We start from the raw sequence: 113,205 nt of genomic DNA on the forward strand, positions 1-113,205 counted from the left end.
AGCAGGCCTGCGGACTGCAGGACGAGGAGCGCACGAGCCTGGTTGCTCTCGTCGTTCGGGATGGCGATCGTGTCGCCCTTCTTGATGTCCTTGACGCTGTCGACCTTGGTCGAGTAGAGGCCGAGGGGGTAGATCGCCGTCGAGCCGATGGGCGTGAGGTCCTCACCGGAGGCCTCGTTGTACTGCGCGAGGTAGACGATGTGCTGGAACTGGTTGAGGTCGATCTCGCCCTCGGTGAGCGCCGGGTTCGGCTGCGTGTACTCGCCGAAGTCGACGATGTCGACGTAGATGCCCTCCTTCTCGGCGGCCTCCTTGTACGTCTCCCAGTAGGGGTCGCTCGCGCCGACGACACCGATCTTGACGGGGTTCGCCTCGGTGCCCTTGTCTTCAGCGGCGGCGCCTGAGCCTGAGCCGCCGGCGCATCCGGCGAGGAGCGCGATGGCGGGGATGATGGCCAGTCCGGCCAGAAGCTTCTTCGAGAAGGTCATTGCTGTGATTCCTCTTTCGGGTGGTGCGCGCCGGTGGACGCTGATTCGACGGTACGTCGGCCTAGCAGGGATGACGAACCGGCGCGTAACACTTCGGAACAGAGCGACGGATGGCGATGTTCCCCGCACGAGGGCGGACTACTCGACGAGCTCGGAGAGCTCCAGCCAGCGGACCTCGAGGTCGGCGATCTCGCCGTACATGGCCTGGATCTTGGCGCCGAGGGCCGTGATGCCGGCGAAGTCGCTCTGGTCGTGGACGGCGACCTTCTCGTGCGCCTGCTCGATCTGACCGTTGAGCTTGTGGAGCTTGCGGTCGATCGCCTTGATCTCCTGCTGCGCGTTCCGGAGCTCCGCACCGCTCAGCTTCGGCGTCTTCTTGGTCGGGCCACCGCCGGAGGCCGTCGGGCGGTCGTGCTCCTGGGAGCGGCTGCCGGCCGTCCCGGCGTTGAGCTCCAGGTACTGGTCGATGCCGCCGGGCAGATGCCGGAAGTGACCGTCCATGATCGCGTACTGCTGGTCGGTCACGCGCTCGAGGAAGTACCGGTCGTGCGAGACGACGAGCAGGGTGCCCGGCCACGAGTCGAGGAGGTCCTCCATGGCGGCGAGCATGTCGGTGTCGAGGTCGTTGGTCGGTTCGTCGAGCACGAGGACGTTCGGCTCGTCGAGCAGGATGAGCAGGAGCTGCAGACGGCGGCGCTGGCCACCCGAGAGGTCCTTCACCGGCGTCGACAGCTGCGCACTCGTGAAGCCGAGGCGTTCGAGCAGCTGCCCCGGGGTCATCTCCTTGCCGCCGGCGACGTAGCTCGTGCGCTTGCGCCCGATGACGTCGCTCACGCGGTCCTGCTCGTACTCGGCGAGCTCGTCGAGCTGCTGCGTGAGCGTCGCGACCTGCACGGTCTTGCCGCGCTTGACGCGACCCTCGGTCGCTTCGACCTCACCCGTGACGAGCCCGAGGAGTGTGGACTTGCCGGCGCCGTTCACGCCGAGGATGCCGGTGCGCTCGCCCGGGGCGATGCGCCACTCGACGTCCTTGATGACCGTCCGGTCGCCGTAGGACACCGTGACATCGAGGATGTCGACGACGTCCTTGCCCAGGCGGGCGGTCGCCATGCCGGCCAGCTCGACCGTGTTGCGCACGGGCGGCTCGTCGGCGATGAGCGCGTTGGCGGCCTCGATGCGGAACTTCGGCTTGGCCGTGCGGGCGGGAGCGCCACGGCGCAGCCAGGCGAGCTCCTTCTTCATGAGGTTCTGGCGCTTGGCCTCGGACACCGCGGCGGAGCGGTCGCGCTCGACGCGCTGCAGGACGTAGGCCGCGTACCCACCCTCGAAGGGTTCGACGATGCGGTCGTGCACCTCCCACGTGGCCGTGCAGATGGCGTCGAGGAACCACCGGTCGTGGGTCACGACGAGCAGGCCGCCGGAGTTCCTCGACCAGCGGCGGTTGAGATGCTGCGCGAGCCAGGTGATGCCCTCGACGTCGAGGTGGTTCGTCGGCTCGTCGAGGAAGAGGATGTCGTGGTCGCCCACGAGCAGGGCCGCGAGCGCGACCCGGCGGCGCTGACCACCGCTGAGGTCGGCGACGAGGGCGTCCCAAGCGATGTCGGAGGCGAGGCCGGAGATGACGTCGCGGACCTTCGGGTCGCCCGCCCACTCGTGCTCGTCGAAGCCGCCGACGATGGTCTGGCCGACGGTCTTGTCGTGGTCGAGGGTGTCGGACTGGTCGAGCACGCCGACCGTGACGCCGTTGCGCACCGTCACGCGGCCGGAATCGGGCTCCTTGCGGCCGGCGAGGAGGCCGAGGAGTGTGGACTTGCCGTCGCCGTTGCGGCCGACGATGCCGATGCGGTCGCCCTCGTTCACCCCGATCGTGATGCCGTCGAAGACGACCTTGGTCGGGTACTCGAGGTGGAGCGCTTCAGCGCCGAGAAGGTGTGCCATATCCGGTCAACGATACCGGGCCCGGGCGTCGACCACCGCCCGTGCACCGTAGGCTGCACGGGTGCCTCTGTTCTCCCGTTCCCGCCGGCTGCCGTTCGGCCGTCGCGACGCCCGGATCACCCTCCTCGACAAGCGGACGCTGCGCTACGAGCTCAGCGTCGACGACATCCCGCAGTCGGTGGTCTCCCTCGCGGATCCCCGCTCGCTCGAGTACCCGTACATCCGGCACATCGCCCGCGTGATCGACGCCGAGGCGCCGGCGGGCGAGGAGCTCTTCGTCGTCCACCTCGGTGCCGGCGCGTTGACGCTCCCCCGCTACGTCGAGGCGACGCGCCCAGGGTCGCCGCAGCTCGTCGTCGAGTTCGAGCCGGAGCTGTACGCCGGGATGCTGGAGGCGCTGCCGCTCCCGGACGGCCACCGCGTCGAGGTCCGCTTCGGTGACGCCAGGGCCGTCGCGGACGAGCCGACCGACGAAGCCGTCACCACCGACGGGGACGTCACGGCGTGGCGGGACGCGAAGGTGACCGTCGTCGACCTCTGGGATGCGGCGGTGATCCACCGTCGGGTCGCGAGCCTCGAGTTCTACCGCCGCGTGGCAGCGCGCTCGGCGGACGACGGCGTGATCGCGGTGAACCTGCTCGACGGCAGCCCGTTCGACTACTCGCGACGCCAGGCGGCGACGCTGCGAGCCGTGTTCGCCCACGTCGCCGTCGTCCTCGATTTCGATCCGGTCGACGACGAGGGGCCGCTCGGCAACGTCGTCGTCTTCGCGAGCGACGCACCGCTCGCGGCCGTGACGCACCCGCAGCTGTTCGGCGCACCCGCGCCCGAGCAGCTGCATGGTGACGCGCTGACCGCGTGGATCGACGGGGCGACGGTCATGACCGACGCCGACGGCGAGGACTCCCCCGACCCCGACGACCCTCGCTGGGACTGACGACCACACCGTCACCGGGGCCCTCCCTATGCGCACCCATCCCGTTGCGCTACGGTGGGCGTAGCGCAATGGACCGATCCGACCGGAATCCGGCGTCGCGCGGAGGAGGTTGGTCGGTGCCCGTCTCCCGACGCGTCTCCCGCGCTCAGCAGATGAGCGACCGCATCCTCGACGCTGCGCTCGACCTCATGCGCTCCCGCGGCTCGGTCGCGGTCAACATCGAGGCGGTCGCCGAGACCACCGGCGTGGCGAAGACGACGATCTACCGGCGCTACCGCAACCGTTCCGAACTGCTCACGGCGGCCGTCGCGCGTGCCATGGAGACGCCGGTCGAGATCCCCGAGAGCCTCTCCACCTACGACACCTTCACCTGGCTGCTCCACGAAGCCCGCGCGATGATCGAGGACGTGGTGGGCCGGGGCACGATCGCGTCGATCCTGCTCCAGGACGACCCCGAGTTCTCCACGCTGCTCCGCGACCTCACGAGGAACCGGGCGCGCGCACTGTCCAACCTGGTCGACGAGCGGATCTCCACCGGCGATCTGAAGCCCGGACTCGACGGCCGCCTCGTCGCGACCCTGCTCCTCGGCGCGGTCCTCGGACAGCTCGTCCGCGGCGCCGACATGGACGACGACTGGGCGGACCAGGTCCTGTCCGTCCTCTGGCCGGCACTGGCCGCATGACGCCAGGCAGCACCCCGCCGCACGCTGCGGTGATCTACAACCCGACGCGCATCCAGCTCGAGCGCGTGACGAAGCTCGTCGACGCAGCAGCCGCCGAGGCCGGCTGGGGCCCGACGACCTGGATCCCGACTCGCGAGCGGTCGACCGCGGTCGACCAGGTCGCGGAGGCGCTCGGCGGCGGCGCGTCGCTCGTGATCGCCGCCGGCGGTGACGGGACCGTCCGCGAGGTGGCCGGGGCGATGCGTCACACCCGCACCCCGTTCGCCGTCGTCCCCGTCGGCACCGCGAACCTCTTCGCCCGGAACGCAGGGATCCCGATCGACACGGCCACCGCGGTGCGGGCCGCGTTCACCGGAGAGGACCGGAGCGTCGACGTCGGCGTCATTGAATACCGGAACCCCGACGGCGTCAGGCGGAGCACCCCGTTCCTCGTCATGTCGGGCTTCGGCGTCGACGCGGACATGGTGGCCTACGCCGACCCCGTCCTGAAGCGCCGCTTCGGCTGGATCGCCTACGTCGTCCCGATCATCCGCGGGCTCTTCCGCCGCGACCGGCCCCGCGTCTCCTGGAAGGAGGACGGCGGACCGATCCGGAGCGGACGGACGCACACGATGTTCGTCGGGAACTGCGGCACGGTCTCGGCCGGCCTCGACGTCCTCCCCGACGCACTCCTGGACGACGGCGTGCTCGACGTCCTCATGGTGCGGTCCCTCGAGGGGTGGGACGGGGTCCGGGTCACGCGCTGGCTGCACCGCTCGAACAATCCCGTCGCCCGGTTCTCCAAGGGCAGACGGACACGGGGCCGCCGCGTGCAGCCGAGTGCCGTCGAGACGGCCCGCTCCGCCGGAGGGGCGCTCCGCTACCTGCGGGTGCGACGGATCGACGTGACGGTCTCACCGCCGGCCGAGTTCCAGGCGGACGGCGACGGGATCGGCCCGGTTTCGGCGGCCCGGCTGACCGTCGACCCCGGCGCGCTCATCGTCCGACTACCGGCGACGGCGGCGCGATCGGGTCGCCTCCAGCCCTGAGCCCGCCCTTCGACAGGCTCAGGGACCGGAGAAACGGCTCAGGGACCGGAAAAACGGCTCAGGGACCGGAGAAACGGCTCAGGGACCGGAGGAACGGCTCAGTCCGCGAGGATCTTGCCGGGGTTGAAGTTCGAGCCGGGGTCAGCACTGTCGAAGAGGCCGCGCATGATCGCGACGCCCTCGGTCGAGATGTCCTGCTCCATCCACGGCGAGTGCTCGACGCCGACCGCGTGGTGGTGCGAGAGGGTGCCACCGTGGTCGACGAAGGACTGCTGGATCGCCGACTTGACCTGCTCGTACTCGCCGATGGGGTCGTCGCCGGTGATGAACGCGAAGGTGAAGTACAGGCACGCGCCGGAGTGGTACGAGTGCGAGAGGTGGCACATGATCCACCCGTGCACCCCGAGCTTGTCGTACGCGGCGTTGGCGGCGTCGTTCGCGGCGTCGTAGACCTCCTGCAGGCGCGACCAGGGCGCTGCGGTCTCCGAGACGTCCGCCGCGGCTCCGCGGTCGAGGAGGAAGTCGCGCAGGTACGGGGTGTCGAACTTCTTCTGGTCGTAGAGGGCGCCGGGGCCCTTGCCGACGCCGATGCCGCCGTGCTTCCGGACGATCGAGCCGACGAGGCCCTTCTCGTACCGCACGTGGGACGCGCTGCCCTCGTAGCCGATGAAGGAGAGGCACAGCTGCTCGAGGTCCCAGCCCCTGGCCGTGAGCACCTTCATGAGGCCCTTGGTGACCTGCGCCGAGACGCCGGTGCTGGCCTTCCGGGTCGCGAGCGAGAAGCCGCTCTCCCGGGCGTTCGACACCCGGGTGACCGAGGGGCTGGCGTCGCTCTCCGCGATCTCGTGCATCGCCGCGAGCCCGGCCTCCCAGGTGGGGAAGAAGTAGCCGAGGACCTCGCGGACGGCGGGCGTCCGGTGGACCTGCACGGTGACCTCGGTGATGATGCCGAGTCGACCCTCGCTGCCGATGATCATCTCGCGGACGCTTGGTCCGGTCGATGCGCTCGGGACGGGGCGGATCGCCACGATGCCGTTCGGGCGCACCATCCGCAGGCCCTTGGTGATGTCGGCGATGTCGCCGTACTTGTCGGACTGCATGCCCGATGAGCGGGTCGCGACCCAGCCGCCGAGCGTGGAGTGCGTGAAGCTGTCGGGGAAGTGGCCCATCGTCCAGCCCTTGGCGCCGAGCTGCTCCTCGATCGAGGGGCCCTGCGCACCGGCCTGGATGGTGGCGAGACCGGAGCCCTCGTCGATCGACAGGACGCGGTCGAGCCGGCCGAGGTCGAGCGAGATGATGACCCGTTCCTCGGTCGGCTGCGGGTCGAGCGAGCCGGCGATGTTGGTGCCGCCGCCGAACGGGATGATGACGGCGTCTGCGGCGACGGCTGCAGCGACGACCGACGCGACCTCGGCCTCATCAGCCGGGTACACCACGAGGTCGGGCGTGCGGGGCAGGTCGTTCGCGCGGATCCGGAGCAGGTCGCGGATGCTCTTGCCGTAGGTGTGGACGACGCGTTCCTGGTCGTCCGTGGTCACGTGCCCCTGACCGACGAGCGTCGAGAGTTCGGCGATGAACTCCTCGGACGCGCGCGATGCGGGGACGGTGAGCTCGTCGAAGCTGAGGTGCGCCTGAGCCGGCTTCCGGAGGTCGAGACCGACGGCCTGCTTCACGAACGGCGCGAAGTCCGGCTTGTTGCCGTGCTCGAAGGCGACCCCTTCGACTCCCCAGCCCCACCACTTCATGTGCTCCACAGACGTCATCCGGCTTCCTTTCGTGGTGTGTCGATCGAAACATGTGTTCCCGGCTCGACCGAAGCGCGCAGCGCGACGATCTCGGCGACGACGCGGTCCATGAGCTGGACGGGCGTCTCGTTCGGCTGCGGGTGGATCGGTTGCCCGAAGACGACGCGCACCGGCGGTCGTCCGGGGACGGGCCAGTTACGACCCTTCGGCATGGCGGAGTGGGTGCCGAGGACGGCGACCGGGAGGCAGGGGATGCCCTGGCGGGTGGCGAGTGCCGCGGCACCGGGCTTGAACCGGCCGAGCTCACCCGTCCGCGATCGGCCGCCCTCGGGGAAGATGAGGATCGGGACGCCGCTCTCGAGCAGCTCCCGTGACACGCCTGCACGCTTGCGGTCGCCCGAGCGGTCGACCGGGAACGCGTTGAAGAAGAGTGCGGCGAAGATGCGACGGGCGGGGACGTCGAAGAAGTAGTCGGCGGCGACACCGGCGGCGAGATAGCGCGACAGTCGACGCGGCATCGCCCCGACGACGAGCGGTGCGTCGAGGTGCGACTGGTGGTTGGCGACGACGATGTACGGCCCGGTGACGCCCGACAGCCGCTCGCGACCCGTCACCGTCACGCGGGTCAGCGACCAGACGAGCGGCTTCAGCAGCAACCGCTGGGCGACGAACCGCGCGTTGGCGTGGAGGGAGGAGGTGAACCGCGGCTCTGCGGTCATCGGCGGGCTCCTGACTGTGCGGCGTTGGCGGCTCGACGGCTCGAGGACATCCGGCCGGAGATCCACCGGATGGACGCACGGGGCGCGAACTTGACGAGGGCCATGAGGGCCTTGAAGCGGAAGCTCGGGATGGAGACGACGACCCCCCTCCCGGCGTCGCGGAGGGCGTCGGCGACGAGCCGGTCCACATCGATCCACAGACCTGACGGGATGGAGCGGGTGCTGATGCCGGCGCGATCGTGGAACTCGGTACGGACCCATCCGGGGCAGAGCGCCGTGACGCGGACACCCGAGCCGGCGAGCTCAACAGCGAGCGCCTCGGTGTAGGTGGTGACGAACGACTTCACCGCGGAGTAGCCGCCGGTGGTGATGTACCCCGCCGTGCTCGAGACGTTGATGATGGTGCCGCGCCCGCGTTCCCGCATGGCGCGGGCCGCGGCGCCCGAGAGGGTGGTGACGCTCCGGCACATGACCTCGATCGCGTTGTCGAGCTCGCTCGTGTCGGGGTCGGTGAGGCGGGCGTGCACCCCGAAACCGGCGTTGTTGACGACCACCTCGATCGGCGACGCCTGGTCCTCGATCCGTGCGGCGAGTCTCGCGACGTCGGCGCGGTCCGAGAGGTCGGCACTGATCACCTCGACGGTGCGACCGGTCGCGCGCAGTCGCTCGGCCGATTGCTCGAGCCGCTCGACATCACGGGCGACGAGCACCAGGTCGAAGCCCCGTCCGGCGAGCGCCGTGGCGAACGCGGCACCGATGCCGGACGTCCCACCGGTGACGAGAGCTGTAGCCATGGGGATCAGAATACGCTACGCGTTGCGTATCGTTGCAAGCTACAGTGATGAGGTCGGATCGTCACGGAACGGAGACGCCATGGTGAACCGGGATTCGCCGCGCGGAACAGCACCCGCGGCCCTCGAGGACGCGGAGCAGGAGAGCGCCATGCTGCGGCCTGCCCACGGGTTCAGCGTCCGCGACTACGCGAAGTCCGCCGTCGGCAGTCGTCGCAAGGAGATCGACGCCGCGGCCTTCGCCGAGACGCCGCTGAGTGCTGAGACGGTCGCGCTGCTCCGCGCCCTGTCGGACATCGAGCGCGCGACGATGCAGTACCTCCGCGGGGTGCTCGTCACCCCCACACACAAGGACGCCAGGGTCACCGCGTTCCTGATCACCTGGGCGTACGAGAAGTACTGGATCACCGACACCCTCGACACCGTGCTCAAGGCGAACGGGACCCCGCGCGACAAGACGCGTTCGACGGGTCTCCGCCGCACCGTCCACGGTGTGCGCGACCGCTTCGCGCCCATCGGCCAGGCCCTCATCGCGAACGTGCTCGGCGAGGACATCATCGCCTGGCACATGACGATCGGGACGATCGACGACCTCATCACCCACGCGGCGTACCGCACGGTGCGTGAGCGCGAGCCGCACCCCGTGCTCGACCGCCTCGTCGACGAGATCCTCGAGACGAAGGCCAGGCACCTCGAGTTCTTCACCGCTCAGGCGAGTGACCGCCTCGCCGCGTCGCCCCGTGCACAGGGCATCACCCGTCGCCGCATCCGGAACGCCGTGTGGCCCACCGGCTCCGATGCGAACGGCCCCCGACAGACGGCGCGGTTCGCCGCGCTCGTGTTCCGCAGTACCGCCACCTGGAGCGACCCCGCCGTCCTCGGCATCGACGCGTCGATCGACGCGCTGCCCGGTCAGTCGGGCCTCCATCTCGCCGCCAGACTTGCCCGCCGCGGACGCCGCGGCAGCCTCGAGGAGAACCGATGACCGACACCCCCACGCCAGACGCCGAGCAGCCCGACGCCCAGCAGCTGGAGGCTCAGCAACCCGCCACCGCCACGGATGCCCTCGACGGCGCGCACGTGCTCGTCACCGGCGGCACCGGCTTCCTCGGCCAGGCGGTGCTCGAGCGCCTGCTCGCCGATCACCCGACCACCCGCGTCAGCCTGCTCATCCGGAAGAAGGGGTCGGTCCGCGGGAGCGACCGCCTCCAGACCCTGCTCCGCAAGCCGGTGTTCAAGGCCTGGCGCGAACGCGTCGGCGCTGAAGCCGCTGCGGCGATCGTGGCCGAACGCGTCAGCGTGATCGAGGGTGGCCTCGACGAGATGGCACTGCCGGCCGACCTCGACGTCGTCATCCACAGCGCGTCGACCGTCTCCTTCGACCCGCCGATCGACGAGGCCTTCGCCACGAACGTCGGCGGCGCGACCACCCTGTACGCGGCGCTCGCGAAGAGCGGCGCGACCCCGCACGTCGTCCACGTCTCCACCGCCTACGTCGGCGGCACGCGGAAGGGCATCCAGCCGGAACGCAGCCTCGCGCACGACGTCGACTGGCGCGTCGAGGCCGAGGCCGCCCGCTCAGCACGCGTCCGCACCGAGGAGTCGTCCCGTCGTCCGGAGGTCCTGCGCAAGCTCATGCAGACCGCCCGTCGCGAGCACGGCAAGGCCGGCCCCCAGGCCGTCTCGAACGCCGCCGAGGCCGCACGCATCGCCTGGGTCGACGCCCGACTCGTCGCCCACGGCCGCGCACGCGCCGAGAGCCTCGGCTGGACCGACGTGTACACCTTCACGAAGGCGATGGCCGAGCGGGTCGCCGAAGAACGCTGGGCCGGCGAGGGCAACCGACTCTCCGTCGTGCGTCCCTCGATCATCGAGAGCGCGCTCGCGCACCCCTTCCCCGGATGGATCGACGGCTACAAGGTCGCCGACCCGTTGATCATCGCCTACGGGCGCGGACAGCTGCCCGACTTCCCGGGCCTCCCCGACAGCGTGCTCGACATCATCCCCGTCGACTTCGTCGTCAACGCGATCCTCGCTGCGGCCCAGACCCCGCCGGAGCCGGCTGCGGCTCGCTACTTCCACGTGAGCTCCGGAGCCAGCAACCCGCTGCCGTTCCACAAGATGTACGCGAACGTGCACAGTTACTTCACGGAGCACCCGATCCCGGCGGACGCCGGTGACATCAGCGTGCCGACCTGGAACTTCCCCGGCGGGCGCGCGATCGAGCGCTCCATCGACCGGCGGCAGAAGGCGACGACGGCGGCCGGCCGGGTCGTCTCCCACCTGCCGGCGAACGCGACCACCCGCGGGTGGCAGGACCGGATCCGCAAGGCGTCGAGCGACCTCGGCTCGCTCCGCGACTTCACCGGGCTCTACCGCTCCTACGTGCAGAGCGAGATCGTCTTCGACGACCAGCGCACCCGTGCCCTGCACGCCTCGCTGACGCCCGAGCAGCAGGCGGACCGCGGGTTCGACGTCACGACGATCGACTGGGACGACTACTTCCAGCGCATCCACTTCCCCGCCGTCACGACCCTGACCCGCGCCTTCGCCAACCGCAAGGCGGGCGCCGCGAAGCAGCAGAAGATCCTGCCCGTGCGCGACGACGTCCTCGCGGTGTTCGACCTCGAGGGCACGGTGCTCGCCTGGAACCTCATCGAGCAGTACCTCTGGCTGCGGCTCGCCGCGACCTCGCGGTCGCGCTGGCCCATCGAGATCGCCACGCTCGGCGCCTCCATGCCTGGGTACATCGGTGCTGAACTCCGCGACCGCGGTGAGTTCATCCGCACGTTCATGCGTCGCTACGAGGGCGTCGACGTGGCGCAACTCGAGAAGATCGTCCGGGGCGGCTTCGGCAAGGCCGTCCGGTCCCGCCTCCTCCCCCAGGCGCTCGAGCAGATCGCCGCGCACCGGGCAGCCGGTCACCGGACGATCCTCGTCACCGGCACCATCGACCTCATGACGGCTCCGCTCGAGCCGTTCTTCGACGAGGTCGTGGCCGGGGCGATGCACGCCGAGAACGGACGCCTCACGGGCTACCTCGACAGCCCGCCGCTCGTCGACGAAGCGCGCGGCGCCTGGCTCACGCAGTACGCCGAGCAGCACGGCATGGACCTCGCGCACTCCTACGGCTACGGCGACTCCCATGCGGACGCCGCCTGGCTGCAGCTGGTCGGGAACCCGGTCGCCGTCAACCCCGACCACACCCTGTACAAGCTGGCGCAGGCCGGCCGGTGGACGGTGCGAGAATGGGCACGAACCACCGGAGGCGTCCGCTCCGAAGACGAACTGACCCGCGCACCGCGCCCCGCACAGCCGAGAGGAGAGAGGACGGCCGAGGACACGATCCCCGACCGCCCCACCGCACATGGCGTTTGACATCGACAAGTTCACCGAGACGAGTGTCTCGGTGAACTGGAGCGACCTCGACTTCGACGAGTTCAAGACGAACCCGCTCCCCGCTTCCACCCTGCGCAGCCTGCGCTACATGTGCGACATCGAGTACCACACGGTCTGCTACCTGCGCGACATGCTCATGACGCCGTCCCACGAGGACGACGAGGTCGGCGCGTTCATGACGATGTGGAACCGTGAGGAGTTCTGGCACGGGGAGGCGCTCGCCGCCGTCCTCGCCGCCCACGACATCACGGTCGACTTCGACGAGCTCAAGGCGACGCGCCTGAAGCTCGGCTGGAAGGACCGCCTCGACCCCATCAAGCAGTCGATCCTCGGCAACCTCGTGGGCACCGACTTCATCGCGGTGCACATGAGCTGGGGCGCGGCGAACGAGTGGTCCGCGACCGCCGCCTACACCCGCCTCGCGCAGTTGGAGCGGCACCCGGTGCTCTCGGTGCTGCTCAAGCGGATCGCGAAGCAGGAGACGCGTCACGTGGCGTTCTACGCGAGCCAGGCCAAGGCACGCCTGGAGTCGTCGAAGAGCGCACGTCGACTCACCCGCTTCCTGCTCCGCAAGGTGTGGGGCCCCGTCGGTTCCGGCGTCATGCCCGACTCCGAGGTCACGCACGTCATGGGCCACCTCTTCGGCGACGAGGACGGCCTGGCCGAGGTGCGCCGCATCGACGGGCACATCGCCAAGCTCCCCGGTATGGAGGGGCTCACGATCATCGAGAACTCGCTCCGCGTGCGCGGCGTCGCGGCCTGAACCGCGCCACCTCGCACAGCAGCCCCGGTCGGATCTCCGACCGGGGCTGCTTCGTGTCGTGCGGGACGCGTCTCAGCTCTGCGAGACGATGCGGGCGCCGTGGACCGGTCCGTGGGCACGGATGACCTTCAGCCCGGACGAGGCGAGCGTCACCTGCAGTTCGACGGCGTCGTCGGTGTCGGCCGCCAGGAAGGCGATCGTCGGCCCGGAGCCGGAGACGAGGCTGCCGAGGGCGCCCTGGGAGTCACCGAACTCGAGCACCTCGCCCAGCACCGGACGCAGCTGCAGCGCGGCGGCCTGCAGGTCGTTGTAGAGGACCTCTCCGAGGAGGTGGGCGTCGCCCGCCCGCAACGCCTGGAGCACCGCGGCGTCGACCGTCGGCTGACGACCGGACGGCGAGATGTCGAGGATGTGCCGCGCCCGGTGGGCGTCGAGCTCCTGGTAGACCTGCGGGGTAGACATGCCGAAGTCGGCGAGGGCGAGCACCCATTCGAACTGCCCCTTGGCCAACGCGCTGCTCAGTTGGTCGCCGCGGCCGGTGCCGACCGCGGTGCCGCCGAGCAGGGCGAAGGGCACGTCGGCGCCGAGGCGTGCCGCCAGCGCCAGGAGGTCGTCGCGGCTGCGTTCGGTCCCCCAGAGGGCGTCACAGGCGAGCAGCGTGGCCGCCGCGTCGGCTGAGCCGCCGCCCATCCCGCCGGCGACCGGGACGTGCTTCTCGATCTCGAGCCGGACACCGCCGCGGTACCCGGTCCGTCTCGCGAGGGCCTTCGCGGCGCGGATGGCGAGGTTGCTCGTGTCCGTCGGCACACCCGACACGTCCACCGAGCCGGAGAACGACACACTGAAGTCGTCGGCCGGGTACGCGTGCACGTCCTCGTACAGCGAGATCGCCTGGTACGCGGTCGCGACGTCGTGGTAGCCGTCGTCCATCACTTCGCCGACTTTGAGGAAGACGTTGATCTTCCCCGGTGCTCGCACGTGGACGTGCTTGAGGATGGCCTCGGTGGTCATTGTTCCAAGTTAGTCGATCGAGCAGGCGCCTCAGACCGCGTCACTTGTCGGAGGAGTCCGCCCAGATGTTGACGTCGGCGCCCTCCGCGAGTCGGTCGATCTCCTCGAGCTCCTCGGTCGTGAACGCGGGGCCGTCGAGCGCCGCCAGGTTCTCGTCCAGCTGCTCGGGGCGGGAGGCACCGATGAGGGCGGAGGTGATCGCGGGGTTGTTCAGAACCCAGGCGAGCGACATCTGCGCGAGGGTCTGCCCGCGCTCCACGGCGATGTCGTTGAGGGACCGGAGGCGGGTCGCCATCTCCTCGCTCACCTGGCGGTCGGGCAGGGAGGGACGGTTCGTCGCGCGATCGGCCGGGCCGTCGCCGAGGTACTTGTCGGTGAGCAGGCCCTGCGCGAGCGGCACGAAGGCGATCGCGCCGAGGCCGGTCTCGGTCAGCACCTCGGTGAGGCCGTCCTCGACCCAGCGGTTGAGGATCGAGTACGACGGCTGGTGGATCACGAGCGGCGTGCCGAGCTCGCGAGCGACGGCGTGTGCGGCGGCGGTCCGCTCGGCCGAGTACGACGAGATGCCGACGTACAGGGCCTTGCCGGAGCGCACGATCGCGTCGAGCGCGCCCACGGTCTCTTCGATGGGCGTGACCTCGTCGACGCGGTGCGAGTAGAAGACGTCGACGTAGTCGAGACCCATCCGCTCGAGCGACTCGTCGAGGCTCGCGGTCAGGTACTTCTTCGAACCGAAGTTGCCGTACGGGCCTGGCCAGAAGTCGTAACCGGCCTTCGAGGAGATGATGAGCTCGTTGCGGTACGGACCGAAGTCCTCGCGCATCATGCGACCGAAGTTCGTCTCGGCGGAACCGTAGGGCGGGCCGTAGTTGTTCGCGAGGTCGAAGTGGGTGATGCCGTGGTCGAACGCGTGGCGCAGGAGCGCGCGCTGCCCGTCGAACGGCCGGTTGTCGCCGAAGTTGTACCAGAGGCCGAGCGAGATCGGGGGGAGGAAGAGGCCCGAGGTGCCGACCTGGCGGTAGTCGTTCCGCGCGTAGCGGTCGTCCGCCGCGGCGTACGGGCGGTGGATGTCGGGGACGTTCAGCGGGAATCGAGCATCAGCGGTCATGCGCCAACGTTATCGTCCCGCACGCACGATCGACAGGAAGTCGTGGACCGTGAGCTCCTCGCCGCGGGCCGTCGGCTTCACTCCGGCGGCCTCCATCTGCTCCGTCGCGGCCTGGGAGCTGCCAAGGACGCTGCCGAGTGCCTGCCGGAGCATCTTGCGACGCTGCTGGAACGCCGCGTCGATGAGCGCGAAGGTCTTGATGCGCTCTTCCTCGGTGCCGATGACGTCGCTGCGCCGCTCGAATCCGACGAGCACGGAGTCGACGTTCGGAATGGGCCAGAACACCTGGCGGCTCACCTGGCCGGCGATGCGCCACGCGCCGTACCAGGCGGCCTTCGCGCTCGGTGCGCCGTAGACCTTGCTCCCCGGGCCGGCGGCGAGTCGGTAGCCGACCTCGGCCTGCACCATGACGACACCGGCCGTCAGCGAGGTGAAGTGCTCCAGGAAGTGCAGGAGGACGGGCACGGAGATGTTGTACGGCAGGTTGGCGACGAGTCGGTTGGGCTGCGCGGGGAGTTCCTCGATGCGCATCGCGTCCTCGTGGACGACCGACAACCGGTCGATCATGCCCGGTGCCATCTCCCCCACGGTGAGCGGCAGCTGCTTGGCGAGCCGACCGTCGATCTCGACGGCGACGACGCTCGCATCGGCCTCGAGCAGGCCGAGGGTCAGCGAGCCGAGTCCAGGGCCGATCTCGACGACGACGTCGCCCGGAGCGACGTGCGCGACCGACACGATCTTGCGGACGGTGTTCGCGTCGATGACGAAGTTCTGACCGAGCTTCTTCGTCGGCGTCACGTCCAGCAGGGTGGCGAGATCTCGGATCTCGGCGGGGCCGAGCAGGGCGACGGAGGCGGTCATCCCTCCAGTATCCCTGATCGCGGAGCCGGTCCTCGTCGGGCGACGGGCGCGAGGCTCGGCGACGGGCTCAGTCGCTCAGTCGGCCCAGGAGCCGTAGACGCGCTCGGTGTTCGTCGCGAGCTGCGTCGCGAACGCGGCGACGTCCTCACCCAGGTGCTCGGCCATGCCTCGCACCGTGTACGGGAGGAGGTACGGCGCGTTCGGCCGACCGCGGAACGGGGCGGGCGTGAGGTAGGGCGCGTCGGTCTCGACCATGATCAGCTCGCGGGGCATGATCGCGAGCGCCTCACGCAGCGGTGCGGCGTTCTTGAACGTGACCGTCCCGGCGAAGGAGGCGTACCAGCCGTGCTCGGCGCACAGCTCGGCGAGCTCCGGGCCGCCCGAGAAACAGTGGAAGACGGTGCGTTCCGGAGCGCCCACCCGCAGGAGCGTCTCGACGACCTCGTCGTGGGCGTCGCGATCGTGGATCTGCAGCGCGACACCGTGCCGCTTCGCGATGGCGATGTGTGCCTCGAACGATGCGAACTGCGCCGCTCGACCGCCCTCCTCGGTGCGGAAGAAGTCGAGCCCGGTCTCGCCGACGGCGCGGACACGGGGCTCCGCCGCGAGACGGTCGATCTCGGCCAGCGCGTCATCCAGGGTGCCCGCGCGGTCGAGGTCCGGTGCGTCGTTGGGGTGGATCGCGACCGCCGCGAGCACGCGGGGGTCCCGAGCGGCGATCGCCGCCGACCAACGCGAGGTCTCCACGTCGGTGCCGACCTGCACGATGCCGCGGACCCCGACGGAGGCCGCCCGGTCCAAGTGCTCCGACGGGGTCAGCGGGGCGTCGCCGTCGGCGTGCTCGAGGTGCGTGTGGTTGTCGTAGACCGCGACCGGCAGCGCCTCAGGTGCCTCGGGGTAGCTCAGTTGCTTCCGCTCCCCCGCTTCGCGCTGCCGCAGGTGCGGTGTGACGGCCGGATCCGGCGCGACGCCCTCGCTCATTCGGCGACGGCCTCGATCCGCGGGAACAGGGGCTCGAGCCCTGCAACCGAGGTGCCGGCGGGCAGCTGCCCCCAGGTGCCGACGTCGCCGATGCGCTGTGCGCCGAGCTCGCCGAGGGCGGCTTCGGCGCCGAGGGCGGACCACAGCTTGGTGGTCGCCTTCGGGACGAAGGGGTGGAGCAGGACCGACAGGGCGCGCAGGCCCTCGACCGCCGTGGCGAGCACGGTGCCGAGCCGCTCCCGCTTGGCCTCGTCCTTCGCGAGTGCCCACGGCTCCTGCTCGGTGATGTAGCCGTTCAGCTCGTCGACGATCCGCCAGATGGCCGCGAGGGCGTCCTGGATGGCGAGGCGCTCGATCGCGGCGTCGGCGTCGGCTGCAGCGCGGGCGACCGTCTCCTGGATGGCCACGTCGGCCGGTTCGGCAGGACCGCTCGCCGGCACGACGCCGTCGAAGTACCGCGTCACCATGGCGAGCACGCGCGACGCGAGGTTGCCGAAGCCGTTCGCGAGCTCCGCCTGGTACCGTGCGGAGAGGTCCTCCCAGCTGAACGAACCGTCCTGCCCGAAGGCGATGGCGCGCATGAAGTAGTAGCGGAACGCGTCGGAGCCGAAGGTGTCGGTGATCTCACTCGGTGCGATACCGGTGAGCTTCGACTTCGACATCTTCTCGCCGCCGACGAGCAGCCAGCCGTGACCGAAGACCCGCTTCGGGACCTCGAGCCCGGCGGCCATGAGCATGGCCGGCCAGATGACCGCGTGGAACCGCAGGATGTCCTTGCCGACGATCTGCGTGGCGGGCCAGCGCTCGGCGAACGCCTCCTCGTCGGAGCCGTACCCGGCGGCGGTGATGTAGTTGAGCAGGGCGTCGAACCACACGTAGACGACGTGGCTCTCGTCCCACGGGACCTTGATGCCCCAGTCGAAGGTCGAGCGGGAGATGGACAGGTCTTTGAGACCCTGACGCACGAACTGGATGACCTCGTTGCGCGCCGACTCCGGCTGCACGAACTCCGGTCGCTCCTCGTAGAGGGCCAGCAGGCGCTCGGCGAAGTCGCTCATGCGGAAGAAGTAGTTGCTCTCCTGGAGCAGTTCGACCGGCTTCGAGTGGATCGCGCACACGAGCTGCCCGACGTACTCGCCGGTGCCCTGCACGAGGTCGCTCTCCTGCTTGTACTCCTCACAGCCGACGCAGTAGTACCCCTCGAACTCACCGGTGTAGATGAAGCCGGCGTCGTACAGGCGCTGGAGGAAGAGCTGGACGTTCTGTTCGTGCCGCACGTCCGTCGTGCGGATGAAGTCGTCGTTCGAGATGTCGATCGTGTCGAGCAGCGGGTACCAGGACTCGCTGACGAGCTTGTCGGCCCACTCCTTCGGCGTCACGCCGTTCGCGGTCGCCGTGCGCAGGATCTTCTGGCCGTGCTCGTCGGTCCCGGTCAGGAACCAGGTGCGGTCGCCGGCCTGACGGTGCCAGCGCGCGAGGACGTCCGCGGCCACCTCCGTGTAGGCGTGCCCGATGTGCGGGGCATCGTTGACGTAGAAGATGGGCGTGGTGATGTAGAACGAGGTGCCGTCGGCCATGGGGTCAATCCTAGGACGAGCGGGCGTCGCCACCGTGCCTGTTACGGTGCGGGACGCACCTGCGCGTCCGGCGACGCCTTCGGGGGCCGGGCGGCGAGGGCCGCCTGGTACAGGTCGCGCTTCGAGAGGCCGGTGGCCTCGGCGACCTCGTTGGAGGCGTCCTTCAGGCGCGTGCCCGAGGCCACGAGCGCGAGTACCTGCTCGAGCGCGGTGGCCGGATCGGCCTCCACGGCCTCCGCACCGGCGATGACGATGCAGATCTCGCCCTTCACACCCCCGGAGGCCCATTCGGCCAGTTCAGCGGCCGTTCCCCGCTTGACCTCCTCGAACAGCTTGGTGAGCTCCCGGCACACGGCCACGCGACGATCGGCTCCGAGCACGGATGCGATGTCCTCGAGGGATGAGGCGAGTCGGTTGGGCGATTCGAAGAACACCATCGTGCGCGGCTCGGTCGCGAGCGCTCGGAGGCTGCTGCGTCGGTCCCCCGGCTTGCGCGGGAGGAACCCCTCGAAGGTGAAGCGGTCCGTCGCGAGGCCGGACACGGCGAGCGCCGTCACGACCGCCGACGGCCCGGGGATCGCGGTGACCTGGACGTCTGCGGCCGCCGCCGCGTCGACGAGGTGGAAGCCGGGGTCGGACACGGTCGGCATGCCGGCGTCGCTGAGCACGAGGACGTCGGTCTCGCGGGCCAGTTCGACGATCTCGGCGGCACGTTCGCGCTCGTTGTGGTCGTGCATGGCGATGAGCCGCGGCCGCGATTCCACACCGAGGGCGCGCAGCAGGTGGATGGCCGTCCGGGTGTCCTCGGCGACGATGACCTCCGCCGCGGCCAACGCCTCCCGGAGTCGTGGCGACGCATCGCCGAGGTTGCCGATGGGGGTCGCTCCGAGGATGATCACCGGACCAGTCTCCCATCCGGCCGGGGTGGTTAGATGAGACGGTGTCGGTCGATCTTCTGGAAGCCCCTGTGACGGGATCCCGCCTCGACCGCTGGTGGGAGCGGATGCTCCGCACCGAGCGCCGACGGAAGCTCTGGATCTGGGGCGGTCCGGCCGCCGTGACGCTCCTCGCGTTCGTGCTGCGGTTCTGGAACCTCGGTCACCCGCACTCGCTCGTCTTCGACGAGACCTTCTACGTGAAGGACTCGTGGTCGCTGTGGCTGAACGGCTACGAGAGCACCTGGCCGGACGGGGCCGACGAGGGCTTCGCGAACGGCGACGCGGGCAGCCCGAGCACGAATCCCTCCTACGTCGTGCACCCACCACTCGGCAAGTGGCTGATCGCGCTCGGCATCGCCGTGTTCGGCATCGACGACAGCACCGGGTGGCGCATCTCCACCGTGATCGCCGGAACGCTCGCGGTCCTGCTCGTCACGCTCATCGCCAAGCGGTTGTTCACCTCGTCGATCCTCGCCGTCCTGGCCGGGTTCCTGTTCGCGATCGACGGCCACGCGATCGTCATGGCCCGGGTCTCGCTGCTCGACAACTTCGTCATGTTCTTCGTACTGGCGGGATTCGGCGCGATCCTGTTGGACCGGTCGTGGCACGCGTCACGCCTGGCGGCGAAGGTCGCGTCAGCCCGGGCGAGGGGCGCCGATCCGGCCTGGGGTCCCGTCCTCTGGTGGCGGCCATGGCTGCTCGCAGCAGGGGTCGCGTTCGGCGCGGCCACCGCGGTCAAGTGGAACGGACTGTACTTCCTCGCCGCGTTCGGCGTGTACGTGATCGTCACGGATCTGCTGCTCCGACGCCGACTGGGCCTCAGCCTGTGGGCGAGCGCGGCGGTCCTCAAGCAGGGCCCCGTGTCCTTCGTGACCCTCGTCCCCGTGGCCGCCGTCGTGTACCTCGCCAGCTGGACCGGGTGGATCAGGACGTCCGGCGGGTACGACCGTCAGTGGGCGGACGCTGTGGGCAACGCCTGGACCGGCACCTTCGCGTGGGTCCCCCACTGGTTCCAGAGCCTGCTCCACTACCACCAGAGCGCCTACAGCTTCCACGTCGGCCTCAGCACCCCGCACCCCTACGCCGCGAACCCGCTCGGCTGGCTGCTCATGATCCGGCCGACGAGCATGTACTACCAGTCCCCCGCCACCGGGACCGACGGCTGCGCGTGGGACGCCTGCTCCTCCGCGATCACCTCGATCGGCAACCCGCTCATCTGGTGGGGCGCCGCCGTCGCGCTCGGGTACTGCGTCTACCGGCTCGTCCGGTACCGCGAGTGGCAGGTCGGGCTCATCGTCCTCGGAGTCGCCGCGGGGTACCTGCCTTGGCTGCTCTACCTGAACCGGACGGTGTTCCAGTTCTACACGATCGTCTTCGAGCCGTACCTCATCCTCGCGCTCGTCTTCGCGATCGGGAAGATCCTCGGGTCCCGCGACGACCCGGAGGAACGACGGTTCGCCGGCATCGGCGTCATCGGGGTGTTCGTGACCATCACGACGCTGTTGAGCATCTTCTGGTATCCGCTCTGGACCGCCATCACCGTGCCCTACTGGTTCTGGCACCTGCACGCCTGGTTGCCGTCATGGGTGTGACGGGAGGACGACGATGAAGGCGCTCCCCGGGGTGCTCGTCGCCGGTGCCGCGGCGCTCGCCGCCCTGGGCCTCCACACCCTCCTGCCGGTCGTCCCGCTGCTGACCGCGAGCGTGCTGCTCGGCATGGTGGCGGGCCAGCTTCCGCCGTTCCAGCGGCTCGCAGCCGGTGTCCTGAAGCCGGGACTCGGCATGAGCGCGAAACGGTTCATGCGGATCGGTGTCGTGCTGCTGGGGTTGAAGCTGAGCCTCGTCGACATCGCCGGCCTGGGGTGGGTCACGCTCGCCACCACGGTGGCGATCGTCGTCGTCACCTTCTTCGTCACTCTCTGGCTCGGCCGGAGACTGGGGCTCACGGGCCCCGAACCGCTCCTCATCGCCACGGGCTTCTCCATCTGCGGCGCCTCCGCCATCGGCGCGATGAGCGGCGTCGTGAAGGCGAAGGACGAGGAGCAGGCGACGCCCGTCGCGCTCGTCACCCTCTGCGGGACCCTCGCGATCTTCGTCCTCCCGGCGCTCCGTGGCCCCCTCGGCCTCAGTGACGAGCAGTTCGGCCACTGGGTGGGGGCGAGCGTGCACGACGTGGGTCAGGTCGTCGCGACCGCCCAGATCGCCGGCACGAGCGCACTCGCGATCGCCGTCGTCGTCAAGCTGACCCGGGTCGTGCTCCTCGCCCCCATGGTCGCCGCCGCCGCGACGATCGAGCGCCGCCGACTCCTGACGGTGTCGGCCGGCGCCGGTGCGCAGGTCGATGCCGACGGAACCGCGACCGCAGCCCGACCGCCGATCGTCCCGCTGTTCGTCGCGGGCTTCATCGCCGCGGTCCTCGTCCGCACCCTGCTCCCGGTGCCCGAGCTCGTCCTCGACGTCGCCGACGGCGTGCAGACCGCACTGCTCGCGATGGCGCTCTTCGCGCTCGGTGCCGCGATCCGCGTCCGCACGCTCGTCACCACCGGGTGGCGCGCGCTCGTCGTCGGGCTCGTCTCCTGGCTCCTCATCGCGGTGCTCGCGCTCGGAGCGGTGCACCTGGCCTGAGGCAGGCAGGCGTGCGTACCTGACCAGCGCGGCTAGTGCTCGCCGCCCACGATCTTCAGGCCGATGACGCAGCCGATGAGCCCGAGGATGAGCAGCACCTTGACGACCGACAGCTGCTCGCCGCCGAAGGTCATGGCGTACCCGACGGTGAGCGCTGCGCCGATCCCGACCCAGACCGCGTAGGCGGTACCCACCGGGATGTCGCGCATGGCCCAGGCGAGGCCGGCCATGCTGAGCACGAGCGCCCCCGCGAACGTCACGGTCGGCCAGAGCTTCGTGAAGCCCTCGGACTTGCCGAGCGCCGTCGCCCAGACGGCTTCCAGGACGCCGGACGCGATGAGTACGATCCAGGACATGACGATCACTCCCAAGTGGTCAGTCTTGTCGCGTTCCGGGTACTGCGCCCTCGTCCGGCAGCCCGATCAGGGCTGTGCCCCACACGATACGCCGACGCCCTGGGCAGGCCCTGTGCAGTGCGGTCGAATGCGACGCAATGTTGCAGCACGGTGAAGCGCTCGACGGTGCTCCGGTAGCGTGAACGCATGGCAGATCGTGAGTATGGCTTCCGCACGCGTGCGATCCACGCGGGCAACATCCCCGACCAGGTGACCGGCGCACGGGCGCTGCCCATCTACCAGTCGAGCGCCTTCGTCTTCGACGACACCGCCGACGCCGCCGCCCGCTTCGCCCTGCAGAAGTACGGGAACATCTACTCCCGCCTCGCCAACCCGACGGTCGCGAGCTTCGAGGAGCGCATCGCCAGCCTCGAAGGCGGCCTCGGTGCCGTCGCGACCGCCTCCGGTCTCGCCGCGCAGTACATCACCTTCGCCTCGCTGGCCGGACAGGGCGACCACATCGTCGCCTCGGCCAACCTCTACGGCGGCTCGATCACGCAGCTCGACGTCACCCTCCGCCGGTTCGGCATCGAGACCACCTTCGTGCAGTCGTCCGACGCCGCCGACTACGCCGCCGCCATCCAGGAGAACACGAAGCTCGTCTTCGCCGAGACGGTCGCGAACCCCTCGGGCGAGATCGCCGACATCGAGGGCCTCGCCGACGTGGCGCACGCACACGGCATTCCGCTCATCATCGACTCGACCATCGCGACGCCCTACCTCAACCGCCCGATCGAGTGGGGTGCCGACATCGTCACACACTCGGCCACGAAGTTCCTCGGCGGCCACGGCACGACCCTCGGTGGCGTCGTCGTCGAGAGTGGTCGCTTCGACTGGAACACCGACAAGTTCCCCCTGTTCGGCCAGCCCGTCCCGAGCTACGGCGGCCTGCAGTGGTCGGGCAACTTCGGCGAGTACGCCTTCCTCACCCGGCTGCGCGCCGAGCAGCTCCGCGACATCGGTCCGGCGCTCGCACCGCACTCGGCCTTCCTCCTCGCCCAGGGCGTCGAGACGCTGCCGTTCCGGATCCAGGCCCACGTCGACAACGCGCGCATCGTCGCCGAGTGGCTCGACGCCGACCCGCGCATCGCCGCCGTCAACTGGGCCGGACTCCCGGCTCACCCGCACCACGAGCGCGCGAACAAGTACCTGCCGAAGGGGCCGGGCTCGGTCTTCAGCTTCGAGGTGAAGGGTGGCCGTCACGTCGGCCAGAAGCTCATCGAGTCCGTCGACCTCGCGAGCCACCTGGCGAACATCGGCGACGCGAAGACGCTCATCATCCACCCCGCGTCGACGACGCACGCGCAGCTGTCCGACCAGCAACTCGTCGACGCCGGTGTGCTGCCGGGCATCGTCCGGCTGAGCGTCGGCATCGAGGACCCTGACGACATCATCTACGACCTCGACCAGGCGCTCGCCGCAGCGGTGAAGGAGTAGTGGCATGAGCACTTCGACAAGCTCAGTGACCGGTGTGGACGCGACCGAGACCGGTGTGGACGCAACCGTGACCGACCAGGACGCGACCGAGACGGTCCGGCTCACCAACGGTCTCACCTGCTCGCTGCCCGCCGATTCGCCGCTCGCGAAGCTGCTGCGTTCGCAGCGCACGTGGGCGGGCCCCGACGCGAAGGCCCGCCTGAAGCTCCTCCGCGAGGCGAAGTCCGTCGCGATCGTCGGCGCGTCCCCGAACCCGGCGCGTTCCTCGTACTTCGTGGGCACCTACCTGCAGCAGTCGAGCGACTTCACGATCTACTTCGTGAACCCGAACGCCACGGAGATCCTCGGTCAGCCCGCCTACCCCGACCTCGCCTCCCTGCCGGAGGTACCCGACATCGTCGACGTCTTCCGCAAGGCGAGCGACATCCCACAGGTCATCGACGAGGTCGTCGCCATCGGAGCACCGACCGTCTGGGTGCAGCTCGGCATCTGGAACCAGGAGGCAGCCGAGTACGGCGAGTCGAAGGGTCTGGACGTCGTGATGGACCGCTGCATCAAAGTGGAGCACGCCCGGTTCCACGGCGGCCTCCACCTGCTCGGCTTCGACACCGGCCAGATCACCGCCCGCAAGACCCTGCGCTGAGGGCAGTCCGGCTCACGACGACTCGAACAGCTCCGGGATACAGCCCTGGATACACTCGTGACGTGCCTGCGTCGAACCTCCGAGTGACCGTCCTGGGGCCGGTGCTCGTCGAGGGACGCACCGGTCGGCTCGTCGAACCCGGCGGCCGGCTCGCCAAAGCGCTGGTGACGATCCTGGTGCTCGCGGACGGGCGCGCCGTGTCGACGGCCGCCCTCATCGACGAGCTGTGGGACGACGCACCGCCCGCGGGTGCCAAAGCCGCGCTGCAGACCCTGGTCTCACGGGTGCGCGCCGTGTCGGCGCCCGACCTCATCGACTCCTCGGCCGCCGGCTATCGACTGTCGATCGACCAGTCCCTGGTCGACCTCCACGTCGCCGCGCAGGCGGCCGATGCGGCGTCGACGGCCATCCGCGCCGCCGACCCGCACACCGCGGGCACGCTCGCCCGGGACGCGCTCCTCCTCTGGACCGGTGATCCAGGCGCTGAACTGGACGGCCCGCTCGGCGACGAGCTGGCGCACCGCGCGGCGCGGCTCCGCGACGACCTGCGCCGGGTGCGTGCCCAGAGCCGCCTCGAGCTCGGCGACGGCGCGGCCGTCATCACCGATCTCGAGGCGCTCGTCGCCGCCGATCCGCTCGACGACGCCACCCAGCTGATGCTCTTCAACGCCTAGGCGCAGAGCGGACGTCGCTCCGACGCGATGCAACTCTTCGCCGACCACCGTCACCGGCTCCGGGACGAACTCGGTGCCGACCCGACATCGGCGCTGGTCGCGGCACACGCGGCGCTCCTGCAGGACGCCGTCGAGCCGTCTCCACCGGCGGCCACACCAGCGACCGCCCGAGTCTCCAGCATGGTGCTCGGACTCCGGACGGCGCCGAACGAGCTCCTCGGTCGCGACACCGACCTCGATGCGATCGGCACGCTCGTGTCCGAAGTCCGCCTGACCACGATCCTCGGCCCCGGTGGCCTCGGGAAGACCCGGCTCGCCCAGGAGGTCGCCCGGCGTGCCACCACGACCACGCCCGGCGTCGTCGTGGTGGAACTGGCGAGCGTGCGGGACCCGGACGATCTGCCACTCGCGGTCGCGACCGCACTCGGCATCCGCGAGGCCCCGACCCCGCGTCGGCTGAGCGAAGCGATCATGGCGCAACCGGTCGAACTGCACGAGCGCATCATCGACCGACTCTCGGAGCGGCCGACGCTGCTCGTGATGGACAACTGCGAGCACCTCGTGGATGCGGCGGCACGCTGGATCGCCGATGCACTGGCCTGGGCCGGCGACCTCCGCGTCCTCGCGACGAGTCGGAGCCCGTTGTCGATCGCCGCCGAGCACGTCTACCAACTCGACCCACTGGACGCAGCCGTGGACGGCACCGACCTCGAACACGCTGGCCCGGCGGTGCGGCTGTTCGTCGAGCGTGCCCGCGCGGCCCGTCCGGGTCTCCATGTGCCACTCGACGTCGCGGCACGTCTCTGCGCGAGACTCGACGGCCTGCCGCTGGCGATCGAACTCGCGGCGGCGCGCACCAGATCCATGTCGGTCGAGGAGGTGGAGCGACGACTCGGGAACCGCTTCACCCTGCTGACCGCCGGTGATCGCAGCGCGCCTGAGCGCCACCGCACCCTGCTCGCCGTCATCGACTGGAGTTGGAACCTCCTGGGCGAGCACGAACGTGTCGTCCTCCGTCGCATGTCCAGGTTCCCCGACGGCTTCGATCTGGAGGCGGCAGCAGTGCTCGCCCCCGAGGTCGAGGTCGTGGAGGCGCTCGACGCGCTCGTCGGGCAGTCGTTGCTCACCGTGCAGGACGACCCGGCCACCGGGACCGTCCGATTCCGTATGCTGGAGACGGTCCGCGAGTTCGGCGCGATCAAGTCGGCCGAGGCGCGCGAGGACGACCTCGTGCTCGACCGCACTCGGACGTGGGCGGTCGCACTCGCGGAGACGCTCCTCCCCGCCATGCAGGGACCACGACAGGTGGCGGCGTTCGCGCGCCTCGCCCTCGAACAGGACACCCTGGTGGACGTACTCCGCGGGGCGGTCGCCGACGATCGCGCCGACGTCGTCGCCCCGGTCTTCGCGGGACTCGCCCTCTTCTGGACGATCCGCAGCGCGCATCAGGAGGTCCTGGTCTTCGGAACGGCCGTCCTCGACGTGCTCCGCCACCAGGACCCGGAGTCGGTGTCGACCGACACCCCGGCCATCGCCGTCGCCATCATCACCGTGACCTTCCTCGCCACCGATCCCCGGACGTCCGCGCGGGCGATCGGCGTCCTCCGCCGACTTGAACGGGCGCGGACGACACAGGCCCCACGGATGCGCGCGATGGTCAGCCTGTTGCTGGTCGCGGGTCGCCCCGAACGCGCGGAGGCCCTCCTCCGCGAGTACTCCCGGTCGACCGACCCGCACGTCGCGAACCTCGGGAACCTCATGTCGGCCCAGGCGGCGGAGAACGACGGCGACCCCCGCGCCGCCGAAGCGGCCGCCCTGCGCGCGAACGACCTCTCGCTCACGCTCGGGGACGTCTGGGGTGCGGCCATGAGTGCGCACATGCTCGCCCAACTGCACAGCCAGAACGACGAGCCGGAGGAGGCGCTCGTCTGGGCGGCCCGCGCTGCCGAGGGGCTGACCGCGATCGGTGCCGAGGCGGACCTCCGTCAACTCGAGTGGCTGATCGCGATCGGCGACATCGCCCGCGGTGACCACGCCGCCGCCACCACCGTGCTCGACCGGTTCCTCTCGGACGACGTCTCGTTCTCCGCGTTCGCCCCGCTCCCCGAACGGCGGTCGATCGGCTGGGCCGGTCTCGCCGAGATCGCGCGGGCACAGGGCGACGCCGCACGGGGAGCCGAGCTCTACGGGAAGGCGCTCGTGGCGTTCGCTCCGGGTGAGTCGCGCCGATCGCCGTGGTTCACCCTCGTCGGTTCCGCCGCGATCGCCGCCGCCGTGCTGGACGGTGTCCCGGACGCCACCGAGGTCCAGCGTCTCGTACGGCGGGTCCGCACCCGCACCATCGCGCTGGGACGCCTCCTCCCGAACCGGTTCGACCGACCGGTGCTGGGTTCCACCGTCATCGCCCTCGGCGCCTGGTACGTCCGCTCGGACGACGACGAGGTGCGGTTGATCGGCGCCGAGCTCGTCGCGCTCGCCAGTGCGCTCGCCTCCCGTCAGGACATCCCATCGCTCGTCCGCACACCACACGAGGCAGCAGCGGCGGCGTGCCTCACGGCGACCGAGCGCGACCGCCTCGCCGAGCGGACCCTCTCCCTGCAGGCGCACGAGAGCGCCGCCAGGGCGTTCGAACTGCTCGGCAGTCCTGCCCTGGCGGCGCGCTGATCGGTCGCTGCGGTCGTCTCGTCGTCAGGCGCGGCGCATGTACGCCCGCACGGTGAGCGGTGCGAAGACCGCGACGATGACGGCGGCTCCGAGGAGCGCCAGCCAGGCGTCGCCGCCGAAGACACCCGTGTTCGCGAGGTCGCGGACCGCGGTCACGAGGTGCGAGACGGGGTTCACGTCCACGAAGCCCTGGAGGAAGCTCGGCATCGTCTCCGGGTTCACGAAGGCGTTCGAGAGGAACGTGAGCGGGAACAGGACGAGGAACGAGATGCCCTGCACGCTGCTCGCGCTCCGGGCGATGACCCCGAAGAACGCGAAGATCCAGCTGATGGCCCAGGCGCAGACGATCACGAGGAGGCCGGCGAGGGCCACGAAGCCGATGCCGCCCTCCGGTCGGTACCCCATGACGAAGCCCATCGCGAAGGTGAGCGTCGTGGCGATCGTGTACCGCACCGTGTCGGCGAGGAGGGCACCGGCCAGCGGTGCGATACGGGCGATGGGCATCGACTTGAAGCGGTCGAACACGCCCTTGTCCATGTCCTCGCGGAGCTGGATGCCGGTCACGACCGAGGTCGTGATGACGGTCTGGACCAGGATGCCCGGGATGATGATCGGCAGATAGCTCGCGACGTCGCCGGCGATCGCGCCGCCGAAGATGTACGTGAACATCAGGGTGAAGATGATCGGCTGGACCGTCACGTCGATCAGCTGCTCGGGCGTGCGCTTGATCTTGAGCAGTCCGCGGTACGCCATGGTGAAGGAGTTGCGGACCGTCTGCGAGAGGCTGACGTGGTTCCGGAGGGACCGGTCTGCGGCCGGGGTGATGGTGATCGTGCTCATGCGTGGACCTGCTCTGCGGTGTCGAGGGAATCGGTGTCGGACGTGGCGTCGGCGTCGTCCGCCTCGACGCCGTGTCCGGTGAGGGTGAGGAAGACCTCGTCGAGCGTCGGCTTCTGGACGCTCATCTCCGCGAGCCGGATCCCGGCTTCCCGGAGCGTGATGAAGAGGTCGGTCACGGCGTCGGGGTCGCGCATCGGAGCCGTGATGCGGGTGGCCTCCGGCGAGACGACGGTGTCGACGCCGAGGACGCTCGAGATGACCCGTCGCGCATCCTCCAGGTCGGCGGGGTCCGCGAGCCGCAGCTGCAGCGACGACTCGCCGACGGAGGCCTTCAGCTCGTCGGAGGTGCCCTCGGCGACCACGAGACCGCGGTCGATGACCGCGATCCGGTCGGCGAGCTGGTCCGCCTCGTCGAGGTACTGGGTGGTCAGGAGGACGGTCGAGCCCGTCGCGACCAGGCGGCGGATGGTGTCCCACATCTGCGCGCGGGTCCGCGGGTCGAGGCCCGTGGTCGGCTCGTCGAGGAAGATGAGGGGCGGCTGGGCGATGAGGCTCGCCGCGAGGTCGAGACGACGACGCATGCCGCCGGAGAACTTCTTCAGGGGTCGCGACGCCGCGTCGCTCAGGCCGAACTCCTCGAGGAGTTCCGCGCTCTTGCGCTTCGCCTCCGCGCGGCCGAGTCCGAGCAGTCGCGAGAAGATGACGAGGTTCTCGGTGGCCGAGAGGTTCTCATCGACGGACGCGAACTGCGCGGTCACGCCGATGAGCTGGCGCACGACCTGCGACTCCCGCTGGATGTCGTGTCCGAAGACGGTGGCGGTGCCGGCGTCAGGACGCAGGAGCGTCGCCAGCATGCTGATGGTGGTGGTCTTGCCGGCGCCGTTCGGGCCGAGGACGCCGTAGACGGTGCCGGTGCGGACCGAGAGGTCGACGCCGTCGACCGCCCGGTTGTCGCCGAAGGTCTTCACGAGGCCGTGGGCTTCGATCGCCCAGTCGGAGCTGATGCTCATGCGGATGCCTTTCGAAATCAGGTGTGGGCCGCCGGTGGGCGACCTGGACAACAGTGTGGGCGGGGGCACTCACGGATCGCTCACCTGCCGCTGACACCCGCTGACGGCCGCTGACACCGCACCCGGCGCCGAAGACGCTTAGAGTGAGAGGAGCCAGTCGCACCGAAGGGGGTCGTCCAGTGACCGCATACGTGTCCGCGTTCGACCTCTTCTCTATCGGGATCGGGCCGTCCAGCTCGCACACGGTCGGACCGATGCGGGCGGCCCTGGCCTTCGCCACCGGGCTCGCGGACGACGGACTGCTCGACCGGGTCGACCGCGTCACGTGCTCGTTGTACGGATCGCTCGGCGCGACCGGCATCGGCCACGGCACCCCCGACGCCGTCGTCGCGGGACTCCAGGGGCTCACCCCCGAAGGGTGCGATCCCGCCGAGGTCCGACGGGCCTGGAGCGACCACCCCGACGGCGCTCCGCTCACGCTCGCCGGAACGCGTGCCATCGCGTTCTCGAAGGACGACGTCTCGTTCGTGCCCAGGACGAGGCTGCCGGGCCATCCGAACGCCATGACGCTCCACGCCTGGGATCAGCGGAGCGACCTCCCCGTGCGCTCCGAGACGTACTACTCGGTCGGCGGCGGCTTCATCCGTCGTGACGGCGACGACCCGAGCACGGTGCTCCCGTCGACACCCGTGCCGATGCCGTTCCGGACCGCTGAGACGCTCATCGGGCTCTGCGACGAGACGGGGCTCCCGATCGACGCGATCGCGAGACGCAACGAGGAAGCCCTGCGGTCGGCGGTCGAGGTCGACGCCGGCCTCGACGCCATCTGGACGGCCATGCACGAGTGCGTGACCGCCGGGCTCGCCGACACCGGCACCCTCCCGGGCGGTCTCGGCGTCAAGCGCCGGGCACGTGCCGTCCGTGAGCGCCTCGACGTGGCCGAGGCCGAGAGCGGGCGTGAGCTCCCCACTGAGTGGCTGCACGCGTTCGCCCTGGCGGTCAACGAGCAGAACGCCTCCGGCGGACGGGTCGTGACCGCACCCACGAACGGGGCCGCGGGGATCATCCCGGCCGTCGGGAGCTACTACCTGCGGTTCGTCCCTGGAGCCTCGCTCGACGGCATCCGTCGGTACCTGCTCACGGCGACCGCCATCGGCTCGCTCTTCAAGGCTAATGCGTCCATCTCGGGGGCCGAAGGCGGCTGCCAGGCCGAGGTCGGCTCCGCGTGCGCCATGGCCGCCGGTGCCCTGTGCGCCGTCCTCGGCGGCACACCGCGTCAGGTCGAGAACGCCGCGGAGATCGCGATGGAGCACCACCTCGGCCTCACGTGCGACCCTGTGGGCGGGCTCGTCCAGGTCCCGTGCATCGAACGCAACGCGATCGCCTCCTCGACGGCCGTCAGCGCCGCACGCCTGTCGCTGCACGGCGACGGGACGCACCTGGTGTCGCTCGACACCGTGATCGAGACCATGCGCCAGACCGGTGTCGACATGTCGACGAAGTACAAGGAGACGAGCGAGGGCGGTCTCGCGGTCAACGTCATCGAGTGCTGAACCGCGGCGTCGTGTGACCGCGTGTTGCCGACCACCGTGGTCATCCGGGCCGCGGCCTCCTACGGTGGGCGCATGACCTCCACGCACGCGCCGTTCCTGGTGGACCCGCTCGTCTCCACCCAGTGGCTCGCGGACCATCTCGGCAGCGAGAGCCTCATCGTCCTCGACGCGAGTGTCGTCGAGCTGCCTGCGCTGGACGGCGGCCCGGTGCGACTGGTGAGCGGCTACGACCTGTACCTCTTCGACGGGCACGTACCCGGCGCCGTGTTCGTCGAGCTGCTCGACGCACACCAGGGGCTCGGAGCATCCTCACCGGAGGAGGTCCGACGCGGCGCGGCGGCCATCGGCGTCACGGAGCAGCACACGGTCGTCCTGTACGACCAGTTGGACGGGCGCTCCGCCGAGCGCCTCCGTGCGGCGCTGACCGGAGCTGGATACAAGCGCGTCGCTCTCCTCGACGGCGGCCTCGGGCGCTGGCGCTCCGAAGCCCGCGAGCTGCGCTTCGGCCGACCGGACGGCACGTTCGGGGCCTGACCCACCCAGGTGTCGGGGCGATGGGCACGCTGGTTCAGCGGGCGTCGAGCTGCGCCACATCCGTCACGGGGAGGCGGCAGACGAAGTCCCGGCAGTGGTAGGCGGTCAACCGGCCGTCCCGACTCGTCCGTTCGGCGAAGACGTCGAACCCGACCGCCGCCCAGGCCGCGGCCTGCCGCTCGGAGACCACCGCCACGACGTCATCTCGGCGCGTCCTGACCGCGTCGCGCATCGCCCGGTCCGCCGTCGCGCGATCCTCGTCCTCGTCCGGGTCCGCCCGATCCGGCCCGACGACGATCAGTTGCGACGCCGGCCCGGTGAGCGATGCCGCCAAGGCCAGACTCGCGCCGAACGCGGTCGGTGCCGACAGCGCAGCCGACGCGGCGAACCGCACCGCGCCCGCGGCGGCGTCGCGGAACCGGCCGTCGGCCGTCAGCTGGAACAGCAGCAGCGACGCGCGTCCGAGCGAGGATATCCCCGAGGGATACGCGCCCTCCGACGGGTCGCCGTCGATCCGCATGCCCTGGGCCGACAGCACCGGGTCGCCGCCGCCCGGCAGGATGAAGCCGGCCACCGTGGCGGAGGAGGCGACGGTCACGGTGTCGTCGGTCACGGTCTCGCCGGTCAAGCACCGGTCGACGAGGTCGCGGGCGACCTCCGCGTAGCGGACCTCGCCCGTCGCGAGGCCGAGGCGCAGGAGCCCCTCCGCGAGCATCCCGTAGTCCTCGAGGGCCGCCGCCGCACCCGACCGCCGTTCGTCGAGCGAGGCCCGGGCGAGCGTGCCGTCCGAGCCGAGGTGGTTCTCGACCACCGCGTCCGCCGCCCACCTCGCGGATTCGAGCCACTCGGGCCGGTCGAAGACCGTCGAGGCCTCCGCCAGCGCGCCGATCGCGAGCCCGTTCCAACCGGTGAGCACCTTGCGGTCAACGGCCGGCGGGGTCAGCATCGCCCGGCCGTCCACATCGCGTCGGTAGTAGCCACCCTCCGATCCGACGCCGTCGACGACGCTCTCGGAGTCCTGCGCCGACCCGAAACCGCCGCTCGGCTGCTGCAGCGTGCCGATGAGGAACTCGGCGATCCCGGTGGCGACACTGGCCGCCCACGAGCTCGGGCGCTCGGCCCAGGCCCGCGTGTACGCGGTGAGGAGGAGCGCGTTGTCCGTCAGCATGCGTTCGTAGTGCGGCTCGGTCCAGTCCCGGTTGACCGCGTACCGGAAGAACCCGCCTTCGACCGGATCCCGGAGCGCCGAGGCCCCCATCGTCCTGAGGGTGCGTTGCGCGAGGTCGACACCGCGGCGGGCGACCTCCCCCTCGCGGGGCGTCAGTAGGAAGTCGAACAGCGGGGCCATCGGGAACTTCGGAGCCGTGCCGAAGCCGCCGAGCTCCCGGTCCTCCAGCGCCTCGACCGCCACGATCGCCGCGTCGAGGTCAGCGGGCTCCGGCAGCGGGGCGTCATCCGTGGACGACATCGTCTCGGCGATCGCCCGCGCGAGTCCGTCGGCGCTCGCGACGACCTGCTCCCGTCGCTCGGTCCACGCGATACGGACGGCCTCGAGTAGCTGCGGGAACGAGGGATGCCCGCGGAGCGGCACGGGCGGCGAGTAGGTCCCCGCGTGGAAGACGTGTCCGCGCGGCGTCACGAACACGTTCAGCGGCCAACCCAGGTCACGGGTGAACGCGCCGGCGGCGGCGAGGTAACTGGCGTCGACGTCGGGATGCTCCTCGCGGTCGACCTTCACCGCCACGAAGTCGCGTCGGAGGAGCTCTGCGATGTGCTCATCCGAGAACGACTCGCGTGCCATCACATGACACCAGTGACACGTGGAGTAGCCGATCGAGACGAGCAGGGGGACGTCACGACGGGCCGCTTCGGCGAAGGCCTCGGGCCCCCACGGGTACCAGTCGACCGGCTGCTCGGCGTGCGAGCGGAGGTACGGGCTCATCGCCTCGGCGAGCCGGTTCGTCATGCGGGGTCCGTGGCCCGGGACCTACTGGCCGAGCGGCAGTCGCTCGCCCGCCGTGATCCGCGTGCGGAGCCGGTTGTTCGGCGCAGGCAGCGGGCACACGTAGTGGTCGCTGAACGCGCACGGCGGCAGGTACGCGCGGTTGAAGTCGACGAGGACGTGGCCGTCCGCGGTCGGGGCCGGCATGCTGATGAACCGGAACCGGTAACTCTCGTCGCCACTCGTGCCGTCGGAGAAGACCGCCCAGAGTCCGTTCGGGCCGCCCGTGACCGTCAGCGACACCGCTTCGTCACCGAGCTCGAACTCGACCCGGCCGACGGGGGTCTCGGTCGTGACGTGGCCGTCGATCGACTCGGTCTCGACCGTGACGTCCGGGGACGGCACGAACCGCGCCGGCCGGATCCAGGCGACGTCGGGGGCGAACGCGCTGATGCCTTCGAGCGAGGTCCGCGTCGGCGCCTCCGGGTCGAGGACGCGGAGGGCGTAGACGCCGTCCCGCTCCATGCCTCGGAGCAGCGCGTCACCGAAGTGCAGTTCGTCGCCGTGCACCAGCTCGACGCGGTCGGTCATGATCTGCGCGCCGCTCGGCGTGGTCAGTCCGGTACCCGTGAGCCGCTCACCGACGATGCCGGTCGCGTCCGCACGCCAGGTGCCCGGCGCGCCCTCGAGGGCGGTCGCCTCCTCGGTCAGCCAGTGGGTGAACCGGAGGGCGGCGATACCGTGGGATGCTCGGACGGAACGCTCGCGAGCGGTGTGCCAGGCGGTCCAGGACGCGATGAACTCTGCGGGGGTCTCGGAACTCATACCCTGACGCTACCAACTCCTCAGGTGTCGGAGACCCCCTGGACATCCGGCTGCAGCCGGATGCGCTGCCCGCGAACAGCGCGATGGCGCCGCCCGGAGAACCGGACGACGCCATCGACGTGTGGCTGCTGCTCAGTTGAAGAGCTTCTTGTCCTTCAGCCAGTCGGCAGCGAGGGTCTTCGGAGCGGCCTTCTCGTCGCCCTGGTTGCGGGCGTTGAGCTCGATGAGGTCCTCGGTGGTCAGCTCCGCGGACACGGCGTTCAAGACCTCCTTGACCTTGTCGCTGGCCTTGGCCGAGTTGATCAGCGGCAGGACGTTCTGCGGGAGGATCAGGTTCTCCGGGTCCTCGAGCGTGACGAAGTCGTTCTCGGTGATCGACGGGGTCGTGGTGTAGATGTCGGCGAGCTGGACCGTGCCGTCGAGCAGGGCCGCGGTGGTCTGTGCGCCGCCGCCGTCGCTGATCGGGACGAAGGTGAGCTTGTCGGCGGGGACGCCGTACACCTCGGTCAGGCCCTTCGGGCCGTACGGGCGCTCAGCCAACTCGGGTGCGCCGCCGATGGCCAGCGGGATGGTGAGCGCCGCGAGATCGGCGAGGCTCGTGACGTTGTTCGCCTCGCTGAACTCCTTCGTGACGTTGTAGGAGTCCTTGTCCTCCGCCTTGGACTGGTCGAGGACCTCGTAGCCCTTCGGCGTGGCCTCCTGGAGGGCGGAGTAGACCTCGTCGCTCGACGTGGCGGTGGCGGAGTCGTCGAAGAACTGCAGCAGGTTGCCGCTGTAGTCGGGGACGAGGTCGATCGAGCCGTCTTCGAGCGCTGCGATGTAGACGTCGCGCGCGCCGATGTTGAGGGACTCGGCCGTCTTGATGTCGTTGGCCTCGAGCGCCTGGATGTAGATCTGGGCGATGATCTCCGACTCGGGGAATCCGGCGGAGCCGACCGTGATCGTGTCGGATGCCGCGGTCTCCCCGGCGGTCGGGTCGCCTGCGGAGCAGGCGCTGAGCGCGAGGGCCGCGACGGCGGTCGCGGCGATGCCGACGGCGAGGCGTCGACCCTGTCGAACTGTGAACATGGTGTTTCCTATCTGTGATGGGCGAGAACGGTGGTGCCGTTGTGGGTCTGGGAGCCGGGCGGTGCTGTCACCCGGGATGGTGGAACGCGTCAGTCGTTGCGGTATGCCGCGGTCTGCATGTTCGCCTCCGCTTCTGCGACGACGGGGTCTGGTGCGGTGGACCGGTCGCCGCCAGTGGTGGCGTGACCCCTGGTCTCGTCGACCCGCGTGTGGGTCGCCTGGACGCCGCGCGGCACGACGGCGCGCTGCAGCAGGGAGAAGACGCCTTCGAGGAGGAGGGCGAGCACGATGATGATGATCGAGCCGGCGAGCATCTGCGCGTAGTCCCGTACCGGGAGGCCGTCGAGGATGTAGCGACCGAGGCCGGGGCCGTTGGTGAGGAACGCGACGACGGTGGCGGTCGCGATCGTCTGCAGGACCGCCGAGCGGACGCCACCGATCATGAGCGGGAGGGCGAGCGGGATCTCCACCTTGCCGAGGATCTGCCACTCGTTCATCCCGACGGCACGCGCGGCGTCGATGGTCTGGCGGTCGATCGACTCGACACCGCCGTACGCACCGGCCAGGACGGGCGGGACGGCGAGCACGACGAGGGCCGTGATCGCCGGGACGAGACTCGTGCTGGAGAAACCCCACCCGAGCGTGATGAGCGCGAGGAGCGAGAGCAGACCGAGGGTCGGCAACGCCCGCAGCGCGCCGGTGATCGCGACCGCGATCTCCCGCCCCTTTCCGGTGTGCCCGATGAGGAGCCCCAGTGGGATCGCGATGACGCAGGCGATGAGGACGGTCAGGCTGGTCACGGCCAGGTGCTGGAGGACCCGCACAGGGATGCCGCCGGGGCCCTCCCAGTGCGCGGGGTCGAAGATCCAGGCGAAGGCGGCGAGGAAGTTGATCATGCGGCTCCTCCCCCGGCGGTCGCCAGCTCACGGGCTTCGGTGGCCGCACGACGACGACGGATCGCACCCTTCGAGCTGATCCGCGTCCACGGCATCAGGAGCCGTCCGAGGAGCACCAGCAGGACGTCGAACACGATCGCGATCACGACCGTCCCGACGATGCCGGTCAGGATCTCGATCGGGAACTGCCGGTTGTAGCCGTCGGTGAAGAGGTAGCCGAGGTTCGTCACGCCGATGAGGGCGCCGACGCTCAGCAGGCTGATGGTGCTCGCGGAGACCACCCGGATGCCGGCGAGCATGAGCGGACCGGCCAACGGGAACTCGACCCGCCAGAACCGCTGGCCGGTGGAGAACCCCACGGCCTGTGCCGACTGCCGGACCCCGGCGTCGACGGCGTCGAGCGCGTCGGCGACCGTGCGGACGAGCAGGGCCACGGCGTAGATGGTGAGCGCGATCACGACGTTCGCCGGATCGAGGATCTTCGTGCCGATGAGGGACGGCATGAGGACGAACAGCGGCAGGGACGGGATCGCGTAGAGGATGCCGCTCAGCGTGAGCAGCACGCCACGCGACCACCGGTACCGGTGTGCGAGCCAGCCGAGGGGCAGGGAGATGAGGAACCCCAGGATGATCGGGGGCAGGCTCAGCTGGACATGGGTGAGGGTGAGGTCCCAGATCATGTCCCAGTTCGCGATGACCCAGCTCATGTGGATGCGCCGTCCTTCCGGACGTCGAGGCCCGGGCGGTCGCCTGCGCGGGGCCCGGCTCCGAGGACACCGGCGGGGCGGCCCGACTCGTCGACGACGACGTCGCGTCCGTCGACGCGCTCGACGTGCAGGGTCCGCTGGCCGCGATCGGCGCCGATGAACTGGGCGACGAAGTCGTCGGCCGGGTTGGCGACGATCTCGGCCGGCGTGCCGACCTGGGCGATGTGGCCGCCCTTCTGCAGGATGACGACCTGGTCGCCGAGGAGGAAGGCCTCGTCGATGTCGTGGGTGACGAACACGATCGTCTTCGCGATGTCGCGCTGCAGTCGCAGCAGCTCCCGCTGGAGTTCGGCACGCACGAGCGGGTCGACGGCGCCGAACGGCTCGTCCATCAGCAGGATGTTCGGGTCGATCGCGAGGCCTCGTGCGACGCCGACGCGCTGCTGCTGGCCGCCGGAGAGTTGGCTCGGGTACCGGTCGGCGAGCGCACGGTCGAGTCCGACGGTGTCGAGGAGGGTGAGTGCGTCCGCCCGGGCCTGCTTCTTGTTGACCCCGGTGAGCATGGGCACCGTCGCCACGTTGTCAATCACGGTGCGGTGCGGGAGGAGACCGGAGTTCTGCATGACGTAGCCGATGCGGCGACGGAGACGGACGGGGTCGACGGCGGAGACGACCTCGTCGTCGATGACGATGCGTCCCTCGCTCGGATCGACCATGCGGTTGATCATCCGCAGGAGCGTGGTCTTGCCGCAGCCTGATGACCCCACGAAGACCGTGGTGGACCGCGACGGGATCTTGAGGGAGAAGTCGTCGACCGCGAGAGTGCCGTCGTCGAAGCGCTTGGAGACGTGTTCGAAGGAGATCATGCTGGACCGATGCCTCTTCTCTGCACGGCTGTTCGTGACAGGTCGTCTTCCAAGGGTCGTCGCCGCCGCGGTCGGTGGCTCGCTGAACGTCTCTCGGTCGGTGGTCCGAACCTACCGGAGGGCACTGACATCGCCCACCCCCTCGACACGTGTCGAAATACATGGCATGCGACGGCGTGGGCGCGTCCGCGCACGGCCACCGCCCGGCCGCCGTGGCTCAGGATCGGTCGACTCCCAGCGCGGCGAGCGCCGCCGTGACGAGCTGCTGACCGTGCAGCTCCTGCTCGATCGCCGACCGGAGGCCGGCGTGGGCGACGGAGAGCCCGACGGACCATTCGTCGTGCTCGCCAGGGCCGAGCGCGTCCGCCGCGACGACCGCCTCGACCGCCAGCACGTCCGCGAGGAGGGCGGTCGAGCGTTCCAGCAGTCGCAGCGAGGTCCCGGCGAAGGAGGCCGGGTCGTCCGAGTCCTCGTCCGGCACGCCGGCGGCGACGACCGGCGTCGCGAGCACGCGCAGCTCGGCGACGAGGTCCGTTGCCGACCGACCGAGCCGACCCGGTACGAGCCCGTGCCCGGTCCCCCGGTGGTCGGCACCGTCTCCGCCGATGCGTCCGAGCCGTCGCTCGGCGGCAGCGGCGGTGTGCGCGATGGCCGCGCGCAGCCCGTCGAAGGCGCGGGCGAGCCGGGCGCCATGCAGCAACCCGCCGGTCCGCAGGACACCCGACGCCTGATCGACGAGTGGATCCTCCGAGGCCGTTCCGAGCGTCGCTTCCACGAGCAGGACGGCCGCCGTGACCTCGTCGGCGAGGGCACCGTTGATCTGCGGGGTCGCGCGGAGCCGCAGTCCGTCCCGGTCCCGTCCGCCGCGCGCACCTTTCGGGTCGACCGGCGTCGCCAACAACTCGGAGATCCGCTCGCTGCTCGCCCGGGTACCCGCCGACGGGCTGCCGGCGAGGACCCTCGCGTCGAACGCCGGTCCTCGCCCGCCGAGCCCGGACCGCGCAGCGGCCCGCGACGAGAGCGCGCTCGTGGTGTCCGCCAGCCGACTGAGCGCGCCGAGCCGGTGGAGTGCGAGCGCACCGACGCCGAGAGAGTAGGCGTTGTGGTGGACGAACGCCAAGCCCTCGTGCACAGCGAGGTCGAGCGGCGCGAGCCCCACCCGCGACAGCGCGACCTGCGCCGGGAGCCGCTCGCCCGCGAGGACCGCCTCCCCCTGCCCGATCACGAGCGTCGCGACGGACGCCAGGTGGGTCTCGTCGCCGTCGCCGAGGGATCCGACGGACGGGATCACCGGGGTCACCCCACGGTTGAGGAGCTCCGCGACGAACACGGCCGTCTCGAGGCGGATCCCGGATGCCCCACGGGTCCAGCCGGCGAGCCGGGCGGCGACCACCGCCCGAGCACGGTCCACCGAGAGCGGCAGTCCGATGCCGCCACGGCGGTCATGGACGACGCGCTCCTCCAGAGCCGAGGCCTCGAGCGTCACGGTGCGCGGAGCCGCTCGTCCCCCGCCGGGACCCGGGGACCGTGGACCGAGGGACCGAGGACCCTGCGCACCGACTCCGACCGGCGTCGTCTGCCGGTCGACGATGGCCCTGCCGGCACCGATGCGGTCGAGCGCCGGGGTGTCGAGGACGACGATGGCGTGGTCACGGGACACGGCCACGAGGTCGTCGACCGAGATCGGACCGATGCCGAACACGACGGGCGCTCCCATCAGTGCACGCCCGTCGATCGGTCGGCGGCGTTCGTCTGGTCTGCGCTGCTGGACACGGGTCGCTCCATCCGCTCGTCGAGGGGCCGTGGACCGGCCGGGATGGACGTCAGCGTACGAGCGCCCGGCGGCCGGTGCACGGTGTGTGTCGACGTATGACGGCACACGGGAACGGCCGGTGTTCGGCGAGGTGTCCGTCGACCTCAGCGGTAGCGGCGTCCCTCGTCGCGGCGGTAGAGGGCGAGGACCACGACGGTCAGGACGAGCGTCCAGGCCAGGACGCCGACCCACGACCACCACGGCAACTCGCCACCCTGGACCGCCCAGACGACGAGCTCCCGGGTCTGGCGGCTCGGGAGGAACATCGACAGCCGGTCGAGCCACGGGGCGAAGAGGAACGGCGGGATGAACAGTCCGCCGGCGAAGGCCAGCGAGAACATGACCACCTGCACCACGGCGATCGCGGCCTTGCTGGGGAGGGCGTACCCGATCGCGGTGCCGATGAGCATGAACGGCAGGGCACCCACCAGGAGCGCCACGATGCCGCCGAGCAATCCCATCGGAGTCGTGGTGGCGGCGGTCAGGAGCGCTCCGAGCACCACGACCGGTATGACGGCCGCGAACCCGAGGAGGCCGACCGAGCAGAGGTGCGAGAGGACACGGGCGACACCCGTGACCGGGAGCGTGCGGAGGTACGGATCCCACGCCTGCTCCCTCGCCTGGGCGATGGTCAGGCCGAAGCCGAACAGGGAGTTGGCGAGCACCGCGAAGACGATGAGGGAGATGACGGCCTGGGTCGCGATGACGGGATCGCCGGCGACCTGTGCCTGCGGGACGACGAAGAACAGGAGCGAGAGCGCCGGGAACACGAGCGAGCCGATCAGCGCGATCGGGACGCGTACGGTCTCGAGCAGGGAGTACCGCGCGTGCAGGGCGGTGAGCTGGAGTGTGGTGGCCATCAGGCGGCGCTCCGTTCGGCGTCCGCCCGGGCATCCGCGGTGAGGGTCAGGAACGCCTCCTCGAGGGTCGCGCCGCGCACGGCGAGATCGGTGAACGGGACCTCGGACCGGACGAGATCGCGCACGAACGCGTCGGCGTCACGGACGTCCAGTTCGACGGCGTCACCGTCACGACTCGCCTGGACGACCGCGGCGAGCCGCTCCACCGCTCCGGGGTCTGTGGTCCGGAGCCGCACCCGGTGGATGCCGACGAGCCCGAGCACGTCGCGCAGTGGGGCATCGGTGACGACCCGTCCGCCGCCCAGCACCACGACGCGCTCGGCGAGCGCTTCGATCTCCTCGAGGTAGTGACTGGTGAGGACGATCGTCGCCCCGAGTTCGTGTTGCCGGCGGATCGCGTCCCAGAGGGTTCGGCGGGCGTCGACGTCGAGACCTGTCGTCGGCTCGTCGAGGAGCACGAGACGCGGTCTGCCGACGAACGCGAGTGCGACCGCGAGGCGGCGCTGCTGGCCGCCCGAGAGCGAGCCCGTCTGGCGTCGGAGGAGGTCGCCGAAACCGAACTGCTCCGCCAGGGCGGCCGTCGGCACGCGGTCCGCGAAGTGCCGTCCGACGAAGTCGACGACCTCTCCCACCCGGAGCGTGGGCGGCAGTGCCGTCTCCTGCGGTGTCGATCCGAGCCGCGTGCGGTTGACCGCTTGGGCGGGATCGCCGCCGAAGAGCGTCACCGTGCCGGTCGTCGGACGTCGGGTGCCCTGCAGCAGGGAGAGCACGGAGGACTTGCCGGCGCCGTTGGGCCCGAGGAGCCCGACGAGCGAGCCCGGCTCGATCCGGAGGTCGACGTCGTGCAGCGCGGTCACGTCGCCGTAACGTCGTGTCACGCCCTCGAGGGTGGCCAGTGGTGTGATCGTCATGATGTCCCCGTTCCCGACGCGCCGCCGAGCATCGCTCGAAGGCCGGTCATGTAGTCCTCGAACGCGCGGCGCCCGAGCGTGGTGAGTTCCAGGTAGGTGACCGGGGTGCGTCCCCGGTGGGTCTTCGTGACGAGGACGTAGGCTCCGTCCTCGAGTTTCCGCAGGTGTGTGGACAGGTTCCCGGCGGTCATGTCGAGCATCTCCTGCAGGCGGGGGAACGACATGCTGCTGTCCGCGTCGATCGCCGCGAGCGTCGACATGATGCGCAGGCGGGCTTGAGCGTGGATGAGGGGGTCGAGTTCGTCCATCGGTCACGCCGCCGATCGGTGGGCACGCCGACGGCGGGTCGCCTCGAGGAACGTCGCGTACACGAGGAACCCGCCTCCGCCGGCGATGGCCATGATGAGCGCGTTGCCCGGCGAGCCGAAGAACGGTGCGGCTATGCCGACCACGATGATCCAGATACCCATGCCGTACATGAGGCGGTCGCGCCAGACTGCTCCACCTGCGAGGTAGAGCAGTCCGACCACGAGGCTGTAGATGGCCGGGTAGAAGATGGCGGCGAGTGCGGGTGCCATCCCCGCAGCGAACAGAGCGCCTCCGAACACCGCCGCTGCCGTGCACCCGATCGCCCAGGCGATGCCGTACATGGTCCCCTGCACCTGCTGTGCTCCCTGGATCCCGCGCGACACGCGGGAGCCGATGATCGACGACGAGACGATGCCGCCGACCATCAGGATCCCGAAGAGCCATCCGGCGACCGTCGGCGGCGTGGTGAACCAGGGGTTCTCGTCGCTCGCGGACCAGAGCGCGAGGAATCCGACGGTCCACGCGACACCCCAGATGTACACGATCGCGATGGTGGGCCTCGTGAAGATGTCGTCGACACGGCTCGCCTGTCGCTCCTGCAGAGCGAGCATGGCGGCCGGGTCGAGCGCGTCCGAGCCGTCGGTGGGTTCCATCGGTGAAGTCATATGTACTTTGTAACGCAAACCACTCTGCGAAGCAACCCTGTTTGCGAGACAACGTGCGGACAAGCCCACTCCATACCGAGGCGCGCCTGCCCAACTGCCCCTCGACAAGCTCAAGGTCCGGGGAAGGGTCCGCCGCATCAAGAGGCCCGGAGCGGCAGCACGACCGGTCCAGCCCGATACGATGGAGGGCTGATGTCCGACCTCCGAATCTCCTACCCGCCCGAGCTGCCGGTCAGTGCCGCCCGCGCGGACATCGCGCGTGCCATCAGCGAGAACCAGGTCGTCATCGTCGCCGGGGCGACGGGTTCCGGCAAGACCACCCAGCTGCCGAAGATCTGCCTCGAGCTCGGTCGCGAATCCATCGGGCACACGCAGCCCCGACGACTGGCCGCGCGCACGATCGCCGAACGCATCTCGGAGGAACTCGGCCAAGAGCTCGGTGGCATCGTCGGCTACCAGGTCCGCTTCACCGATCAGGCGTCGAAGGCGACGAAGATCAAGCTGATGACCGACGGCATCCTGCTGAACGAGATCCACCGCGACCGGATGCTGCGCAAGTACGACACGATCATCATCGATGAGGCGCACGAGCGCAGCCTCAACATCGACTTCCTGCTCGGCTACCTCAAGCAGCTCCTCCCCCAGCGCCCCGACCTCAAGGTCATCATCACGTCCGCGACGATCGACCCGGAGAGCTTCTCGAAGCACTTCGACGGAGCGCCCATCGTCGAGGTCTCCGGCCGCACGTACCCGGTCGAGATCCGCTACCGGCCGCTCGTGGCCGACGAGCCCACGGACGACGATGAGGACGCCCCCGAGTCCGAGGCAGCCGACCGCGACTACCTCGAAGGCATCAACGCGGCCCTCGACGAGCTGGCGCGAGAGTCGATGGGCGACGTCCTCGTCTTCCTGTCCGGTGAGACGGAGATCCGCGACGCCGCCGACGCCATTCGCGGCCGCAACCTGCCCGGCACCGAGGTGCTGCCGCTCTACGGCCGGCTCTCCTCCGCCGACCAGCACCGCGTGTTCCAACCGTCGACCGTGGCAGGCCTCCGCCGGCGCATCATCCTCGCGACGAACGTGGCCGAAACGAGCCTCACGGTACCCGGCATCAAGTACGTGATCGACGCCGGAACCGCCCGCATCTCGCGCTACAGCGTGCGGTCCAAGGTGCAGCGGCTCCCCATCGAGGCGATCTCGCAGGCGTCGGCGAACCAGCGTTCGGGTCGGTCCGGCCGCACGAGCGACGGCATCGCCATCCGCCTCTACTCGGAGGACGACTTCGCGAAGCGCCCGGAGTTCACCGAACCGGAGATCCTCCGCACGAACCTCGCCGCGGTGATCCTCCAGATGATCTCCCTCGGCCTCGGCGACATCGCCGCCTTCCCCTTCCTCCAACCGCCGGACGCCCGCGGCATCAAGGACGGCGTCGACCTGCTGTCCGAACTCGGCGCGATCGAGACGCGCACCTTCGCCGACGGGTCACCTCGCGGCGGCGGTCCACGCCTCACGCGGGTGGGGCGCGACCTCAGCCGCCTGCCGATCGATCCGCGGTTCGCGCGCATGGTCGTGGAGTCGAAGCGGCACGGGGTGTCGCGGGAGGTGCTCGCGATCGTCGCGGCGCTCACCATCCAGGACCCACGCGAACGACCGCTCGAGCACCGGCAGAAGGCCGACGAACTGCACCGCCGGTTCGTCGACCCCACGAGCGACTTCCTCGCCCTCCTGAACCTCTGGAACTACCTCGAGGAGAAACAGGACGAGCTGTCGTCGAGCGCGTTCCGTCGGCTCTGCAAGAACGAGTTCCTCAACTACCTCCGCGTCCGCGAATGGCACGACGTCTACCGCCAGCTGCGCCAGCTCGCGAAGCCCCTCGGCCTGACGATCAACGAGCCGGCGGTGAACCCCGACGGCATCCACAAGTCGCTCCTCGCGGGGCTCCTCTCCCACATCGGACTGAAGGACCAGACCGTCGCTCCGGTCGTGAAGGGCTGGAACGCCCCACCGGCGACCAAGACCGCGAAGAAGGGCGACTACATCGGCGCCCGCCAGACGCGCTTCGTCCTCTTCCCCGGGTCCGCGCTCGCGAAGAAGCAGCCGAACGCCGTGATGAGTGCGGAACTCGTGGAGACGAGTCGGCTGTTCGCCCGGACCAACGCCTCGATCGACCCGGCGTGGGCTGAACAGATCGCCGGCGACCTCTGCAAGCGGTCGTACAGCGAGCCGCACTGGGAGAAGAACCAGGGTTCCGCCGTCGCCTTCGAGAAGGTGACGCTCTTCGGCGTGCCGATCGTGCCGCGCCGCCGGGTGCAGTTCGGTCGCATCGACCAGGAGCAGGCCCGCGAGCTGTTCCTGCGGCACGCGCTCGTCGACGGCGAGTGGACCCACGACATCGGTCGCGACAAGCTGTTCGACTTCCACCGCGCGAACCGACGACTGCGCAAGGAGCTGAGCGAGCTCGAGGAGCGGACGCGACGCCGCGACATCCTCTTCGACGACGAAGCCGTCTTCGACTTCTACGACGCCCGCGTCCCTGCCGAGATCTCGACGACGCGGGGCTTCGAGTCCTGGTGGCGCAAGTCGCGCGTCGAGCAGCCCGAGCTGCTCACGATGCGGCAGGAGGATCTCCTCCCCGAGGACGCTCCGGCGGTGGATGAGGACCGCTTCCCCGCCGAGTGGGTGCAGGCCGATCAGCGGTTGAAGCTCAGCTACCGTTTCGAGCCCGGAAGCGACGACGACGGCGTGACGGTCATCGTTCCCCTCGCCCTGCTCGACCGGCTCTCGCCCGCGGGTTTCGACTGGCAGGTCCCCGGTCTCCGTCGGGACCTCATCACAGCGATGATCAAAGCGCTCCCGAAGGCCCTGCGTCGGAACATCGTGCCTGCGGCCGACTGGGCGGCGAAGCTGCTCGCCGAGCTCCCCGCCGACGTCCCGGCGGTCGCCCCCGGCAGTCCCGCCGCCGAGGACTCGTTCGCCACCCGTCTCGCGAACGCGATCAAACGGCTCTCCTACATGGACATCTCGGCCTCGGACTTCGAGATGGAACGCGTCCCCGAGCACCTGCTCGTGACCTTCCGGGTCATCGACGAGCGCGGCCGGACGCTCGCCAGCGGCAAGGACCTCGTCGAGCTGCAGCAGCGCCTGAAGCAGCGCACCCGGGCGAGCGTCGCCAAGGTCGCGGCCGCCAGAGCGCCCAACGCCATCGAACGCTCCGGGTTCACCAGGTGGGACTTCGACGACCTCCCCCGCTTCATCGACATCCGCCAGGAGGACGGCGTGATCCGCGGCTACCCTGCGATCGTCGACGACGGTACGAGCGTGTCGATCCGGATCATGAGCACGGAGGCCGACCAGGCCCGCGCCATGCCCGCGGGGGTGCGCCGCCTCCTCCTGCTCGCGATCCCGTCCCCGACGGCCTACGTGCAGCAGCACCTCAAGGCCAACGAGAAGCTCGCGCTCGCGACGAGCCCCTACCGGTCGACGCCGGCGTTGTTCGAGGACTGCCTCGCCGCCTGCATCGACGATGTCCTGTTCCGCGTGGTGCCCGACGGACAGGTGTTCTCCCGACTGCAGTACGAGACGCTTCGCGACCGAGTGTCCGCCTCGGTCATGGACCGCATGTTCCAGACGGTCGCCATCGTCGCCCGCATCCTGCAGGCCGCGCGCGACACGGAGAAGGCCATGAAGGCGGCGACGAGCATGACGCTGCTCGCGGCCCTCACCGACATGCGGGGCCAGCTCGACGGACTGGTCTTCCCGGGCTTCGTCTCCCGGACGGGCTCAGCACGACTCGAGCATCTGCCGCGCTACCTCGCCGGCATCCGATACCGCGCCGAGCGACTGACGGACAACCCGAACCGCGACCGGGTGTGGATGACGGAGGCGCAGACGGCGTCGGCGCGGTTCGAGGCCGCCGGCGGCACGATCCCACTGCCCACCGAAGCTCCGGAGCACCTCGTGAAGGCCCGGTGGATGCTCGAGGAGCTCCGGATCAGCCTGTTCGCCCAGCAGCTGGGCACGGCCGAGTCGGTGTCGTTGCAGCGCCTGCAGAAGGTCCTCGCGGGCTAGCGATCCCCGGTCCCTGAGCCTGTCGAAGGGCGCATCTCGACAGGCTCGATGTCCGGAGTCGGCGAGTCAGGCCCCGGGTCCCGTCGCCACCGGACGCTCCGGGTGGTTCGCCCACTCGCTCCACGACCCCGGGTACAGCACCGGTTCGAAGCCGGCCAAGGTCAGTGCGACCGCGTTGTGCGCCGCGGTCACCCCGCTGCCGCAGTAGGTGGCGACCGTCGCGTCCGCAGGCACGCCCGCGGCGAGGAACTGCTCGCGGAGGGTCTCGGGCGACAGGAACCGGCCGTCGGCGCCGACGTTGGCGGTCGTCGGCGTGCTGAGCGCGCCGGGGATGTGACCGGCCCGAGGGTCGATCGGTTCGACGTCGCCCCGGTACCGTTCGCCGGCGCGCGCATCGAGCAGCACCCGTCCCTCCCCCGCCCACGTCGCTGCGGTGTCGATGTCGATGCTCGGCAGGACACCCGTCGTCAGCGTGACCGTCCCGGGTTCCGGGACGACCTCGCCGCGCTCCACGGGCAGTCCGGCGTCCGTCCACGCCCGGAACGCGCCGTCGAGGATACGGACGTCCGCGATGCCGGCGTTCCGGAGCACCCACCAGGCTCGTGCCGCCGACAGGCTCTTGAGGTCGTCGTAGACCACGACGACGTCGCCGTCGTCGACGCCCCACGATCGCGCGGACGCCTGGAGCGCCTCGCGATCGGGCAGGGGGTGACGGCCTCGGACGGCCGGTTCTCCGGTCGGCACGTGGTCGGCCAGCTCGTGGTCGAGGTCGACGTACACGGCGCCGGGCACGTGCCCCTCGAGGTAGGCGGGCCGTCCGTCCGGTGCGTCGAGTCGCCACCGCACGTCCAGGACGCGCACCGGCGTCTCGGAGGCGATCACAGCGGCGAGGTCGTCCGGGGCGATGAGGATGGGCATGCGTCCAGCGTACGCACGCGAGGTCGACGCGACCTGCGCCCGACCGGTCGGTCACCGTCACACCGGGTAACAGAGTTGCAGCTCCGGCCGGATGAGCGAAACGTAGCCTGTGCAGCGTCCACCGAATCGGCGTTGCAGCAGTCGTCCACAGCCGTTCGAAGGATCCCCCGTGAGCTCAGTCCACCCGGCAGCCGCCTCCGTGACCACCTTGCCGTCCCCCGTCGACGGTGGCGAGGTCGCCCCCGGTTTCGCCTCCCTGTCCCCCGACGACTTCAAGTCGGCGTTCCGTCAGCACCCGGCCGGCGTCTCGGTCATCACCGCGGACGACGGCAGCGGGCCGGTGGGACTCACCGCCACCTCGGTCTTCTCCGTCAGTGCGGAACCGCCGCTCCTCGTCTTCTCCGTGTCGTCGCTGTCCTCGAGCGCGCCGACCATCACCGCGTCCGACACCGTCGTGGTCCACCTTCTGGGTTCCGAGCAGCTGCACATCGCGAAGCTCTGCGCGACGAGTGGGATCGACCGTTTCGCCGACACCTCCATCTGGGACCGCCTGCCGACGGGCGAGCCGTACTTCACGGGCAACGGCGTCTGGATCCGCGGACGCATCGTCAACCGCATGGAGGCGGGCACCTCGACGGTCATCGCGGTGCACGCGCTGGAGTCGAGCGTCTCGCAGCCGCAAGCGGCCGAGGAGCCGGTCCGGGCCGAGCCTGCCGCCGAGGCGTCCGCTCCTGCCGCCCCGACATTCAGCCCCAGCTTCGACGGCGCACCGCTCGTCTACCACAACCGCACCTGGCACCGTCTCGACGCGAACTCGCAGATCGACGGCTGAGCGGCCTGCTGCTGGACATGTGTGCACTCGCAACCCGCCGTCGGTCCACCGATCTCCGGATAGCGTGGTGACATCACCATCGTCGAGAGGACCCTCATGGCTGGATCGAAAGCCCGCACCGCCGCACGTCTGCTGCTCGGAGGCGCACTCGTGTTCGCCGGCATCAGCCACCTGACCTTCGCTCGGAAGGATTTCCAGGCGCAGGTGCCGGAATGGGTCCCGATCGACGAGGACACCACCGTGCTCGCCTCGGGCGTCGTCGAGATCGCCCTGGGTGCGGCGCTCGCCTCAGGTGTCAAGCGGACGGCCGTCGGCAACCTCGCTGCGGCGTTCTTCACCGCGATCTTCCCGGGTAACCTCTCCCAGTGGCTCAACCGCCGCGACGCCTTCGGTCTCGACACCGACAGCCGCCGGTTCACCCGCCTCTTCTTCCAGCCCGTGCTCATCGCCTGGGCTCTCTGGTCCACCCGCCGCTGAGCACCCGCCGTCGCTGACTCGCCCGAATCTGCGCGTTTCCGCGTCGGATTCGAACATCCTCGGGCGAGTCAGCGGCGCACGGCGGATCGCCAGGTAGGGTCGAGGACACCAGAGCCACAGGGAGAACGATGCTGACGACCGAAGCGACCATGGACGAGCTGCTCGTCGCCGAATCCGTCGAGACGCCGAGCGCCGGACGCAACGGTGTCGTGAGTCTCGTCTCGCTCGTCGTCATCCTCACGATCGTGGTCACCGCGATCGCGGCGCTCTTCTTCCCCGTCGTCCAGGGCGCGACCGCGTTCTTCTACTTCTTCCTGGCCGGCTTCGGTGGCGGCCTCGGCGGCTGACGCCGCTACACGCTGAACGCCTGAGGGCCGGATGGAATCGTGGATTCCATCCGGCCCTCGTGCGTTCAGCGCAGTTGCGCGGTGACTAGAAGTCCCAGTCCTCGTCTTCCGTGACCACGGCCTTGCCGATCACGTAGGAGGAGCCCGAGCCCGAGAAGAAGTCGTGGTTCTCGTCAGCGTTCGGCGAGAGCGCCGAGAGGATCGCCGGGTTCACGTCCGTGACCGTCTTCGGGAACATGGCCTCGTAGCCGAGGTTCATGAGCGCCTTGTTGGCGTTGTAGTGCAGGAACTTCTTGACGTCCTCGGTCAGGCCGACCTCGTCGTAGAGGTCCTGCGTGTACTGCACCTCGTTGTCGTAGAGCTCGTAGAGCAGCGAGAACGTGTAGTCCTTGACGTCGTCGCGCTCCGCCTGCGTCAGCTTCTCGAGGCCCTTCTGGAACTTGTATCCGATGTAGTACCCGTGCACGGCCTCATCGCGGATGATCAGGCGGATCATGTCGGCGGTGTTGGTGAGCTTCGCGCGGCTCGACCAGTGCATCGGGAGGTAGAAGCCCGAGTAGAAGAGGAACGACTCGAGGAGGGTCGAGGCGGCCTTCCGCTTCAGCGGGTCGTCACCGTGGTAGCGGTCGAGGACGATGGACGCCTTCTTCTGCAGGTTCGGGTTCTCGACCGACCAGCGGAACGCCTCGTCGATCTCCTTCGTGCTGCTGAGCGTGGAGAAGATCGAGGAGTAGCTCTTCGCGTGCACCGACTCCATGAACGCGATGTTCGTGTAGACGGCCTCCTCGTGCGGGGTGATCGCATCGGGGATGAGGGCGACGGCGCCGACGGTGCCCTGGATCGTGTCGAGGAGCGTGAGGCCCGTGAACACGCGCATGGTGAGCTGCTGCTCCTGCGGCGTCAGGGTGTTCCACGACTGGACGTCGTTCGACAGCGGGATCTTCTCGGGCAGCCAGAAGTTGTTGACGAGGCGGTTCCAGACCTCGACGTCCTTCTCGTCCTCGATCTTGTTCCAGTTGATCGCCTGGACGCGGTCGACCAGCTTGAGCTTCTCTGACATGAATTGGTGTCCTCTATCGGGAAGTGGGGTTGGCCCTTCGACAGGCTCAGGGACCGGTGATGCTGATGGCCCTCGACGGACCGGTGATACGAATGAGCCTCCGACAGGCTCAGGGACCGGAATACCGGTCACTGAGCCTGTCGAAGTGCGGATGACGAAGCGCGAAGCTCCTTAGAGCATGCAGCTGACGCAGCCGTCGACTTCCGTGCCCTCGAGCGCGAGCTGGCGGAGTCGGATGTAGTAGATGGTCTTGATGCCCTTCTTCCACGCGTAGATCTGCGCCTTGTTGATGTCGCGCGTGGTGGCGGTGTCCTTGAAGAACAGCGTCAGCGACAGCCCCTGGTCGACGTGCTGCGTCGCCGCGGCGTACGTGTCGATGATCTTCTCGGCACCGATCTCGTAGGCGTCCTCGTAGTACTCCAGGTTGTCGTTCGTCATGAACGGAGCCGGGTAGTACACGCGACCGAGCTTGCCTTCCTTGCGGATCTCGATCTTCGACGCGATCGGGTGGATCGACGACGTGGAGTTGTTGATGTAGGAGATCGAACCGGTCGGCGGGACGGCCTGGAGGTTCTGGTTGTAGATGCCGTACTCCTGGATGGACGCCTTGAGGGCCGTCCAGTCCGCCTGCGTCGGGATCTGCACGCCGGCCTGCTCGAAGAGCTCGCGGCCACGAGCCGTCTCAGGCTCCCAGACCTGGTCGATGTACTTGTCGAAGAACTCACCCGACGCGTACTGCGAGTCGGCGAAACCGTCGAAGGTCTCCCCGCGCTCCTTGGCGATGAGGTTCGAGGCGCGCAGCGCGTGGAACACCACCGTGTAGAAGTAGATGTTCGTGAAGTCGATGCCCTCGGGGCTGCCGTAGTGCACGCGCTCGCGGGCGAGGTAGCCGTGGAGGTTCATCTGGCCGAGGCCGATGGCGTGCGACTTGTCGTTGCCGTCCTCGATCGAACGCACCGAGGAGATGTGGCTCTGGTCGGACACGGAGGTGAGGCCGCGGATGGCGGTCTCGACCGTGCGACCGAAGTCGGGCGAGTCCATCGTGAGCGCGATGTTCAGCGAGCCGAGGTTGCAGGAGATGTCCTTGCCGATCTCCTTGTACGAGAGGTCCTCGTTGTAGGTGGTCGGCGTGTTGACCTGGAGGATCTCCGAGCAGAGGTTCGACATGTTGATGCGGCCCTTGATCGGGTTCGCCTTGTTCACCGTGTCTTCGAACACGATGTACGGGTAGCCGGACTCGAACTGGATCTCCGCGATGGTCTGGAAGAACTCGCGGGCGTTGATCTTCGTCTTCTTGATGCGGGAGTCGTCGACCATCTCGTGGTACTTCTCGCTCACCGAGATGTCGCCGAAGGGCACACCGTAGACGCGCTCGACGTCGTACGGGGAGAACAGGTACATGTCCTCGCCCTTCTTCGCCAGGTCGAAGGTGATGTCGGGGACGACGACGCCGAGGGACAGCGTCTTGATCCGGATCTTCTCGTCGGCGTTCTCACGCTTGGTGTCGAGGAAGCGCAGGATGTCGGGGTGGTGTGCGTTGAGGTACACCGCACCGGCGCCCTGACGTGCGCCGAGCTGGTTCGCGTAGCTGAAGGAGTCCTCGAGGAGCTTCATCACGGGGATGATGCCGCTCGACTGGTTCTCGATCTGCTTGATCGGCGCACCGGACTCACGGATGTTCGACAGCGAGAGCGCCACGCCACCGCCACGCTTCGAGAGCTGGAGCGCGGAGTTGATGCCACGGGCGATCGACTCCATGTTGTCCTCGATGCGGAGGAGGAAGCAGGAGACGAGCTCGCCTCGCTGGGCCTTGCCCGAGTTGAGGAAGGTGGGCGTCGCCGGCTGGAACCGACCCGCGATGATCTCCTCGACGAGCGCGACCGCGAGCTGCTGGTCGCCGTCGGCGAGACCGAGGGCGGTCATGACGACGCGGTCCTCGAAGCGCTCGAGGTAGCGCTTGCCGTCGAAGGTCTTCAGCGTGTACGAGGTGTAGTACTTGAACGCGCCGAGGAAGGTCTGGAAGCGGAACTTCTTCGAGTAGGCCAGGTCGTTGAGCTCCTGGATGAAGTCGAACGAGTACTTGTCGAGCACAGCCTGCTCGTAGTACTCCTTCTCGACGAGGTAGTCGAGCCGTTCCTTCAGCGAGTGGAAGAAGACGGTGTTCTGGTTGACGTGCTGGAGGAAGTACTCCCGCGCGGCCTCACGGTCCTTGTCGAACTGGATCTCGCCGTTCGGGCCGTAGAGGTTGAGCATCGCGTTGAGCGAGTGGTAGTCCATCTGGCTCGTCGACGGTGCGTCGATCACTGAAACTGGCGCTGCTGCCAAAATGATTCCAATCCATTGTGGACGGTGGTGACATCGTCCTGGGTTCCGAAGAGTTCGAAGCGGTACAGGTGCGGGACCTTGCATTTGCTGGCGATCACGTCGCCGGCGAGCCCGTAGGCCTCGCCGAAGTTCGTGTTGCCGGCGGCGATGACCCCGCGGATCAGGGAGCGGTTGGCCTCCACGTTGAGGAACCGGATCACCTGTTTGGGCACCGCTCCGTCGCCGTTGCCCCCGCCGTAGGTGGGGGTCACGAGGACGTAGGGTGCCGTGGCGTGCACGGCTTCGTCTTTCGCATACAGCGGGATCTGCAACGAGGGCAGGTCGAGCTTCTGCATGAAGCGATGCGTGTTGCCGGAAATGCTGGAGAAGTAGATCAGCCGTGGTTGCACGGGTGGCCTCCTCGTCGACGTCCGGACGGTCGGATGGTGCGGTGCTGCTGGAGCCGGCTCATGATGACGCCTGCGACCGTGGGCTCAAGCCAGACGTGCGGCGAGCTCTTCGATCTTGTCGGGACGGAAGCCCGACCAGTGGTCTTCCTCGGTGATGACGACCGGTGCCTGCAGGTAGCCGAGGGCCTTGACCTGCTCGAGTGCGTTCTCGTCGACCGAGAGGTCGAGGATGTTGTACTCGATGCCCTTGTTGTCGAGTGCGCGGTACGTCGCGGTGCACTGCACGCAACTGGGCTTCGTGTAGACCGTGATTGCCATAGCTCTTCGTGCCTTCCCCTCAAAATCTGGTGATTCCCGCGGCGTCCTGCGCCGGGGTTCCAATACTACATATAGTTGGCGACCTTCAGGCCAACCCCAAGGGCTAGTAGTTACAGCCCTGTAGTTTTCCACCGGGTTCTCCACCGTTTCGGGCGAGTTATCCACCGGTTCTCCACTGGGTACAACGCCCGTGGGCGACGCGAAAATCCCGGATTGACGGCCTTTTCTCCCCCGTCTGAGGGATATCTATCCACAGGTCGGATTCTCCTCCGCACCTCCGACATCCGTTGTCGGTTTGGGCGTGTCGCGGGCGTGTCGCGCGTGTCGGAACCGGTCCCTAGACTGGTGTCCTTGTGAGCAGCTACCGTGACCTTCTTCGTACCCCCGGCGTCGCCCGGATCATCGCGGCGCAGCTCACCGCACGCTTCCCGTTCGGGATGCTCTCGTTGGCCTTCCTGCTCCACATCGAGCAGGTCACCGGGTCCTACGGGGCCGCCGGGCTCGTCCTCGCCGCGACGAGCATCGGGCAGGCGATCGCCGGCCCCCTCACGAGCCGGTGGATGGGCGTCTGGGGCATCCGCAAGGTGCTCCTCCTCACCCTCGCGGTCTGTGCCGTCTCCGTCACGACCATCGCCCTCGTCACCATGACCGTCCCCGCGTACATGGCGGTCGGATTCGTCGCCGGGCTGAGCACGCCGCCCGTCCAGCCCGCGGTCCGCACCATCTACCCGAAGCTCGTCACCTCTCAGCAGCTCACCCCGCTGTTCTCCCTCGACGCCTCGGCCCAGGAGATCATCTGGGTGCTCGGGCCCGTCGTGACCACCTTCGTGTCCACCCAGGTCGGCACGGTCTGGGGCATCGCCCTGGCGGCGGTGATCATGGTCGTCGGCTGCCTGTGGTTCATCTCCTCACCGGAGGTCGGGCGCGTCCGCATCCCGAGGAGCCGTCGCAAGCTCGGGCAGGTGCTCAAGCGCCCGCCGGTCCTCCTCGCCACCGTCGTCGGCTTCCTCCTCATCGGCGCCTGTTCGGCCGTCGAGGCGGGCGTCGTCGCGACCTTCGGGCACGACGGCCTCGAAGCCGGTATCGTCCTTGCGATCTTCTCGGTCGGCTCGCTGGCCGGCGGCCTCGCCCTCGGACACACCCCGATCGGTCCCTACGCGCTGGCGCGCCGCATCTTCATCGTCTTCGCCGGACTCGCCGTCGCGAGCCTCTTCCTCAACGCCTGGTGGCTGTCGGTCACCCTCTTCGTCGCCGGCATCGGCATCGCGCCGGCCCTCGCCGTGCTCTTCGCCATCGTCTCGGCGAGCGTGAAGTTCAGCGACACGGCCGAGGCCTACGGCTGGGTCGGCACCGGCCAGCTCATCGGTGCTGCCATGGGCTCGGCGGCGGCCGGCTTCCTCATCGACGGTTCCGGAGCGGTCGGTGCGTTCTGGGTCGCCGGCGTGTTCGCCCTCTTCGGCTTCGTGATCCCGTGGATCGGTCACCGGTGGCACCCCGACCTCCGCGGCCGCGATGCGAGCCCGATCCCCGACACCGAGCCGATCAACACCCACCCGTCCTGAGCCGCCCCGCTTCAGTCGGCGGCGCGCAGCGGCGCGAGGGCCCCGTCGAGTGCGGCCAGTTCGCCCAGCAGCATCGGCAACATGGTCGTCTGGCGGTCGTTGGGTGTGAACACGCCGTCGGCGATCTGCCGTGAGACGTACGGGATCTCCACGTTCGCACCGGTACTGACGAGACCGAGTGCCTGCAGGACAGGTCGAAGCGCGACGACGCCGCGGGTTCCGCCCGACAGCCCGCCGTAGCTGACGATCCCGACCGGCTTCCTCGCCCACTCGTGCATGAGGTAGTCGAGCGCGTTCTTGAGGGCGGGTGCGTAGCTGTAGTTGTACTCGGGCGTCACGAACACGAAGGCGTCCGTCCGGTCGACCCGCTCGCTCCAGGCGATCGTGTGCGGGTGGACGTAGGCGCGCTTCCGCGGGTGCGCGGGTTCGTCCATGAACGGCAACGCCAGCTCGCGGAGATCGACCGCGTCGACGGTGAACCGCTCGTCCGTCTCTGCCACGCCGGCGACCCAGTCGGCGACGGCACCGCCCACCCGCTCGGGACGGACGCTCCCGGTGACGATCATGAGTTGCGGCATGGGCTCCCTTTCGACGATGACGGTGGCCCTGTCGAGGATACTGGTGCCATGGCAGACAGCACCCCGACCGTCCTCCTCAACGACGGGCACACGATCCCCCAGCTCGGCTTCGGCGTCTACAAGGTTCCGGACCTCGCCAGCACCGAGATCGTGCGGACGGCGCTGGAGGTCGGGTACCGCCACATCGACACCGCCTCGCTGTACGGCAACGAGCGCGGCACCGGCGTCGCGATCCGCGAGTCGGGCATCCCCCGCGACGAGCTCTTCGTCACGACGAAGGTCTGGAACACCGATCAGGGGTACGAGGAGACGCTGCGCGCGCTCGACACGAGCCTGGACCTCCTCGGCCTCGACCACGTCGACCTGTACCTCATCCACTGGCCGGCCCCGGGGCAGGACCGCTACCGCGAGACCTGGCGCGCGCTCGAGCGGTTGCGGGCCGAGGGACGTACGCGTTCCATCGGCGTCTCCAACTTCCACCGCAGCCATCTCGAACGACTCCTGGAGTCGGCGGAGGTCACCCCGGCCGTCAACCAGATCGAACTCCACCCGTTCCTCCCCCAGCGGGAGTTGCGCGCCGTCAACGCGGCACACGGCATCGCGACGGAGGCCTGGTCGCCACTCGCCCGCGGCCGCTTCTTCACGCCCGACGCGGACGGATCCGACGTCACCTCCGATCTCGGGGCCATCGCCCGGAAGCACGGGCGTACGGTCGCGCAGGTGGTGCTGCGCTGGCACCTGCAGCTCGGCAACATCGTCATCCCCAAGTCGGCCACACCGGCGCGGATCGCCGAGAACTTCGCGGTGTTCGACTTCACCCTCGACGCAGACGACCTGGCCGCCGTCTCGGCGCTCGAGAACGGCGAGCGCACCGGCACCGACCCGGACCGGCTCGACTGACGCGAGACCGTAGGCTGAACGCATGACCGAGCCCGTCGTCGACACCGCTTCCAGCCTCGCCGCCCGCACGATCACGCCTGTGGAGCTCCCGCGTCACCGCTGGGGTCGCCACGACGCGCAGGCTCGGGCGCTCGTGGTCCACGGACTCGGCAGCAACGGTCCGAGCACCTGGCGCATCTGCGCAGCCCTGGCCGATCGCGGTTGGCTCGTGGAGGCGGTCGACCTCCGCGGCCACGGCGTCGCCCCTCGTGCGCTGGACTACCGGGTCGAGGCCTACGCCGCCGATCTGCTGGCCACCAGGCCGACCCCCGTGCCCGGCGTCGGGCACGCCGCGTGGGACCTCGTCGTCGGACACTCGCTCGGAGGCGCCGCCACCGCGGTCGCCGCCGCAGCCGATCCGCGATGGGCGGCGGCGATCGTGCTGCTCGACCCGGCCATCGCGCTCGACGACCACGACGCCGAGATCATCCGGGCCAGCCAGGAGGCCGCCTTCGCGGACAACACGATCGCATCCGTCCGCGCGAAGAACCCCGAGTGGCACCCGCTCGACGTGGAGATCAAGGTCCAGGCGGTGTCCGAGGCGAGCCGGTGGGCGATCGAGCAGACGAGCGAGCAGAACCATCCGTGGGACGTCCGCCCCGCTGCGGCCGCTCTGCGCAACCCGACCTTCGTGATCGCCTCCGACCCGGAGGTGTACAGCCTCTTCCGCGGCGCGCTCGCCGCCGAGGTCCTCGCCAACCGCCAGGTCAGCCTGACGATCGTCCAGGGCGCCGGTCACAACGTGCACCGGGACCGCCCGGCGGAGACCACGAAGGCCATCGGCGATTGGGCCGAGCTGCAACTCGAGCAGCGGTCGCGTCGCGAGACCTGATCCCGACCCGCTTCCCAGTGTCCCTGCACCTCCGCGGTGCAGCGGCTCCCTCGGGTGATGCGCGTCGCGAGACCTGATCGTGACCCGCTTCCCAGGGTCCCTGCACCTCCGCGGTGCAGCGGCTCCCTAGGGTGATGCCATGAAGCGCTCAGCAGTGACCCGCACCACCACCGTGTTCGTCTCCGCCGTCCTCGTCGGGCTCGTTCTCTCGGGCTGCTCGGCCGGGTCGAGCACCGAGGCCGGCAGCGACTCCCGCGCTGCGATGCCCGTCCCCGGCCAGGTCTCCGGCGACGCGCAGGTCGGCGTCGACGGCGCCGCTTCGCCAGACCTCACGCAACAGCAGGTGGTCACGACCGGTTCGCTCACCGTCACCGCCGACGACCCGATCAGCACCGCGACGGACGCCACTCGGATCGTCACCGAGGCGGGCGGGCGCGTCGACAGCCGCGACGAGACTCCGGGCACCGCCGACCAAGCCGCACAGGCGACCCTGACGGTCCGCATCCCCGCCGACGACTTCGACGACGTGCTCGCGCGGCTGCAGGCGCTCGGCACGGTGAACAACCTCTCCGTGTCCGCGGTGGACGTCACGGCACAGGCCGCCGACCTCGACGCGCGGGTCACCGCCCTCCAGGCCTCGGTCGACCGACTGCTCGGACTCATGGCGGCTTCGACCACGACGGCCGACCTCCTCGCCGCCGAGACCAGCCTGTCCCAGCGGCAGGCGGAACTGGACGGGCTCGTCGCCCAGCGCGACGCGCTCGCCGATCAGGTCGAATTCTCCTCCGTGTTCGTGAGCTTCGTGGCCCCAGGCGTGGTCGCACCGGGTGTGCCCACCGACTTCTGGGGCGGCGTGGTCGCCGGGTGGAACGCGCTCGTCGCCGCCGCCTCGGGGCTCGTCGTCGTGGTCGGCGTCCTGGTGCCGTGGCTGCTCCCCCTCGCGGTCGTCGCCGCGGTCGTGGTCCTCCTCGTCAGGTCGGGCCGTCGGCGCGCTGCTCGCCGCTCGCAGACACCTGCCACCTCGGCCGGGCCCGATGCGACAATGGACCGGTGACCGCTCAAGCGCAGCACCACTCATCCGATCGATCGTTCGACCCCGCCTCGATCCTCAGTGACGGGCTCGTCGAGCGCATCCGCGAACGCGCCGCCGTGGCGGACCGCGAGAACGCCTTCTTCGACGAGGACCTCGCCGAGCTGCGAGCGTGCGGCTATCTCCGGGCGTTCGTCCCCGAGGAGTTCGGCGGCCTCGGCCTCGGCATGAGCGAGGTCACGCTGCTCCAATCCCGGCTCGCCACCGCCGCCCCGGCGACCGCCCTCGCGATCAACATGCACCTCGTGTGGACGGGTGTCGCCCGACTGCTCCACGCTCGAGGAGACGACTCGCTCCGCTTCGTCCTCGAGGGAGCGGCTGGGGACGAGCTCTACGCGTTCGGGGTGAGCGAGGCGGGCAACGACCTCGTGCTCTTCGGATCCGACACCGAAGCCCGTCCGGGCCCCGACGGTTCCTATCGGTTCCACGGCCGGAAGATCTTCACCTCGCTCTCACCCGCGTGGACCTGGCTGGGGACGACCGGGCTCGACACGACCTCGACCGACGGTCCGAAGGTGGTCTACGGCTTCATCGAGCGCTCGCGCGGCGGGTTCGAGATCCTCGACGACTGGGACACCGTCGGGATGCGCGCCAGCCAGAGCAGGACGACCCTGCTCCAGGGCGCCGAGTCGACGGCGGAGCACATCGTCCGACGCCTCGACCCGGGGCCCAACCCGGACCCCATCGTCTTCGGGATCTTCGCCTGCTTCGAGACCCTCATCGCCGCCGTGTACACGGGCATCGGCGAACGCGCCCTCCGACTGGCGGTCGAGACCGCCCACCGGAAGACGTCGAAGAAGGCCGGTGGTGCGAGCTATGCGGCCGACCCCGACATCCGCCGTCGGATCGCGGCGGCCGCCATCGCGTACGACGGCATGCTGCCACAGCTCGCCGGCATCGCCCGGGACCTCGACGACGGGGTCGACCATGGCGCGCTCTGGTTCCCGAAACTCGTCGGGCTCAAGGTCCGCGCGACGGAGACCGCCCGCGAGGTCGTCGATCAGGCGATCCGGGTCGCCGGCGGCGGCAGCTACTTCGCCGCGAGCGAATTGGGCCGGCTGTACCGCGACGTCCTCGCCGGGATGTTCCATCCCTCCGACGACGAGTCCGCCCACGCCACGGTCGCGAACGCCTGGCTCGGGCCGGCCTGACCGCTCTGCTCAGCCGCGGTTGTTGCTGAGCTCGAAGATCCGCAGGAGTTCGCCGACCGCGGCGTCCTTGCTGTCCCCACCCTCCTCGAACATCTGCGTGACGTGGGTCAGCAGGTGGTTCTCGACGAGCAGCTTGTTGAGGGATCCCAGCGACTTCTGGATGGCGAGCGACTGCGTGATGATGTCCATGCAGTAGTCCTCGTTCTCGATCATCTTCTCGAGACCACGCATCTGGCCCTCGAGGATCTTCGTCCGGTGCAGGGCCCGCTTCTTGATGTCTTCGATCACCGGCTCAGGGTACCACCAGGGGGTACGGTGCCCTCCTCCTCCATCGGACCGGAGGACACGGTCGACGAGCCTAGGATGGGCGGATGACGAGCTCCCCCACACTCGAACTCACCGCCGCCGACGCGGACCGCGCGCGAGCCCTGCGCTCGATGAAGCGCCTCGCCACCGGACTGCTCCTCGTCATGGCGGTCATCTTCGCCGTCGCGTTCGCGCTCGAGGGACGCTACCCGTGGTTGGCGTACGTCAGGGCCGCTGCGGAAGGCGGCATGGTCGGGGCGCTCGCGGACTGGTTCGCCGTCACCGCCCTCTTCCGGCACCCGCTCGGCATCCCGATCCCCCACACGGCGATCATTCCGAAGCGGAAGGACGAGATCGGCGTCAGCCTCGGCGAGTTCGTGGAGACCAACTTCCTCTCCGAGGAGGTCGTGCGGCAGAAGCTCGCGTCCGTCTCCGTCTCGGAGAAGCTCGGCGGATGGTTGTCCGAGCCTGCGAACGCCGAGCGGGTCACCGCCGAGGGGTCCATCGCCGTGCGGGGGCTCCTGGAGACGCTGTCCGACGACGACGTCCGCGAAGTCATCGAGGCGTTGGCGTCCAAACACCTCATCGACCCGCAGTGGGCCCCGAACATCGGCCGTTGGGTCGAGCACATCGTCGGCGTCGGCGCGCACCACGACGCGGTCGACCTCCTCCTCGACCGCACAGGTGAGTGGCTGAGCACGAACCCGAAGGCGTTCGAACGCCTGGTCTCGAGCCGTCTGCCGACCTGGGTGCCGTCCTTCGTCGACCGGCTCGTGGACGACAAGCTCTACCGGGAGGCCGTGTCCTTCGTCCAGGCCGTCCGCGCGGACCCCGACCACCAGCTCCGCCATGCCCTCGACGGCTACCTCGGCGAGCTCGCGGAGCAGCTGCAGCACGACGACGCGACCATCACCCGCTTCGAGAACGCCAAGCACGAGGTCATCGACAGTCCTCGTGTCCGGGAGGTCGCCGGCAAGACCTGGACGGCCGCGAAGAGCGCGTTCCTGGAAGCCCTCGACGCTCCCGACAGCGACCTCCGCGTGCGGATCGCCGGCACCATCGCGGACTTCGGCCGGCGACTGTCGACCGACCGGGCGTTCTCCACGCGCGTCGACACCCGCGTCGCGGACGCCCTGTCCTACGTCGTCACCCGCTACCGGCACGACATCGCCAGCATCATCACCGAGACCGTCGAGCGTTGGGACGCCCGGGAGACGACCCAGAAGATCGAGCTGCTCGTGGGACGCGACCTGCAGTTCATCCGCTTGAACGGCACCATCGTCGGCGCGCTCGCCGGCCTCGCGATCTTCACGGTCGCGCAGGCGGTCCTCCGCGCGTTCTGACGCCGGGACCGGTCAGCGCTTCGGGAGCAGCTCCACGGAGATGAGGTTCACGACGTCGTTCGCGAGCAGGTCGAGCGACCCCTGGTCCTTGCAGGTGAAGGTGAAGACGACGAGGATCCCCATCTTCGTGAGCGACCGGACGCCCCAGTACGTGCGCTCCCCCGAGGGCTGGGTCCACGACAGGACCCGGAACTCGATGAGGCCCCCACCGCTGTTGTAGTTCAGTTGTTCCGTCGTGCCGTCCGCTTTGACGTAGTCGGCCCCGACGTACTTCGCCATGTAGGCGTCACTCGACTTCTCGTCGTCTCCGACCGCGATCTCGTCAGGCGTCAGCGCGATGTCGCCGAGTCCGACGTCGCACGAGGTCGCCGCGTTCCGGTAGATCTCGACGCCGTTCCGGTCCGGACCGATCGCCGCCCAGGACGAGTCCAGGTCGTTCGTCAGGTAGGCCGTCCATTCGGCGGGGACGTCCTGCCCGGCCGCGAAGTCGAGGTCGGGCGGGATGGAGACGTAGGTCTTCGTCGGCTCCGGCGTCGAGTCCGTCTCCGTGGGCGTCGGAGAAGCGGTGTTCGTCGGGGTGGCCGAGCGGGTGGGGCTCGGGTCCGCGACCGGTGCGCCACCCTGCGTGAGCACGAGGGCGACGACGGTGATGATCGCCGCCAACACGAGCGGGACACCGACGGCGAGGGCGATGATGAGCCCCGTCCGCTTGCGCTTCGGGGCACCGGGAGGCGGCGGCTGCTGGCCGTACCCGGGAGGGCCCTGCGGTGGCTGCTGCTGGTACGGAGTCTGCTGCGACTGGTACGGCTGCTGCGGTCCTTGCCCGTAGGGCGGCTGCTGCGGCTGTCCGCCGGAGGGCTGCTGCTGCCCGCCATACGGGTTCTGCTGGTACGGGTTCTGCTGCTGTCCGTACGGGTTCTGCTGCTGCGGTCCCTGTCCATACGGCGGCTGCGCCTGCTGGCCGGAAGGGTTCTGCTGCTGCGGTCCCTGCCCGTACTGCGGCTGCTGCTGGCCGTACGGGTTCTGCTGCTGACCATACGGCTGCTGCGGCTGCTGACCCGCGGGCCATTGCGGCGGGCGGCCGTCAGGCTGCTGCGGGTCGGGAGGCGGTGCATCGGTCACGGGAGTGGCCTTTCGACGGAACGGCGGGCGGAGCGGGTGAACTGCCCGGCCGCACGCCTGCAGTTCGTGTCGTCAGCATATCTGCGACGGACCGGCGCCGGTGGGCACATCCTGCACCAGAATGGTGACGTGTCCACCGCCCCCACCACACCCCGCACCCGCAGCGAGCGCCTCGACGCGCTCCCGTTCACCAAGGCCCACGGGCGACTGCTCGTCGGTTCCGGCGTCGGCTGGGCCCTCGACGCCATGGACGTCGGACTCGTGTCCTTCGTCCTCGCCCAGCTCGCCGTGCAGTGGCAGCTCGGGAACACGGAGCTCTCCTGGATCGCCTCAGCCGGGTTCCTCGGCATGGCGATCGGTGCGACGCTCGGCGGTCTGCTCGCCGACCGGGTCGGTCGGCGCCACGTCTTCGCGATCACGCTGCTCGTGTTCGGCATCGCGACGGGGGCTTCTGCCCTCGCCTGGGGACTCGGGGTGCTCATCGTGCTGCGGTTCATCGTCGGCCTCGGACTCGGCGCCGAGCTGCCCGTCGCCTCGACCCTCATGAGCGAGTTCGCCCCGCCACGGATCCGCGGGCGGATCATCGTGTTCCTGGAGGCGTTCTGGGCCGTCGGGTGGATCGCCGCCGCACTCATCGGCTACCTGGTCGTGCCGACGAGCGACGACGGTTGGCGTTGGGCCCTCGCCATCGGCGCGTTGCCCGCGGTCTACGCGGCCATCGTGCGGACGCGTCTCCCGGAGTCGGTGCGCTTCCTCGAGTCGCGTGGACGTCACCGCGAGGCCGAGGCCGTCGTCCGCGAGTTCGAGGCCTCGGCCGGCGTCGCCCACCCGGAGGCCGCCGGTAAGACCGCCACCGACACCTCCGTGAGCACCGGCCTCTCCGCCGGCGAGCGCCTCCGTGGACTGTGGGCGCCCACGCACCGCCGCGACACTGGTTCGCTCTGGATCGTGTGGTTCTGCGTCAACTTCTCCTACTACGGCGCGTTCATCTGGATCCCGACGATCCTCGTCGCCTCCGGCTTCTCGCTCGTCCGGTCCTTCGGTTTCACCCTCATCATCACCCTGGCCCAGATCCCCGGCTATGCCGTCTCGGCGTGGTTGATCGAGGCCTGGGGGCGGAAGCAGACCCTGGCGACCTTCCTCGCGGGATCCGCGGTGTCGGCGGTCCTGTTCGGCACGGCGACGACCGAACCGATGATCATCGTGTTCGGGATGTGCCTGTCCTTCTGCAACCTCGGCGCCTGGGGCGCCCTGTACGCGACGACCCCGGAGCTGTATCCGACGGCGCTCCGCGCGACGGGGGCCGGGTGGGCCGCCGGTATCGGCCGCATCGCCTCGATCATCGCCCCGCTGTCGGTTCCGGTGCTCCTCCTCGCAGGACAGGCCCTGCTCTTCTCCGTGTTCGCCGCCTTCTTCGTCGTCGCCGCGGTCGCCGCACTGTTCCTCTCGGACATGCGCGGCCGCTCCCTCGACTGAGCCGCGTCCCACCGGCCGACCCGCACCGCCGGTCGGCCGGGTCGGTCGGCGTCGATGCGACAGAATGGGGCCGTGACCGAATCCGCCAGCACCGTGTCCCCGTCCGCCTCCGTCGACCGACGTCCGATCTCGGGACGTCGTGTCGATCTCGAGCACGGCGCGTACACCGCGTCGATCGCCTCGGTCGGTGCCTCCCTGCGGTTCCTGCGGTACGACGGCCGAGACCTCGTGGTCCCGTTCGACGCGGAGGAGGTCCGTCCGGCGTTCCGCGGCGCCATGCTCGCCCCGTGGCCCAACCGCGTCGTCGACGGCCGGTACACCTTCGCCGGCGTCGACCACCAGCTCGCGCTCACGGAACCCGCTCGCGGTCACGCCCTCCACGGGCTCGCCGCCTGGTCGGAGTGGGACCTCGTGTCGTCGAGCGCGGCGTCGGCGGCGTTCCGCGTGGTGATCGAGGCGCAGGAGGGCTATCCGTTCCGCGTCCAGGTCACCGCGACCTACACGCTCGACGACGACGGACTCCGCACCGACGTCGAGGCGCTGAACCTCGGCGACGTCGACGCGCCCTACGGCACGGGACCGCACCCGTACCTCGTCGCGGGTGAGGGCCGTGTCGACGACTGGACGCTCGAACTGCCCGCTGCCGAGGTGCTCACCGTCACGCCGGACCGGCTCATCCCGGTCTCGCTGGAGCCGGTCGACACGGAGGCGACGGAGCACTTCGACTTCCGCGCACCCCGGACCATCGGCGACACCTTCATCGATCACGCCTACACGGCGCTCGACCGCGACGTCGACGGCCGGGTCACGGTGCGCGTGACGACGCCATCCGGCAGCGGCGTCGCCATGCACTGGGGTGATGGCCTGCCCTGGGTCCAGGTGCACACGGCCGATCAGCCCGTCGCGGAGCTGAACCGACTGGGGCTCGCCGTCGAACCGATGACCTGTCCCCCCGACGCCTTCTCGACCGGGACCGATCTCGTCGTCCTGGCTCCCAATACACCACACCGGGTGTCCTGGACCATCGCAGCACTCTGACAGTCGTCGGGGCTAGGCTGGCGACATGTCACAGACTCTTGCGAAACTCACCGGCGGCCCGCTCGACAGCGAGATCATCCCGCTCGAAGACGGCCAGGACGGCGAGCTCGTCCTGCCCTACGGCGAAGGCCAGCTCATCTACCGCCCCGTCGGCGAAGCGACGAACACCGGCGACCACGACGGCCCGACGACGACCGACTACGAGTACGTCGAGTCGACGGAGGACATCTCCCCGACGAACCGCAACGGCAACGGCGACGACGACTCGATCGGCTGAACCGAACCACCCCGTTCCACCTGAACGCCGGTAGCTGAGCCTCAGCTGCCGGCGTTCGGCGTTCACTCCCCCTGGTCGTCGACCGTCACCGTGAAGGTCTGGACCCGGAGCGGAAGCACGGGTGTCATCCGGACCTCCAGGCGGAGGCGACCCTCCGTCCCCTCGACGAACCAGACCAGGTGGTCCGGCGAATCGCAGATCGGCGTCGCGCGCCCCGAAGCCACCTCGGCGATGCCACCGACGGCGGTGACAGCGGCGTCGACCGCCTCGCGTCGCTCCTCCAGTGGCCGGTCGAGGGCGACGTTCTCGGAGAACAGCGACGCGGCGACGCGGTCGTCCCAGTGCGACAGCAGCCCGGTCGCGGTCATCGACGCCACGAGGGTCTCCGGCCAGGGGCGGATCGCCGGTTCCGGCAGCTCGCCTGAGGCCTGTGCGCCGGCGATCGCCAGCCGCAAGGCCTGTTCGGCGGGCTTCGCCACGGCCGCGTAGCCGGCGTTCTCGAAGGCGACGACGCCGAACCCGGATGTCGCGTGCCACCGCATGTGGGCGCTGTAACCGGGGTAGCCGCCCGAGTGCGAGACGAGCGTCCCGAGGTCGGCGTCCTCCTCGACGAAGAGGCCGAAGCCGTAGCCGAGCGCGAGTCTCGGCGGCACGCCGTCGAGGGTGGGCCGCGACGGAGCGAGCCGGTGCAGCTGCTGCATCTCGCGGCGGCTGGCGCTCGACAGCGGTCCGGTCTCGTCCCCGGTCCAGGCGCCGTCGAGCCAGCGCACCCATCCGATCAGGGTGGAGGCCGAGGCGAAGAGCCCGCCGATCGAGGAGAAGACCCCGGGGCCGGAGAACGGGACCTCGACGAATCGGCCATCCTCATCGACGGCCCGTTCGCGGCGGACACGATGACCGGTCGCCGTGACCGCCCCGTCGCCCTCGGGCCGCTCGAACACGGCGCCGAGCCCGAGCGGCCCCAGCAGGAGCGAGGTCACCGCATCGATGTAGGAGCCACCGGTCACACGCTCGATGACCTGCCCGAGCAGCGCATAGCCGAGGTTCGAGTAGGAGAACGCCGTCCCGGGTGTCGTGACGCATCGGACGCCGCGCACGAGCAGCCGCCGGAACTCGTCCACGCTGATCGACTCCTGGCGGTCACCCCACGGATCGTCCGTTCCGAGCCCACCCGACATCGTCAGGAGCATCCGCACGGTCGGCCGGACGGCGATGCCGTCAGGGAGCACCGGCGCGAACTCCGGCACGAACCCGTCCACTGGCGCGTCCAGGTCGAGGCGACCGGCGTCGCGGAGGATGAGGAGCACGGCCGCGGTGAAGCTCTTCGTGCAGGAGGCGATGCGGAACAGCGTGTCGGCGTCGGGCACCGGACCGCCCACGGTGACCCCGCCGAACCCCTGCTCGAACCGGACCCGCTCGCGGTCGAACACGGCGACGTACGATCCCGGGGCGACGCCGGAGGTGATCCGGTCCTGGAAGACCCGCGTGATGTCCGTCTCGGTGCTGTCCTCGACCAGGTGCATGCCGCCTCCTCCTCGACGGCCCTCGGCAGCCGTCCGCGATCTCGTCGCGCTTCGAGCGTACGACCATTCCGCACCACCGGGCGCCATCGCACGGGGTGCCGGGCGTAGGGTGCTCCTCCGCCAGGACGAAGTCAAGGGGCACCGATCAGCGACGTCCGATGCCCGCCGCGGGAGTAGCGTCATCTCCCGGATCGACCGTCGACGGGACGGCCGTGGAAGGAGTCATTCCATGTCGAACACGTCGACCTCCGGGCAGCCGGCCCCGGTCCGGAGCCTCGTCCCCGCCAGGATGGACCGATTGCCGTGGACCCGGTTCCACTGGATGATCGTCGTCGGTCTCGGCTTCTCATGGGTGCTCGACGGCCTCGAGATCCAGATCGTGGCCTCCGCCGGATTCCAGAAGTCGCTGGGGCTGTCGGCGGCGGAGGTCGGCCTCCTCGGGACGATCTACCTGCTCGGCCAGGTGACGGGTGCCCTCATCTTCGGCCGCATGGCGGACCGCCTCGGCCGCAAGAAGCTCTTCATCCTGACCCTCGCGATCTACCTCGTCGCGAGCGGCATCGCGGGCTTGTCCCCCACGTTCTGGTTCCTCGCCATCTTCCGGTTCTTCGCCGGCATGGGCATCGGCGGCGAGTACGCGGCGATCAACTCGGCCATCGACGAGCTCATCCCGTCGAAGTACCGCGGGCACGTCGACATCGCCATCAACGGCACCTACTGGGGCGGCGCCGCCCTCGGATCGGCGGCGAACCTGTTCCTGCTGAACACCGACTACTTCGCCGAGGACGTCGGCTGGCGCATTGGGTTCTTCATCGGGCCGGTCCTCGGTCTCGCCATCATCTTCCTGCGCCGCCACATCCCCGAGAGTCCGCGGTGGCTCATGACGCACGGTCGGGAACAGGAGGCGGAGGCCACGGTCGACGACATCGAGGCGACCGTCCGCAAGCAGGGCGGGACGATCGAGCCGGTCGACGAGTCGAAGGCGCTCACGGTCCAGGCCCAGGGCCACATCCCGATCCGGACCATCTTCGGCGTCCTCTTCTCGAAGTACCCGAAGCGCACCTTCGTCGGCCTCGCGATGATGATCACGCAGTCGTTCCTGTACAACGCGATCTTCTTCACCTACGCGCTCGTCCTCCAGAACTTCTACGGCACGAGCCCCTCATCGACGCAGTACTACTTCTTCCCCTTCGCGATCGGCAACCTGCTCGGCCCACTCCTCCTCGGCAGGCTGTTCGACACCTGGGGACGTCGCCAGATGATCTTCCTCACCTACGGGGTCTCCGGGGCGGTGCTGGCCGTGTCGGCGGTGCTCTTCAACGCCGGTGCGCTCGACGCGACGACGCAGACGATCTTCTGGTGCGTCTCGTTCTTCTTCGCCTCCGCCGGTGCGTCCAGCGCCTACCTGACCGTGAGCGAGATCTTCCCGCTCGAGCTCCGCAGCCAGGTGATCGGCTACTTCTTCGCGATCGGACAGATCGCGGGTTCGGTCGCGCCCCTGCTCTACGGGATCCTGATCGGCGACGGCACGGACCGCGGTCCGCTCACCGTGGGCTACTTCGTCGGAGCAGGTGTGATGGTCCTCGGCGGGTTGATCGCCCTCATCTTCGGGGTCGACGCCGCGCGGAAGTCACTCGAGGACATCACGGAACCCTTGTCGATCGTGCGCGAGGGGAAGGGCTCGGGAAGCTGATCCCGGTCCGCGTTCAATCCTCGGCGGAGACGTAGACCCCGAGCGTCTCGGCGAGGCGCTCCCGCTCCACCGCCCGACGGCCGGCGCCCTTGGCGCTGGCCGTCGTGAGCGTGGCGAGGACGTGCAGGGTGAGCGCGATCCCGATCGAGGAACTCGGGTGTCCGTCCTCGGCACGGCCGAGCACGATCGTCTCGTCGGCGTACGGGGTCAGCGGGGCGTCCGGCGCGTCCGTGATGAGCACGAGGCTGCCTCCCGCCTCGGCGAACGGGACGACGGAGTCGATCGTGTACTTCCGGTACCGCTGCAGCGACACGGCGATCATGACGTCACTCGTCCGCACGTCGCTCAGGACGTCGAGGGGACGCACGATGGTGCCGTCGATGAGCGTGACGTTCGCGAGGCCGTAGCTGAGATCCGCGGCGAGGAGGGACGCGTAGGTGAACGACTTCGACGCCCCGATGAGGAAACGTCGCCGCGCGGAGACGATGAGGGCCGCCGCGCGTTCGAGGGCACCGTCCGCCTTCGCCGAGGCGAGGGACTCCTCGAACTGCTTGCGTTCCTGTTCGAGGAGTCGGTGCTTCAGGACGGATGCGGAGCGTCGTTCGAGACGCTGCTCCGGGCGTTCGCCGGGGACGGCGGTGTCCTCATCGGTGAGGAAGAGGGTGTCGTCGTTCACGCGCGGTCTCCTTCGCATGCCGTCGCCGGGGTTCGGGCCGGCGCCGTCCGTTCATGTCGGCAGCAGCACCGACGGCCCGCCGGCAGGTCACCCGGCGAGGTTCCCTTGATGGTAGCGACGGGAAGCGCATACAGGATCGCCGGAACGACAACGATTCGGTGCACACGCGTCCGGCCGCGCGACGGTCAGCGTTCGGGCTCGTCGTCCAGGTCGGGCAGGGTGATCGAGGAGGTGAAGAGGCTCGCGCGCTGCTCGGCCTCGGCGCTGCCGCTGAACAGCCCGACGGGCTCGGTGACCGGCCCGCCGCGCTTCGGCACCGGACGAGGCTCCTGCTCGACCATCTGCACCCGGTTGCGCGGGATCGCCGACGGGTTCTGCGCGAGAATCCACTCGACCATCTGCTCGCGCACGAGGCATCGGAGGTCGAAGAGGGTCGGTGCGTCCACCGCGGTGACGAGGATGCGGATGCGCACGTAGCCGCCGACGGCGTCCGTGACCTGTAGCACCTGTGCCCGGCCGTCCCAGAGGTCGGTGCGGTCGAGGATGCGCTCCAGCTCGGTCCGCATGACAGCGGGGCTGACCCACCAGTCGAGGTCGAACTCGACGGACCCGAGCAGCTCGCTCGTGTTCCGCGTCCAGTTCTGGAAGGGCGTGGAGGTGAAGTAGGTGGACGGAAGCACCATGCGGCGATCGTCCCAGATGCCGACGACGACGTAGGTGAGGGTGATCTCCTCGATCCGGCCCCACTCCCCCTCGACGATGACGACGTCATCGACCCGGATCGCATCGCTGAAGGCGAGCTGGATCCCGGCGAACACGTTCCCGAGGACGGACTGCGCCGCGAGGCCGGCGACGATGCTCACGACACCGGCGGAGGCCAGCACGCTCGCCCCGACGCCCTGGACGCCGGGGAAGGTCAGGAGGATCGACGCGACACCGACGATGACGACGACCGCGATCGCCAAGCGACGGACGAGTGCGAGCTGCGTCTGCATGCGGCGGGCGACCTTGTTGTTCGGGACGTCGATGCGGTACCGGGCCTGGCCGAGCCCGATGACGAAGGCGAGCAGCGCGGCGACCAGCCACGTCGCTGCGGCGATGACGGCGATCCGGAAGGTCTGGTCGATGAACCCACGGGCGGTCTCATCGGGAAGCGTCGCCGCGACCGCCGGCCACACGGCGACCAGGACCACGAGGGCCCGGAAGGGGTGCCTGGCACTCCCGGCGAGCGCACCCGGCCAGTCGCTCCGCCGCGCCGCCATCCGGAAGGAGACCGACACGATCACGATGACGACGAGCGCTGCGATCAGCGCGATCCCGGCCGCTGCGGCGACACCCCACCAGCTCTGCCAAACGAACATCCATGCCTCCTCGAGCCGGTCGTGCACTATGTGTTCCTCCGCCGACCGATGTCGCACGGTGCAAGCGTCCAGCGTAGGGGCGGGTGCATCCCGCGCTCGACCGCTTGCGCGGCCTGCCACGAACCTCTCAGGCCGAGTTCACGTGCCTGACCCACGTAAACTTCCCCCGGTCGCTGAGAGCCTCCCCCGGTCACTGAGCTTGTCGAAGTGCGCACGAGGCTGCCACATCACTTCGTGGTCAGAACGGCGCGGGATCCGGCTCGGTCCGATACTGCTTCCCGTCGGGTGTCGTCCACTCGAGCACCCCGCCCGGTCCGTGGTCGAGGTTCCATCCGGGGAGGTGCTTCATCCGATGGTGATGTCGACAGAGGCACGCGAGATTGCCGATATCCGTCGTCCCGCCGTCTTCCCAAGCGACCGAATGGTCGAGATCGCAGGCTCTGGCTCGTCTGCCGCAGCCTGGTGCGCGACAGGTGCCGTCCCGCAGCCGCACCGCGCGCTGCAGATCGGCCGGAACGCGGTACTGGTTGCGTCCGACGGAGAGGATCGCGCCGGTTTCGGGCTGGACGAGGATCCGGGTGAAGCTGGGTGCGTTCACCGCGATGGGTGCCGCGGTCTCCGGGTCGATCGGACCGTATCCGTCGAGCGTTGCCGGGGCATCGCTGACGCCGGCCATGCTCAATGCTGGGACCGTGATCTGCACGGTCGGCTTGATGTGTTCCTGAACCTCGATCGGGTGCGGCAGGACCGAGCTCGACATCACGTCTTCCGGCGTCACGCCGGTGAGTGCGAGCGCCGCCAGGGCGTCCGCTTGCAGTTGTCCGCAGGTGCGGGTGTCGCCGGCGTTGCGTGACTCCGCCGCGGCGGCTTCGACGCGCTCGAGGATGCCCTGCGCGATGGGCGCGGTGGTGAAGAGGTGCACTCACGCCATGCCGTCGGCGGCCGGTTCGAACTCGACGCGGCGGTCGGCTTCGGAGCGGACCGCTCGGGCGGTGATGGACTCGGGGTGGAGGCGCTCGCGCAGGACGCGGGCGCGCCTCCGCAGGTTTGCGTTGGTCAGCTGCTCCGCGGCCGGCAACACAGCCTCCAGGAATGCCGCCCGCCCCGCGGTCGGCACGTCACTGAGTTGGTCGATGATCGTCTGCGCGTGCCGCGCCGAGATGCGGCCGGCCTCGAGGGACGCCAGGACCGCCGGTGCTTCGTTGACGAGACATTCTGCGTCGTTCGTCGCCCGCTGGACCGTCCGCTCGGGCGTGCGCGTCGCCATCGCGAGGGCCGCGCAGGTCGACCGGCGCGAGAGCGCCTGCCGTTCCGCCGGCGGGAAGATCGCCGGAACCGTGACATCTGCGAAGGCGTCCGCGTAGGCGGCAGAACGGGCGAGCAGGCGGGCCTCCTCGGCGTCCAGAGCCGCACGCCGACGCTGAATGTCCGCGTAGTGATCCGAGAACTCCGCGAGACGCGCGGCGTAGTCGTCGCTTGCGCGGATCGCGGTGAGGGTGGTCTCGGTCATGGAACCAGTCCATCATGGACCACTGACATTCCAGATGGTGAGTCGTCTCGGATGTGAAAGTCTCCTCGAGTGCCCTTCGACAGGCTCAGGGACCGGATGGGTGTCGCTGGTCTTGGACGCTTCCTCGGGTGCCCTTCGACAAGCTCAGGGACCGGAGAGGGTCGCTCGGAGACCGGAATGAGTGCGGGTGCCCTTCGACAGGCTCAGGGACCGGATGGTTGTCGCTGGTCTTGGACGCTTTCTCGGGTGCCCTTCGACAAGCTCAGGGACCGGAGGGGGCTGCTCAGGGACCGCGATGGTTGCTCGGAGGCCCGAGGGTTCCGGGCGGACCATCCCCGGTCACTGAGCCTGTCGAAGTGCTCGCGAGAGGCCTCCCGGGCGCGGTGCCTCCGTCAGCGGTTCACCGAGAGGCCCGCCGCGGCCCCACTGCTCGCGCAGTCGGCCGAGAACCGATCAGCCCGGGAGGACCTCGTGCGGATACTCGGCCGACCGGTGCTGGAACTCGGTGACCGCTGGGTTGAGGATGACACCGTCCTGGATCTCGACGGCCCGCTGGACGGTCAGGCTGTCGACCCAGGCGGCCGGGCCGGCCAGGACGGTGGGCAGGAACGGCAGCAATGCCTCGCTGTTCTCCCAGCTGGACGAGTTCCACAGCAGCGACGGACTGTGGTCGACCGCGTAGTAGTTGATCTCCCCGGGCCCGACGGTGAACATCGGGTCGTCGAACCCGGTCGTGCGCGCCCACTCGAAGGCCATCCCCTCGTCGCAGGAGACGTCCACGATGAGGCTCCCGGGCCGGAACGCACCGAGGTCGTCCTCGCGGAGGTAGAGCAGTGGTGCGTTGGGGTCCTGCAGCGTGCAGTTGACGACGATGTCACTCTCGGCCAGGAACGGCGCGAGCGGGACGCGGCCCTCGTCGGTGATGACCTCGCTGAGGTACGGGCCGTCGTCGTGGTCGAACTGGATCATGCGGGCGGAGTGGATCGGTGCCGCGACCGCCGCGACCCGGCGGTTGGTGAGCACGCGCACGTCGTGGATCCCGTGGGCGTTGAGCGCGGTCACGGCACCTCGGGCGGTTGCGCCGAATCCGATGACCACCGCGGTCAGGCGACGGCCGTAGCTGCCGGTGGAGCCGCAGAGTTCCAACGCGTGGATGACCGAGCTGTAGCCGGCGAGCTCGTTGTTCTTGTGGAAGACGTGCAACCCGAAACTGCCGTCGGCGGCCCAATGGTTCATCGCCTCGAAGGCGATCAACGTGAGTCGTTTGTCGATCGCGAGCTGCGTCAGCGCGGCATCCTGGACGCAGTGCGGCCAGCCCCAGAGCGTCTGCCCGTCGCGGAGCTCCTGGACGTCCTCGAGCTGCGGTTTCGGCAGGAGGACCACGTCGGCCTGCGCGATGACCTCGGCGCGCGTCGCGAACGAGCGGACGTAGGGCGCGATCTCCTCGTCGGAGACGCCGAACCGGGCGCCGTATCCGTGCTCCACGACGATCCGAGACCGGAACTCCTCCGGGATGCGCTCGAAGTGCGCCGGGTGGATCGGCACGCGTCGTTCGTCGGGCTTCAGCGAGGTGCCGATCACCCCGAGGACGGCGTCGTGCTGCACGGTCGGTTCGGATGCTGCTGGCATGACTGCTCGTCCCGTTCACGGGAACCGAAGCGGCGCCGTGCCCCTGACCGTACAGGACGCGGGGCGCCGCCGACACGGGACAGGACGCTGCCGACGCCCGGAAACACGACAACCCCGCGCCGTGAGGTGCGGGGTTGTCGTTGCAGCTGGTGGACCCAAGGGGATTCGAACCCCTGACCCCCTCGATGCGAACGAGGTGCGCTACCGGACTGCGCCATGGGCCCAACTACTCGTCCAGGCTAGCAGAACCGGCGAGCCGTTTCGAACCGGCCGCGCTAGTCCTCGTAGGGGTTCGGGCCGTCGTCGACCGGCATGCTGCCGTCCTTCGGATTGGCGGCGATGAGGGCAGCGAGGTCGAGATCGCGGAACCAGCGGAGCCGCTGGCTCCGGGCACGGCGATAGTGCTCGTCGACGACCGGTTCGTCGAGTACCCGGTCGAGCTTCGCCTGGATGGCGCGCTCCAGGTCGCCCCATGCACGCTCACGAGCGGATTCCGCGATCGCCGCGACGAACTCCTCGTCCTTGCTCACCCGACGGAGTTCGGCGGCGAGCCCCGAGTACACCTCGCGGCGACGGGACAGGGCACTCAGGTCGCCCGCACGGTAGTCGTGCTGGTGACGCGCACTCCCCCGCCGCTGGAAGGCCGTCTGGCGTGCCTCCCGTGCGAGGTCCGCGTACTCCTCCTGCTCGTCCGCCATGCGCCCCAGCTCGCGCCGGACAGCCGCCTGCGTCGCCTCGGCGTCGTAGGACGCGCCGTCGCGGAGTGCTCGCTCGATGATCCAGTTCGTGACCTCGACCACGGTCCAGGACCGCGCGATGAGGAGGCCTTCCTCGACCGCGTGCTCGACCGGCGGCGGAGCCACCTCAGGGGGCGCGACGTAGGGCTTCATCGGCTTCCGCCGGCTCTTCCGCCACACGCCCATGGTCACCTTTCGCGTTCCAGGGCGTCGACGAGAACCGAGCGACGAACCCCCTCAACGAGTCTATCCGTCGCCGGTGACCGGTTCATGAACGACCGGACGGGCGCGGTCGGGACTCAGCCCGCGGCGCGGCGACGCTGCAACAGGGTGGATCCCCCTGCGGCGATCTCGCCCTCGTCGATGACACCCATCGAGGCGAAACGGCTCGGGGCCGGCTGCGGTTCGACGCGCTCGGGCTTCGGAGCGGCGACGGGCTCGGGACGACGGACGATCGTCGGTACGACCGGTGCGAGACGCTCGGCGCGGGAGGCGATGGCCTCCTGCATGGCCGCCTGGCGCAGGCGGTCGTAGGCGTCGGCCTTGGCCAGCTCGGCGGCAGCCGAGGAACCCTCGGAGAGGTGGAGCGGCTTCGGGATGGACGTCGGCGTCCAGGTCTGCGCCTGCGAGGCCGCCTTGACGGGCTCGTTGTATTCGAAGAGCGCTGACTCGACGCGCCTGGTGGTGACCGCGACCGCCGGTACCGGCGCGACGGCGCGGTGGGCGATGCGCGACATCCGGGAGAGGGCGGAGAGCGCGAGCAGACCGACGACCGTGGACGAGATACCGAGGACGAGGCCGCCACCCGCGAGGAACGCGGTCACGCCGGAGCAGAAGCCGATGATGGAGGCGACCAACACGGTGGTCGCGAGCAGCCTGGAGCGACGACGGCTTCGCGCGAGCTTCGCCGCTCGAGCGTTGCGCTGCACGGCACGGGCTGCGGCAGCGGCCGCACGACGAGCATCCTCCGCGGCACGGGCGGCGGCTTCGGCCTGCACCGCCCTGGCCTCCTCCTCGCGGCGGATCCGGTCGGCTTCGGCGAGTTCGACGCGGGCCGCGGCCTCGGCCGTCGCCTTCGTCCTGGCCTCGAGCTGCTTGAGGAGCTTGCGCTGCGCGGCGACCTCACGCGACGTCGCCTCGAGCCGGACGGCCTCCGGGACCTCAGCCGTCTCGGCGAGCACGCGGAGCGTCTGCTGCAGCCGGATCGCGTTGCGCTCGCTGGCGGAGAACTGACTGTCGCGCACCCACGACGGCACCAGGTACACCAGCCACAGCATCGCTGCGACCAGAATGATCACCCCACCGCTCAGGAATCCGCCGTCCATGTCCCTGACCGTAGCGGGTCGATGACCTGAGACCGATCAACAGGTGGGTGTGTCCCCGGATGGAGGGGGAAAACGGCTACCGGGTCAGCGGGTGGGGAACGGCGACGCGGCCGCGAGACGGTCGACCTCGGGGATCACGCACGCGTCTTTCGGGACCTGTCCGTCCAGCCACCGGTTCAGGACGCCGCCCGGGACTTCTTCGCGGACGAGACCGAAGCAGAAGTGGTCGCGCCAGTCGCCGTCGATGTGGATGAAGCGGCGTCGCAGTCCCTCATACCGGAACCCGAGTTTCTCGACGACCCGCAGGCTCGGAGCGTTCTCGGGCCTGATGCAGATCTCCAGCCGATGGAGCTGCAGGGCGGTGAAGCAGTGGTCGGTCGCGAGGGCGGTCGCGATCGGCGTGGCGCCGAGCCCCGCGAACCGCTGGGAGACCCAGTAACCGATCGACGCCGAGGCCAGCGAACCGTAGGTGATGCCGGAGACGTTGAGCTGCCCGGCGAACTCCCCGTCGACTTCGATGACGAACGGAAGGCCGGCACCCGAGCGCGCGTGGTTCTGCAGCGACCGGATCGCCGCACGGCTGTCGGCCGGGACCGGGCCGTAGGGGCTCGTCGCCTCCCAGCGGCGCAACCAGGCTCGGTTCTCCGCGAGCTCGCGCTCGAGCGGCCTCGCGTCACGGACCTTGATGGGCCGGATGCTCACTCGCCCACTGCTCAGAACGGGTACGACCTGCGCCACCGTGCCACCCCTCTCGCGTTCTGTGGTGAGCCTAGTGGAGCGCTCACCGATGCATCGACACGACCGCGCCCCGAGATCCGCTGCTGCGGACCCGGGGCGCGTCGTGTGTCGTCGGGTGGACTCAGTCGAGGTCCCCGGCGAAGCCCTTGAGCCACGGACGCAGCTCGGGACCGAGGTCTTCGCGATCGACCGCGAGCTGCACGATCGCCTTGATGTAGTCGAGGCGGTCGCCCGTGTCGTAGCGACGGCCACGGAAGATGACGCCGTAGACGCCGCCCGTGCCCTCGACGTCGGCCGCCATCTCCTGCAGCGCGTCGGTCAGCTGGATCTCGCCGCCCTTGCCCGGCTCGGTGCGCTCGAGGATCTCGAACACTTCGGGCTTCAGCACGTAGCGGCCGATGATGGCGAGGTTGGACGGGGCGTCCTCCTTCGCAGGCTTCTCGACGAGGCCGGTCACCCGGACGACGTCGGCGTCGTCGGTGGCCTCGACGGCCGCCGCGCCGTACATGTGGATCGAATCGGGGTCGACCTCCATGAGGGCGATGATCGTCGCGTTCCGCTTGTCCTGCTCGTCGAGCATGCGCTCGAGGAGGACGTCGCGGGCGTCGATCAGGTCGTCGCCGAGGAGCACGGCGAAGGGCTCGTGGCCGACGTGGCGCTTGGCCCGCAGGACGGCGTGGCCGAGCCCCTTCGGGTCTCCCTGGCGCAGGAAGTGGATGTCGGCGAGCTCACTCGACTCGTTGACCTTCTCGAGGCGCTGGGTGTCGCCCTTCTTCGCGAGGTTGAGCTCGAGCTCGGTCACGCGGTCGAAGTGGTTCGCGAGCGCGTTCTTGTTGCGGCCGATGATCATGAGCACATCGGCGAGCCCGGCGCTGACGGCCTCCTCGACGACGTACTGGATGGCCGGCTTGTCGACGACGGGGAGCATCTCCTTCGGCAGGGCCTTCGTCGCCGGAAGGAACCGGGTGCCGAGACCTGCTGCGGGGATGACTGCTTTGGTAACACGAGTGGTCATGAGGGAAAACCTATCGTGTGGAGTCGGTGAAGTAGCCGAATACCCCCTCGATCGAGGGTGAAATCCCCTGAACCCCTGGACGAGGCGGCGGATGTCGGGTAGGACGTCGGGCAACGAGCCGGGCGCGACGACGAGCCGTTTAGAATGGGTCGCATGACGAGCCCCGCCGAACACGAGAAACGAGCGCTGCGCGCCGAGCTCCGTGAGCGGCGGGAGCTGCTCACCTCCCTGGAGAAGGAGCGCTCGACCACCGGCCTGACGGACAACCTCCGCGCCCTCGTCTCCCGCTTCGGGGCGAGCTCCATCGCCTGCTACCTCTCCTCGCCGAGCGAGCCCGACACCCGGCCCTTCCTCCAGTGGGCGCAGGAGGCGGGCATCCGCATCCTGTTCCCCATCACCCGCACCGACGGGCTCCTCGACTGGACGATCGGCGAAGAGGGCATCGAGACGGTGGGCTTCGCCGGCACCCCCGAGGTCGTGGGTACCACCCTCGGTCCCATCGCGATCAACGACGTCGACCTCATCCTCGTCCCCGCCGCCGCCGTCGACGCCCACGGCATGCGCATGGGCTGGGGTCGCGGGTACTTCGACAAGACGCTCGGCTCGATGGAGCGCTGCCCTCCCGTCTACGCCGTGCTGTACGACACCGAGATCCTCGACGAGGTCCCGAGCGAGATCCACGACGAACCCGTCGGCGGTGCCGTGACCCCGAGCCGCATCCTCGACTTCGACCAGGTCCGACCGCGCCGCTGAGCGCGCCGACCCACCACATCCCAGGAGACCCCGTGCCCACCTACGCCTACCGCTGCACCGAGTGCGGCAACGCCTTCGACGTCCAGCAGTCCTTCACCGACGACTCCCTCACCGAGTGCCCTGCGTGCTCCGGCAAGCTGCGCAAGCTGTTCAGCGCGGTCGGTGTCACGTTCAACGGCTCCGGCTTCTACCGCACGGACTCCCGCGCCGGTGCCGGCAAGGGCTCGAGCTCCATCCCGGCCTCCTCGAAGTCCTCGGAGGGGTCGTCGAGCTCGTCCTCCTCGGACACCAAGGGCGGATCCTCCTCCTCGGGCGGCTCCTCTAGCTCCGGCTCCGGCTCCAGCGCCACACCGGCCTCCGCCGGGAGCGCCACGTCCTGAGCCGGTAGCGTAGCCAGGGTCCTGCCCATCCCCGATCCTCAGGGAGACCCCATGCTCAAAGGCTTCAAGGAGTTCATCCTCCGCGGCAACGTGATCGACCTGGCCGTGGCCGTCGTGATCGGGGCCGCGTTCACCGCCATCGTCAACTCGCTCGTCGAGAACATCTTCAACCCGCTGCTCGGGGCGCTCTTCAAGGCGGAAAGCTTGAAGGACGCCTTCATCGTCGAAATCCCGACGCTCGCCGGCGCGACTGCGAAGCTCCAGTTCGGTGCGTTCCTCGGTGCGGCGATCCAGTTCATCCTCATTGCCGCCGTCGTCTACTTCGTCATCGTGCTGCCGATGAACCACTTCAAGCGCGTGACCACCAAGCCGACCGTCGCCGACGAGCCGGCAGCACCGAGTGAGCTGTCGCTCCTCACCGAGATCCGCGACGTCCTGAAGACGGGCACGAGCGCTCCGCTGCCGCCCGCACGCGACGACACGACCGACGGCCGCTAGTCCGGCTCGTTCAGCAACACCGACGTCCCGTGCCGCTCACCAGTGGGGCGGGACGTTGCGTTGCAGCTCGTCGTCGTTGCCACCGCCGCCAGCGGGTTTGGCTGTGCCACCCCAGGCGGCGTCGGTGTCCTCCGCCGCCTTGACGGGATCGGCCGGCAGCTGCGGCGCGGGATCCGTCCCGGGAGCACCGGGCCGGATCGCCCGCCTCGATCCTCGGGGACGGACGATCCGTGGCTCCTGATCGTCCTGCATGATCAGTGTCCGACCATCAGTGGCGTGGGACCTGCACGGCGATCGGCGCGGTGTCGAGGTGCTCGGTGGTGTTGAGCCCGAGGACGCCTGCCACGCGCTGCGCGACCGCCTCGGCGTCGGCGAAGAGGTCGAAGCTGTGGACACGGACGTAGTGCCAGCCGAGGCGGCGCAGGACGTCGGGCCGGAGCCGCAGCGACTCCCGGAGGCTCGCGTCACCCAGTTCCTCGTCGCACTCGACGACGACGGCTCGGCCACCCCACGAGGCGACCAGGGCGAGCTTGCCGCGGTAGCCCATGTCGACCCGCATCCCGAGCGTCTCCAGGCGCGTCGCGAGGTCGACGAGCATCGGCTCAGCCTCGTGCGTCGCCTGATCCTCGGAGGCGCGTCGCGACGTGTCCGTGAGGATGCGTGCGAGCGCGAGGATGCCGTGCTGGATCCGGTTCTGGTCGAGGTCCTCGGGGCGGACGCACGAGACGATCACCATGGACCGCCGTGCGCGCGTCATGCCGACCGCGAGCAGCCGGTCGCCGCCGGGCTGACCCAGCGCGCCGAAGTCGGACAGGACCCGTCCGTGCGGTGTGAGGCCGTACCCGATCGAGAAGATGACGCGGTCGCGGCTCTCGGCCACGGACTGCTCGAGCGTCAGGACGGTGAACGGTTCAGCCCGCTCGCGCAGGAGGAAGTCGGAGAGGTCGGCACGACGGGAGAACGCTGCGAGGACCGCCTGCTGGACCCGGACCGCGTGCTTGTCGCTCGCGGTCACGACCATCAGGGATTCCTTCGGTCGGTTCGAGGCGTGCTCGAGGACGAGTTCCACGACCCGTTCGACCTCGACGTCGACACTCTCCACCGCTCCGGTGACCGGGTCGGGCATGCCGAGCCCGCCGGGCACGTAGTCGAGGCTCAGGCTGCCGTGGCCCAGGAACGAACCCGCCCAGGGCAGGGAGTCGATCTGGCCACCGTAGAACCGCTCGTTGACGAGTTCTGCGAGGTCCTCGCCTCCCGCGCGGTAGGAGCGCGTGAGCATGAGGGTCGGCAGGACGGAGCTCAGCTGTTCGAGCGCGGACTCACGGTGCAGCTCGGCGATGTCGGCGTGCTGCTCGGGCGTCGCCTCCTGATCCGTCAGACGGATCTCGAAGGGCGAAGGACTCTGCGTGACGGGGTCACCGAAGGCGACGACCTGACGCGCACGACGGATGGCGTCCACGTTCTCGGCGAGGAGCGTCGCCCCCGCGTCGACGAGGAAGACGGCGTCGAAGGACGCGCTCTCGGGGATGCGAGGCACCTCGTACGGCGAGACGAGCCAGACCGGAGCGAGGACGCGCGACAGGGTGGGTGCCGCCTGCTCGAGCTCAGCCGCTCGGAGCGGTCGATCGCGCTTGAGGAGCGAACGGAGCGCCATGCCTTCCGTGGCGTGGTCGACGAGCCCGATCTTCCAGGTGTCGGCCAGCAGCGAGGCGAGGAGCTGCCCGGAGGCGGAGGCGTGCGCCTCGTCCACCAGCCGGAAGTCGGACTCGAGACGCTCGACGACGCTCGTGTTGGCGCCGAGCAGACCGCGATCCTCGGTGAGCACGAGTTCGAGCATCGACTGCCACCAGGCGAGTTCGAGCTCGTCGGCGAGGCGCGTCCGCGGCACGTGCCGCTGGGACAGGTCGACGATGAGCTCGCCGAGACCCTGCTCGCGCAGGCCGGCGAGGATCGCGGTGCGCTCCTGGAGGTTGTGGAGGACCTCCGACTCGGCGGCGAGTTCGGAGATCGTACGGACGAGACTCGGGATCGCGAGGCGTCCGAGGCGGTCCGGGGTGTCGGCGATGCCGAGCGGCTGGTCGACCAGCTCGAGCTTCGCGGCGACCGTCTGGTACGCCTGCTCGACGTCCGCGATGCCGAGCGGCACCTCGGGCGGCGCACCGGTCGTCACATAGCGCTGCCACAGGGTGCGCTGCTGCTGGATCCGACGGAGGGCGGCGTTCATGTCGGGCACGTGTGCGCCGGGCCGCAGGTACTCCTTGGCCAGGGCCTTCAGTCGCCGACGGCTCGCCGACGACATCGCGGCGGAGTCCTTCCGCGGGCTCGTGGCGACGATGAGGTCGGCGAGCGACCGGTCGAAGACGTCGGGCTGGAAGCGGTCGAGCGTCTCACGGATGTCCGCGAGGAGTCGCAGGTAGATGCCCAGCTCGTCGATGGACTCGAACGGCCGCATCTGCGTCTGCCCGATGAGGCCGTACGCACGCTCCAGCAACTGCGGCAGGTCCTTGCGGTGCAGGCGTTTGGCGAGGTCGTGGGTCTCCTGGGCTTCCGCGGTCGTGTCGAACGACGCGCCGTACCAGGGCGAGTCGCCCGGTCCGTAGCGGAACTCACCGAGTGCGGCCGCGCCTTCGAGCGCCTCCGCCGCGCGGGAGCGGCCCGCTGCGAGCCCGACGAGCGTCTGGCGGTCGAGCCGGACGAGGGTTCCCGGAGGGTGCGGCAGCTTGGAGAGCTTCGAGAGCGCTTCGAGCGCGTCGATGACCGAGACCCGCAGATCGGGGTCCTTCGCCTGCAGCGAGGTGCGGTAGTCGATGAGGACCCGACGCAGCCGGACGAGCGCGTCGTCGACCTCGCCGACCTGCGGCGGGATCGCGCGCTCGTTGCGCGTGATCGCCTGGATGAGGTCGCGGCGGAGGGTCGACGGCGACGCGCACAGACCGGGCAGACCGACCTTGGTCAGGCGGTGGCGGATGCCCTCGAGCGTGGAGCGGCGGGGGCTGACGACGAGGACGCGCTTGTGCTGCGACGCGAGCACGCCGATCGCGTTCACGATGGTCTGCGTGCCGCCCGTGCCCGGAAGCGTCGTGACGACGAGCGAGTTGCCGGCACCGATCTGCGCGATGACGTTCTCCTGCTCGACGTCCGCGTCGAGCAGGAGGGTGTCGGTCGACGGCGGGCGGTCGTCCTGGCCCGGCGCGTCGACGGGCGTGAAGCTGCTGCGGACGAGGCCGACCGCACCCTCGTCGCCGGCGACGGCGTCGAGGATCGGGTGGTCGAGCTTGGCGGCGTCGTCGAGCAGGGAGTGACCGACGGCGGCGAACGAGGAGACGAGCAGACGCGGCTGGACGGTGAACCACTCGAGCCCGGCGGCGAGCGAGCGGAGGCGGTCGATGACGGGCTGCGGCTTGAAGACCCCACCCGATTCGCTCAGCGCGACGAACTCGTCAGGATCGAGGACGATGCCGAACTGCTCGCGGAGGGCGCGGACGAGTTCCGGGTTCGCGGTCGTGGCGCCGCGCAGCTTGACCTCGTAGTCGCGACCGTACCGGCGGATGGCCAGCGGCCGGAGCAGGACCGGCGCGCTGAAGTCCTCACCCTGATGCGTCCACTGGGCGAGACCGACGGCGAGGTGGACGGCGTCGATGCCGCGGACGGTGGAGAGCTCGATGCCCTTCGTCGTGATGCGGTCGGCGGCGCGCTTCGCACCGCGGAGCGCGATCTCGTCGCGGATGAGGTTCGACAGCAGCGTCGACTTGCCCGAGATGAACTGCGGCAGACCACCGGGATGCGTCGAGCTGAGCTCCACCCGGGTCGTCGGGGCGTCCACGAAATGGAGCAGCGGCGAGGGGCCGCCGACCGTGCTGAGCTGCTGACGCCAGGCGTGCAGCGCCGTGTCGACCACGCCTGCCGATGCCGCCACGGGACCCTCGCGGAGTTGCGCCTCCGCTGCTTCCCGTTCGACTCCGGACGTCACGTCGCCGTCATCCCGTCTCTTCTCTAGCCGCCACACACTTGCACCATACGTGCCCGGTAGTGGAAACACCGGGAAGCGGTGCGGTTTTTCGCCGAGTCCGCCGAGGAAATGTGCGACGCGCGGGTCGTCCGACGGTCAGGAGACGCCGAGGAGGCCGGAGAGCACCATCACCGCGGTGCCGCGCAGGACGATGTCGGCGCCCTGCTCGCTCATCCGGATCTGCACGCCGCCGTGGAACTCGGTCATCGTGCGCGCCCGCACGGTCTCGATCGCCGCGTCGAGGAGCACGCCGGCGAGCAACTCCTCCGGGCCGCTCACCACGATCTCCGAGAGGTTCAGCGCACCGACGATCGCGGCGAGCGAGACACCGAGGCGCTCCCCCGCGGCGCGGAGGATCTCCTCGCGACGCTGCTCGACCTCAGCGGCGGGAAGATCGCTCGCCTCGGCCGCCGCGAGGAGCTCACGCAGGTGCGGCACGGCGAGCCAGGCCTCGAGACACCCCCGCTTCCCGCAGGCGCACAGCGGCCCGCCGTCGGTGCCGACGACCACGTGGCCGATCTCACCGGCGGCGAACCGGCTCCCGAAGAGCGGGTGGCCGCCCACGAGCAGCCCCGCCCCGACGCCGTTCCCGACGCTCACGAGCATGAGGTCGCCGTCCGCCCCACCGAAGCTGTACTCCGCGAGCACCGCGGCATTGGCGTCGTTCGCGACGAGGACCGGCACCTGGGCGACCTGCTCGATCGCGCCCTGGAGGTCGACGTCGGTCCAGCCGAGGTTCGGGGCGCTGCGGACCGTGCCGGTCATGTCGACGACGCCGGGCGAACCGACCCCGATGCCGAGCACCTCGACCGTCGCCTCCTCGACGAGGTCTGCGGCGAGCGCGACGGCCTTCGCTATCGCGTCGACCCCCGTGGCACCGTCGAGCGGCACCTCGAGCATCGTCACGACCTCACCGTCGAGGGTCAGCACAGCACCTCTGAACACCTCGGTGTCGGAGAGGTCGAGGCCGACGATCTGGAACTCGTCGCGGTTGATGTCGATGAGCGTGGCGGGCTTGCCCGGGCGAGAGGTCTCGCGGAGGCCGACCTCGACGATGAGGTTGTCCGCGATGAGCGAGGCGACGAGGTCGGAGATACTCACCCGGGTCAGGCCGGTGGCTCGGGCGATGTCGGCGCGACTCATGGCACCGCTGGCGAAGAGGGTCTGGAGGACGAGCGCCCGGTTATGACCACGGGCGTGTTCCGGCAGGACCTTCGCGTTCGGCCGCAGCCGCCGCGCCGGAGTGTAGGAGAAGGATTCGATCCGCTCCGACGCGATCCCGCCGCTGCTTCCGAATCCACCAGCACTCATGGGATAAGTAAAGCAGGCTGCGCCTCATCGTGCGGCACCGCGATGTCACCCGATGGTCACCGACACGTCGCCCGCCGGGCACCGCTGCGACCCGTACGACGCGGAGCATCATGGGTGTGAGGATCGCAATAGTGACCGAGTCGTTCCTGCCGCAGATGAACGGCGTCACCCACTCCCTGCTCCGCATCATGGAGCACTTCGCGGACCGAGGGGACGAGGTGCTCGTCATCGCCCCCGGCGCCGGAGCCTCGACGCCGCGGCTCCACGAGGGCTTCCGGGTGGACGGCGTGCCGTCGATCCCGCTCCCCCGCTACCGGAACGTGCGGGTCGCCGCCGGCGGGGTCGGCCGGATCACGGAGCTCCTCCGCGGCTTCCGCCCCGACGTGGTGCACCTGGCCTCGCCGTTCGTCCTCGGCTGGCGCGGTGTCCAGGCCGCCGAGCGCCTGGGCGTCCCGACCGTCGCCGTGTACCAGACCGACATCCCGGCCTACGCCGGACGGTACGGGTTCCCGGTCGCCGAAGCGTTGCTGTGGCAGCACGTCGAGCGCCTCCACGGCCGGTCGACGCTCACGCTCGCGCCGTCACGGCAGTCGATCGCTCAGCTGGAGGCGCACGCCATCCCGCGGGTCCGCCTGTGGGTGCGCGGCGTCGATGCCGTGCGGTTCTCCCCGGAGCGGCGCAGCGAGGCCTGGCGTCGTTCCGTCGCTCCCGGCGGCGAACGGATCGTGGGCTACGTCGGTCGACTCGCGGCCGAGAAGCAGGTCGAGGACCTCGCGGTGCTCGGCGGAATCCCGGGCGTGAAGCTCGTCATCGTCGGCGAGGGGCCGCTGCGCGCCTCGCTCGAACAGCGACTCCCGAACGCGGTCTTCACCGGATTCCTGGGCGGCGAGGAGCTGGCGGTCGCGATGGCGGGGCTGGACGTGTTCGTCCACCCCGGCGAGTCGGAGACCTTCTGCCAGACCATCCAGGAGGCGATGGCCTCCGGGGTACCCGTGGTCGCGACCGGTCGAGGTGGGCCGGTCGACCTCGTCGACTCCAGCCGCACCGGGTGGCTCTACGAACCCGGCAGGCTCGAACAGCTGCGCGGGTTCGTCCAGGACCTCGTTGGCGACGAGGTGAAGCGGGCGGCGTTCGGTGCCGCAGCTCGGGCAGGCGTCCTGCCGCGCAGTTGGAAGAGCGTCAGCAGCGCCCTGATCGGGCACTACAGCGACGCCATCGAGTTGCACGAGGGCGCTCGGGCACGACGGAGCGGTCTCGACCCGCGTGTTCAGGCGCCTCGGGTCACTCGCCCGGGTACCGGACGCCGATCTGGCGCCTGACCTCGTCGAGGGTCTCCATGATCGCGACCGTCTCGGCGAGCGGCATGATGCCGCCGGAGAGCCGGCCCTCGGAGGCGAGCCGTTCGAGCTCCCACGCCTGGAAGTGCATCCCACGGCCGTCCACTTCGGAGCGGTAGGTCTCCACGACCTCGCCGTCGGTGCCGAACACCCGGAAGGTCGTCGCCGTGTACCAGACGCGGTCGAACTCGATCCAGCCGTCGGTGCCGACGATGGCCGCGCGGTTCGGGCCGACGGTGTTGCTCGCCGACAGGGTGTTCGCCACCTGGCCGTCCGCGTAGCCGAAGAGGGTCGCGACCTGCATGTCCGCCCCCGTGTCGCGGAGCGCGGCCGTGGCCTGGATCGTCGTCGGGGTCCCGAAGACGGACGACGCGAAGGAGACCGGGTACACGCCGAGGTCGAGCAGCGCGCCGCCGCCCAGCTCGAGGTTGTTCATGCGGTGCTCCGGGTCGTCCGAGAGCAGCTGGGTGTGATCGGCGACGAGGCTGCGCGGCTGTCCGATGACACCGTCGGCAAGCAGCTCGCGGAGCCGGACCATGTGCGGGAGGAACCGGGTCCACATCGCCTCGAGGACGACCAGGCCGCGCTCCGCGGCGAGCGCCACGACCGCCTGCGCCTCGGCGGCGTTGAGGGTGAAGGGCTTCTCGATGAGGACGTGCTTCCCGGCGTCGAGCGCCAGCACCGCCTGCTCGGCGTGGAACGGGTGCGGGGTCGCGATGTAGATCACGTCGACCTCGGGGTCGGCGGCGAGCGCCTCGTACCCCACGTGGACGTTCGGGATGTCGAACTCGGCGGCGAACGCGGCGGCGGTCTCGGCGGAGCGCGAGGCGACGGCCCGGACGTCGAAGCCGTGCCGTCGGAGGTCGGCGGTGAAGCTCTTCGCGACGCCGGCGGGGCCGAGGATGCCCCATCGCAAGCCGGTGGACGGGCCTGCCGCTGGGGTTCCCGTTCCGGTCCGGTCGATGTCGTGCTCCGTCATGGCTCTCCTTCGATGCGCGTTCCAGCAGCCTACTGGAGGGCCTCCTGCGCTCGGGATTTCGGGGTTAGCCCTGCTCGGGCTCGCGGCGCCTCGCCGTAGGCTGAGGGTTCGACCGAGCCCCGCCGACCGCGCTGAGGGCCTGGTCCATCCTGGGGGGATGCGTTGTGGGGCCGAAGGAATCGACCGGACGTCGTCGTGCGCTGTCGCACGCCCGGAACCTCGCGATCGGCGTCGTCGGTCTCCTCGCCCTGAGCGGTTGCGTCTCGGAGCCGGCCCCGCCTCCGGTGACGGTCGTCGTCACCCAGCAGCCGGACCCGTCACCCTCGGTCGCCCCGGTGCCCACCTCCACTGCGCGCGACGCCCTGCCACCTGAACCGGCGCCGATCGTGCCGAACGCGCCGGCGGAACCGGCGGAACCGCTTCCGGAGGGCCCCGCGTTCGACCTCGGGCCGCGGGACGGAGCGCTCGGCCCGGTCGTCACGGATGCCGATGGCAACCCGCTCACCTACACGGTGGTCGCCGGCGACGTGTTCTTCGACATCGCACAGCGCTTCGACCTGCCGCAGCAGCAGTTGCTCCGCATGAACCCGTCGATCCCCGGCCTCGGACTCGACATCTACATCGGCGACATCGTCAACCTCGACTGGACGACCACGCGTTGAGCCTCGGTGCCCGCCGATGTCAGCCGAACGGGATGGTGCCGACGAGCACGCCGACGACCAGCATCACGAGTGAGACGATCGCGGCGCGCCACAGGACCTTCTTGTGGTGGTCGCCGAGGTTCACGCTGGCGAGCGAGACGAGCAGGAGGATGGCCGGCACGAGCGGGCTCTGCAGGTGGACCGGCTGACCGGTGATCGACGCGCGCGCCATCTCGACCGGTTCGATGCCGAAGGTCGATGCGCTCTCGGCCAGCACCGGCAGGATGCCGAAGTAGAACGCGTCGTTGCTCATGAAGAACGTCATCGGGATGCTGAGCACCCCGGTGATGACCGCGAGGAACGGCCCGAGCTCCGTCGGGATGATGTCGACGATCCAGTCGGCCATCGCGGTGACCATGCCGGTCCCGTTGAGGACACCGATCAGCACGCCGGCCGCGAGCACCATCGAGACGACCCCGACGATGCTCGGCGCGTGGGCGACGATCTCCTTGGACTGCTGCGCGAGCCTCGGGAAGTTCACCAGGAGGGCGATGGCGGTTCCGACCATGAACACGTAGGGCAACGGGACGAGGTCGAGCACGAGCAACGTCATGACCGCGACCGTGAGCACGAGGTTCACCCAGATGAGTCGCGGGCGCAGGGTGTCGCGCTCGGGGTCGAGCATCGTGTCTGCCATGGCCGTGTCGTCGGGGCGGACGAGGGTCGCGAGGCGCCCACGGGCACTGGTCGAGAAGGTCGTCGACATGCCACCGGTGAGCGGGTGGTCGGCGGGCCCGGAACCCGAAGCCGGTGCTGCGACGCCGGAGGCACCATCGCCGAGGAGGTCGACGCCCGCGAGGCGCTTGCGCTCCCCCAGCCCCAGGAACCAGGCGAAGGCGAACACGAGGACGAGGCCGGCGGCGAGCGACGGCAGCATCGGGACGAAGATCTCGGTGGGCGAGACGCCCAGGGCCGAGGCGGCGCGGACGGTCGGCCCACCCCACGGGACGATGTTGAGCGTGCCGTTCGCGAGCCCGGCGACGCAGGTGAGGACGACCGGGTTCATGCCGAGCCGCAGGTAGATCGGCAGCATCGCGGCGGTCGTCACGATGAAGGTCGTCGACCCGTCGCCGTCGAGTGACACCGCGCCCGCCAGGAGGGCCGTACCGACGACGATCTTCGCCGGGTCGTTGCCCAGCGCACGGACGATGAACCGCACGAGCGGGTCGAAGAGCCCGACGTCGATCATGATCCCGAAGTACATGATCGCGAACATCAACAGGGCGGCGGTCGGAGCGAGGCTGCCGATCGCCTCGATGACCATGTCGCCGAGCCCGAGTCCGGCGCCGGCGAACAGCCCGAAGACCGTGGGGACGATGATGAGCGCCACCATCGGGGTGAGGCGCTTCGTCATGATCAGCACCATGAAGGTGAGGATCATCGCGAATCCGAGAATGACCAGCATGTCGACTCCTTCGTCTGCGTGCACTGCGGTGTGCACGACGGGACGCCGCGCGGCGACACGGGCGATGGACCGAGCGCGGCGGGCGTTCCCGGAACCGTACGGGAGTGGCGTGGAGCTGTCTCGCTTGTGGGCGTTCGGCTCGGATCTGCGGGTTACACCTCCTTCTGCGCATTCTGCTCATCACGCGGTCGACGCCGCCCGTCGCCCCGGCGACGTACGATCAGAGCCATGATCGGCGAGGAAGCGGAGCTGCCAGGTCGGCGACGGGGCGGGCGCTCCAGCTTCGCGGCGCAGGTGCTCGTGCTGCAGCTGGTCGTCGTCATCGCGGTCGTCGCCGTGTGCACTGGCGTGTTCGCCTGGATGAGCAGCGAGCGCCTCGTGCACGAAGCCCAGTCCACCGCCCTCGCGATCGCCCAGAGTGTCGCGAGCGATCCCGACGTCCGCACCGCCGTGACGCTCGAGGCACGTACCCCGGGGACGCCGACGGCGGCCGACCTCCGGACCGGTCCCCTGCAGGAGCTCGGCACGGAGGTCGGCACACGGACCGGGGCGCTCTTCGTGGTCATCACCGACGAGCGCGGGATCCGTCTGGCGCACCCCGATCCCGACCAGCTCGGGCTCCGGGTGAGCACCAGTGCGGAGGCGGCCCTGGCCGGGACGGAGTCGGTCTCGTGGGAGACCGGCACCCTCGGCCCGTCCGCGCGCGCGAAGGTGCCCGTCTTCGCCGCAGAGTCCTCCGACACCGGTGGGGCCGTGGTCTCGTCCGGCGCCGGCGAGGTCGTCGGCGAGATCAGCGTCGGGTTCGCCCCGCAGCGCGTGTTCGCCGACGTCGTGGGAGAGACCATGCTGGTCGCGGGCGCAGCGCTGCTCGCGCTGACGATCGGCCTGATCGCTTCGATGCTCACCCGGCGGCGGCTGCGGCGGCTGACCCTCGGCCTCGGACCGGAGGAACTCGCCGCGCTCGTGCAGAACCAGGCTGCGGTCCTCGGCGGCGTCGGCGAAGGCGTCCTCGGTGTCTCGCCGGAGGGTGTCGTGACGGTGTGCACCGATCAGGCGGCCAGGCTCCTCGACATCGGGTCGGTCGTCGGGCGCCGGTTCGACGACCTCGACCTGCCCGAGCGACTGGTGGACCTCGTCGCGGACGACTCCGCGACCCCGACCTCGGCCCAGCTCGTCGTCGGGTCCCGCGTCCTGTTCGTCGACGTCCGGCCCGTGTCCCGGGACGGCGTCGACCTCGGGCGGGTGGTCGTCGTCCGCGACCGCACCGACGTCGAGGCGCTCACCCGGCGGCTCGACGCGGTCGCGACGATGACGACCGCCCTCCGCGCGCAGCGGCACGAGTTCGCGAACCGGTTGCACGCGATCTCCGGCCTCCTCGAGACCGGGCAGGACGCCGAGGCCCGCGAGTATCTCGCCAATGTGCTCGACCACGGACCGCTGAAGTACCCCGTTCAACACGCGGACCGCCTCACCGAGCCCTACCTCCAGGCCTTCCTCGGCGCGAAGGGCGTCGAAGCCTCGGAACGCGGGGTGCTGGTCACCATCGGCTCCGAGACCCTCGTCACCGGCTCCCTGTGCGATCCTGAGGACGTGACCACCGTCCTCGGCAACCTGCTCGACAATGCGGTGAACGCGGCCGTCGCGGGCCGGGTCCGACCGGCCTGGGTGGAGGTCGAGGTCCTCGACCACGGCACCGAGCTGCACTGCTCCGTGATGGACTCAGGTGACGGCGTCGCGGCGACCGGCCAGGACGACGCTCCACCCGCTGCCCCGACCATCGGCCACGGCGACCTGGACGACGTCCACGGCCACGGGTTCGGTCTGCCCCTCTCACGCGACATCGCCCGTCGTCGAGGCGGGGACGTCTGGTTGGCCTCCCCCGGCGTCCGTGGCGAACACGGAGCGGTCTTCTGTGCGCGGCTCCCCGGGACGGTCGAGCCGGCGCCGTCCATGGCGGGAGACGGATGATGGCGGCCGACCTCACCGTGCTGGTCGTCGACGACGACTTCCACGTCGCCCGCCTGCACTGCCGGATCGTCGACGAGGTCGACGGGTTCCGTGCGCTCAGTCCTGCCGGGTCGGCAGCCGAGGCCGCGCGGAGCATCGCCGCCGAGCCACCCGACCTCGTGCTCCTCGACGGCTACCTTCCGGATCGGAACGGGCTCGAGCTCCTGGTGGACCTCCCGATCGACACCATCGTCGTCTCCGCAGCGTCTGATGGTGCGTCCGTGCGCCGAGCGCTTCGTGCCGGAGCCCTCGGGTACCTGGTGAAACCGTTCCCGCCACAGGTACTCCAGGACCGGCTCGCCGCCTACGCCCGGTTCCGGAACGTCCTCGGCGAGGCGGTGAACGCCGACCAGGAGACGATCGAGCGCGCCCTGCGCATCCTGCACTCCGGCGACGCCGGGGCGACGACCCGGTCGAGGTCCGCGACGGAGACGGCCGTCCTCGAAGCGGTGTCGGAGGCGGACGGAGAGCGCTCGGCCGCCGAAGTGGCCGAGCTGGTCGGCGTCTCACGCGCGACGGCGCAACGGTACCTCTCCGCGCTGGCAGCACGAGGTCTCCTGACGACGCAGCTGCGGTACGGGACCACCGGGCGTCCAGAGCATCGATACGCGCCGCCAGGCGTCAGCCGCTGAGGCGTCCACACGCCGTCGGCTGGGCGATCCCCCCACGACATCGCCCAGCCCGGCACGTGAACCAACTCTTCGCCGATGGAACGCGGAATGCCCCCGCACACCGTGATCCATCCGTCGTCGCACGACGATCAGCAAAGTGAGTTAATCACCCGATTGAGTTTAGGGTGACCTCACGGCGCATGCGTCAGGGCTACCCCCTAACGTGCACCCGACCGCTCAGGCGTCCTGCGCGTCGAAGGCGGCGTCGAGGACGGCGAGCACCTCGGCCTGGCGGTCCGCGACGATGACCGCCGCGATGAGGATCCGCCACATCGTGTCGACCGCGTTGAGAAGGTCCGTCCGGCCGGCCAGCAGGTTCGAGATGAGCTGCGTCCCGGTGAAGAACGCGACGAAGGACCTCGCCAGTTCCGCCGGCTCGAGCGGAGACCGCAATTCACCGAGCTCGATCGAGGCCTGCACCCGCTCCTCGACGCTCGCGATCCACTGCTCGTGGAACGCGGTCGTCGGCGCCTGGATGACGCCCTGCTCGAGGGACAGCCGCAGGCCGGCACGGGTGATCGGGTCGGTGAGCAGTTGCTCGGTGATGAGGCGGGAGGCCTGGACCAGCCCACCGAACGGCGAGGGCGCGGTGGTCGGCGCGGTCAGCGCAGCGATCGAGCGTGTGCTCTGCTCGTTGATGACGGCGATCGCCAGTTCCTCTTTCGAGGGGAAGTAGAAGTAGAGCGAACCCTGCGTCGTCCCCGCCTCGCGGGCGATGTCCGAGAGGCTCGCCTGTCCGTAGCCGACCCGGTCGAACATGCGGGCGGCACCTTCGACGACGGTCTGGCGTCGTTCATGACCTCGTTGCTGCTGTGGTCGTCGTTCGGGCATGTGCGTTTCCTGCTTCTGTCATCCCCCGATTCAGGGATAAGCGTACCCACTCCGAGCTGAGAAGACGGTGTCGAACGCGGCAGAAATTCGGAACAAGTCGACCGACTTGATCGGGAGAAGATCCCGGTCGGGTCGCAAAAGGGCGCATCGAGGGTGTCATCACCGACCGAGACCGAGCGGACTCACTCGCGTCGGGTGACCAGGGCGAACCGCTCGCGGAGCTCAGGCGCGTCGGCGAACGGCCGCCAGCACAGGCCGTCGCCCTCCCGCATCGCGGCCACCGGACGGAGGGCGACGAGTCGCTCACCGAAGCGCAGGGCATCGAGGAACAGGGTGTCGTTCCCCGCGTCGATCGTCAGCGAGCGCGGGTACCAGCCGCGAGCCGCGAGTGCGCCGGCCAGCCACGCCGAGTACGCCGGGTCCTTGCCGGGCTCGGGACGGAGCAGCTCCTGGTCGGCGAGATCGGACCACTCGATGACGTCCTTCGCCGACAGCGGGTGCGCCGCGCGCATGACCACGCCGAGCGGCAGCGCAGCGATCTCCTCGGCGGCGAGTCCGTCCGGCAGATCGATCGGCAGACGCACGATGGTGGCGTCGAGACGACCCGTCGTGACGAGGTGCAGCTGCTCGACCGGTTCGATCGCGACGGCGACCGCTGGGACGTCGATGCGGCGGCCGGCCTCGGAGACGACCGCGTCCCACGTCGTCGGCGGACGGCCGACCCGGATGTGCCGAGCCGGTGACGCTGGATCCATGTCGGCGACGACGTCGATGAAGGTGCGGACCTTCAACAGGAAGCGCTGCCCCTCGCGCGTCGGTCGGTACTCCTCCCCCAGGACGCTGAACAGCTCGACCCCGAGGGCGGCCTCGAGCCGCCGCAGCTGCTGCGCGAGACTCGGCTGTGCGACCCCAAGCACGTTCGCAGCGGCACCGAGCGTCCGAGCATCCGCCACGACCACGGCCGACCGCAGCTGACGAAGGGTGATGGCGTCGCGTTCGAGTTGGCGGTGGAGGTCGTGCGTCATGCTTCGAGCCTACGGCGTGCTCGCAGCCCTACCCGACATGCGAGGCCGTGCTCGCGTGGACAGCCGAACCTCCGGCAGTGCCCCTGGAGGGACTCGAACCCCCAACCCTTTCCTTAGGACGGAACTGCTCTTCCATTGAGCTACAGAGGCTGACCCGTCGAGTTTAGCCGGTCGCTCAGGCGGCAGGCGCCAGGTACTGCTCCCAGTCGGGCTCCGAGCGCTCGACGCCCCGCACCATCCACTGCGAGCCGTGCGGCGTCCCCGGTGAGACCCGGAGGCTCCAGTTCATCTCCATCGGCGTGCGGTCGCCCTTCACGTTGTTGCAGCGCAGGCAGCAGGCCACGAGGTTCTCCCAGCTGTCCACACCCCCGCGCGAGCGCGGCTGCACGTGGTCGATCGTCGTCGCCGCCTTCCCGCAGTAGGCGCAGCGGTGGCCGTCGCGGCGCAGCACGCCGCGGCGGGTCACGGGCACCCGGCGGGCGTTCGGGATCCGGACGTATCTGGTGAGCAGGATGACCGACGGCCGATCGAACGAGCCACTCGTCGCCACCACGGGATGCGAGGAGTCGATCTCGACGACGGTCGCCTTGTGATGCATCACGAGCACGAGGGCCCGCTTGAACGAGACGATCGCGAGCGGCTCGTAGCCCGCGTTCAACACCAGTGTGCGCATGCACGTTCCCTTCCGAAGGGCCACGACGGCTGCCGCGACCGGTCGACGATCACCACCTGCAGCGTCCGTGACGCGCCGGATCGAGTCGTTTCCGGGGAACAAAAAAGGGCACTGTCATGACGACAGCACCCTCTTGACCCACGGCGGAGCCGCGGCACGCTTGGCTGGAATGCCGCAGCACGTAGAGGCCGCGACCATTCGCGACCACGTGGCGACGTATAGCGTGCATCAGCTCCTGAACCTCTCCGAGTTGCAGAGCACCAGATTAACCCACACCGACCGGATTTCCGCACGTTGCAGGAGAATTCCCCTCCGCGCCACCTCGGCTTCGACCGGCGGACACCGCATGGTCGCAAACGGTGACCCCGCATCGACGACGAATCGCGTCCCTCCGGTGGAGGGACGCGATCCAGGTCGAGCGGGTCAGATCAGCCGACGCCCGGCGGGTAGAGGTAGAGCGCCACGGCACTCGCGGCGATGGTGCGCGTGTTGTAGCTGTGACGCGCGGACCCCCAGTTGTACTCCTCCAGGGTGACCGTCCCGTCGGCGTTGACCGACTGCACGTAGGCGACGTGGTTGTAGTTGAACCAGGCGACGGAGCCGGCGATGGCGTTCGTCCCCTTGTTGTACTGCCACGAGTCGGCCCAGCCATAAGCACTGCTCGGCGGCAGGCCGTTGCCCCAGGTGAAGGCCCAGTTCCCGCTCGGCGTGCCCGCGTCGCGGTTGAGCCGCCAGGCGACGAAGTCCACGCACTCGCGGTAGTAGTAGCGCAGGGGCGAGAGCCCGCCACCCTCGTCGTCGGAAGCCTGATCGAACCAGGGGTAGTCGTCGCCCGCCTGGCGTGCACCGACCGTGATCGAGTAGGTGGCGTTGCTGGCCGCTGCCGCGGCGTCGAGCTGACGCTGACGCTCGGCGAGCTCGTCCGGCGTCGTCGCGGAGTAGAGATCGCGCGAGATCGGGGCGTCGGCCACCTTGTCGGAAGCGACGACGCTCTGGGCACCGGAGGTCTTCAGCTGCTCCGAGGCGGACGTCCCGTACTCGGTCTGCGCGCTGCTGCTCGCCGCATACGCGGGGAGGGCGACGGTGGCGACCAGGGCCGGCACGAGGAAGGCCATGGTGGCGACGCCACGGACGGAGCCGGGTCGGGCTCCGGACGGCTTCGGCTTGCGCACGGCGACCGTCGACGCGGTCGGCTTGACCGGGGCCTTACTGCGGGCGACGCGCTCCGCGCCGGTGCGGAGCGGGGCGACGGTCGCGAACGAGGTGTCGGTGGTGGACGTCACGGTGAAGGATTGCGGGGCCGTCGGCTCCGGCGCAGCGGGCTTCGTCAGCGGCCGCTCGTCCAGACGGACCTCACCGGTCGTGACGGCCGCGTCGGCCTCCTCGACCACGGCATCGTCGAGGACGATCTCGGGGTGCTCGACGGGTGCGTCCGGTGCGACGTCGGCGACGAGCGCGTCGTCGGCGTCCGACCGGGACGGGGTGGTCGCCTCCGCCTGCTTCGCGGCCTGCTCCTGGAGTCGGAGCTGCTTCCGGGTGAGGGGGACGTTCGGGGTCGTCTCGGCCTGGTCGGGGCCGCTCTCGCCAGCTGCAGTCAAGTGGATTCCTCCGGCACCCCGCATGAGCGACGACGATCGCGGTGTGGCGATCGGCATGGCGCAGCCCCATCCGACGATTGATGTCGGTTCGTGTGGCCGAGGGACGGGCTAGGGGGTGCCTCGGTCGTCTTCCTTGAGCCAGATCATGGCCTTCAGGACGAGTGACAGCCTACGGGTTACCCCTCAGAAAGTCACGTTTCGATCACGGGAAAACGGGCACATGAGGGAATCCTCATGCGCGTCTCATGCTCACGCGGCAGGGGTCTCCACGAAGATGTGCGTCGCGAGCTCGTTGGGCAGCTCGAGGCCGCCCTCGACGCCGTCGATGGTGACGAGCACGTAGCCGCCCGCTGCCGCGAAGGTTCCGGCGCGACCCGGCATGACGCCGGCCTGCTTCAGCTGCAGGAGGAGTTCGGGGTCGACCTGCGCCGGTTCGCCGAGACGTCGGACCGTCGCCGTGACCGGCTCGGAGCGTCCTTCGACGAGGCCGACGATGTTGATGACGCCCTGCGAGAAGGCGACGGCTGGGCTGTCGCCGAACTCGTCGAGTCCGGGGATCGGGGTGCCGTACGGCGACTCGGTGGGGTGGTTGAGCATGTCGAGCAGCTTGCGCTCGACCTGCTCACTCATGACGTGTTCCCAGCGACAGGCTTCCTCGTGGACGAACTCCCACTCGAGCCCGATGACGTCGCTCAGGAGGCGCTCAGCCAGGCGGTGCTTCCGCATGACGTGGACCGCCTTGCGTCGGCCCGGCTCGGTGAGCTCGAGGTGCCGGTCGCCCGACACGACGACGAGTCCGTCGCGCTCCATCCGACCGACCGTCTGCGAGACCGTCGGTCCGGAGTGCCCGAGGCGCTCGGAGATCCGCGCACGAAGCGGGATGATGTTCTCCTCCTCGAGCTCCAGAATGGTGCGGAGATACATCTCTGTGGTGTCAATCAAATCGGTCATCGACGCCCTCCCTGCCCGATTGCACGTTCCCGGTAAGCCTAGTGCGCGGCGGCGACGTTCCCGCGCCAAGCCACTCCGCCCCGCGTGGACGCATCCGGGCACCGTGGCACGACGCCATGAGGCCCCCGCCTCTAGAATCGCCGTATGCCGGAGATCACGATTCCCACGTCCCTTCTGCCCGCCGATGGTCGATTCGGCTGCGGCCCCTCCAAGATCCGACCCGAGCAGATCGCAGCGCTCTCCGAGGCCGGCCTGTCCCTCCTCGGCACCTCCCACCGTCAGGCTCCCGTCAAGCAGCTCGTCGGCCGCGTGCGCGCCGGCCTGGCCGACTTGTTCCGCGCCCCCGAGGGCTACGAGATCATCGTCGGCAACGGCGGCTCGACCGCGTTCTGGGACGCGGCCGCCTTCGGCCTCATCGAGCAGCGCAGCCAGAACCTCGTCTTCGGCGAGTTCGGCGGCAAGTTCGCCAAGGCGGCGGGTGCCCCATGGCTCACCGCTCCGGACGTCCGTGAGGTACCGGGTGGATCCCGCATCGATCCCGAGGTGGTCGAGGGCGTCGACGTGTACGCCTGGCCGCACAACGAGACCTCGACCGGCGTCATGGCCCCGGTGCGACGCGTCTCCGGCGACGCCGGCGCCCTCACGGTGATCGACGCGACGAGCGCCGCCGGTGGTGTGGACTTCGACGCGAGCCAGGCGGACGTCTACTACTTCGCACCGCAGAAGAACTTCGCATCCGACGGCGGCCTGTGGTTCGCGCTCTGCTCCCCCGCGGCGATCGAGCGCATCGAACGGATCGCGGCGAGCGGCCGCTACATCCCGGAGTTCCTGAGCCTGAAGAACGCGGTCGACAACTCCCGACTCGAGCAGACGCTCAACACTCCCGCGTTGTCGACGCTCGTGCTCCTCGAGGAGCAGATCTCGTGGATCAACGGCAACGGCGGCCTCGCCTGGGCATCGGCACGGACGGCCGAGTCCTCCGGCGCCCTGTACGAGTGGGCCGAGCGCACCTCCTACACGACACCGTTCGTGACGAACCCCGACCACCGCTCGCAGGTCGTCGTCACGATCGACTTCGACGACGCCATCGACGCCGCGCTGGTCGCGAAGACCCTGCGGGCGAACGGCATCGTCGACACCGAGCCCTACCGCAAGCTCGGCCGCAACCAGCTGCGCGTCGCGACCTTCACGGCGATCGACCCCGCAGACGTCCGTCAGCTCATCGCGAGCATCGAACACGTCGTCGGGGCGCTCTGATCCGACTCCCCTGCTGAACGCCGAACGGGCGGTCGAACCCTGTCGAGGTTCGGCCGCCCGTTCATCTGTCGCGTGGTGCGCGAGTGCTACTCGTCCTCGAAGCGGTCGTCGTCCTCGTCGGAGTCTTCGTCCTCTTCCTCGTCCGAGTCGTCCTCGTCCGAGTCGTCGTCATCCGAGTCGTCGTCGGAATCGTCCGACGCCGCATCGACGTCGTCCTCGTCGTACTCGAGTTCGATGCCGTCGCGGTCGCGGTCGCGGGGATCCCCGGACAGCGCGACGTCGTCGTCGTCGAACTCGTCGGTGTCATCCGCGTCGTCGAGCGCGTCGTCAGCCGCAGCCGCCGCCGCTGCCTCCTGCGCGGCGCGGTAGTCCGCGAGGCGTTCCGACCACGGCACCCACTGCGGGGCCAGCAACGCGCCGTCGCCGGGCATCAGCTCCGTCTCGAGCACGTTGGGCGCGGCGTCGTCGGCGGTCCGCGAGAGCGTCACCGTCCAGAACCATCCGGGGTAGCCCGCCATCGTGTTCGCGAACAGCAGCGAGACGACGTGATCATCGACCACGACGTGCCCGGCCGGTTCGCCGACCGTGCTCGCGGGCGTGATCTCCTGCAGCGCTTCGCGCGCGAGCTCCACAGCGGCGATCAGGGTCTCGTCCGGCACGGGTGCCGGGGTCGACTCGCCACCGGTGCCCTCGTCCGAGCGCTGCTCGTCCGACTCGGCTCGTGAGTCCGTGTCGGCCGTGACGTCGCGATCCTCGACCGGCGTCTCCTGATCGGCGTCAGGCATCCAGCTCGTCCGCGACCTTGCGCAGCACAGCAGCGATCTTCGTGCTGTGACTGCTGTTCGGGTACTTGCCGCGGCGCAGGTCGCCACCGATGCCGTCGAGGAGCTTCACGAGGTCCTCGACGATGATCGCCATGTCGTCGGCCGGCTTGCGCTTCAGCTTGACGAGGCTGGGCGGTGCCTCGAGGACGCGCACGGACAGCGCCTGGGCGCCGCGCTTGCCGTCGGCGATGCCGAACTCGAGCCGCGTCCCCGGCTTCACGCCGGCCGTGCCCGCGGGCAGTGCGGAAGCGTGCAGGAAGACCTCCTGGCCGTCATCGGAGCTGATGAAGCCGAAGCCCTTCTCCTCGTCGTAGAACTTGACCTTGCCGGTGGGCATGGGAACCTCGCTGTGTGTCGTGCGCAGAAATGCAGCGCCGTGCGGTGATCGCGCAGGAAGCGAGATCGAGAGGACCATCGGTCCTCGGCCCCCAGCCTATTCGGTGCAGCAGCCGCGTGCCTCTATCCTGGGAGCGTGACTGATGAGCAGACGCCGAGCATCTCGCGGCCCGAACGGATCCTGGCCTACATGGTCGTGACGATCGTCGCCGTGTCGATCGCCGCGTTCGTCGCGGTGATGGTCGGCACCGCCACCGGCCTCGAGCAGGGCGACTTCGCCGTCGGCGTCTGGCCGGTCGTGACGATCCTGCCGCTCGTCGGACTCCCGATCGCCTTCCTGATGCTGATCACGCTCATCATCGTGGGTGCCGTACGACGGTCCCGCGAGTCCCGCGGTCAGTCGCCGCGCTGACGACCATGGGCGAGGCCTTCGCGATCGCGCGCCGCCTCCGGGAGCTCCCGGACGACGCGCTCCGCAGGCTGACGCCCGACCGCAGGGCCTCCTCAGCCCGCATCGCAGATTTCTTCGACTTCGCCGAGGCCCTGTTGGACGATGCGAGCGTCGCCCGCCGGATGGCCCTGCTCGACCGGGACACCCTCGCCGTGCTCGCCGCCGCGCTGGACGGGACGGAGCGCCAGGCGCTCGCGACCACGCTCGGACGCGACGAGTCCGAGGTTGACGCTGCCCTGGAGCGGCTGGAGCACGACATCCTCGTGCTGGACGACGGAGCCGGGCCGATCAGGCCGGTGAGCGCGGTGGCCACAGTGTTCGAGGAGTGGGCGGCGAGCGGCAAGCCCGGCCGTGCCGAACTCCAGCTTCCGGCTGAGGCGCCGACGTCCCGCGCGACCCGGCCCTCGCCCGACACGGACGCCCTCGCGAGCGAGCGTGCGGCCGGCGCCGTCGGCGTCGTGGGCGAGAGCCTCCATGAACTCGACCGCGAGCCCGCACGCCTGCTCGGCCGTGGGGCCCCGTCCATGCCCGACCTCAAACGGCTCGCAGCCGCGGCGGCGAGCACGCCCGAACAGATCGAGCTCGCCCTGTCCGCGGCGTCGTCGGCAGGGCTCACCGACGCGATCGGCTCGACCATCCGCCTGAGCGAGGTCGGCGAGGCCTGGTTGGCATCGGCCACCGCGGAACGCTGGCTCCGCCTCGCGACGGCCTGGCGCGACGCGATCCCGGCCACGGTCCGCGATCACATCCTGACGGCGTACCGGCGCGGTTCCGTCGACCTGGTCGAGGAGCTCAGCTGGTGGTACCCGTTGGCGGAGGACGCCGTCGTGGCACCGACGCGGGCGGTCGACGCGGTCGCCGAACTGCTCGGGATCACCGTCGACGGGGTGACCAGCGGGTTCGGACGACTCCTCGTCGACGGCCACGCGGCCGACGCGGCCACGGCGCTCGCGTCGATGCTCCCCGCCGAGGTGTCGCAGGTCGTCCTCCAGGACGACCTGACCGTCATCGCGCTCGGTCCCCCGACGGCGGAACTCGACGTCCGACTCCGGGCCCTCGCGGAGCCGGAGGGTCGCGCCCAGGCGTCGAGGTACCGCATCACGACCGCGAGCGTCACCCGCGCCCTCGCCGATGGAGACACGGCAGAGGACCTGCTCGCCTACCTCGAGTCGATCTCCCTGACCGGCGTCCCCCAACCCCTGCGGTACCTCGTATCCGAGGCCGCATCCCGGTTCGGCCTCGTCCGCGTCGGGACGATCCGAGCGTCAGCCGACGCCTCGGCCGATCCTGGACGCAGCAGCTACATCCGCTCCGACGACGCCGGCCTGATCGCGGCGATCTCGGTCGACCAGAGCCTCGTCGCGCTCGGTCTCCGTCCGAGCGACGAGCACCGGCTCACCAGCCGGATCGAGGCCGCGACGGTCTACTGGGCCCTCCACGACGCGCGCTACCCGGTGGTCGCGGAGGACGACGACGGCGCCCCGCTCCGGATCCGTCGGCAACCGGTCATGCGCACCGCGCTCTCCGCTCCGGCCGCCTCGACGGAACCGGATCTGGTGTCGCGACTCCGCGCCGACGACCGCGGGGACACGAGCAGCGCATGGTTGGCCAAGCAGCTGGAGATCGCCGTCCGCGACCACACGCCGGTCACCGTGCAGCTGCAGCACGGCGAGCGCCGATCCACGTTCACGATCGAGCCGGTGAGCCTCGCCGGCGGTCGCCTGCGCGGTCTGGACCGGTCGGCCGACGTCGAACGCACCCTGCCGCTCGCGATGATCACCGAGGTCCGGATCGCCGGCTGAGCGCTCGCTCAGGGGGGTTGTGCACCGGATCCGCCGGTAGACTCGACCGTTATGTCTGATGGACCACTGATCGTCCAAAGCGACCGCACCGTGCTGCTCGAGGTCGCCCACCCGCTCGCCGAGGACGCCCGCCACGATCTCTCGGTGTTCGCCGAGCTCGAGCGCGCACCGGAGCACATCCACACCTACCGGATCACCCGTCTCGGACTCTGGAACGCGCGGGCCGCCGGGCACGATGCCGACCAGATGATCGAGACGCTGGAGCGGTACTCGAAGTTCTCCATCCCCGCGTCCGTGACGATCGACATGCGCGAGACCGTCAACCGCTACGGCCGGCTCGTGATCGAACGCTCCGAAGAGGGCGAGCTCGTCCTCCGCTCCACGGACCTCCCGATCCTGACCGAGGTGGCCGGCGCCAAGCGGATCGCGTCCCTCCTCATCGGGCACCCGACGCCTGACACCTTCCTCGTCGAGCCGTGGGCACGCGGCGCGCTCAAGCAGGAACTCGTGAAGCTCGGCTGGCCCGCCGAGGACCTCGCCGGGTACACCGCCGGCACGCCGCACCAGATCGACCTGGTCGAGGACGGCTGGCACCTCCGCGACTATCAGCAGCAGGCGGTCGACAACTTCTTCTCCGGCGGTTCCGGTGTCGTGGTGCTCCCCTGTGGTGCGGGCAAGACCCTGGTCGGCGCCGGAGCGATGGCGACGGCGTCCACCAACACGCTCATCCTCGTCACGAACACGGTGTCGGCACGGCAGTGGCGCGACGAGTTGTTGAAGCGCACCTCCCTCACGGCCGAGGAGATCGGCGAGTACTCGGGGCAGGTGAAGGAGGTCAAGCCGGTCACGATCGCGACCTACCAGATCCTCACGGCCAAGCGGAAGGGCGAGTACGCTCACCTCGCGCTGCTCGACGCCATGGACTGGGGCCTCGTGGTCTACGACGAGGTGCACCTGCTCCCGGCCCCCGTCTTCAAGCTCACCGCCGAGCTGCAGGCGCGACGTCGCCTCGGCCTGACGGCGACGCTCATCCGCGAGGACGGCCGCGAGGGCGACGTCTTCTCGCTCATCGGCCCGAAGCGGTTCGATGCCCCGTGGAAGGAGATCGAGGCGCAGGGCTTCATCTCCCCCGCCGCGTGCTTCGAGGTACGCGTCGACCTGCCCCAGGCCGACCGCCTCACGTACGCCGCGTCCGCCGACGACGAGCGGTACCGCCTCGCGGCGACCGCTCCGGCGAAGCTCGACGTCGTCCGGCAGCTCGTCGAGCGGCACCGCGGTGAGCAGATCCTCGTCATCGGGCAGTACCTCGACCAGATCGAGGAGCTGGCAGAGACGCTGGGTGCCCCGCAGTTGACGGGCGCAACGCCGGTCGACGAGCGCGAACGGCTGTATCAGGCCTTCCGCGACGGCACCGAGCAGGTGCTCGTCGTCTCGAAGGTCGCGAACTTCTCGGTCGATCTGCCCGAAGCGACCGTCGCCATCCAGGTGTCGGGTTCGTTCGGTTCACGACAGGAGGAGGCGCAGCGTCTCGGCCGTCTGTTGCGCCCGAAGTCCACGGGACTCACCGCGAGCTTCTACACCCTGGTGTCGCGCGACACGGTCGATCAGGAGTTCGCACAGAACCGGCAGCGCTTCCTCGCTGAACAGGGCTACAGCTACACGATCCTCGACGCCCACGCCCTGCAGAACGCGTGAATCACGCTCTCAGAAAAGTCTCAAGAAACGTGCAGATAATGGTGTCATGACCGGACCCCGCATCCTCATCGTCGACGACGAACCGAACATCCGCGACCTCCTCACCACCAGCCTGCGATTCGCCGGCTTCGCCGTCCGTGCCGTGGGCAACGGCGCAGCCGCGATCTCGGCGGTCTTGGAGGAGGAGCCCGACCTCATCATCCTCGACGTGATGCTGCCGGACATGAACGGCTTCGGCGTCACCAAGCGTCTGCGCAGCGCCGGCTACACGGCGCCCATCCTCTTCCTCACCGCGAAGGACGACACCGAGGACAAGATCACGGGCCTCACCGTCGGCGGCGACGACTATGTCACCAAGCCCTTCAGCCTCGACGAGATCGTGGCACGCATCAAGGCGATCCTCCGCCGGACGATGCAGGCCGATGAGGATGCGGTGATCCGCACCGGCGAGCTGACGATGGACCAGGACACCCACGAGGTCCTCGTCGGTGACACCCCCATCGACCTCAGCCCGACCGAGTTCAAGCTCCTCCGCTACCTGATGCTCAACCCGAACCGCGTCCTGTCGAAGGCCCAGATCCTCGACCACGTCTGGGAGTACGACTTCAACGGCGACGCCGGCATCGTCGAGAGCTACATCTCCTACCTGCGCCGGAAGCTCGACCAGTTCTCCAGCGAGCCGCTCATCCAGACCAAGCGCGGATTCGGCTACATGCTCAAGGCCGGAAAGGCGTAGCCCCCACCCGATGGCCGATTCCCTGTCCACCTGGTGGAGCAGCGTCTCACTCCGGACGAAGATCACCGGGGTGACGGTGCTCGTCCTCGCCTTCGGTCTGCTCGTCGCGGGCATGGGGACGACCCCGCTGCTCAAAGAGGTCCTCACCCAGCAGGCGAACGACAGTCTGGTCACTGCCGCCAAGGGCAAGATCGTCGGTGAGATCTCCGAGGACGGTCAGCTCCAGCTCGACGCCCCCTCGACGCTGTTCGTCGCGGTGTACGACACGAACGGCGAACTCCGGGCCTCGTCCGGGTGGGACGACAGCATCGCCCCCGAACACCCGGCGCACCTCAGCGCGAACGACGTCGCCGCGAGCGGGACCCAGATCTACACGACGACCAACGCGAGCGGAACGATCGTGTACCACGCGGTCTCCGTCCCGGTCACCCTCGACGGGTTCCGCACGGGAGCGGCATGGGTCGCCATCTCGATGCAGGGTACCGACAACACCATCGCGACCTACCTCACGATCTTCTTCGTCCTCGGCGTGCTCATCATCGTGGTCGGAGCGCTCCTCACCCGGTGGCTGGTGACCGGTACCTTCGAGCCGCTCCGCCAGGTCGAACGGACGGCCGCCGCGTTCGCCGACGGCGACTTCAGCCAGCGACTCGCGGGCTCGACACCGAACACCGAGGTGGGGCGACTCAGCCGATCACTCAACACGATGCTGGCTCGCATCGACCGCGCGTACTCGGATCGCGGGAAGACCATCGAGCAGATGCGGAACTTCGTCGGCGATGCGAGCCACGAGCTCCGCACCCCGCTCGTCTCCGTGCGCGGCTACGCCGAGCTCTACCGGATGGGTGCCCTCCAGACGCCGCAGGACGTGGCACAGGCCATGGAGCGCATCGAGAAGGAGGCCATCCGCATGGGTGCGCTCGTCGAGGACCTCCTCCAGCTCGCGCGCCTCGATGAGACGCGACCACTGAACGTCGCCCCCGTCGACCTGCTCCCGATCGCGCGCGACGCCGCTCTCGACACCACCGCCCAGGCCCCCGGTCGAACGGTCCAGGTCGTGCGCGACGAACGCATGGCGCGAGCCGTCGACGACGATGCCTCCGAGACCACCGGCGAGTCCCCGGCCGCTGCCGACGCACCGGCCCAGACGAACTCGACCGGGCCGATCTTCGGCTCGACGTTCAACCGCTTCCGGCGTCGGCCGAAGCCCTCCGGCGACGCCACCACGCCCGACACGAAGCCCATCGCCGAACCACTGACCCTGGCCGTGCCACCGATCGTCCTCGGCGAGGAGAACAAGATCCGGCAGGTCGTCACGAACCTCATCGGAAACGCCCTGCGCTTCACGCCCGCCGACAGTCCGATCGAACTCGCGGTCGGCACGGACGCCCGCGCCGGGACCGCCAGCATCGCCATCGTCGACCACGGCGAGGGTATCCCGCCGCAGATCCGCGAGAAGATCTTCCAGCGTTTCTGGCGTGCCGACAGCTCGCGAACGCGCGAGACGGGCGGCAGCGGCCTCGGACTGGCCATCGTCGCCTCCATCGTCGCGGCGCACGGTGGCACGGTCGACGTGACCGAGACGCCCGGCGGCGGCGCGACGTTCCGCGTCATCCTGCCGCTCGCCCCGTCGGCGGCCACGACCCCCATCGTCATCGCCGGCCCTCCGGCCTGACCCGCCGGCGGGCTGGCTCGACCCTCCTCCACAGGCTCCGGCCTGCTCCGGACTGCGCGTCCCGGGTCTCCCTCATCGGTTCCGGCCGGTGGCGAGCACCTACCGTCTCGGTAGCGGCGATGACAGGCATCGCCCGAACGAACGGAGTTCCCGATGGCCACTTTCCAGGTCGACAGCGACGCGGTCGAGCGCGCCTCCACGGCGGCACGCGTCACGATCGAGCAGATCCAGAACGAGGTGGCCCGCCTGCACACGCAGCTGGCGGCACTCGACGGCCAATGGACCGGCGCGGCGGCGGCCGCGTTCCACGGTGTCGTCGAGCGCTGGAGGGGCACCCAGCGTCAGGTCGAGGAGAACCTCGGCGAGATCAGCCGAGCGCTCGCTGTCGCGGGCACGCAGTACGCCGAGATCGAGCGGGCGAACGCGAGCATGTTCAGCGGGTGACGCTCCGGCGGCGGCTGGAACGACTCGATCGACGTCAGGCCGCCGCCATGGCCGCCGCCAGCGCGATGACCCGCTCCGTGGCCGTGAGCGACCCGTCTCCCAGCATCGACGCTCCACCGACCGTGATCGTGACCCAGGTTCCGCGGAGGTTCATCTCGAGCTCAGCCCGATCGGTGACCGTCGGACTGACGCGCACGAACGCGCTATCGGCCGGAAGCCCGTCGATCTCGACGACCGAGACGCCGGGGGCAGTTCGCGCGAGCGTCAGCGAGTCCGCAAACGCGGGTCCAGCGCCGGGGAGCGTGTGGATCGATCCGGTTCGTCCGGACTCCGCGCCGGCGAAGCCGCACGTCTGGCCCCCAGCGACGAGCACCGCACCGTAGGAGACGTTGCTGGACCGATAGCTGAAGCCCGGTTCCCAGCTGGGCGAAGTGAGATCAAGGGTGGACTCGAGCGTTTCGGCGGATACGACTTCGGCACACGTACTCGGCCAGTCAGAACGTTCCGGCGGGAGCGATGGCTGGGCACTCTCACCGAGGCCACCGACGACAGTTGCGACCTGGTCGAAGAGCGCCTGCTGTGCTGCGGTCGGAGGAAGGTAGGAGTCCGCGTAGGAGACCGCGACGACGTTCACCCAGTATTCCCCTATCAGCATGTCGGCCGAGCACAGCCCGAAGTCGCAGGAGCCGGCTGGATCCGGCGTTGGCACAGACCCGTTGATGTCGGACGCGATCCGCTCAGCGACGCCGGCGGCGCGCGGGACGATGTCGACCGCCACCGCAAGCCAGTTGTCCGGCCCATCGAGACCGTTCCGGTCCTCGGTCGGTGCAGCCGGGTCGACGGCACCCCACTCGCAGGACAGACCGCCCGCGTACTCAAAGGCCGTCGGGTAGAACGTTCCGAGCGATGCGCGGGCCGGATCAGCCGCACCTGCCGACAGTGGGACATCGAACGTCGCGTCCACGAGACTGCTTGCGGGACAAGCTGCTCGCAGCTGGTGTCGATGAGGACCTGCGGCCACGGCGATGCGGGCGTGGCCGTCGGCGACGCAGACGCAGACGGCGACGGCGACGATGAAGCAACAGGCTTCGCGCTCGCCGTCGGCCCGGTCGCGCAGGCGGTCAGTAGCAAGATGGTGGCGGCGATGGCCGCGGCTCCCCCGAGTCGTGTCATGGTTCGAGCTTAGAGACGCACTGGCCCCGTCCTGCGGGCATCCAGTCACGGCTTCACAACGTTTCGTCCGAACATGCCGCGAGGCACATACACGCTCCAGAGCCACCTCCCCCCTCGCAGCGATGCAGACGCAACGACGCAGGGCGCCTCCCGAAGGAGACGCCCTGCGCAGGTGTTGCTGTGGGACTTAGAAGTCCATGCCACCGGTCGGGTCGCCGGCCGGAGCCGGGTTCTTCTCCGGCTTGTCGGCGACGACGGCCTCGGTGGTGAGGAACAGGCCGGCGATCGACGCTGCGTTGAGCAGCGCGGAGCGCGTGACCTTCACCGGGTCGTTGATGCCGGCAGCGAGCATGTCGACGTACTCACCGGTCGCGGCGTTGAGGCCGTGTCCGACGGGCAGGTTGCGGACCTTGTCGGCGACGACGCCGGGCTCGAGCCCTGCGTTGAGCGCGATCTGCTTGAGCGGAGCGTCGATGGCGACCTTGACGATGTTCGCACCGGTCGCCTCGTCACCGACGAGCTCGAGCTTCTCGAACGCGGTCTTGCCGGCCTGGATCAGGGCGACGCCACCACCGGCGACGATGCCCTCTTCGACGGCGGCCTTCGCGTTGCGAACGGCGTCCTCGATGCGGTGCTTGCGCTCCTTGAGCTCGACCTCGGTCGCCGCACCGGCCTTGATCACCGCCACACCGCCCGCGAGCTTGGCGAGACGCTCCTGGAGCTTCTCGCGGTCGTAGTCGCTGTCGGTGTTGTCGATCTCCTTGCGGATCTGCGAGACACGACCGGCGATGGCGTCGGCGTCGCCGGCACCCTCGACGATGGTGGTCTCATCCTTGGTGATGACGACCTTGCGAGCACGGCCGAGCAGGTCGAGGGTGACGGTCTCGAGCTTGAGGCCGACCTCCTCGGAGATGACCTGGCCACCGGTGAGGATGGCGATGTCCTGCAGCTGAGCCTTGCGGCGGTCGCCGAAGCCCGGAGCCTTGACGGCGACGGACTTGAAGATGCCACGGATCTTGTTGACGACGAGCGTCGCGAGAGCTTCGCCGTCGACGTCCTCAGCGATGATGAGGAGCTGCTTGCCCGACTGGATGACCTGGTCGACAATCGGCAGGAGGTCCTTGATCGCGGAGATCTTCTGGTTGGCGATGAGGATGTAGGGGTCCTCGAACACCGCTTCCTGGCGGTCGGGGTCGGTCACGAAGTACTGCGACAGGTAGCCCTTGTCGAAGCGCATGCCCTCGGTGAGCTCGAGCTCGGTGCCGAAGGTGTTCGACTCCTCGACGGTGACGACGCCCTCCTTGCCGACCTTGTCGATCGCCTCGGCGATGATCTCGCCGATGGTGGTGTCGCCGGCGGAGATGGAAGCGGTCGCAGCGATCTCCTCCTTGGTCTCCACCTCCTTGGCGTTGGCGATGAGCTCGACCGTGACGGCCTCGACGGCCTTCTCGATGCCGCGCTTGAGGCTGATGGGGTCGGCGCCTGCGGCGACGTTGCGGAGGCCCTCGCGGACGAGCGCCTGTGCCAGCACGGTCGCCGTGGTGGTGCCGTCGCCGGCGACGTCGTCGGTCTTCTTGGCGACCTCCTTGACGAGCTCCGCGCCGATCTTCTCGTACGGGTCGTCGAGTTCGATCTCCTTGGCGATGGACACGCCGTCGTTGGTGATCGTGGGGGCGCCCCACTTCTTCTCGAGGACAACGTTGCGACCGCGCGGCCCAAGGGTGACCTTGACCGTGTCAGCAAGAATGTTCAGTCCACGCTCGAGGCCGCGACGGGCCTCCTCGTCGAAAGCAATGATCTTAGCCATGTGTGTTTTTCGTCCCTCCCGGACGTCATGAACGTTGTTAGCACTCAATGAGTACGAGTGCTAGGTCGATTCTGGCACTCAGGGGGTGGGAGTGCAAGTGAGCACCGGTGCCCTGAGCGAACTCCCGGGAACAGCCCTGAAACGACGAACGACGCCGCCCACCGAAGTGGACGGCGTCGCAGGAATCGCGTACCTGATCAGCGGCTACGCCAGGCGCACACCCTCGGCCTGAGGCCCCTTTGCTCCAGTGCCGACCTCGAAGACGACCGCCTGGCCCTCTTCCAAGGACTTGTAGCCGCTCATGTCGATCGCCGAGTAGTGGACGAAGACATCCTGTCCGCCGTCGTCGACCGTGATGAAGCCGAAGCCCTTCTCAGCGTTGAACCACTTGACGGTTCCGTTCGCCATTTCATACTCCCATTGCTGCGTGCTCGCAGGCACCGACTGTTGCCGGACCCGGACCTGCCATCCGGGATCGGGACCCCGGTGACCACCCTGCGCCGAAGCGGACCCGGGGGCGAGTCGAGACGGGACGGGATGAGCGGCCAATTCCAGATACTAATCCGGAGCACCGCGCGGATTCACCCCGAAATCGACAAACGGGGCGGAGTGATACGACAACTCAACACGGAGGAAACACTCCCGAAACACGGCGTGCCGGCGACCTGAGCGATCGACCTGTTACAGCCGCGCTCAGGCGGCTGGCTGGTAGTCCGCGCCGACCACGACGACGATGCGGAGGACCGGCGCCTCGCCCTCCTCGACGGGGATCGCGTACGTGTCCGTGATCTGGATCGGGATGCCGCCGAGCGCGTTCGCGATAGCGCGGGCGACGCCCTCCTGCGACGGATCCTGGTAGTAGACGCCGCTCGCCGTGACATCCTCCGTGCTGGCGTCGCTGGTCGGGATCTGCTGCGTGAAGCCGGCGGCCGTGATCGCTGCCGCCGCAGACGCGGCGAGGCCGGCGGTGGGTGTGCCGTTCAGGACGAGGATGCTGGCCGCGGGGTCGACGACGGGGGCCGCCTCGGTCGGGGTGGGGGTCGGCGTGGGCGTGGCGCTCGGGCTCTGCGAGCCGCCGAAGAAGTCGATCCGGTCGTTCAGCCCGAACAGGGCGAAGGTGCCGACCCCCACGAGGACGAGCGTGGCGACGACGGCGACGAGGAAGGCGATCCAGCCGCGTCCCTTGGGAGCAGGGGCACGGTGCGCGCCGACGCGCTTGAGGTCTGGGACCTCGTCGAAGCGGTCGGGCGGGAAGGATTCAGCCATGGTGTGGTCTCCGAGAGCTGCTCAGCCGTCGTTGCGGGGAGCCGAGGCTCCTCGCGCCGAGAGTCGGGCGTCGCGGGTGCGCTGCAGCCGCTTGATCAGCATGGGGTCGTGGGCGAGGGCGGACGGCGAGTCGATGAGCGCGCCGAGCAGTTGATAGTACCGGGCCGGGGACAGGGCGAAGCGGTCGCGGATGGCGGCCTCCTTGGCCCCGACGTGCTGCATCCAGTGGGACTCGAACTCGAGGATCTCGAGTTCGCGCTGGTCGAGGCCCCCCGTCGACGTCGATGCGTCGTCATCGGCAGGCGTGCGCGACGCTGGCTGCATGCTCATCTCCTGCCGTTCGGTGCCGATGCGGCGACCGTGGAGTCACGCTCCGGTCCGCCGTCGTCCAATTCTATTCAGCCGATGCCCGCCGGGCCGCATCCACCCCGGCGATGGCTGACGTTCACCGGGAAGGATCAGGCTCGGTGCAGTGTTATGGAATACGTCGGGAGCCGCATGCACGAGGCAGCCCCGCACGTAGGATGACCGAGACGAATGGAGCAGCATGACGTACGACGTGTCGAAGACCGATGAGCAGTGGCGCGAGGAACTCACGCCGGAGCAGTATCAGGTCCTCCGCGGGGCGGCGACCGAACGGGCCTGGACCGGTGAGCTCCTCGACGAGTCACGCGCAGGCCTCTACACCTGTGCCGCCTGCAACGCCGAACTCTTCAAGAGCGGTACCAAGTTCGATTCCGGCTGCGGATGGCCGAGTTTCTACGAGTCCGTGAACCCCGAGGCGGTGCAGCTCATCGAGGACCGCACCCTCGGCATGGTGCGCACCGAGGTCCGGTGCGCCAACTGCGGCTCGCACCTCGGCCACGTGTTCGACGACGGCTTCGGGACGCCCACCGGCGACCGCTACTGCATGAACTCGATCGCGCTTAACTTCGCCGCGGCCGACACCACCGAGCCGACGGAGTGACCGAACCGGTCGAGCGCCCCGTCCTCGCCGCCGTCGCCGGGCGCCGTTCGTGGTCCAAGGTCACCGACGTCGCTCCGAGTGACGCGGAACTCCTCGAGGTCCTCGCGGCGGCTGGTCGGGTGGCCGACCACAGCGCCCTGCGTCCGTGGCGGGTCATCACCCTCCGGGGCGACGACCGGGTGAAGCTCGGCCGGGCGCTCGCGAAGGCGGAGGGCGACTCGAAGCCCTCGACGAAGCCGCTCCGCGCGCCCCTGTTGCTCGCGGTCGTCGTGAGCGTGAAGAAGTCGAAGGTGCCCGCCTGGGAGCAGGAGGCGGTCGCGGCTGGAGTGGCCCACATGGTCAGCCTCCTGCTCGACGACGCCGGCTGGGGCGTGTTCTGGCGCACCGGCGGCGCGACTCGCGCCAAAGCGGTCCGGAAGGCACATGGCCTGAAGAAGGGCGAGGAGCTCCTCGGCTGGCTGTACGTCGGAGGGAAGCCGGGTAACGCTCGCACGGGGCGCCGCAAGACGATCAACGCGAAGGCGCACCTCAGCTCCATGCCCTGAGGACGGAGTCGCTCAAGGCATCCGACGGATGACGGCTCGACTCAGTCGGCGGACGTCGATGCCGTGGGACGACGCCTGAATCGCGCCGATGCGATCGCCACGGCGGCGAACGCGAGGAGTGTCCCGATGACCGTCGCGACATGCACGCCGCCGTCGTCGGTGGGCAGCAGTACGTCCAGGGCGAGCGCGCTCAGGGTCTGACCGGCCACCGTGCCGAGCCCGAGGATGAGCACGCCCGTGTGCTGCACGAGGAACGCTGCCACGGCGATGAACACGCAGCCGATCGGGCCGCCGAGGTAGAGCCACCACTCCCCCGGGAGCGGACCGGGCGGCGAGACGATGACCGCGTGCAGCACGGCGGCGATGACGAGCACGACCGTCCCCACGATGAAATTGATGAACGTGGCGGCGAGCGTGCTCTGTGCCCGCATCTTCACGCGGCCGTTGACCGCCTGCTGCCAGCCGATCCCGATCCCGGCGAGCAGCGGCAGGACGAGCAAGCCGAGTGGGATACTCCCGCCGAGCTCGCCCGAGACCGCGACGCCGACCGCGATGAGGGCGACGACTGCCCCGAGGACGCGCTGGACGCTGAACCCGACGACGCCTCCCGGGCCGAAGCCGATCCGGTCGAGCACGAGTCCGCTCGCCGTCTGGCCGGCGACGACCGCGACCGTGAAGAGGGCGACGCCGAGCGTGGCTGCGGTGAGCCCCTGCGACAGCACGAGGAACGCGCCGGCACACCCACCGAGCACCGTCCACCAGGGCATCTCCCGGCGTCGGACGGCACCGGCCACCGTGGAGAGACCGCGACGACCGGTACGGGACAGCGCCAGTCCGACGGTGAGGATGATCAACCCGCCGCCGAACGAGATCGCGGCTGCGGTGAACCCGTCGCCGAGTCGCGCGCCGAGCTCGCCGTTCAACCGGGCCTGCACCGCGATGAACGCTCCGCTGACGATGGCGATGACGAGCGCGAGCGGCGCTGGGACACGGGTCACGGGAGGGTTCCTTCCAATGAGGAACCGCCCACTCAGCAGGCTGAGCGGGCGGTTCTCGGCTGGAGCCGACGACGGGACTTGAACCCGTAACCTACGCTTTACAAGAGCGTTGCGCTACCAATTGCGCCACGTCGGCCGACAGGGGCTGGCCCCGGTCTCATCCATCCTACGATGACGGCGGATCAGCCGTTGGTCACGGGCGACTCGCTGGCACCCGGCGTCGGCGTCCCGGTGGAGTAGCTCTCGCTCGAGACGGCGAGGACGAAGGCCGCGAACTGCTCGGCGTCGGTGAGCGAACCCGTGTACTGCTTGCCGTTCACCAGGATGGTCGGCGTCCCCTCGACCTTGGCGACGTCGGTGCCGGGCAGCGGGCCGCTGCGCGCACGGTCGGTCGAGTCCTTCACCCACGACTTGTAGGTGCCGTCGTCGATGCAGGCGTTGATCTTCTTCTCGCCGCCGGAGATGACGCCCTTGGCGATCGACTTCAGCTCGGCGTCGGTCAGGCCCTCGGTGTTCTCCTTGGGCTGGTTCTCGAACAGTGCGGTGTTGAAGGAGAAGAAGTCGTTCGGCGAGTACTCCGCGACACAGGCCGCCGCGTTCGAGGCGCGCAGCGAGTACTGCGTCCCGAGCGAGAGGTTGCTCAGCGTTGCGAGGGGGTGGACCGTGTACGTCGCGGCGCCGGCCTCGAGCCAGCCCTTGACCTGCTCGGCGTTCGTGGTCTCGAACTGACCGCAGTAGGGGCAGAGGAAGTCCTGGTAGACGGAGATCTCGACGCCGTCGGCGGCGGGGGTCTCGGTGGCTGCCGGCGTCTCGGCCGGAGCGGGCTCCGCGGGGGCGGCCGGATCGGTCGCGCTCGGCGTCGGCGTCGACGCACTGGCCGGGGCGCCGACCAGCTGCAAGCCGGCGGAGACGGTGAAGCCGTCGTTCTTGGCCGCGGTCGGGACCGGTCCGGCGGGCTTGATCGACGTCACGATGATGACCGCCACCACCGCCACGATCGCGAGCGCACCGAGCACGATGCCGCCCTGGAGGAGCACCCGGTTGCGGCGGTCGCGGCGCTTCTGCTGCTCGCGCAGCACCCGCGCCTTCTCGCGCGCCGCGTCGCGTCGTTCGTTCTTGGTCGGTCGGTTCTGCGATCCAGCGCCAGACATTGATCCTCGTTTCGGGGGGCTCGCGCTGCGGAGACGAGGCAGCGCCAAACAGAGTAATCGTAGACCTGCCGCCTGGGAGAGGCCCAAACC

General features: G+C 69.6%; 104 protein-coding genes, 3 tRNA genes, 2 pseudogenes and 1 riboswitch (1 of these 110 only partly in view). Of the genes and pseudogenes, 44 read left to right on the forward strand and 65 right to left on the reverse strand.

The features are described 5' to 3' along the window. On the reverse strand, positions 1-488 hold the 5' portion of the coding sequence (locus ITJ62_RS10950) for a MetQ/NlpA family ABC transporter substrate-binding protein (RefSeq protein WP_194601904.1). The gene continues 421 nt to the left of window position 1, outside the view; 488 of the gene's 909 nt are visible here — the first part of the coding sequence; it begins with the start codon at positions 486-488; the stop codon falls past the left edge of the window. A 138-nt stretch (positions 489-626) separates the two neighbouring features. Further along, positions 627-2,426, reverse strand: coding sequence for an ABC-F family ATP-binding cassette domain-containing protein (locus ITJ62_RS10955; RefSeq protein WP_138946653.1), 1,800 nt, complete (start codon positions 2,424-2,426; stop codon positions 627-629). A 61-nt stretch (positions 2,427-2,487) separates the two neighbouring features. Here ITJ62_RS10955 and ITJ62_RS10960 point away from each other — a divergent pair, with 61 nt between their 5' ends. From ITJ62_RS10960 to ITJ62_RS10970, 3 genes are all read left to right on the forward strand, one after another. Continuing rightward, entirely contained in the window at positions 2,488-3,363 is an 876-nt protein-coding gene (locus tag ITJ62_RS10960; protein ID WP_194601907.1) for a fused MFS/spermidine synthase, read from the forward strand. Positions 3,364-3,479: 116 nt separating this feature from the next. After that, positions 3,480-4,046: a TetR/AcrR family transcriptional regulator gene (locus ITJ62_RS10965; protein ID WP_194601910.1), complete on the forward strand. Its 567-nt coding sequence runs from the start codon at positions 3,480-3,482 to the stop codon at positions 4,044-4,046. Continuing rightward, positions 4,043-5,074 (forward strand): diacylglycerol kinase family protein, encoded by a 1,032-nt coding sequence (locus ITJ62_RS10970; protein ID WP_194601913.1) that lies wholly within the window; start codon positions 4,043-4,045, stop codon positions 5,072-5,074. Before ITJ62_RS10965 ends, ITJ62_RS10970 begins: the two co-directional genes overlap by 4 nt. Positions 5,075-5,172: 98 nt before the next feature. On the opposite strand, the gene ITJ62_RS10975 is transcribed toward ITJ62_RS10970, so the two are convergent. The 3 genes from ITJ62_RS10975 to ITJ62_RS10985 are packed head-to-tail and all read right to left on the reverse strand — an operon-like array spanning position 5,173 to position 8,332. Continuing rightward, a complete protein-coding gene (locus ITJ62_RS10975; protein ID WP_194601917.1) occupies positions 5,173-6,837 on the reverse strand; it encodes an FAD-binding oxidoreductase in 1,665 nt (554 codons plus the stop codon). Continuing rightward, entirely contained in the window at positions 6,834-7,538 is a 705-nt protein-coding gene (locus ITJ62_RS10980) for a 1-acyl-sn-glycerol-3-phosphate acyltransferase (protein WP_138946648.1), read from the reverse strand. Before ITJ62_RS10980 ends, ITJ62_RS10975 begins: the two co-directional genes overlap by 4 nt. Next, positions 7,535-8,332: an SDR family oxidoreductase gene (locus tag ITJ62_RS10985; protein WP_194601920.1), complete on the reverse strand. Its 798-nt coding sequence runs from the start codon at positions 8,330-8,332 to the stop codon at positions 7,535-7,537. The genes ITJ62_RS10980 and ITJ62_RS10985 overlap by 4 nt, the downstream gene beginning before the upstream one ends. 79 nt (positions 8,333-8,411) lie before the next feature. Here ITJ62_RS10985 and ITJ62_RS10990 point away from each other — a divergent pair, with 79 nt between their 5' ends. Genes ITJ62_RS10990 through ITJ62_RS11000 form a run of 3 tightly spaced genes read left to right on the forward strand, consistent with a single transcriptional unit; the run spans position 8,412 to position 12,491 of the window. Continuing rightward, positions 8,412-9,314: a hypothetical protein gene (locus tag ITJ62_RS10990; protein WP_228498162.1), complete on the forward strand. Its 903-nt coding sequence runs from the start codon at positions 8,412-8,414 to the stop codon at positions 9,312-9,314. Then, the gene (locus tag ITJ62_RS10995; protein ID WP_194601923.1) at positions 9,311-11,707 is read left to right on the forward strand and encodes an SDR family oxidoreductase; all 2,397 of its coding nucleotides are present in this window, start codon (positions 9,311-9,313) and stop codon (positions 11,705-11,707) included. The genes ITJ62_RS10990 and ITJ62_RS10995 overlap by 4 nt, the downstream gene beginning before the upstream one ends. Beyond that, the gene (locus ITJ62_RS11000) at positions 11,697-12,491 is read left to right on the forward strand and encodes a hypothetical protein (protein ID WP_079705450.1); all 795 of its coding nucleotides are present in this window, start codon (positions 11,697-11,699) and stop codon (positions 12,489-12,491) included. The genes ITJ62_RS10995 and ITJ62_RS11000 overlap by 11 nt, the downstream gene beginning before the upstream one ends. A 72-nt stretch (positions 12,492-12,563) precedes the next feature. Here the strand turns inward: ITJ62_RS11000 and ITJ62_RS11005 are convergent, their stop codons facing one another. The 6 genes from ITJ62_RS11005 to rsmI all read right to left on the reverse strand — a co-directional run bounded on the left by ITJ62_RS11005 (position 12,564) and on the right by rsmI (position 18,928). Beyond that, complete coding sequence (locus ITJ62_RS11005; RefSeq protein WP_064296493.1) at positions 12,564-13,502, reverse strand: 4-(cytidine 5'-diphospho)-2-C-methyl-D-erythritol kinase; 939 nt, start codon at positions 13,500-13,502, stop codon at positions 12,564-12,566. A 40-nt stretch (positions 13,503-13,542) separates the two neighbouring features. Continuing rightward, positions 13,543-14,610 (reverse strand): L-glyceraldehyde 3-phosphate reductase, encoded by a 1,068-nt coding sequence (gene mgrA, locus ITJ62_RS11010; protein WP_194601926.1) that lies wholly within the window; start codon positions 14,608-14,610, stop codon positions 13,543-13,545. Positions 14,611-14,619: 9 nt separating this feature from the next. Further along, on the reverse strand, positions 14,620-15,471 hold the full coding sequence (rsmA, locus tag ITJ62_RS11015; protein WP_079705445.1) for a 16S rRNA (adenine(1518)-N(6)/adenine(1519)-N(6))-dimethyltransferase RsmA: 852 nt from the start codon (positions 15,469-15,471) through the stop codon (positions 14,620-14,622). 75 nt (positions 15,472-15,546) lie between these two features. Then, the gene (locus ITJ62_RS11020; RefSeq protein ID WP_194601929.1) at positions 15,547-16,452 is read right to left on the reverse strand and encodes a TatD family hydrolase; all 906 of its coding nucleotides are present in this window, start codon (positions 16,450-16,452) and stop codon (positions 15,547-15,549) included. Then, entirely contained in the window at positions 16,449-18,029 is a 1,581-nt protein-coding gene (gene metG, locus ITJ62_RS11025; protein ID WP_079001972.1) for a methionine--tRNA ligase, read from the reverse strand. The genes ITJ62_RS11020 and metG overlap by 4 nt, the downstream gene beginning before the upstream one ends. Before the next feature lie 41 nt (positions 18,030-18,070). Beyond that, entirely contained in the window at positions 18,071-18,928 is an 858-nt protein-coding gene (rsmI, locus tag ITJ62_RS11030) for a 16S rRNA (cytidine(1402)-2'-O)-methyltransferase (RefSeq protein WP_124768941.1), read from the reverse strand. Positions 18,929-18,996: 68 nt separating this feature from the next. On the opposite strand from rsmI, the gene ITJ62_RS11035 reads away from it, so the two are divergent. Continuing rightward, entirely contained in the window at positions 18,997-20,559 is a 1,563-nt protein-coding gene (locus tag ITJ62_RS11035; protein ID WP_370581896.1) for a dolichyl-phosphate-mannose--protein mannosyltransferase, read from the forward strand. Positions 20,560-20,572: 13 nt separating this feature from the next. Continuing rightward, on the forward strand, positions 20,573-21,592 hold the full coding sequence (locus ITJ62_RS11040) for a YeiH family protein (RefSeq protein WP_194601932.1): 1,020 nt from the start codon (positions 20,573-20,575) through the stop codon (positions 21,590-21,592). Positions 21,593-21,624: 32 nt separating this feature from the next. On the opposite strand, the gene ITJ62_RS11045 is transcribed toward ITJ62_RS11040, so the two are convergent. After that, positions 21,625-21,948 carry a multidrug efflux SMR transporter gene (locus ITJ62_RS11045; RefSeq protein ID WP_079003866.1) on the reverse strand — a complete coding sequence of 108 codons (324 nt, stop codon included), beginning with the start codon at positions 21,946-21,948 and terminating at the stop codon, positions 21,625-21,627. Between the two features lie 14 nt (positions 21,949-21,962). After that, positions 21,963-22,026: riboswitch (guanidine-III (ykkC-III) riboswitch) on the reverse strand. 108 nt (positions 22,027-22,134) lie between these two features. Here ITJ62_RS11045 and ITJ62_RS11050 point away from each other — a divergent pair. The 4 genes and pseudogenes from ITJ62_RS11050 to ITJ62_RS11065 all read left to right on the forward strand — a co-directional run bounded on the left by ITJ62_RS11050 (position 22,135) and on the right by ITJ62_RS11065 (position 27,405). Then, on the forward strand, positions 22,135-23,424 hold the full coding sequence (locus ITJ62_RS11050) for an O-acetylhomoserine aminocarboxypropyltransferase/cysteine synthase family protein (protein ID WP_194601934.1): 1,290 nt from the start codon (positions 22,135-22,137) through the stop codon (positions 23,422-23,424). Positions 23,425-23,575: 151 nt separating this feature from the next. Continuing rightward, on the forward strand, positions 23,576-24,067 hold the full coding sequence (locus ITJ62_RS11055; protein ID WP_370581906.1) for a CoA-binding protein: 492 nt from the start codon (positions 23,576-23,578) through the stop codon (positions 24,065-24,067). A gap of 293 nt (positions 24,068-24,360) precedes the next feature. After that, positions 24,361-24,849 (forward strand): annotated as a pseudogene (locus ITJ62_RS19025) (BTAD domain-containing putative transcriptional regulator); the annotation flags it as partial. A 72-nt stretch (positions 24,850-24,921) separates the two neighbouring features. After that, the gene (locus tag ITJ62_RS11065) at positions 24,922-27,405 is read left to right on the forward strand and encodes an AAA family ATPase (RefSeq protein WP_228498402.1); all 2,484 of its coding nucleotides are present in this window, start codon (positions 24,922-24,924) and stop codon (positions 27,403-27,405) included. 24 nt (positions 27,406-27,429) lie between these two features. On the opposite strand, the gene ITJ62_RS11070 is transcribed toward ITJ62_RS11065, so the two are convergent. Further along, complete coding sequence (locus ITJ62_RS11070) at positions 27,430-28,245, reverse strand: ABC transporter permease (RefSeq protein WP_064296503.1); 816 nt, start codon at positions 28,243-28,245, stop codon at positions 27,430-27,432. Further along, positions 28,242-29,255: an ATP-binding cassette domain-containing protein gene (locus ITJ62_RS11075; protein WP_085510429.1), complete on the reverse strand. Its 1,014-nt coding sequence runs from the start codon at positions 29,253-29,255 to the stop codon at positions 28,242-28,244. The genes ITJ62_RS11070 and ITJ62_RS11075 overlap by 4 nt, the downstream gene beginning before the upstream one ends. 179 nt (positions 29,256-29,434) lie before the next feature. Here ITJ62_RS11075 and ITJ62_RS11080 point away from each other — a divergent pair, with 179 nt between their 5' ends. Together ITJ62_RS11080 and ITJ62_RS11085 are read left to right on the forward strand one after the other, a co-directional pair. Then, positions 29,435-30,808 carry an L-serine ammonia-lyase gene (locus ITJ62_RS11080; protein WP_194601942.1) on the forward strand — a complete coding sequence of 458 codons (1,374 nt, stop codon included), beginning with the start codon at positions 29,435-29,437 and terminating at the stop codon, positions 30,806-30,808. Positions 30,809-30,880: 72 nt separating this feature from the next. Continuing rightward, a complete protein-coding gene (locus ITJ62_RS11085) occupies positions 30,881-31,342 on the forward strand; it encodes a rhodanese-like domain-containing protein (RefSeq protein WP_194601945.1) in 462 nt (153 codons plus the stop codon). A 34-nt stretch (positions 31,343-31,376) separates the two neighbouring features. On the opposite strand, the gene ITJ62_RS11090 is transcribed toward ITJ62_RS11085, so the two are convergent. From ITJ62_RS11090 to ITJ62_RS11140, 11 genes are all read right to left on the reverse strand, one after another. After that, positions 31,377-33,308 (reverse strand): thioredoxin domain-containing protein, encoded by a 1,932-nt coding sequence (locus ITJ62_RS11090; RefSeq protein ID WP_194601948.1) that lies wholly within the window; start codon positions 33,306-33,308, stop codon positions 31,377-31,379. 21 nt (positions 33,309-33,329) lie between these two features. After that, entirely contained in the window at positions 33,330-34,109 is a 780-nt protein-coding gene (locus ITJ62_RS11095) for a DUF1684 domain-containing protein (protein ID WP_194601951.1), read from the reverse strand. Between the two features lie 132 nt (positions 34,110-34,241). Next, the gene (locus tag ITJ62_RS11100) at positions 34,242-35,177 is read right to left on the reverse strand and encodes an ABC transporter substrate-binding protein (RefSeq protein WP_194601954.1); all 936 of its coding nucleotides are present in this window, start codon (positions 35,175-35,177) and stop codon (positions 34,242-34,244) included. Between the two features lie 89 nt (positions 35,178-35,266). Beyond that, the gene (locus ITJ62_RS11105; protein ID WP_194601957.1) at positions 35,267-36,073 is read right to left on the reverse strand and encodes an ABC transporter permease; all 807 of its coding nucleotides are present in this window, start codon (positions 36,071-36,073) and stop codon (positions 35,267-35,269) included. Beyond that, positions 36,070-36,780 (reverse strand): ABC transporter permease, encoded by a 711-nt coding sequence (locus ITJ62_RS11110; protein WP_079705429.1) that lies wholly within the window; start codon positions 36,778-36,780, stop codon positions 36,070-36,072. Before ITJ62_RS11110 ends, ITJ62_RS11105 begins: the two co-directional genes overlap by 4 nt. After that, a complete protein-coding gene (locus ITJ62_RS11115; protein WP_194601960.1) occupies positions 36,777-37,646 on the reverse strand; it encodes an ABC transporter ATP-binding protein in 870 nt (289 codons plus the stop codon). The genes ITJ62_RS11110 and ITJ62_RS11115 overlap by 4 nt, the downstream gene beginning before the upstream one ends. Positions 37,647-37,863: 217 nt before the next feature. Further along, positions 37,864-39,363, reverse strand: a complete 1,500-nt coding sequence (locus ITJ62_RS11120; RefSeq protein WP_194601963.1) for an aromatic amino acid lyase — start codon at positions 39,361-39,363, stop codon at positions 37,864-37,866. Positions 39,364-39,563: 200 nt separating this feature from the next. After that, positions 39,564-40,319, reverse strand: a complete 756-nt coding sequence (locus ITJ62_RS11125) for an ABC transporter permease (protein WP_194601966.1) — start codon at positions 40,317-40,319, stop codon at positions 39,564-39,566. Next, positions 40,319-41,230 (reverse strand): ABC transporter ATP-binding protein, encoded by a 912-nt coding sequence (locus tag ITJ62_RS11130; protein WP_194601969.1) that lies wholly within the window; start codon positions 41,228-41,230, stop codon positions 40,319-40,321. Before ITJ62_RS11130 ends, ITJ62_RS11125 begins: the two co-directional genes overlap by 1 nt. Then, positions 41,227-41,538 carry a transcriptional regulator gene (locus tag ITJ62_RS11135; protein ID WP_064296516.1) on the reverse strand — a complete coding sequence of 104 codons (312 nt, stop codon included), beginning with the start codon at positions 41,536-41,538 and terminating at the stop codon, positions 41,227-41,229. The genes ITJ62_RS11130 and ITJ62_RS11135 overlap by 4 nt, the downstream gene beginning before the upstream one ends. A gap of 3 nt (positions 41,539-41,541) precedes the next feature. Further along, on the reverse strand, positions 41,542-42,204 hold the full coding sequence (locus ITJ62_RS11140) for a hypothetical protein (protein WP_194601972.1): 663 nt from the start codon (positions 42,202-42,204) through the stop codon (positions 41,542-41,544). Between the two features lie 192 nt (positions 42,205-42,396). Between ITJ62_RS11140 and hrpA the strand changes: the two genes are divergently transcribed. Beyond that, a complete protein-coding gene (hrpA, locus tag ITJ62_RS11145) occupies positions 42,397-46,272 on the forward strand; it encodes an ATP-dependent RNA helicase HrpA (protein ID WP_194601975.1) in 3,876 nt (1,291 codons plus the stop codon). 66 nt (positions 46,273-46,338) lie between these two features. Here the strand turns inward: hrpA and ITJ62_RS11150 are convergent, their stop codons facing one another. Continuing rightward, on the reverse strand, positions 46,339-47,190 hold the full coding sequence (locus tag ITJ62_RS11150; protein ID WP_194601979.1) for a sulfurtransferase: 852 nt from the start codon (positions 47,188-47,190) through the stop codon (positions 46,339-46,341). Between the two features lie 208 nt (positions 47,191-47,398). Here ITJ62_RS11150 and ITJ62_RS11155 point away from each other — a divergent pair, with 208 nt between their 5' ends. From ITJ62_RS11155 to ITJ62_RS11165, 3 genes are all read left to right on the forward strand, one after another. After that, positions 47,399-48,022, forward strand: coding sequence for a flavin reductase family protein (locus ITJ62_RS11155; protein ID WP_228498404.1), 624 nt, complete (start codon positions 47,399-47,401; stop codon positions 48,020-48,022). 96 nt (positions 48,023-48,118) lie between these two features. Further along, positions 48,119-48,499, forward strand: a complete 381-nt coding sequence (locus tag ITJ62_RS11160; protein ID WP_079705419.1) for a DoxX family membrane protein — start codon at positions 48,119-48,121, stop codon at positions 48,497-48,499. Positions 48,500-48,627: 128 nt separating this feature from the next. Further along, positions 48,628-48,846, forward strand: coding sequence for a hypothetical protein (locus ITJ62_RS11165; RefSeq protein ID WP_194601982.1), 219 nt, complete (start codon positions 48,628-48,630; stop codon positions 48,844-48,846). An 85-nt stretch (positions 48,847-48,931) separates the two neighbouring features. On the opposite strand, the gene nrdF is transcribed toward ITJ62_RS11165, so the two are convergent. From nrdF to nrdH, 4 genes are all read right to left on the reverse strand, one after another. Beyond that, the gene (gene nrdF, locus ITJ62_RS11170) at positions 48,932-49,906 is read right to left on the reverse strand and encodes a class 1b ribonucleoside-diphosphate reductase subunit beta (RefSeq protein ID WP_056007612.1); all 975 of its coding nucleotides are present in this window, start codon (positions 49,904-49,906) and stop codon (positions 48,932-48,934) included. A 171-nt stretch (positions 49,907-50,077) separates the two neighbouring features. Further along, positions 50,078-52,183 (reverse strand): class 1b ribonucleoside-diphosphate reductase subunit alpha, encoded by a 2,106-nt coding sequence (gene nrdE / locus ITJ62_RS11175; RefSeq protein WP_079706251.1) that lies wholly within the window; start codon positions 52,181-52,183, stop codon positions 50,078-50,080. A gap of 23 nt (positions 52,184-52,206) precedes the next feature. Continuing rightward, on the reverse strand, positions 52,207-52,620 hold the full coding sequence (gene nrdI, locus ITJ62_RS11180) for a class Ib ribonucleoside-diphosphate reductase assembly flavoprotein NrdI (RefSeq protein WP_064296523.1): 414 nt from the start codon (positions 52,618-52,620) through the stop codon (positions 52,207-52,209). 84 nt (positions 52,621-52,704) lie between these two features. Then, positions 52,705-52,938 (reverse strand): glutaredoxin-like protein NrdH, encoded by a 234-nt coding sequence (gene nrdH / locus ITJ62_RS11185; RefSeq protein ID WP_056007615.1) that lies wholly within the window; start codon positions 52,936-52,938, stop codon positions 52,705-52,707. 353 nt (positions 52,939-53,291) lie between these two features. On the opposite strand from nrdH, the gene ITJ62_RS11190 reads away from it, so the two are divergent. Continuing rightward, the gene (locus tag ITJ62_RS11190; RefSeq protein WP_086474343.1) at positions 53,292-54,500 is read left to right on the forward strand and encodes an MFS transporter; all 1,209 of its coding nucleotides are present in this window, start codon (positions 53,292-53,294) and stop codon (positions 54,498-54,500) included. Between the two features lie 11 nt (positions 54,501-54,511). Here ITJ62_RS11190 and ITJ62_RS11195 read toward each other — a convergent pair whose 3' ends face one another. After that, positions 54,512-55,078: an NADPH-dependent FMN reductase gene (locus ITJ62_RS11195; protein ID WP_194601986.1), complete on the reverse strand. Its 567-nt coding sequence runs from the start codon at positions 55,076-55,078 to the stop codon at positions 54,512-54,514. Positions 55,079-55,126: 48 nt separating this feature from the next. On the opposite strand from ITJ62_RS11195, the gene ITJ62_RS11200 reads away from it, so the two are divergent. The 4 genes from ITJ62_RS11200 to ITJ62_RS11215 all read left to right on the forward strand — a co-directional run bounded on the left by ITJ62_RS11200 (position 55,127) and on the right by ITJ62_RS11215 (position 59,090). Further along, positions 55,127-55,978, forward strand: a complete 852-nt coding sequence (locus tag ITJ62_RS11200; RefSeq protein ID WP_194601988.1) for an aldo/keto reductase — start codon at positions 55,127-55,129, stop codon at positions 55,976-55,978. Between the two features lie 22 nt (positions 55,979-56,000). After that, positions 56,001-56,849 (forward strand): alpha/beta fold hydrolase, encoded by an 849-nt coding sequence (locus tag ITJ62_RS11205; protein ID WP_194601991.1) that lies wholly within the window; start codon positions 56,001-56,003, stop codon positions 56,847-56,849. A 139-nt stretch (positions 56,850-56,988) separates the two neighbouring features. Next, the gene (locus tag ITJ62_RS11210; protein ID WP_194601994.1) at positions 56,989-57,903 is read left to right on the forward strand and encodes a DUF4349 domain-containing protein; all 915 of its coding nucleotides are present in this window, start codon (positions 56,989-56,991) and stop codon (positions 57,901-57,903) included. After that, positions 57,900-59,090: an acyl-CoA dehydrogenase family protein gene (locus ITJ62_RS11215; RefSeq protein WP_194601997.1), complete on the forward strand. Its 1,191-nt coding sequence runs from the start codon at positions 57,900-57,902 to the stop codon at positions 59,088-59,090. The genes ITJ62_RS11210 and ITJ62_RS11215 overlap by 4 nt, the downstream gene beginning before the upstream one ends. 9 nt (positions 59,091-59,099) lie before the next feature. On the opposite strand, the gene ITJ62_RS11220 is transcribed toward ITJ62_RS11215, so the two are convergent. After that, positions 59,100-59,378, reverse strand: a complete 279-nt coding sequence (locus ITJ62_RS11220; protein ID WP_064296530.1) for a metal-sensitive transcriptional regulator — start codon at positions 59,376-59,378, stop codon at positions 59,100-59,102. Positions 59,379-59,461: 83 nt separating this feature from the next. On the opposite strand from ITJ62_RS11220, the gene ITJ62_RS11225 reads away from it, so the two are divergent. After that, positions 59,462-60,739 (forward strand): DUF445 domain-containing protein, encoded by a 1,278-nt coding sequence (locus ITJ62_RS11225; protein WP_085510407.1) that lies wholly within the window; start codon positions 59,462-59,464, stop codon positions 60,737-60,739. Positions 60,740-60,751: 12 nt separating this feature from the next. Here the strand turns inward: ITJ62_RS11225 and ITJ62_RS11230 are convergent, their stop codons facing one another. Next, the gene (locus ITJ62_RS11230; protein WP_194602000.1) at positions 60,752-61,861 is read right to left on the reverse strand and encodes a hypothetical protein; all 1,110 of its coding nucleotides are present in this window, start codon (positions 61,859-61,861) and stop codon (positions 60,752-60,754) included. A gap of 129 nt (positions 61,862-61,990) precedes the next feature. Here ITJ62_RS11230 and ITJ62_RS11235 point away from each other — a divergent pair, with 129 nt between their 5' ends. From ITJ62_RS11235 to ITJ62_RS11245, 3 genes are all read left to right on the forward strand, one after another. Continuing rightward, a complete protein-coding gene (locus ITJ62_RS11235) occupies positions 61,991-63,337 on the forward strand; it encodes an MFS transporter (RefSeq protein WP_370581897.1) in 1,347 nt (448 codons plus the stop codon). A gap of 72 nt (positions 63,338-63,409) precedes the next feature. After that, positions 63,410-64,375 carry an aldose 1-epimerase family protein gene (locus ITJ62_RS11240; RefSeq protein ID WP_370581898.1) on the forward strand — a complete coding sequence of 322 codons (966 nt, stop codon included), beginning with the start codon at positions 63,410-63,412 and terminating at the stop codon, positions 64,373-64,375. A 25-nt stretch (positions 64,376-64,400) separates the two neighbouring features. After that, positions 64,401-64,652, forward strand: coding sequence for a response regulator (locus ITJ62_RS11245; RefSeq protein ID WP_079001938.1), 252 nt, complete (start codon positions 64,401-64,403; stop codon positions 64,650-64,652). Between the two features lie 62 nt (positions 64,653-64,714). Here ITJ62_RS11245 and ITJ62_RS11250 read toward each other — a convergent pair whose 3' ends face one another. Continuing rightward, a complete protein-coding gene (locus ITJ62_RS11250; RefSeq protein WP_194602006.1) occupies positions 64,715-66,175 on the reverse strand; it encodes a serine hydrolase in 1,461 nt (486 codons plus the stop codon). A gap of 229 nt (positions 66,176-66,404) precedes the next feature. On the opposite strand from ITJ62_RS11250, the gene ITJ62_RS11255 reads away from it, so the two are divergent. Next, positions 66,405-67,868, forward strand: a complete 1,464-nt coding sequence (locus ITJ62_RS11255) for an MFS transporter (RefSeq protein WP_194602009.1) — start codon at positions 66,405-66,407, stop codon at positions 67,866-67,868. Positions 67,869-67,881: 13 nt separating this feature from the next. Here the strand turns inward: ITJ62_RS11255 and ITJ62_RS11260 are convergent, their stop codons facing one another. From ITJ62_RS11260 to galU, 10 genes and pseudogenes are all read right to left on the reverse strand, one after another. Then, entirely contained in the window at positions 67,882-68,544 is a 663-nt protein-coding gene (locus ITJ62_RS11260; protein WP_199862102.1) for a MurR/RpiR family transcriptional regulator, read from the reverse strand. Between the two features lie 185 nt (positions 68,545-68,729). Then, positions 68,730-69,905, reverse strand: a complete 1,176-nt coding sequence (locus ITJ62_RS11265) for a mechanosensitive ion channel family protein (protein WP_194602012.1) — start codon at positions 69,903-69,905, stop codon at positions 68,730-68,732. Positions 69,906-70,143: 238 nt separating this feature from the next. After that, a complete protein-coding gene (locus ITJ62_RS19030; protein WP_370581907.1) occupies positions 70,144-70,398 on the reverse strand; it encodes an HNH endonuclease signature motif containing protein in 255 nt (84 codons plus the stop codon). Next, positions 70,396-71,415 (reverse strand): annotated as a pseudogene (locus ITJ62_RS19035) (DUF222 domain-containing protein); the annotation flags it as partial. The pseudogene ITJ62_RS19035 and the gene ITJ62_RS19030, both read right to left, overlap by 3 nt. 453 nt (positions 71,416-71,868) lie before the next feature. Then, the gene (locus ITJ62_RS11280) at positions 71,869-73,044 is read right to left on the reverse strand and encodes a N(5)-(carboxyethyl)ornithine synthase (protein WP_194602021.1); all 1,176 of its coding nucleotides are present in this window, start codon (positions 73,042-73,044) and stop codon (positions 71,869-71,871) included. Positions 73,045-73,191: 147 nt separating this feature from the next. Beyond that, positions 73,192-73,268, reverse strand: a tRNA-Ala gene (locus tag ITJ62_RS11285). Between the two features lie 51 nt (positions 73,269-73,319). Continuing rightward, the gene (locus ITJ62_RS11290) at positions 73,320-73,967 is read right to left on the reverse strand and encodes a hypothetical protein (RefSeq protein WP_079705398.1); all 648 of its coding nucleotides are present in this window, start codon (positions 73,965-73,967) and stop codon (positions 73,320-73,322) included. Between the two features lie 113 nt (positions 73,968-74,080). After that, entirely contained in the window at positions 74,081-75,106 is a 1,026-nt protein-coding gene (locus ITJ62_RS11295) for a hypothetical protein (RefSeq protein WP_194602024.1), read from the reverse strand. Positions 75,107-75,190: 84 nt separating this feature from the next. Next, the gene (locus tag ITJ62_RS11300) at positions 75,191-75,844 is read right to left on the reverse strand and encodes a GNAT family N-acetyltransferase (RefSeq protein WP_194602027.1); all 654 of its coding nucleotides are present in this window, start codon (positions 75,842-75,844) and stop codon (positions 75,191-75,193) included. A 121-nt stretch (positions 75,845-75,965) separates the two neighbouring features. Next, positions 75,966-76,859 carry a UTP--glucose-1-phosphate uridylyltransferase GalU gene (gene galU / locus ITJ62_RS11305; protein WP_191940703.1) on the reverse strand — a complete coding sequence of 298 codons (894 nt, stop codon included), beginning with the start codon at positions 76,857-76,859 and terminating at the stop codon, positions 75,966-75,968. A gap of 153 nt (positions 76,860-77,012) precedes the next feature. Here galU and ITJ62_RS11310 point away from each other — a divergent pair, with 153 nt between their 5' ends. The 3 genes from ITJ62_RS11310 to mscL are packed head-to-tail and all read left to right on the forward strand — an operon-like array spanning position 77,013 to position 78,490. Beyond that, the gene (locus ITJ62_RS11310; RefSeq protein WP_064296593.1) at positions 77,013-77,612 is read left to right on the forward strand and encodes a 5-formyltetrahydrofolate cyclo-ligase; all 600 of its coding nucleotides are present in this window, start codon (positions 77,013-77,015) and stop codon (positions 77,610-77,612) included. 32 nt (positions 77,613-77,644) lie between these two features. Beyond that, positions 77,645-77,992 (forward strand): FmdB family zinc ribbon protein, encoded by a 348-nt coding sequence (locus ITJ62_RS11315; RefSeq protein ID WP_194602030.1) that lies wholly within the window; start codon positions 77,645-77,647, stop codon positions 77,990-77,992. A gap of 51 nt (positions 77,993-78,043) precedes the next feature. Further along, complete coding sequence (gene mscL / locus ITJ62_RS11320) at positions 78,044-78,490, forward strand: large conductance mechanosensitive channel protein MscL (protein ID WP_194602033.1); 447 nt, start codon at positions 78,044-78,046, stop codon at positions 78,488-78,490. Between the two features lie 36 nt (positions 78,491-78,526). On the opposite strand, the gene ITJ62_RS11325 is transcribed toward mscL, so the two are convergent. From ITJ62_RS11325 to ITJ62_RS11335, 3 genes are all read right to left on the reverse strand, one after another. After that, complete coding sequence (locus ITJ62_RS11325; RefSeq protein WP_079705393.1) at positions 78,527-78,742, reverse strand: hypothetical protein; 216 nt, start codon at positions 78,740-78,742, stop codon at positions 78,527-78,529. Between the two features lie 16 nt (positions 78,743-78,758). Continuing rightward, on the reverse strand, positions 78,759-82,460 hold the full coding sequence (locus ITJ62_RS11330) for an AAA family ATPase (protein ID WP_228498165.1): 3,702 nt from the start codon (positions 82,458-82,460) through the stop codon (positions 78,759-78,761). A 135-nt stretch (positions 82,461-82,595) separates the two neighbouring features. Next, positions 82,596-83,810 carry an ROK family transcriptional regulator gene (locus ITJ62_RS11335; RefSeq protein ID WP_194602039.1) on the reverse strand — a complete coding sequence of 405 codons (1,215 nt, stop codon included), beginning with the start codon at positions 83,808-83,810 and terminating at the stop codon, positions 82,596-82,598. A 116-nt stretch (positions 83,811-83,926) separates the two neighbouring features. Between ITJ62_RS11335 and ITJ62_RS11340 the strand changes: the two genes are divergently transcribed. After that, on the forward strand, positions 83,927-85,129 hold the full coding sequence (locus tag ITJ62_RS11340) for a glycosyltransferase family 4 protein (RefSeq protein WP_370581899.1): 1,203 nt from the start codon (positions 83,927-83,929) through the stop codon (positions 85,127-85,129). Here the strand turns inward: ITJ62_RS11340 and ITJ62_RS11345 are convergent. Beyond that, positions 85,092-86,126, reverse strand: coding sequence for a Gfo/Idh/MocA family protein (locus ITJ62_RS11345; RefSeq protein WP_194602042.1), 1,035 nt, complete (start codon positions 86,124-86,126; stop codon positions 85,092-85,094). The two genes, ITJ62_RS11340 and ITJ62_RS11345, sit on opposite strands and share 38 nt — an antisense overlap. 164 nt (positions 86,127-86,290) lie before the next feature. On the opposite strand from ITJ62_RS11345, the gene ITJ62_RS19335 reads away from it, so the two are divergent. After that, entirely contained in the window at positions 86,291-86,788 is a 498-nt protein-coding gene (locus ITJ62_RS19335; RefSeq protein ID WP_168223414.1) for a LysM peptidoglycan-binding domain-containing protein, read from the forward strand. 19 nt (positions 86,789-86,807) lie between these two features. Here the strand turns inward: ITJ62_RS19335 and ITJ62_RS11355 are convergent, their stop codons facing one another. Then, the gene (locus ITJ62_RS11355) at positions 86,808-88,232 is read right to left on the reverse strand and encodes a CitMHS family transporter (RefSeq protein ID WP_137242074.1); all 1,425 of its coding nucleotides are present in this window, start codon (positions 88,230-88,232) and stop codon (positions 86,808-86,810) included. 228 nt (positions 88,233-88,460) lie between these two features. Between ITJ62_RS11355 and ITJ62_RS11360 the strand changes: the two genes are divergently transcribed. Together ITJ62_RS11360 and ITJ62_RS11365 are read left to right on the forward strand one after the other, a co-directional pair. Next, positions 88,461-90,200 (forward strand): ATP-binding protein, encoded by a 1,740-nt coding sequence (locus tag ITJ62_RS11360; RefSeq protein ID WP_194602045.1) that lies wholly within the window; start codon positions 88,461-88,463, stop codon positions 90,198-90,200. Then, positions 90,200-90,871 carry a response regulator gene (locus ITJ62_RS11365; protein ID WP_194602049.1) on the forward strand — a complete coding sequence of 224 codons (672 nt, stop codon included), beginning with the start codon at positions 90,200-90,202 and terminating at the stop codon, positions 90,869-90,871. Before ITJ62_RS11360 ends, ITJ62_RS11365 begins: the two co-directional genes overlap by 1 nt. A gap of 216 nt (positions 90,872-91,087) precedes the next feature. On the opposite strand, the gene ITJ62_RS11370 is transcribed toward ITJ62_RS11365, so the two are convergent. The 6 genes from ITJ62_RS11370 to ITJ62_RS11395 form a co-directional block, all read right to left on the reverse strand. After that, the gene (locus tag ITJ62_RS11370) at positions 91,088-91,741 is read right to left on the reverse strand and encodes a ScbR family autoregulator-binding transcription factor (protein ID WP_137242079.1); all 654 of its coding nucleotides are present in this window, start codon (positions 91,739-91,741) and stop codon (positions 91,088-91,090) included. Between the two features lie 182 nt (positions 91,742-91,923). Further along, a complete protein-coding gene (locus ITJ62_RS11375) occupies positions 91,924-92,766 on the reverse strand; it encodes a LysR family transcriptional regulator (RefSeq protein ID WP_194602052.1) in 843 nt (280 codons plus the stop codon). A gap of 78 nt (positions 92,767-92,844) precedes the next feature. Then, a tRNA-Arg gene (locus ITJ62_RS11380) sits at positions 92,845-92,916 on the reverse strand. Between the two features lie 25 nt (positions 92,917-92,941). Further along, the gene (locus ITJ62_RS11385) at positions 92,942-93,439 is read right to left on the reverse strand and encodes an HNH endonuclease (RefSeq protein ID WP_079001921.1); all 498 of its coding nucleotides are present in this window, start codon (positions 93,437-93,439) and stop codon (positions 92,942-92,944) included. A 428-nt stretch (positions 93,440-93,867) separates the two neighbouring features. Beyond that, entirely contained in the window at positions 93,868-95,037 is a 1,170-nt protein-coding gene (locus ITJ62_RS11390; protein WP_194602055.1) for a CHAP domain-containing protein, read from the reverse strand. Positions 95,038-95,286: 249 nt separating this feature from the next. Continuing rightward, positions 95,287-95,988 (reverse strand): metal-dependent transcriptional regulator, encoded by a 702-nt coding sequence (locus tag ITJ62_RS11395; protein WP_064296556.1) that lies wholly within the window; start codon positions 95,986-95,988, stop codon positions 95,287-95,289. 144 nt (positions 95,989-96,132) lie between these two features. Between ITJ62_RS11395 and serC the strand changes: the two genes are divergently transcribed. Continuing rightward, the gene (serC, locus tag ITJ62_RS11400; protein ID WP_086474368.1) at positions 96,133-97,245 is read left to right on the forward strand and encodes a phosphoserine transaminase; all 1,113 of its coding nucleotides are present in this window, start codon (positions 96,133-96,135) and stop codon (positions 97,243-97,245) included. A gap of 86 nt (positions 97,246-97,331) precedes the next feature. Here the strand turns inward: serC and ITJ62_RS11405 are convergent, their stop codons facing one another. Continuing rightward, positions 97,332-98,030 carry a DUF3027 domain-containing protein gene (locus ITJ62_RS11405; protein WP_194602058.1) on the reverse strand — a complete coding sequence of 233 codons (699 nt, stop codon included), beginning with the start codon at positions 98,028-98,030 and terminating at the stop codon, positions 97,332-97,334. Next, positions 98,023-98,406 carry a cold-shock protein gene (locus ITJ62_RS11410; protein WP_079705376.1) on the reverse strand — a complete coding sequence of 128 codons (384 nt, stop codon included), beginning with the start codon at positions 98,404-98,406 and terminating at the stop codon, positions 98,023-98,025. The genes ITJ62_RS11405 and ITJ62_RS11410 overlap by 8 nt, the downstream gene beginning before the upstream one ends. A gap of 135 nt (positions 98,407-98,541) precedes the next feature. Between ITJ62_RS11410 and ITJ62_RS11415 the strand changes: the two genes are divergently transcribed. The 6 genes from ITJ62_RS11415 to ITJ62_RS11440 all read left to right on the forward strand — a co-directional run bounded on the left by ITJ62_RS11415 (position 98,542) and on the right by ITJ62_RS11440 (position 105,208). Next, complete coding sequence (locus tag ITJ62_RS11415; protein ID WP_124768896.1) at positions 98,542-98,817, forward strand: multidrug ABC transporter ATPase; 276 nt, start codon at positions 98,542-98,544, stop codon at positions 98,815-98,817. Positions 98,818-98,822: 5 nt separating this feature from the next. Next, entirely contained in the window at positions 98,823-100,658 is a 1,836-nt protein-coding gene (locus tag ITJ62_RS11420) for a helicase-associated domain-containing protein (RefSeq protein WP_194602061.1), read from the forward strand. 51 nt (positions 100,659-100,709) lie between these two features. Then, positions 100,710-102,353: a DNA repair helicase XPB gene (locus tag ITJ62_RS11425; RefSeq protein ID WP_194602064.1), complete on the forward strand. Its 1,644-nt coding sequence runs from the start codon at positions 100,710-100,712 to the stop codon at positions 102,351-102,353. A gap of 46 nt (positions 102,354-102,399) precedes the next feature. Then, complete coding sequence (locus ITJ62_RS11430; protein ID WP_056007716.1) at positions 102,400-103,089, forward strand: response regulator transcription factor; 690 nt, start codon at positions 102,400-102,402, stop codon at positions 103,087-103,089. A 10-nt stretch (positions 103,090-103,099) separates the two neighbouring features. Then, positions 103,100-104,764 carry a HAMP domain-containing sensor histidine kinase gene (locus ITJ62_RS11435; protein WP_194602067.1) on the forward strand — a complete coding sequence of 555 codons (1,665 nt, stop codon included), beginning with the start codon at positions 103,100-103,102 and terminating at the stop codon, positions 104,762-104,764. Positions 104,765-104,917: 153 nt separating this feature from the next. Then, a complete protein-coding gene (locus tag ITJ62_RS11440) occupies positions 104,918-105,208 on the forward strand; it encodes a WXG100 family type VII secretion target (protein ID WP_064296564.1) in 291 nt (96 codons plus the stop codon). A 34-nt stretch (positions 105,209-105,242) separates the two neighbouring features. Here ITJ62_RS11440 and ITJ62_RS11445 read toward each other — a convergent pair whose 3' ends face one another. The 5 genes from ITJ62_RS11445 to ITJ62_RS11465 all read right to left on the reverse strand — a co-directional run bounded on the left by ITJ62_RS11445 (position 105,243) and on the right by ITJ62_RS11465 (position 109,784). Beyond that, positions 105,243-106,487 carry a hypothetical protein gene (locus ITJ62_RS11445; protein ID WP_194602069.1) on the reverse strand — a complete coding sequence of 415 codons (1,245 nt, stop codon included), beginning with the start codon at positions 106,485-106,487 and terminating at the stop codon, positions 105,243-105,245. A gap of 81 nt (positions 106,488-106,568) precedes the next feature. After that, on the reverse strand, positions 106,569-108,188 hold the full coding sequence (groL, locus tag ITJ62_RS11450; RefSeq protein ID WP_064296567.1) for a chaperonin GroEL: 1,620 nt from the start codon (positions 108,186-108,188) through the stop codon (positions 106,569-106,571). A 204-nt stretch (positions 108,189-108,392) separates the two neighbouring features. Further along, the gene (locus ITJ62_RS11455; RefSeq protein ID WP_079705369.1) at positions 108,393-108,596 is read right to left on the reverse strand and encodes a cold-shock protein; all 204 of its coding nucleotides are present in this window, start codon (positions 108,594-108,596) and stop codon (positions 108,393-108,395) included. Between the two features lie 285 nt (positions 108,597-108,881). Beyond that, positions 108,882-109,454 (reverse strand): LytR C-terminal domain-containing protein, encoded by a 573-nt coding sequence (locus ITJ62_RS11460; RefSeq protein ID WP_086474376.1) that lies wholly within the window; start codon positions 109,452-109,454, stop codon positions 108,882-108,884. Positions 109,455-109,475: 21 nt separating this feature from the next. Next, complete coding sequence (locus ITJ62_RS11465; protein ID WP_228498169.1) at positions 109,476-109,784, reverse strand: DUF3263 domain-containing protein; 309 nt, start codon at positions 109,782-109,784, stop codon at positions 109,476-109,478. A 217-nt stretch (positions 109,785-110,001) separates the two neighbouring features. On the opposite strand from ITJ62_RS11465, the gene msrB reads away from it, so the two are divergent. Both msrB and ITJ62_RS11475 read left to right on the forward strand, forming a co-directional pair. Next, on the forward strand, positions 110,002-110,421 hold the full coding sequence (gene msrB, locus ITJ62_RS11470) for a peptide-methionine (R)-S-oxide reductase MsrB (protein WP_079705364.1): 420 nt from the start codon (positions 110,002-110,004) through the stop codon (positions 110,419-110,421). Further along, the gene (locus ITJ62_RS11475) at positions 110,418-110,966 is read left to right on the forward strand and encodes a nitroreductase family protein (protein ID WP_192005404.1); all 549 of its coding nucleotides are present in this window, start codon (positions 110,418-110,420) and stop codon (positions 110,964-110,966) included. Before msrB ends, ITJ62_RS11475 begins: the two co-directional genes overlap by 4 nt. A gap of 41 nt (positions 110,967-111,007) precedes the next feature. Here the strand turns inward: ITJ62_RS11475 and ITJ62_RS11480 are convergent, their stop codons facing one another. The 3 genes from ITJ62_RS11480 to ITJ62_RS11490 form a co-directional block, all read right to left on the reverse strand. After that, on the reverse strand, positions 111,008-111,964 hold the full coding sequence (locus ITJ62_RS11480) for a DMT family transporter (RefSeq protein WP_370581900.1): 957 nt from the start codon (positions 111,962-111,964) through the stop codon (positions 111,008-111,010). A gap of 60 nt (positions 111,965-112,024) precedes the next feature. Next, positions 112,025-112,100 (reverse strand) — tRNA-Thr (locus ITJ62_RS11485). A 46-nt stretch (positions 112,101-112,146) separates the two neighbouring features. Next, positions 112,147-113,115 (reverse strand): thioredoxin domain-containing protein, encoded by a 969-nt coding sequence (locus tag ITJ62_RS11490; protein WP_191940693.1) that lies wholly within the window; start codon positions 113,113-113,115, stop codon positions 112,147-112,149. Positions 113,116-113,205 lie beyond the last annotated feature (90 nt).

Source organism: Plantibacter sp. VKM Ac-2876 (assembly GCF_015350715.1).
Taxonomy (GTDB): domain Bacteria; phylum Actinomycetota; class Actinomycetes; order Actinomycetales; family Microbacteriaceae; genus Plantibacter; species Plantibacter auratus.

Coding starts and splice junctions, on each gene's coding strand:
- ITJ62_RS11295 (WP_194602024.1), bottom strand. CDS start 75,106: ATGGACGGCGGATTCCTGAGCGGTGGGGTGATCATTCTGGTCGCAGCG.
- ITJ62_RS11290 (WP_079705398.1), bottom strand. CDS start 73,967: ATGGGCGTGTGGCGGAAGAGCCGGCGGAAGCCGATGAAGCCCTACGTC.
- ITJ62_RS11130 (WP_194601969.1), bottom strand. CDS start 41,230: ATGACGATCACACCACTGGCCACCCTCGAGGGCGTGACACGACGTTAC.
- ITJ62_RS10985 (WP_194601920.1), bottom strand. CDS start 8,332: ATGGCTACAGCTCTCGTCACCGGTGGGACGTCCGGCATCGGTGCCGCG.
- ITJ62_RS11090 (WP_194601948.1), bottom strand. CDS start 33,308: ATGACGAACCGGCTCGCCGAGGCGATGAGCCCGTACCTCCGCTCGCAC.
- ITJ62_RS11370 (WP_137242079.1), bottom strand. CDS start 91,741: ATGCCCGAACGACGACCACAGCAGCAACGAGGTCATGAACGACGCCAG.
- ITJ62_RS11120 (WP_194601963.1), bottom strand. CDS start 39,363: ATGGGAGCGCCCGTCGTGTTCGGCATCGGTCCGATCTCGGTCGACGAC.
- ITJ62_RS11095 (WP_194601951.1), bottom strand. CDS start 34,109: ATGAGTTCCGAGACCCCCGCAGAGTTCATCGCGTCCTGGACCGCCTGG.
- ITJ62_RS11385 (WP_079001921.1), bottom strand. CDS start 93,439: ATGCGCACACTGGTGTTGAACGCGGGCTACGAGCCGCTCGCGATCGTC.
- ITJ62_RS11455 (WP_079705369.1), bottom strand. CDS start 108,596: ATGGCGAACGGAACCGTCAAGTGGTTCAACGCTGAGAAGGGCTTCGGC.
- groL (WP_064296567.1), bottom strand. CDS start 108,188: ATGGCTAAGATCATTGCTTTCGACGAGGAGGCCCGTCGCGGCCTCGAG.
- ITJ62_RS11280 (WP_194602021.1), bottom strand. CDS start 73,044: ATGCCAGCAGCATCCGAACCGACCGTGCAGCACGACGCCGTCCTCGGG.
- ITJ62_RS11195 (WP_194601986.1), bottom strand. CDS start 55,078: ATGCCGCAACTCATGATCGTCACCGGGAGCGTCCGTCCCGAGCGGGTG.
- ITJ62_RS11075 (WP_085510429.1), bottom strand. CDS start 29,255: ATGAGCATCAGCTCCGACTGGGCGATCGAAGCCCACGGCCTCGTGAAG.
- ITJ62_RS11255 (WP_194602009.1), top strand. CDS start 66,405: ATGTCGAACACGTCGACCTCCGGGCAGCCGGCCCCGGTCCGGAGCCTC.
- ITJ62_RS11085 (WP_194601945.1), top strand. CDS start 30,881: ATGACCTCCACGCACGCGCCGTTCCTGGTGGACCCGCTCGTCTCCACC.
- ITJ62_RS11460 (WP_086474376.1), bottom strand. CDS start 109,454: ATGGCTGAATCCTTCCCGCCCGACCGCTTCGACGAGGTCCCAGACCTC.
- ITJ62_RS11435 (WP_194602067.1), top strand. CDS start 103,100: ATGGCCGATTCCCTGTCCACCTGGTGGAGCAGCGTCTCACTCCGGACG.
- ITJ62_RS10990 (WP_228498162.1), top strand. CDS start 8,412: ATGGTGAACCGGGATTCGCCGCGCGGAACAGCACCCGCGGCCCTCGAG.
- ITJ62_RS11225 (WP_085510407.1), top strand. CDS start 59,462: ATGACGAGCTCCCCCACACTCGAACTCACCGCCGCCGACGCGGACCGC.
- nrdH (WP_056007615.1), bottom strand. CDS start 52,938: ATGGCAATCACGGTCTACACGAAGCCCAGTTGCGTGCAGTGCACCGCG.
- ITJ62_RS11405 (WP_194602058.1), bottom strand. CDS start 98,030: ATGCCTGACGCCGATCAGGAGACGCCGGTCGAGGATCGCGACGTCACG.
- nrdE (WP_079706251.1), bottom strand. CDS start 52,183: ATGGACTACCACTCGCTCAACGCGATGCTCAACCTCTACGGCCCGAAC.
- ITJ62_RS11150 (WP_194601979.1), bottom strand. CDS start 47,190: ATGCCCATCCTCATCGCCCCGGACGACCTCGCCGCTGTGATCGCCTCC.
- hrpA (WP_194601975.1), top strand. CDS start 42,397: ATGTCCGACCTCCGAATCTCCTACCCGCCCGAGCTGCCGGTCAGTGCC.
- ITJ62_RS11100 (WP_194601954.1), bottom strand. CDS start 35,177: ATGTTCACAGTTCGACAGGGTCGACGCCTCGCCGTCGGCATCGCCGCG.
- ITJ62_RS11325 (WP_079705393.1), bottom strand. CDS start 78,742: ATGCAGGACGATCAGGAGCCACGGATCGTCCGTCCCCGAGGATCGAGG.
- ITJ62_RS11440 (WP_064296564.1), top strand. CDS start 104,918: ATGGCCACTTTCCAGGTCGACAGCGACGCGGTCGAGCGCGCCTCCACG.
- ITJ62_RS11135 (WP_064296516.1), bottom strand. CDS start 41,538: ATGGACGAACTCGACCCCCTCATCCACGCTCAAGCCCGCCTGCGCATC.
- serC (WP_086474368.1), top strand. CDS start 96,133: ATGCCGGAGATCACGATTCCCACGTCCCTTCTGCCCGCCGATGGTCGA.
- ITJ62_RS11365 (WP_194602049.1), top strand. CDS start 90,200: ATGGCGGCCGACCTCACCGTGCTGGTCGTCGACGACGACTTCCACGTC.
- msrB (WP_079705364.1), top strand. CDS start 110,002: ATGACGTACGACGTGTCGAAGACCGATGAGCAGTGGCGCGAGGAACTC.
- ITJ62_RS11245 (WP_079001938.1), top strand. CDS start 64,401: ATGTCACAGACTCTTGCGAAACTCACCGGCGGCCCGCTCGACAGCGAG.
- ITJ62_RS10975 (WP_194601917.1), bottom strand. CDS start 6,837: ATGACGTCTGTGGAGCACATGAAGTGGTGGGGCTGGGGAGTCGAAGGG.
- ITJ62_RS11420 (WP_194602061.1), top strand. CDS start 98,823: ATGGGCGAGGCCTTCGCGATCGCGCGCCGCCTCCGGGAGCTCCCGGAC.
- ITJ62_RS11210 (WP_194601994.1), top strand. CDS start 56,989: ATGAAGCGCTCAGCAGTGACCCGCACCACCACCGTGTTCGTCTCCGCC.
- ITJ62_RS10955 (WP_138946653.1), bottom strand. CDS start 2,426: ATGGCACACCTTCTCGGCGCTGAAGCGCTCCACCTCGAGTACCCGACC.
- ITJ62_RS11050 (WP_194601934.1), top strand. CDS start 22,135: ATGGCAGATCGTGAGTATGGCTTCCGCACGCGTGCGATCCACGCGGGC.
- ITJ62_RS11465 (WP_228498169.1), bottom strand. CDS start 109,784: ATGAGCATGCAGCCAGCGTCGCGCACGCCTGCCGATGACGACGCATCG.
- ITJ62_RS11045 (WP_079003866.1), bottom strand. CDS start 21,948: ATGTCCTGGATCGTACTCATCGCGTCCGGCGTCCTGGAAGCCGTCTGG.
- metG (WP_079001972.1), bottom strand. CDS start 18,029: ATGGCCGACGGCACCTCGTTCTACATCACCACGCCCATCTTCTACGTC.
- ITJ62_RS11105 (WP_194601957.1), bottom strand. CDS start 36,073: ATGATCAACTTCCTCGCCGCCTTCGCCTGGATCTTCGACCCCGCGCAC.
- ITJ62_RS11065 (WP_228498402.1), top strand. CDS start 24,922: ATGGTGCTCGGACTCCGGACGGCGCCGAACGAGCTCCTCGGTCGCGAC.
- ITJ62_RS11020 (WP_194601929.1), bottom strand. CDS start 16,452: ATGAGCGAGGGCGTCGCGCCGGATCCGGCCGTCACACCGCACCTGCGG.
- ITJ62_RS11005 (WP_064296493.1), bottom strand. CDS start 13,502: ATGACCACCGAGGCCATCCTCAAGCACGTCCACGTGCGAGCACCGGGG.
- nrdF (WP_056007612.1), bottom strand. CDS start 49,906: ATGTCAGAGAAGCTCAAGCTGGTCGACCGCGTCCAGGCGATCAACTGG.
- ITJ62_RS10980 (WP_138946648.1), bottom strand. CDS start 7,538: ATGACCGCAGAGCCGCGGTTCACCTCCTCCCTCCACGCCAACGCGCGG.
- rsmA (WP_079705445.1), bottom strand. CDS start 15,471: ATGACCGCCTCCGTCGCCCTGCTCGGCCCCGCCGAGATCCGAGATCTC.
- ITJ62_RS11200 (WP_194601988.1), top strand. CDS start 55,127: ATGGCAGACAGCACCCCGACCGTCCTCCTCAACGACGGGCACACGATC.
- ITJ62_RS11165 (WP_194601982.1), top strand. CDS start 48,628: ATGCTGACGACCGAAGCGACCATGGACGAGCTGCTCGTCGCCGAATCC.
- ITJ62_RS11250 (WP_194602006.1), bottom strand. CDS start 66,175: ATGCACCTGGTCGAGGACAGCACCGAGACGGACATCACGCGGGTCTTC.
- ITJ62_RS11395 (WP_064296556.1), bottom strand. CDS start 95,988: ATGACCGATTTGATTGACACCACAGAGATGTATCTCCGCACCATTCTG.
- galU (WP_191940703.1), bottom strand. CDS start 76,859: ATGACCACTCGTGTTACCAAAGCAGTCATCCCCGCAGCAGGTCTCGGC.
- ITJ62_RS11425 (WP_194602064.1), top strand. CDS start 100,710: ATGTCTGATGGACCACTGATCGTCCAAAGCGACCGCACCGTGCTGCTC.
- ITJ62_RS11360 (WP_194602045.1), top strand. CDS start 88,461: ATGATCGGCGAGGAAGCGGAGCTGCCAGGTCGGCGACGGGGCGGGCGC.
- ITJ62_RS11345 (WP_194602042.1), bottom strand. CDS start 86,126: ATGACGGAGCACGACATCGACCGGACCGGAACGGGAACCCCAGCGGCA.
- ITJ62_RS11125 (WP_194601966.1), bottom strand. CDS start 40,319: ATGGCCACCACACTCCAGCTCACCGCCCTGCACGCGCGGTACTCCCTG.
- ITJ62_RS11110 (WP_079705429.1), bottom strand. CDS start 36,780: ATGAGCTGGGTCATCGCGAACTGGGACATGATCTGGGACCTCACCCTC.
- ITJ62_RS11115 (WP_194601960.1), bottom strand. CDS start 37,646: ATGATCTCCTTCGAACACGTCTCCAAGCGCTTCGACGACGGCACTCTC.
- ITJ62_RS11375 (WP_194602052.1), bottom strand. CDS start 92,766: ATGACGCACGACCTCCACCGCCAACTCGAACGCGACGCCATCACCCTT.
- ITJ62_RS11430 (WP_056007716.1), top strand. CDS start 102,400: ATGACCGGACCCCGCATCCTCATCGTCGACGACGAACCGAACATCCGC.
- ITJ62_RS11205 (WP_194601991.1), top strand. CDS start 56,001: ATGACCGAGCCCGTCGTCGACACCGCTTCCAGCCTCGCCGCCCGCACG.
- ITJ62_RS11040 (WP_194601932.1), top strand. CDS start 20,573: ATGAAGGCGCTCCCCGGGGTGCTCGTCGCCGGTGCCGCGGCGCTCGCC.
- ITJ62_RS11490 (WP_191940693.1), bottom strand. CDS start 113,115: ATGTCTGGCGCTGGATCGCAGAACCGACCGACCAAGAACGAACGACGC.
- ITJ62_RS11000 (WP_079705450.1), top strand. CDS start 11,697: ATGGCGTTTGACATCGACAAGTTCACCGAGACGAGTGTCTCGGTGAAC.
- ITJ62_RS10995 (WP_194601923.1), top strand. CDS start 9,311: ATGACCGACACCCCCACGCCAGACGCCGAGCAGCCCGACGCCCAGCAG.
- ITJ62_RS11265 (WP_194602012.1), bottom strand. CDS start 69,905: ATGTTCGTTTGGCAGAGCTGGTGGGGTGTCGCCGCAGCGGCCGGGATC.
- mscL (WP_194602033.1), top strand. CDS start 78,044: ATGCTCAAAGGCTTCAAGGAGTTCATCCTCCGCGGCAACGTGATCGAC.
- ITJ62_RS11160 (WP_079705419.1), top strand. CDS start 48,119: ATGGCTGGATCGAAAGCCCGCACCGCCGCACGTCTGCTGCTCGGAGGC.
- mgrA (WP_194601926.1), bottom strand. CDS start 14,610: ATGACCGCTGATGCTCGATTCCCGCTGAACGTCCCCGACATCCACCGC.
- ITJ62_RS11310 (WP_064296593.1), top strand. CDS start 77,013: ATGACGAGCCCCGCCGAACACGAGAAACGAGCGCTGCGCGCCGAGCTC.
- ITJ62_RS10970 (WP_194601913.1), top strand. CDS start 4,043: ATGACGCCAGGCAGCACCCCGCCGCACGCTGCGGTGATCTACAACCCG.
- ITJ62_RS11140 (WP_194601972.1), bottom strand. CDS start 42,204: ATGACTTCACCGATGGAACCCACCGACGGCTCGGACGCGCTCGACCCG.
- ITJ62_RS11335 (WP_194602039.1), bottom strand. CDS start 83,810: ATGAGTGCTGGTGGATTCGGAAGCAGCGGCGGGATCGCGTCGGAGCGG.
- ITJ62_RS11355 (WP_137242074.1), bottom strand. CDS start 88,232: ATGCTGGTCATTCTCGGATTCGCGATGATCCTCACCTTCATGGTGCTG.
- ITJ62_RS11410 (WP_079705376.1), bottom strand. CDS start 98,406: ATGCCCACCGGCAAGGTCAAGTTCTACGACGAGGAGAAGGGCTTCGGC.
- ITJ62_RS11070 (WP_064296503.1), bottom strand. CDS start 28,245: ATGAGCACGATCACCATCACCCCGGCCGCAGACCGGTCCCTCCGGAAC.